Consider the following 115,343-nt stretch of genomic DNA (forward strand, 5'->3'; position numbering starts at 1 on the left):
AAAACGCCGGTTATATCAAGTAACGCGGGGGGCATACCAGAAGTCAACAAACATGGCGTAACCGGTTTTTTGAGCGACGTTGGCCAAATTGACGATATGGCCAAAAATGCCCTTTATATATTGGGTGATGACAAGACCTTGGAGAAATTTAAGAAAAGCGCCTTCGAGGTGGCCGAAAAATTTGATATTTCAAATATATTGCCCTTGTATGAAGATCTTTATGAAAGGGCTTATAAATCACGATATAAAAATTCGTACTGATGGTCCGTCTGGTATTCTTGATCTTGTTAATGGGCATGCTCTCATGTAAAAGCCAAAAAAGCCAACAGATGGCAGATAATACAAATGACGGTTTGACCCTATTGGTAGAAGATGGCTATAGCGGGGTAGAAAATTTTGAAAGCATGGTGGTGCGCGACCAGAAGACCTTGAACAGCTTTTTTGCCAAGATTAACCGTACGAGAAAACCGGGAATTCCTGTTCCTGAAGTGGATTTCAACAAAGAAATGGTCATCATTGTCTGTAGCGGTGAGCAAAAGCGCATCAAGATGCCGAGATTGTCAAAAAAAGATGAAAATGACAAAGAAATCGTACTAGCGGTCAAAAACGAGGCAGTAGATAAGAATAATCTCAAAGAGCTGGTTTCCACTCCTTTCAGCGTTTATAAGATACCGATGTCAGAAAAGGAAATCATTTTTCAAAAGTGATTTTTTTTTGAGACAATAAAAAAACATTTCCTTTTGTCGATCAATGTGGCCGTTCAGGGTACAAAGTTTACCCATTTTTCCATTTGATATAACTTTGTGGCACTAACCCCAAATTAGTATACATGAAAACGACAAAACTTTTGTTGGCCCTAGTCCTTATTTTCTGTGGACCTTCCACCTTTGCACAAGAAGACCTTCAACTGACCAAAAAAGACAGTATGGTCGTAAGCTCGTGGATGTTTGGCGTTGGAATCAATATTGTCGATGACGCCGGTAGCGAATTTGACGGTCTGCTGGATGCCGGAGACAACTGGAACATGGTACCGTTCCCTTCACGTATTAGCATTGGCAAATACTTCAAAAATGGTCTCGGTCTTGAAGCCATAGGTACTTACAACCAATACCAAGAAGGTAAGATTATCGATAATGTCGTCAATACTGAAGACATTGACTACTTTGCGGTAGATTTGAGGGCAAGCTATGATTTGAACAAGATTTTGGGCGAGACCGGCTTTTTTGATCCCTATGTTGGGGTGGGGGCCGGATATACCGATGCCAACAACCAAGGGCGGGGAACCTACAACGCCACGGTAGGGTTTAGAACGTGGTTCTCTGATCGTTGGGGACTTGATTTCAATTCGAGTGGAAAATGGGCCATGAAGCTGGAAGATGGTGTGACCAACCATATTCAGCATGCGGTTGGTGTGGTGTATCGCTTTGACACCGAAAAGGACCTTACTCCAAGAGGAAAGGAAAAACTGATGCTCTTACAAGAGATGGAAAAAGAGCAGCAGCGCATACAAGATTCGATTGCGGCAGCAAAAAGGGCCGAAGAAGAGGCCAAAAGACTTGCAGAAGAGCTTGAAAGACAGAAAGAGGCTGAACGGTTGGCGGCAGAGGAACGGGCAAAACAGCAGGCCGAGGAAGCCAGAAGAAAAGCACTTCAAGATAAAATCGACGGGCTTGGCAAGGTATACTTCGCCTTGAACTCCTCGTATCTCAATAAAAGGGACAAAGAATTACTTGATGAGTTGATTGCCATCTTGCAGGAAAACCCAGGGGTAAAGATCAAAGTGGCCGCCCATACCGATTCGAGGGGTACCGAAAAGTATAACCAGTGGCTTTCTGAAAGACGAATGGAGCGAACGGTACAATATCTAATTGACAAGGGGGTGTCAGATGATAGAATACTCAAAGAGGCCTATGGCGAAACCCAGTTGACAAATGAATGTGACGATGGGGTACCCTGTTCTGAGGAAAAGCATCGAGAGAATAGGAGGTCAGAGTTTTTGATTGTCGAGTTTTAGAGAGATTCCAAAAATAAGGGAAAAGGAGCCGTTTTAGGCTCCTTTTTTATTCCCAAAAACCAATTGTTGGGCATTGGATTTTCCCTTGAACAGGTAGATGTTTTGATTTTTTTTTGACTGCAATATGGCAACATCGCTATACTGCTCAACCTTTGAATAGAGGAAATCGCACATGTACTTCTTTAAAAAATGGTTTTTTGATTTTGGCAATTCCAAAGTATGGTAGCCAGTGATGGAAACCGAAACGTCAACCTCGGTGATGCTCACCTTTTGAGGGCTATGGCCTCTGTCGTTTTTCTTTTTTATGATGAAGTCTTTTAACTTATAGACCAGTTCGTTCACATTTTTTGATTTTAGATATTCTTTTGCACTGATGCGAACGATTTCGATATTTGCGAGCAGTCTGGTCAGAGGTTTGTTTTTTCGATAAACGATGTGATGTTGGTATTGGTAGATGTTGTTGCTCCAACGTCTTTTATAGTCCATCCCCCCTACACCCATTTCATAGACACAATGATCGTTTTCTATGCACCATTGCAATTGCTTGTAGATTTCTACATGGCCAAGACCAAATTTGGCATAGTTGATATCGTAAGAAGAAATTGCACTGAAGAGTATTTTGTCGAAGTGGTAGTTGAGCGATATTTGAATTGGGTGCTCACCATCATAAATAACAAAGAGAGAGGCCTGTTTGTTGAGGATTTTGGGACGGGTTTCATTGACTAATGTTTCCCAACGGTGAAATTCTTTGTGGGTTTCTTTTCGCTGCCCGAAACGGGCGATGATCATCTGGTGCAGTGACCCCATGATGAAACGATAGGTCTTTTCGTCAATTTCCCCATAAAACAGTTTGTATTTGATAGGAAAACAGTGCTCTAACCGGTTGACGTAACGCCTGATGATGCTGCGATACTTCGATTTGAACTGTCTTTTTAGATATTCATCGATAGATGCAATATTGTCTAGATGTATAGAATACCCCCAGTTGAACTGTTTAACAACTTGGGTGGCCAGCAACCGTTCAGAAACGATTTGCAGCTGCATGTATTCGGGTACCAACCGAAGTGAGTAACAGTTGATGACCTTTTCTGTTGAATGCGAAATATTGTCGTTTTGAATTGTTTTGCCAAAATAGCCTATGCTTTGGATAATGGATGGGATTTCCCCATTTTCCATTGCGGCACCAAAAAAATCCAACGCTATTATAGAAGGAGTTCCCATATTAAAGGAGTTTGACTTTAAACAATTCTTTGGATATGCCTTTTTTATGCGTTAATCTTTTCAAGATGTGATTATCGTAAGTTTTTGGGCTGTCTCTTTGCCCATGAAATAATAATCAGCACTATTCTTTCTTGAATGGTAAACCGAAACGTCTTTGTCAAATTCGAAGTTAAGAAAGAGAAAGTCAAAGAACTTTTCTCTTAAAAAACTGTACTTGCCATCATCTATATTTATTTTTATGAGACTTTCAACTGACGGTATTTTGTCTCTTTTTTCGATTCTGAATTTTGGACTGTGCACTTGTACGTTCTTGAACAACGACTTTTTTTTGTTTCTAACGAAACTACGGTACAATTTGTTGATTTTTAACATTTTAAAAATAGGAAGCAATTTATAGGTCAAACTGAGCTTCCATAGGGTTAGATTGGCTCTTATTGCGCTTCTAATATCTGCTGCATCATAAATTAATTGTTTTTTGAAAATATAGTTTCCGGTTCTAAATCTTTCTTTGTAGTAAAAATCTCCTTTAGACATGTCAACCAGCCTAAAATTATTTTCAAACGCCCATTGAATCACGCTTGTCAATGCAATAAACCCCAACTTAAACTTTGAGTAATCGATGTCATACGCAATCACGTCGATATCCAATATATGCCCATGAGTTGAATTTACATAAATGGCTATGGGTCTTTCATTGTGGTATATAGTAAAAATGCTCGCCTTTTTTTGCAGAATCGACCGGTAAAGGCTGTCGTATCGTTGTTGCCAAAACTCCAATTCCTCCCAATAGGTGTTCTTTTGCTGGTGCCTTCTCAAAAGCATTTGGTGGCAGGCCTTAAAAATCTTATCGTATTCAGGCTTGTCAATTTGACCAAAATACATTTTGTAAACCGGCCTGATACATAGTTGCAATCGCTTTTCACATCTGCGTAGTGTCGCTCTTCTTTGCGAACTTAGCACATTGTTCATATAGTCTTCAAAGTTCCTGAACCTTGTGAGGTTGATCAAAGATCCTTCGTACGTATTGACCTCCTTTATTCTTAAATCCGCAAGGTCTCTACGCAAAGTTGTGTTGAGATACTCAGGCACATCGTCTATTTGAAACACACCTTTTAAATGAACTGATGTCATTGTATGCTCTATTTGAACAAGTTCACGGTCGGTTTCACGATCAAAAACGCTTTCATAGAACAGATGTAGCCGGTCTTTTTGTAGCAGGTCGCTGCCAAAATGAAGCCTCTTTTCGATATTGTGGTGCGATCCATTCATACTTTTGACCTGTATTTATAACCATTAAAAAGAGGTAAAATCAAAGCACACATTAATTTTCGATTAGTATTTTTTGGGCAGCGGATTTTCCTTTTAGGTAAAACTCACGCGCATTCTTTTTACTTGCCAACACTTTAATTTCACTAAATTTTTGGTGGGTCTTGTAGATGAAATCATTTATGGGTTTTACAATCCAAGAATTCTTAGGATCCCAAGGGTCTATGTTCATAAGCGAACCCCAATCAGGTTGCTCAAAATCATTTAGCGCAACAAATTTCTTGTGCAATTCAACGTGCAGGTTTTTTTGAAAATGCTTGTAACGGAATCTAAAGTAAATGCCCCAAAGGTATTGTACCTTGATTTTTTTCAGAAAGTTGATTGTATTATAGATTCCATGACCATAGGTTTTTTTAAAGAATGCCAAGGCACGATATTTTAATCGTGAAGAATCATAGATTAAGTGCTTATAAAAAACATATTTTTCATCTACCCATTTTCTTTTGTAATGGTAGTCTCCCCTGCCGAGGTCAAGAATTTCAAAACCTTGATCAAAACACCATTCAACATGTTTGTAAAGATCAATGGTTCCTAGGCTGAATGAATCGTAATCGATATCGTAGCTACCTATACTTGTGCCCAATACATTGCCATTTATGACACTGGTCGATATATCAATTGGCTTTTTGCCATGGTAGATGACAAAAATGGCTGCCCGTTTCTTTTGTATCATGGGAAACAATAGTTCTCTGTATTCTTCTAACAATGGCAAATCAATATTTTCCTCATTTTTTTGCGCAAAACGGCGCATCATGAACTTTTTGAGAAAATCGAACAATCTATGGTATTCTTTTTCATCAATTTCGCCATAGTATATATGATAAGTCGGCTCTATACAAGTGTCAAGCCTTTTTAGATATCTCCTGATTTTGGACCTACTTGACTTGCCGAAGTGGTTTTTTAAGTAATCGTCAATGTTTTGATATTGCGCCAAATTGGCAAGAAAGCCATCATTTACTTTCCAGCTCTTTCTACTGAAATTTTTGAGTTCATCATGTAAATGAAATGTTAGGTAATCTGGTACTTCCGTAAAAAGATAAATTTTGTTGAGGCTCTCTTGTTCAAGATGGTCGTTTCTTTTGAAAAGCGTCTTGCCAGTTACCGATTCGCTTACTCTTGAAAATATTTCGGGAACGACATCTTTTTCAAAAAAAGATTGCGAAAGACTTACGGGTTTGTTGTTTTGTTCTTTGTCTGCCATTGGTCTTAATATAGCTTTCCAGTATAGGATTTGTAGATGAATACTAACCTATCATATCTAATAATACCTCCCAAGAATCCGATATCTCTTAAAGATTTCATCAGTTGGAGTTTTGACCATTGTACCAGCATCATTAGAAGAGAAACAAGATTTTTTCTGTTGTAATGTAGGTGATAGTGAAAATCATAGCTTTGGTTGCACCATTTGTTTTTGAAGGGAGTCTCGCCCATTGCTAGATCTATTAACTTGATGCTGCTTTCAAAGCACCATTGTAAATGTTTTGACATACTGATATCTCCCAAGTTGTAGTTTGAATAATCTATGTCGAAACCTTCTAATTCACTGAAAACCGTGTCTTCAAAGTGGTAGTTAAGTGTGATGCAAATGGGTTTTTCTGCGTCATATATTACAAAAAGGCTAGCGAGCTTTTGATTTATTTTCTCATAAGTGAGTTCATGGTAATAGCTCCACCTTTCTAGATATTTATTGTGTACTTTCTTTTGATCAAAACGTTTTTTCAAGAAATCCGCCAATTTTCCCATTAGTATGGCGTAAAGATGCCGGTCAATCTCCCCGTGATAGATATGGTACGAAACCTTATGATTTTGGGCCAGGGCGGTCATCATCTTTCTCAACCGCTTTTTACTTCGTTTGCTAAGTTGGCGGTCTATATATTCATCGACAGAAGTATAATCGTGAAGATTTACCAGAAACCCCTTGTATTGCACAATAGATTTTGTGCTGAAATTTTTGGGAAGAAACTTGGGAACCACTGAAAGATATTCCGGAATGTCGAAGATTTTATAGAGGTTGTACTTTTTTTGATTCTTGCTATTGTAATGGCTTATTTGGTATATGCTTTGGGTCAAATTATTTTGAACTGAATTATCATAAAAAGGATGAACCTTTTGTTCATTGAACAAATCAAAAACCAAATGTGCCTTAGCTGGGACATTGGTTTGACGAGAATCGATATTTTTTGTTTCCTCCGTCAATATGTGCTATTGTTGGTCAGTATTATTCATGGATGACCAAGTATTTTTTGTGATTTTTTCCCTTTATCATGAAAATTTTTCCTGAGTTCGCCTGAAAAAGCAATATGTCTTTCAGCTTTTCGCCGGTAAGATATAAGAAGTCGAACCCCCTTTTTCTTACCACATCTTTGGCCAGTTCAAGAGAAACTGGAGTCCAATCAAGGTTTGTGCTGTCTTCTAAGCTATCGGTAAGCATTAATGCATTCTGACGATTGGGCTCATTGGATATTTTGAAATTCTTTAGCAGGTAAGTGGCTTTATGCACATGCCAATTCACATTTTTTCTTCTTAGGTATCCCTTAAGACGAAAAAAGAGGGCTGCTAAATTTGCCAACCCTGTGGAAAGAGCTGATTTGGGATTATAGAGTAAGTGATATTCAAATTGATACTCATGAGTACTCCACCGGGCCTTATAATCGAAATATCCTTTTGAAAAGTCCAGTTTTTTGTAGCCTTTTTCAATGCACCACTGAATCAATTGCATGATACTGCACGAACCTAAATGAAACTTTGAAAAATCAACGTCAAAAACGGTGATGGCATCGATTACAGTATCACCATTAAAATAAAGAAGTGTAATGGCTATTGGGCATTCTTTTTCAAAAACCACGGACAAGGCTGCCTTTTTCTCGTGTATTAGGGGGTAGGCCACCTCTCGGTAAAAATTCCATTCTTTGGGGTCAAGATTATTGTTATAAACCCTTTTTTCTAAAAATCGTTTTTCCAGCAAATCGTTGAATTGTATGAAAAGATGGTCATAAACCTCTTTTTTAATAGACCCATGAAAAACCCGATAAGATATATCAAAACATGTCTCAAGTCTTTTCCTATACTTTTTTAGTTTATACCTACTGCTTTTTTTAAAATGTTTCATTAGGTAGTCATCAACATCCAAAAAATTATCCAGGTCAATAAAGAAACCGGGATATTGGTGGAGTTTTATGATTTTTAGGTGACCATTGATTTCATGGGCTTTATTTTCAATATACGAGGGTACATCATATATCATCAGTGTTTTATGGCTAATTCCATGAAAGGCATTCTTTTTCACGGTGTATGCAAGCCCTTTGGTAAGGTTTTTTCCGACGTTGAAGTAAAAAGGTAAGTTGGAATTGCGAACAAAAGAGATTCCGGAAATTCCGTTGATTTCAATTACTTTTTCAGAGGTGCAGAAATGCTGTTTCCAAATAGAAGTGAAGGTTTTTGAAGCAAAAGGATTTTCGCTCATATTTGTTTTATTAACTACCGGGGGAAGGCACAACGATAGCAGGGAAAGAACTTTTGACAACTTTTACTATTGTATCCACATCTGATGTTTCGGTTGGTCACCAATTCATCATAAACCTGCTGGTCTACAATATATTTCCAAATTTTAAAGCTTTTGAAATCTTTTGAATATCCTGACTTAAACCTAAATAAACTATCTTGATTGTTACCAACGCCCCCCCCAAGGTTAAAATATTTGAACCCTTTATCGGTGGCCTTAATACGCATATCATCTATTAAGACCTTTATTGGGTTGAGTCTTAAATACTCTTTTCGTGCACCAGATAGGTGATATTGCACTATGTCGTTGGTCATGGTAAAAATGGCCCCACCTGCCAGATCATTCGAAACCTTGTCATATGCGAGAAGAAACTTGGTGTTGAAATCAGTGCTTTTCCATAGATTGAGAAAATAGCTGCCGGGAAAAAAATATTGGTCTTTTGCGTTTACCCGAAGCATGTTCTCATAGTAAATAGAGACAAGCTCTTTGATTTCAGCTTCGCTGCCAGCATCTTTTATCAAATAATTTTTCCTACATTTATTGATATAGGTTTTTAGACGTGGATTATAGACTTTACGTTGGCTTTCCAGACTTTTTGTCAAATCTATATTAATTAGCTGCCCCAAAGCCTCAATGGTTCCTGAATGTTTCAGGATGACCCCTTGGTTTGGAATAAACGGATTTAGCCTTGAGAATACAGAGGCGACAGCCTTTTCGCTCAAAAAGTTTTTCAAGTCATGTGCAAAATCCCTACTATTAAAATCAGGCCCAATATTACTGGAAATGGGGCCACAATAACCATAGGCTGAAGTAGCGTCATTATGTGCGGTATCCCTTATGGCTTTTAGCATCAAGGGAATTGCAATTAAACAACCTTGCTTTTCGTAGATAACAAGGATAGGTTTTTCTCCATTGCTCTTTGAAACATGATGATACCCATAGGTATGATAGGCATCATATGTGTCTACCATTTTCAGAACATTGCCCCAGTCCTTTTCGTTTTCGACAACGGTAATCATGCCAGTCAGCTATTTTTTTTGGGTGAAGGTACTTTAAGTTTGATTTTGAAGCAATTATGGTAAATATAAGTCTATTGGGCATATCGATTTTATTTAACAGATTAATTGTTAAAAATATCGATGACTGAAAAATCATTTGGGTTTCAATAATCAAAACAGGAAAAGCTAATCACTTGTTGCCGTAATTTTCTTGTAGTCAACCTTTCCGTTGCTGGTTAGGGGCATCTCTTTTAAATGCTTCACTTTTATCGATGCTTGATGAATTTTAAATCTTTCGAATAGATTTTTCTTGATATCGTCATCTGAAATGGTATTCTCACAGTGAGAAACCAAAATAAATTGATCTTTCACCCCAACACAAGCGACAAGTCCAATATTAAAAGTAGTCTTTAGAAAGCGTTCCAGTTCATCTAGATTTACCCTGTTTCCAAAAATCTTTACAAATCGCTTCAATCTTCCTTTAATATAGTAAAAACCATCTTCGTCTTGATAGGCAAGATCTCCAGTTCGCAGAGGGTCGATTTTTTGCCAGGTTTCAAGGTCTTCTCTTTTTTCACTGTATCCACCAAAGACGTTCGGGCCTTTGTAAAGCAGCTCATCTGTCTCAGGATCAAGGCTGAGCTCACCATTCTTGATGGGGGTGCCAATTGATGTGATTTTTTCTTCCAGCAGTTCAGCAGGTACGTAAGAAATTCTGGCAGAGGCCTCGGTTTGACCGTACATCACGTAAAAGGCGATATCATTTTTCTTACAGTAATCGTTGAAGTTCTTCTTGATGTTCTGGCTGAGGTTACCCCCTGCTTGCGAAATATATCTCAATGACGGATAATTTTTCTTCAAAAAGCCGATTCTATTGAGCATTTCATAGATATAAGGTACCCCGGCAATAGAGGTAAAGCCATGTCGATCCATTTGATTCCAAAAATCTCTTTGAAGAATATCAGCAACACCACTGACAACTGTTCCACCTGCTATGGCGTTGGTGTGCAGCACTGAAAGCCCATATGAATAGTAGAGTGGAAGGTTCAGCGGAGTCACGTCATGCCCAACAATAGGCAAATAGGCACATATCGACTTTGCATTTTCGAGAAGGTTGTCTTCAGATAGCTTCACAAACTTGGGCGAACCCGTGGTACCTGAGGTAGATAAGAGCACCTTGCATTTCAGATGTACCTTGGTTTCTTTGCCAGTGTCTATAAAAAGGGTGATTTCTGACCACTCATTGGCCAATTTACCTTTTTCGTAACCCTTTATGTGGTCTCTAGAGGCATCGAAGATAATGGACGGTTCGTATTCTGACTCCAAGTTTTCTTTCAGAATTGGTTCAAGGGCATCGCTCAATAATACCGTTGCATGTTGGGTATCAAGAAAACTGAGGTAGGTTGCCGTTGAAACGATATCGCTATTCAGATATAGAAATACCAGTTTTTTGCCCATTCTCCCAATTTCTTCCATGGGAAAGAGCATTTCTTGTAAGGTTCGTTTTTTGCCGGAATCGGCATCCAAAAAGACTAAATGGTCATTTTTGGCCATGTGTTCGAGTAGTCCCATCCACTAATTTTGCTTCTCAAAAGAAAGATTGTATTTCGCCAATACCTCTTTAACCTTTGCGAAACTGCTCATCTCTAAAACATCATCTGATTGAATCTCGATTTGAAATGTGTTTTCAATTTCATCAATCAGAAACATATGAGTTATGGAGTCCCATTGTGGTATTCCTTGATACATTAAAGAATCATTGATCATGCTTTTATCTATATCTAGAGCATTGGCAAAGGCATTTCTAAGTAATTCTATGTTTTTTTCATTCATTTTCAAGAATATTGATTTAGAGCATTCGTCTTGCAGGGTTACCAAAATATGTACCAGGTTCTTCAATGCTTTTTATCACTACTGCTCCAACGCCTAAATGTGAATTATCAACTACTACTAACCTTGGGGATACAGTAGCTTTTGTGCCCATGAAAACGTTATCTCCAATGGTTGTGCTCCCCCCAATATCGACATGAGGCATAATCGAACAATTTTTTCCGATGACAGAATCATGGCCGACTATGGTATCGAGGTTGATAAGACCAAACTCACCAATGGCCACATTTGATCCTATCTTGGCACCGGGACATATAATCGAGCCTTCGCCGAGTGTCACATTTTTCCCTATGAGGGCACCTTCGGCCACTAAGGTGAAGAATTTGACTTTTCCTCTTAGGGCCTCGATAACCTTTTTCTTTGCCTGGATATCAGCAATAGCGATGAGCACCAAATCATCTTTTTTGAACTTAAAGTCTTCGATGCTGCCCAGTATGTTATAATCTGAGCCCTTGCCGGCCAGGGCATTAGGGTTGTCATCAATGTAGCCACTTAACTCCCACTGAACTTTTTGGGAAGGGAAGAGTTCGAGGTAGCTTTCAAGCTGTCTTCCGAAACCTCCTGCACCTATTATAAAAAGACGTTGTTTCATCCAATTTTTTTTGGCTTGCTTGTTAATTGTTGTTATGAATTCAACTTTCTTTGCCCTTGTAAGGGCGATTCACACTTCGTTTATTAATTGGGAGAACAAGATAGTTATTTAACCAATCACTTTCATGGCAGGCCTATAGACCCCCCTGAAAAATCGCATAAAGGGGTACATCAGCTTTTCTTGATTGAAAAGTGCTGTCAATATGCGGTAGCTTAGGCCATTGAAATCTTCACCGATAAAATTGTTTAGCGGATAGGCGTTTATCTTCTTAAATCCTTCAAGTTTTTCAGGTATATATTGAATGGGCAGGCCAGATTTCATAAGCCTTACCAATAGGAAAAACACGAACGATTGCTGTCTAGTATGTAACCTGTCCTTGCATTTTTTGCTTACAGCATCATTTTCTGGTATTTTTTTTAGAATACCATCAAAAACGAACGTTGCATTCTCGATGTCTGAAATCAGTTTATGGTAATGCTCGGGCTCTTTGCTCGTCATGGCTGAGTTGGGTACAATCATGTATCTATATACATCAAGTGGCAACCGGGCCATTCTCTTTGCCTTCATGAACAATTGGGGGGTGAGGATGGAGTCTTCCATCCATCGACCTTCGATAAAGGCTAATCCTGTACTGTCAAAAAAGTTTCTGTTGATCAAATACCACCAGACCGTATTACGATAATTGTTGTTTGCTATATAGTTGGTACCTGTCATGATTGGCACCTTTTCAAGATTCAGTTTTTCGGGTGGGGTGTCGGTCTCGTACCAGTCTGTGCGCTTGGTCTTGTTAAAAATGAAGGCGGTGATATCCAATTCATTTTTATCAGCGAAATCAAGCAGTGTGCCATAAACATTTTTGGCGATATAATCGTCTGGATCGACAAAGTGAATGTATTTTCCCTTGGCCAATTTTAGGCCTGAGTTGCGCGCTGCCCCTGCACCACCATTTTTTTTGTCACAGATAACAATATTGCTGTGCTTGTTCTGGTATTCTTTGGCAATTGCCAGCGTCTGGTCTTTTGACTCATCGTTTACGATGATGATTTCATACTCTTCTTCCGGAATGTCTTGCGCCAAAAGACTGTCTAAACATCTCGAAAGGTATTTTTCCATGTTATAGGTTGGCAGAATAATGCTTAATCTCATGATTTGTTTGTTAATTGGTTATGCGCCTCCTGTAAATCTTTCCATGGTTACTTCCGCTGAGGCGGAGATGCCTTCTGATTTGACCACCTTAAGCAAGGTCAACCACAGTATTTTTAAGTCAAGTGGAAAGGAAATATGGTCAACGTACCAAACGTCCAACTCGAACTTCCGTTCCCAAGATATGGCGTTTCTTCCATTTACCTGGGCCCAACCCGTGATTCCGGGCCGCACCTCGTGGCGCCTACCTTGTTCTTTGCTGTACAAGGGCAGGTATTCAACCAAAAGTGGCCGGGGACCTATCAGGCTCATGTCTCCCTTAATAACATTGAGCAATTGCGGAATCTCGTCCAAGGAGGTCTTGCGCACTACATTTCCCACTTTGGTGATTCTATCTTTGTTGGGTAGCAGGTTTCCTTCTGCATCTTTTTTGTCGTTCATGGTCTTGAACTTGATGATATTGAAAATCTTCCCGTTCTTGCCGGGTCGCTGTTGAAGGAAAAAAGGCTTCCCTTCATTGACAACAAAAAGTAAAACCATTATAATCAGAAAAATAGGGAACAAAATCACAAACCCTATTAGAGCTACCATAAAATCCAAGGTGCGCTTTAGAAATTTTCGGTACATTGGTTGTTTTTCGGTTCAGCGCGGTAAAATAATGACATATTTTACTCACCATTTGAATTAATGGACAAATCGCTGAAAAAATTGTTAAAAAGGTATAAAAACACCTGTTTGCGGCATTTCAATTAGTACTTTTGGTAATCTTTCCGACTTCTTCTTTGATAGTATTGTAGGCGTCCGAGGTCAAAAGGGTTTCTTTGAAATAGTTGTAGCCATTCAGTCCCATTTCTTCACAGCGATCTCTATTGTTGTAGAGATAAAGCAATTTTTCTTTTAGTAGTTTATAATTTCCTGCTTCGCTCCAGACCCCAGAATCATTTTCCTCCAAAATGCTGCCAAAATCAGTATTCGTATCAATCGAGGCCAAAATGGGCTTTTTTGCATTATAATAGGCCAGGGCCTTTGATGGAATGTTGGGAATGGTGAAATCTTCACTGAGAGAGATCAACCCTACATCGGCTATTTGCAATACTTCGAAATACTCTGCAGCATCCAATTTTTCCGTTACGAATCTGATGTTTTCGAGCTTTTCTTTTTTGATGATTTCTTTGAGGTGTTCATTTCTGGTGCCATGGCCGATGATTATGAAGAAAATGTCTTTGTATTCTTGACACTCTTTGGCTAGATAGGCTATGTTCTCAACTTTTTGGGGCAAGCCGATATTGCCACCGTACATGGCCACAAATCTACCTTTGGTGCCGTACTTCTTTTTCAGTGCCGCTATTTTTTCAGGTTTCAACAATGGCCTAAGCGGGCCCCAATTCGGAAGTAGATGGAATTTTTCTGATTTCATTTCAGGATTGTGCCGTAAAACATAGTCGATATTGCCCTGTGACATACAACCGATGGAATCGAAGATCTGATAGGTCTTTTTCTCTCGTTTTCTAAAATAATTATAGACAAGGCTACCTTCTCGCATCAATCTTAGATCTATGGCATTCTGGGGAAATATGTCGCGCATGATGAGATACAGCGTGGACCCATATTCCTTTTTGAACCAAAGGGCAAGCGAAGTCAGGGTGATTGGGGGCGTGGGCATGATGACCAAATCAAAATTCAGGTCGATTTTATATTTTTTCAGGGCCCTTTTATACTGCCAGGGTAAGAGCAGGTTCGCCAACCCTTTGATGATTTTGCCCGTATCAAAAAGCTCTAAGGTTTTCACCCTAATGACCGGAATGCCATTTTCAAGTTCAAGCCCCACATCGTCATCGTAATAGGCTGGTGCAATGAGGGTAATATCATCGCCCCGTTCATGAAATTCGATGATGAGTTCAGAATAGAGGTTTTGCGAATCGTGCAAATAGGGAACTGCCAAGCCTAGAAATAGTACTCTCATGTGTTTACTCTAGTGTTTTGACCAAATAACGCGGTTCACATAATCTACATAAGAAATAATGATACGCACCACTTTTTCGCTCACATTGGGCATTTTATAATCACTGACTTCCCTGAAATTACGTTCGGGATTCCTTTTTTGTACTTCCAGTGCTTCCAATGCCTGTAAGATTCGTTCTGGGCTTAGCCCCACCATCATTACCGAGGCTTCCTCCATGGCTTCAGGCCGTTCATGGGCCTCACGGATGTTCAATGCCCTGAAATTCAATATGGAAGATTCCTCAGAAATGGTTCCGCTATCAGAAAGAACCGCAAAGGAATGGTACTGCAAGGCATTGTAGTCAGAAAAGCCCAAGGGCTTTAGAAACTGAATGTTCTTGTGTGCCTTTACCTTTTTTGCCTCGAGCATATTGCGGGTTCGCGGATGTGTTGAAACAATAACGGGATACCCGTATTTTTCGGCTATCTGGTTCAACGATTCAATGAGCCCTTCAAAATTCTTTGGATTATTGATGTTCTCTTCCCTATGGGAAGAAACCACAAAATATTTTTGCTTTTCAAGTTTCAGTTTTTCCAAGACATTGGATGTTTCGATTTTTTCCTTGAAAGTTCCCAAAACCTCGTACATCGGGCTACCGGTCTTGATGACCCTGTCGGGCGGAAGCCCTTCCCTTAATAGGTACTCACGGGCAATGTCACTATAGGTAAGGTTGATATCGGCCACATGGTCGACTATCTTTCTATTGGTCTCCTCCGGCACCCGTTGGTCAAAACAACGGTTGCCGGCTTCCATGTGGAAAACAGGAATTTTCCGTTTTTTGGCGGGAATGGCGCATAGGCATGAATTGGTATCGCCCAACACCAAGAATGCATCCGGCTGTATCTCTTCCAGCAATGGGTCTATCTTTATCAAAATCTGCCCGACCGTCTCAGAGGCATTTTTGCCCGCTGCGTTCAAGAAATGGTCGGGCCGGCGAATGCCCATATCCTCAAAGAATATTTCGTTGAGTTCGTAGTCGTAGTTTTGACCCGTGTGCACCAAGGTGTGCTCAATGGCCTTGTTGGCATCAAGGGCTTTCAAAACGCAGGCGAGACGAATAATTTCGGGCCGGGTGCCCACTACGGTCAATACTTTCAGTTTTTTCAAGGTTCAAACTTTTTGGTTGGTGAAATTAAACATCTTCAAAATAAGTGTCCGCATCTTCAGGGTCATACGGTTCATTGATCCAAAATAGGGTAATCAACTCGTCATTACCAATATTTGTAATGTTGTGGGTATGCCAGATGGGCATGTCAACATAAGCGGGCTCGTCGCCATCCAATTCATAGTTGATGACTTTATCGGTGCCTATTTGACGCAATTGAATTCTTGCTTTGCCCTTGATGACCGCAAACCGCTCCGCTTTTCTGGTATGAAAATGGTTTCCACGGGTGATACCGGGCACGGTGGTCGAAAACGAAAATTGCCCACTGGTCTGGGTTCTCGCTATTTCAACAAAACTGCCTCGGGGGTCGGTATGTTTGGTATATTTTACCGGGTAATGGGTTGCGGGCACATAACATCTGAACGTGTTGAACAACGCTTTTTCGAAGGCATTTTCCAAATTGGGAAATATTCCATTGTCCATATAGTCTTTTCGGTACTTTTTCAGCAAGGCCAACAGTTCAGAGACCTTGATATGGTGGTTGGGGGGTATATCGAGCTCAATACTGTGTTGGTTAAGCTTTTGGCCCTTTATTCTTTCAAAAATAGCATCGATAAAAACCGCTACCAGTTCGTTGATGTAGATAAGGCCTACCTCGCCATCGTTGATGATGGTTGCCTCTTCATCATGGGCCACCTTATGGCAGAATGTGGCCACGACCGAATTATAGTTGGGCTTGCCAAAGGGTCCAAATACGTTGGGAATGGTCAGTGATGTGAATTTTCCCCCACTTCTCTGTGCCCACTCTGCAAATTTCAGTTTACCTTCCTTTTTTGATTTTCCGTAAAGATTATCACGTAATTCCTGAGAAGAAGACGAAAACACAATATGTGGTGTTACCTTTTTTGCCTCGCAAGCAGCAATCAGCTTTGATACCAAGCCTATGTTGGTCTTGTATATGACATTGGGGTCTTCGTGCCGGTTCATCGCTGCCAAGTGCACGATGGTGTCGCAAGAGGCTACAAAAGCTTCCAGTTGGTCGGGCTCTTCAAAGTATGACCTTTCAAAGTTTACCAATTCAACAGTGTCATTCAGTGAAAGGGTAGTATAGAGGTGATAGCCAATAAAGCCTGCTTGCCCGGTAATACCTATCTTATGTTTCTTCACGTGCCCATATTTTTATCATTGCCATAGTGCATCCCACATATTTAGTGGGAATCTGTAATCGTCTTTTTTTGATGCTTCCAAGCCAAAATTTGAAAATACTTGTAGCCTAGAACCTTCTTCCACAGCCTTTATGCCGGTGGCATAGCCCTTTGGAACTGCCAACACACTGGGGTTGTCCGATTTCAACGTTATTTTTTCAGGTACCAACTGGTCTGAGGGATTGTCAAAATCATCCACTTTCACCAAATTGATGATAAATGAACCGTTCAAGCAATGGAACCACTTTTTTTCGTGGCGATGCCCTTGCCAGGCCCTTATAATTTTGGTATCTACAGGGGCAATTTCGTAAAATCGAACCACTTCGCCCATGTCAAAATCATTAAAAAACCGTAAAGCTCCCCTTTCATCGATAAATTCGCTTCCTTTTATAAGCTCTACCATTCGGTGCTACAGATTTTCTTTGATGAAATCAAGGTTCAAAAGGGTTTGCTTAAGCTCTTCATCGGTCAATCGCTTGGTATTGTGTGAGTGATAGTCTTCAATTTGGCTGATGTCGGTTTCACCCTCGGAAAAATAGCGGTTATAGTTTAGGTCACGGTTGTCTGCCGGTATTCGATAGAATTCGCCCATATCTTGTGCTTTTTGCATCTCTTCCCTTGTACAAAGGGTTTCGTACAATTTTTCACCGTGGCGGGTACCAATTACCTTGATTTCATTCTTTGCATTGAATATATCACGGATGGCTTCAGCCAAATCTCCTATGGTACTTGCGGGTGCCTTATTGACAAAAAGATCCCCTTGGTTACCATGCTGAAAGGCAAACAACACCAAATCGACAGCATCTTCAAGCGACATTAGAAAACGGGTCATGTTCGGATCGGTGACCGTCAAAGGCTGGTTTTCTTGAATCTGTTTCACAAACAATGGAATAACAGAACCCCTAGAGGCCATCACGTTGCCATAGCGTGTCAGGCAAACCGTTGTTTTATCCTCATCAACGTTTCGTGAGGCTGCAATGGCAACCTTTTCCATTAGGGCCTTGCTGATTCCCATGGCATTGATGGGGTAGGCCGCCTTGTCTGTGCTGAGGCAGATAATTTTGCCCACGCCATTTTCCACGGCAGCATCAATGGTATTTTGTGTGCCGAACACATTGGTTCTGGCCGCTTCAATGGGAAAGAATTCACATGAGGGCACCTGCTTTAGGGCAGCGGCATGAAAAACATAATCAACACCGCGCATGGCCCTTGAAATGCTGTTATAGTCCCTTACATCGCCAATGTAGAACTTTACCTTTTTGTTTTTGAGACGATTGCGCATGTCGTCTTGTTTTTTTTCATCACGACTGAAAATGCGTATTTCTTTTATGTTGGTCTCTAAAAATCGGTTGAGTACGGCATTGCCGAAAGAACCGGTTCCGCCTGTAATAAGTAGTGTTTTATTTTTGAACATGGTTGTTGTTTTCTGCCCCAAAGGTAACCTCAATATTGTTGCGTTGCCGTATTTTTTGGTGCTTTTGTATGTCTTCATCGTTGAAACACACCGTCTTTGGCATTATTTTGGCCAATTTTGTAAAAGGGGCAAGGCCCTTATTTTTTTCGTTTAAAGAGTTGTATGGCCCAAAGTTTCATTTCTTGGTATTCTTCGAATTTGACAATCTCGTTAAAAACGAAGAACACGATCAGCCCGGTAAAAAGCTGAACCGCACCTTGCTTATAAAGGTGGTTTTCAACTGTTTCGGATACCAAAAATCCAGTACCGTACATGCTGCCAAAAATAAGCAACGCCATGAACAAGTAAGGGGCAATATCTTTTATTTGGTCTTTGACCGTGTATCCGACGAGTTTTTTGCTGTAGGAACTGTTGATAAAATATTCGGTTACCGAGAAGGAGATCAGTCCATAGAGCATCACCTCGATACTGAAAAGGGCGGTGATAAAGACCAGGGGAATCAAAATTATTTTTTTGATAATCTCAATGCGTAGGTATTTGTCAGAGACCCCTTTGACCACCAATAGGTCGAGGTTCAATAAATGAAGTGGATACAACATGCCCGGCACACACAACAATTGCAGGTAAAATACAGAGTCCCGCCATTTTTCACCAATCAACAGAATGACAATGGGTTCGGCCATGGCGGCCAGCATAACCAATGCGGTAAAATTAATAAAGACACTGAATTTCAAGAATTTTGAAAATACCGACCGCAGCCGTTCGTCATCACTTTGCAAGGTTGACAAAATAGGGAAGCTGATGTTTGATATGGCCCCTGTGATGTAGCCTGACAAGGGTGCCTGAAATTGCTGGGCCTTGGTGTAGAAGCCCAGGGTTCTAGTAGAGAAAAAATACCCGATTAAAAAATAGTAAATGTTGCCATACAGGGCGGTAATCAGTTCGGCGAACAACAATTTGTAGCCAAAATTGAGAAGCTCAAGAAAATTCTTTTTCACGAATTTGAACGATGGTCTCCATTTGTGAACGAACCAGACCATTAGCGTTTCGGAAAGTGGTTCACTGACTGCAAAGGCGACCAAGCTCCATATGCCGAACCCAGAAAAGGCCAGAGCAAGGGCGATTGCCCCACTTATCATGGTTGAAAGAACGTTTATGATGGAGGCTGTCTTGAAATCAAGGTGTTTATCCATCATGGTCAATTGTATGGTCGAAAAAGAATGAATGATGAGTATCGAACCCGTAACGTACATCAATTTAGGTAGATTGTGCTGGTCATAGATCCGGGCGATGGGCCCTGCCATTAGCACTAACAACAGATAGAGCAGGGTGCTAAAAATAAAGTTGGAAACAAATACCGAGTTGTAGTCATCATTAGAGACTTTTTCTTTCTGTATCAAAGCACTACTGAGCCCCCCATCAGCAATGGTGTCTGAAATTGAGACAATGGCCATGATAATGGCAATAGTACCAAAATCTTCGGGTGTCAGCAACCGCGCCAAGACAACATAAACCACAAAAACAGTACCTTGGCTAAAGATGTTTTCAAACACAGACCAACCGAATCCTTTTATTGCTTGGGATTTTAAGGACATTAACCGTTTTTAGTAAAGTTCAAAGGTGAACTAAACAATTAAAAAAATAGTGAGAACACTATTTTTTTTCTTTTGTAAAATTTATATCGATTGTAGTTCTCTCCAGCATTTTTTGATGTTTTCGAATATTCTCTTCATCAAAACGCATCCTAATCATTTTAGCAGGATTCCCACCATATATAGTGTAGGCAGGAATGTCTTTAGTCACCACAGATCCTGCCGCCACAATAGACCCATTACCTATAGTCACACCAGCCATTATTATAGAATATGCTCCAATCCACACATCCTCTCCAATAGTAGTTTGTGGCATTTTTGGTCTTCCTGCAAAGATGATAGGTTTTTCTGGATTGGTAAATATATGGTCACCACCAAGGATTGAAACATTTGGAGCAAACATTGTATATTTCCCAACCTTTACTTTTGGAGGGATTGAACAACGTGGTCCTACATATACAAACCTATCCGCTTCAAAGTCTTTACTGATAATACTTTTCCCACCCATGTAAAATGTTGGGTGCACATTTTTCAAGCCATACTTCAGCTTACACCATTTGGTTTTAAGTCTTCTATAAATCAGCCGCAAAGATTGCATAAACTCGAGTTGAAAATGGTTGATATTTTGAATTTAGTTCTGTAACACAAATTCAATGGCTTTTTTCATTCCCAGAACCATGTGTTCAGGTCTTCGATATTTTTCATAATAAATTTTGGCATTCAACCCCATCTCTATATACTTAGATTTATTATAACAAATATCTTTTATTATATTCTCTAATTCCTCATCTTCTTTATATAGAACACCAGATATATTATGTTCTATGTTGAATATTTCCCCTCCGGTTATTGCATTCTCTTTAGTTATAAAAGGCACTCCATACCCCATACTTTTTAGTACCGATAGACCTGCTTGTCCAGGAGATATGCAAGCGATTGCTTTTTCGAAATATTCACATAGAACCTCTTCATCGAAAATTTTTCCTTTGAGTTTAATACAATTTTGATATTGATGTCTATTTATCCAGTTCATTATGTTGGTATACTCATCTCCGTCTCCTATGATATTTAGTATTGGAACATTATCAACTTTTTGTTTTACGGCGTGATAACTTTCCAAAAGATTGTATATTTTTTTTTGTCGATATAGGGTGCCAATGAAGACTATACTGCTCTTGTCAGGAGTAATTTTACTTTGCAAAACTTTCACCGTATTATCAGCGACGAACAGCTTTTTTTTCGTGAATCCTTGTTCTAGATATAGTGGGATTGGCTCTTTAGAATAAAATAAGATTGCATCCGACTTGCCCATAAGGTAATATCTTACGTGATCCCAGATTGTTCTATCGCCATAGCGGGTCTTGTAGCTAGCTCTCAAACCAATTCCCCATAAAATGACTTTATATTTTCTATTTGATTTGAACATCAGTTTCATAATACTAAGCCATGAGATATCGCCATAGCCAATTACCACATCAAAATTCTGTGCAAGTTTATATAAAGACCCCTTATGGACAACAAACCTATTATATTTCTTAACAGGTAATTTCATTAAATTGAAATCCATGCGCCCATTGTATGAATTGCCTAAAGAATATGTCACGGTCAAATCAAATTCTTTTGCCAAAAGATTGAAAATAGGCACCCTATATGGAAATATCTTATTGTAAACTATGAGAACCTTTTTCATTTCAACTATTATTTAAAAACCCCGGCAAAATCCAAAATTATCTTTGAAGTATCGAAATTCAAAGTTTTGAATTCTTTGTGAGCCACTAGAAACACCACGATATCTGCCTTTTCATATGCCTCTTTATAGTTGGAAAGCTTATAAACCTTATGCTCATCAATATTGGGTTCAACAACGTAATATTCTTCATTGTTGGTATTCTGTAACACCTTTTGTGCGATATATTTGGCCGGCGATTCGCGTAGGTCATCAATATCGGGTTTAAATGCCAAGCCCATCAGGGCTATCTTGGCCTTTCTGCCGTGTTCCAGTTCGAATTGCAATTTGGCGGTCTGCACCTTTTCGGCACACCAAAACGATTTATAATTGTTGATTTCTCTTGCCGTACCGATTATTTTGGATTCCATTGGATAATCAGATACTATGAAGTAGGGATCTACGGCAATACAATGTCCACCTACACCACTCCCCGGCTGCAAAATGTTCACTCTTGGATGTTTATTGGCCAGTTCAATGAGTTCCCATACATTGATGTCCGCCTTGTCGCAAATCAGCGAGAGTTCATTGGCAAAAGCTATCTGAACATCTCTAGAAGAGTTTTCGACCAACTTACACATTTCGGCAGTCCGCGCATTGGTCTTATGTAAAGTGCCATCAACATATTTTGAATAGAAGGCAACTGCTTTTTCAGTTGACTTTTCATCAATGCCCCCAATTACTCGGTCGTTATGTACCAATTCATACATCACATTGCCGGGCAGCACCCGTTCTGGGCAATAGGCAATATGCAGCTTGTCTAGTAGTTCGGGTCTTTTTGTGTAAATCAAATCCCGCATTTTTTCAGTAGTTCCTATTGGGGATGTAGATTCGATAATATATAAATCATTTTCTTTGAGCAATGGTAATATTGCATTTGTGGCCGCATCAACAAAGGATATATCGGGTTCATTTTTTCCTTTGAATGGCGTGGGCACCACAACGAGATAGGTGTTTCCCACAACAGGTTTTGTGTCAGCTACCAATCTACCTTTTTCTACTGCTTCTTTTACGATATCCCCCAATTCGGGTTCAACAATGTGTATTTCACCACGATTGATGGTCTCTACCACTTTTGGGTTGATGTCAACGCCATGTACCTTGGTTCCTTTTTGGGCAATCAATGCAGCTGTGGGCAGGCCTATGTAGCCCAAGCCCATGATAATTACTTTGTTATCCATTTATTTGATTAAGTTTTCCATGAATTGTACTATACGTTGGCAAGCTCTGCCATCACCATATGGGTTGTGTAGCTTGCTCATCTTTTCGTAGCGAAGCGAATCGCCAAGCAAATATCGGGTTTCATTTACAATTTTTTCTTTATCAGTGCCCACCAGAATAACGGTGCCCGCTTCAACGGCTTCAGGTCGCTCGGTGGTCTCACGCATTACCAGCACGGGTTTGCCCAAGCTCGGCGCCTCTTCTTGTACACCACCGCTATCGGTAATTACCATATAGCATTGGTTCATCAGCCATACAAATTCTGGGTAGGCCAAAGGGTCTATTAATTTGACGTTCGGTAAGTTGCCCAATAGGTCATAGACCGGCTTTTGAACTTTTGGGTTTAAATGTACGGGATATACTATTTCCACATCGTCATAAGCTTCCGCAATCTCTTTGAGTGCTTCACAGATATTGATAAACCCTTGCCCATGATTTTCCCTTCGGTGTCCTGTGACCAAGATTGTCCGTTTCGTCAAGTCAATCAGCTCTTTCAATGTTTTCAGGGATTTGCTCTGCAATTTTTCAACACGCTTGACACTTTCAAAGAGCGCATCAATTACTGTGTTACCTGTTATGGTCACCGATTTTTCTTGAATGCCTTCATTTATAAGATTGTCAAAGGAAGTCTGGGTAGGGGCAAAATGGTAATCTGCCACATGACCTGTAATTGTTCTGTTTATTTCTTCAGGAAATGGAGCATATTTATTGAAGGTACGTAAGCCGGCCTCTACGTGGCATACTTTGGCACCTGAGTAAAAGGCAGCGATACTGGCGGCCATGGTAGTGGTGGTGTCACCATGAACGTAAACAAAATCTGGATTAAAATTTTCAAGCACCTCTTTAAGTGAGGTTATAATGAGTGCTGTTAGATTATAAAGATTTTGACCCGGACGCATCAAGTTCAGATCAAAATCGGGCGAAATTTCAAAAAAGTCCAGCACTTGGTCCAACATTTCACGGTGTTGGGCCGTAACACAGACTTTGGTCTCAAATTCTTTACTGTTTTGAAATGCCTTGACCAAGGGAGCCATTTTAATGGCCTCTGGCCGTGTTCCAAAAATGATTAGATTTTTGATTTTATCATGTTCCATATTGACTGCTAATGCATGAAGATCTATTGGTATAAATTTTCAATCATGTATTAAGATGATTATTTTGTTTTTTAAACCATTAACTCTTCAAATGTTCTAATCCACTTCGAAATTATATGTTCCAGTTTGAAATTGTCAATTAAATCGATGTTGGCCTGGGAAAACCGTTTTCTTGTATTTTCAGATTCAATCAGATGATTTATCTTTTCAGCCATAGAGACTACATCAAAGGGCTTAATCAAATATCCGTTTTTACCGTCAAAGACTATTTCTCTTGGCCCTGTAGGTATATCAAAACTTACAAGCGGTAGCTTCTTTGCCATACCTTCTATTAAGGTCATGGGGAAGCCTTCGTATTTTGAGGTCATCACAAGAATTGAATATTCGCTGTACAGTTCATACAATCTATTCGATTGCCCCTTCAATATCATTCGGTCATTCAATTTTTTCTCAGTAATTTTTTTCTGTATTTCAGCTTCCAAAGTACCTGACCCATATATGTGCCATTCCCAATCTTGATGCTTGCCTAGGACCAATTCGGCAATATCCACTGCAACCGTAAAGTTTTTTTGTTCTGTCAATCTTCCGGCACTGATAATCTTTTTGGAATTTAGGCTGTAAGACTTTTCATTTTTGAAAAGTTTCTCATCCACAGGGTTATAAATTTGGCCAACCTCTTTCGCCTTGGTGAATTTCCTATAATTTATCAAATCAGTTTTTGTTAGACTAATTAGCTTGTCAGAAAATAGAGCTGTAAACTTTTCATTGAAAACACGATATTTATTACTCGTGGTGGCTAAAAAACTTGAATGTGACCAATAGACCAATTTAGTTCTTTTCATTAGAGCCCCGAAAACACCCAAAGGCCCTACAATATGTCCTGAACAAATTAGTATATCGATTTTGTTTGCAGTTATAATTTTTCTAAGTTTTGGAATTGCGGGCCACATGCCCCATTTCATAGGCCATCTCTTGTCAATTAGGTTGTGGAAAATTAAATCTTCTGGCCACTCATAACCATTATCTTCCCTTTTTTGATAACTTATTATGTGTACGATTAAATTTTCTTTCTTTATAAGACCTGAGGCGATGATGGAGGTAACCCTTGAAATTCCACCTCTTTCTGACACCCTGCCCAATAAGAATGCGATGTTGACTGTCTTGTTCATGTAACATTTAATTGAAGTAGTTACCTATATTTATATAATGTATTACCAATGGATAAAAAGCTCCAAAATACAATGCTTGAAATTAGAATCGTGACACAGAAGCATTCATTAATTAGGTTTATTGCCTAACTTCAAGACCTTGGATAATTGACCCTTGATTTCCAGGTATGTGTCTATCTTTAGATATTCGTGGATGCCCACCATTATTACCGTACCGACCAAAAGTTGAACCAATCCTTGATTTAGAAAGTCCAAATGTAAAAATTCCACACTCCTCATACCCAAAAACATTGATAAACACACCAGAATAATAGGAAATATGCTCTTCAACTGATCAATGCTTGAATAATCGATTAATCGTTTTGAATATTGACTATTAATAAAGTATTCGACAAAGGCAAATGAAATCAGACCATAAAGCATAACCTCGATTGAGAAAAATACAGTCACAATAACCAGCGGTATCAATATGACCTTCTTTATCACTTCCATTTTTAAGTATCTGTCAGAATAGCCAAGGACGGAGTTCAATTCAATATTCAATACTTGAAGAGGATAAAGCATACCAGGAATGCACAGTAACTGTAAATAGTATATAGAAGTTTCCCATTTCTCCCCAATCAAAACTAATACTATTGATTCAGCAGCCCCAGCAATAAAGGTTAAAATGGTCATATTAATCAAGGTTGCAAACTTAAAGAACTTTACAAACATGGCTTTCATTTGGTCTGGGTTTTCCTGAGCTCGAGAAAGAATAGGGTAACTTATGCGAGATACAGCTCTTGTGATATTATTTGAAAATGGAGCCTGAAATTGATCAGCACGCGAATAGAAACCAAGAGAAGAAGTTGAAAAGAACTTACCTATTAAAAGATAGTAAATATTGCGATAAATTGCATTTAAAAGGTTGGCCAATAATAGCTTAGATCCAAAACCAAATAATTCCTTAAAACTAGTTAGTGAAAACAAAAGACTCGGTTTCCAATTGCTTTTAATCCACAAAATGATACAGGTTAAGGCAGGTCTCAATAAAGAAAGAGCCATAAGACTCCATACACCAAATTCATTGAAGGCCATAAGCACTGCAATAAAACCGCTCAAAACAGTAGAAATTACAGAGATAACACCCTTTGTTTTAAAATCCAATAATCTTGAAAGTAGGGTCTGTTGTATAATTGACAAGGCATTGATTACCATGATTAATCCTCCCACACGTAAAAGGGCAATCAATTGAGGCTCATCAAAATAAATACCAACCGATGGAGCTGTAATAAATAGAATGCCATAGAGAAATACAGCGATGCAAATATTAGTATAAAAGATGGTATTGTAATCAAAATGGTCGACATCTATTTTTCGAAGTAGGGCATTACTGAACCCACCTTCAATAATGATGTTCGAAATCGACATGAACGCAGTGATTATTCCTATAAGTCCAAAATCTTTTGGGTCCAAGAGATTGGCCAGTATAATGCCCACAAGAAAAAGGACACCTTGACTGAAGATGCCTTCGAAGGTGGTCCAACTAAATCCTGATATTGCTTTTTGCCGCAAACTCATTTGGCAGCGTTAGCTTTACTCGGTTTTGATAACAGTAATGCTAAGCGGTATTGTAAACCGATGAACATGAAAAAATACAACATGGCGTACGGCACCTTATAGAAAACAAAGAAGTTGTTATAAAGCAAAAACGTGATAAAAAACAATAAATGTAGTTTCAGAAACGGGTTCTTTGGAAATTTTCTCAACAGGGAATACCCTTTGAAAAAAGGAAAAAAAAATAGTACTAACAATATGATACCCCCAATGATGCCATGTTCTGAAAGTGCCTCTGCATATGAGTTGTGAGTAAATTGTTTCGAACGGTTGAACATTGGAAATTGTCCTAGACCTATACCTAAGAGAGGGTGTTCAATAAAGAGTTCGATACCTTGTCGTGCCAAATAAGCTCTTGAGTCATCACCAGAGCTCGAAAAGCGTTGAGCAATGTTCGATTTTTGATAAACATTGTTAAGTTGAATAGCCAGAAAGATACCGACGGCCAAAACCCCAATAAACCTAACAATTTTAAAAAGACTGTTCTGAGCATTGGTGCTCTTGTTTATAAAGAGCCAAAAAAAGGTATTTACCAACAATACAAACAATAGCCCAGATCTTGATTGCGTGATAAAGGCAAGTGCCAAAAAAAGGAAGGGCAGTACCAAAGTCAGAATGAAGGTTAATTTATTTTTGTATCTTAAATGTAGGTATAGAATGGAAATATTGGCAAAATAACTTATATATGAGTAATAGTTGGCATTGAAGAAAAAACGATCTCTTTGTACTTTCATCGATGAAAATCCCAATAATGCAAAATTGCCCCTACTGTAGGCAATCAAAATCAAAACAATTATAGAGACCAAAAAGCCTATGTACACAAAATTTTCATTGTTCTTTCGAAGCCCGAAAATTAAACCTACGAAAGCTGCCATCAATGACGCAACGAGTTTTCTGAAATCGGTCAAGAAGGCATCCACAGAGATTCCTGGCATGTAGATGGTTGCAAGTGATAGCACTACAAGGAGTGATAAAACAATTATTTCCTGTGTGTTTTTTTGCGACAACTCTTTGTGGAAAAGTAATATAGATACAAAGAACAGAAGTGGAAGAAGCCCAGATACAATCAAATTTTGTACGCCCAAATATGAACCCAAAGAAGTACTAAAGATTATGAATAGGGTAAGAAATACTCCGAGAGGGTGAAGAAACGATTCTCTATTGACTTTTTCCAAACTTTTCAATGTCAGTTAATATTGGCAAAGTAAGTTAAAAAACCAGTCGAATGGTACTAATTCGATATCATTTAAAAAAAGTCGTTGAACTCAAGAAAAGTTTGATATTCTAAATATCCAGTCTATTTTTTTCGGACACTATCCCAATAAGTGTGTAAGTTTAAATTAGCAGGGGTTTGACTTTATTTAAAGTCTGACCCTTTTTTCATAGATCGTAAGGAACTGGTTCAGGATTATGCCCCAGTTCCTGATGGGCATAGACCATTTTTTGGTGGCCTCCCTTACGGCCAAATATACGGATTTCATCACGGCGTCGTCGGTCGGGAAGGACAGCTTGTTCTTGGTGTACTTGCGTATCTTCCCGTTCAGGTTCTCGATAAGGTTGGTGGTATAGATAATCTTGCGTATCTCCACAGGGAACTCGTAGAACACGGTCAGTTCGTCCCAGTTGTCCCTCCAGCTCCTTATGGCATAGGAGTACTTGCCCTCCCATTTCTGCGCGAAGTCCTCCAGGGCGGCCTTGGCGGCCTTCTCGTTGGGGGCGTTGTAGATGCCTTTCATATCCGAGGTAAAGGCCTTTTTGTCCTTCCAGACCACGTAGCGGCATGCGTTGCGGATCTGGTGCACCACGCATATCTGGGTCTTGGATTCGGGGAAGACGTTCTTGGTGGTATCGGTAAAGCCGTTCAGGTTGTCGGTGGCCGTGATCAGGATGTCCTCGGTGCCACGGGCCTTCATGTCGGTAAGGACGGACATCCAGAAAGCGGCGGACTCGTTCTTGCCCAGCCACAGGCCGAGTACCTCCTTTTTCCCGTCACTTCGCAAGCCTACGGCCACGTACACGGTCTTGTTGACGACCTTGGAGGATTCCCTGACCTTGAAGACGATGCCGTCCATCCATACGATCAGATAGACCGGTTCCAGGGGACGGTTCTGCCATGCCGTGATATCGGCGGCCACCTTTTCGGTGATACGCGATATGGTGGAGGTGGAGACATCGAACCCGTAGGCCTCCCGTATCTGCTCTTCGATATCGCTCACCGACATCCCCTTGGCATACAGGGACACGATGATGTTCTCCAGCCCATCGACCATATTGCCCCGTTTGGGGACTATCATCGGGTTGAACGACGCGTCACGGTCCCTGGGAACGGCTATCTCAGATTCCCCGAAGGAAGTCCTTACCTTCTTCTTGGAATGCCCGTTGCGCTTGTTGGCATTGGACGAACGCTGGTGCCTTTCATAGTCCAGGTGGCCGTCGAGCTCGCCCTCGAGCATCTTCTCGATGCCGCGTTTTTGGAGTTCCTTCAGAAAACCGTTGAGCTCGTCCCCGGTCTTGAACTGTTTCAGTAAATCGTCGTTGAACAATTCTTCTTTCTTCATGATGTGCAAATATTTAAAATTAGACAAAAAATTAGCGGGGGCATGCCCCCGCTAATTTTCTATTTACACACTTTATGAGATAGTCCTTTTTTCGGGACATGAGTACCCATAAAAATATTGACCTCTTTAGATTGGTTATAGCCTTGTGATGGTCGATGATGCCTCCGGCCCATAAAAAACGGGCAGTATCGTACTACCCTCCCTTTTTTACTATCACCAACCTTAGGCCAGATAGTGCGACTGCACATCCGTATATAAAATTCGCTAACTTTACATACAAAACCTCGAACGGAAAGATTGGTTGTCGGCACCATCGACATCTTGGGCTATGCCGAATGTGCGTGTAATGGCGACCTCTTGCTTAGGCAAGCTACGCTTATCACGCAACTCGCCATAGCCGACTGGTCTCTTATTTTTAAGATTTTAGAATTATAACCATCCCTCAAGACTAGTTTTCAAATGCTCCAATTGACCAACCACTTGATGACGGTCTTGGATTATTATTGTGGTCAATTGCTGAAAGATTTGAGATGGATGATGCATTAACTCCAATGCCAATTAATTGACTGTTTGAAGATAAGGTATAATCATCCGTCATTGGATTATTGAACCCTGGATTTAAAGTAGTAACATTTGTGCCTGAGGGGATTGAGAAAGCAACATTGTGAAAGTTCACATGGTCATAGGTTGCATTGAAAGAATAACTGGTATTATTATCCCTACTAGTCTTAAATCCATCGGTTACATTATTTATACTGGTATTTATCAAGATGATATTTTCAACCGGACGATCTTGTTTGAACAAATAAGGTGCCCCATCAAAAGTTCCTCCAATTACATAATTAGTGCCGGCATCATCTCCGTCAGGACCCAAAAACATGAACTCAATGAAACCTCCATGCCATGGGTGAATGTTTTTAATGACAGGATTTATAAATAAATTGTTGCTGCCAGCTGTCGGGGCAAATGAAACCCGACTTTCGCATTCAGAATAGTTGGAACCCAAGAACATGATTCCCCCAGAGTTATACATTTTAAAATTGATAAACGCATTTCGATTGGAATCTCCAAATATTTGCACTCCGCCCTCATTGATTTGCCCAGTAGTACTTATCAAAGTAATATCTTTAAAAACATTATCGTCGGAATTAAAGTAGCATTGAAATCGAAGGTTTTCAGCATAGCCCCCTTCAATTAAGTTATTATTTGAATCACATTTTATTGCATAAGCCCTACTTTGATGCGATACACCAGTTTTTCTAATGCTAACAAAATTGCGGACAACATTATTGTCAGAGCTCCAAAGGGTTTGATGATAGTCTGTGGGATTTCCATCTTTGGTAACTACAACAGTATTATTCTCAAGCGTATTGTTGTCTGAAGAAATCAAATCAATACCAACATGGCCTGCGTTAAACACAATACAGTTCTTCACAAGCATTTCGTCGCAATTTGATAGCCTAAGACCGTGTCCACTCAGATTTCCTCCTGTCGACTCAGCATATGTAACAGGATCATTCCATTGTGGGTTGGTGGGATCCCAATTTCCAGTTTCGTTACTGACAATATTTATTAAAGTAAGGCCTTTGGTGCCACTAGCTCTTACAGTCATATCATTATATTGCCCCATGAAATTTTCAATCCAAATATAATCGTGATTGATTGTAAAGGCATTATCGCCGGGATCAGGATCATTGTCAGATCCTCTATCGGTTTGTATCAAAGGCATAATATTGTTTGGTAGCACTTCCCCATCCGAATTGAAGTCTTCTCTAGTATATGTGGAAAAAACATCAGATACAATATCGTTAGGGGCATTTTGATAACCAATAATTCGAATGGGTTTTGAAGCGGTGCCATTTCTTCTAGAAAAAACAGTTGCACCACCATAATTACCGGCTTTAACCCAAACTATATCGCCAGGTTCCGCATGGTCAACGGCTCTTTGAATAGTTCTAAATGCAGTAGCTTCGGTTAGCCCATCGTTCGAATTGTCACCGTCAACTCTTACAAAGTAATTTGTGTCACCTGTTCTATCGGAATTGCCACCTGTATTCGAATCGTCCCCTGAACCTCCGTCATTATTGTTCGAGTCATCTCCTGAAGAACCCCCGTCATTGTTGTTCGAATCATCAGAACCGCTATTATCATTATTGTCAGTGTTCTCTTCAGCATTTTGGTCACCATTTTCTGGGGTGCCCAAATAGGTCAGTGTCAATTTTGGTACAACATCAGCTACATTTTCCCTCGAGGCAACCGCAATATCATTACCATCTCGTTGTATCAGAACGATATTAGTAAGGTCGCCAATCAAATCATTGGCATTCAGGTCAATCTGAAAATAACTTTCTCCATCATAAACTATAGTAGAGCCTAACAGCAAGTTTTCTTGTGGAGCATTAGATTGATTTAGAGTTTCTTCTGTCCAATCCGTATCACTACCTTCATAAGCTTCGAAAGTTCCATAGCCTGCATCTTGCGACACAGTTAATACTAATTTGGCATCTTCAATAGGACCATTGACCTCACTCAAATCAAAGGTCAGGTAACTTTTACGACGGCCATTTTCGATACGTATGATATCAACATCATAGCCTTGGCCATCTTGCACATAAGCATCTTGCACAGGAACGAAGGTCTTGGTTAAAAGGGTGAGGCCATCATTTCCTTCGCTGCTGCTCGAGTCACCGATATTCTTTTCAATATCTTCAGAAACAGCTTCCTTAAAAAGATCGGAATCTTTAGTGCAAGAGAGGTTAAAAATTAAGAAAAAAACAAAAAGAATCAAGCCAATGAATTTTGTGGGGATGAAATTCATACTAAGTAAGTTAAATTTAAGTTCTTGGTGCCATTTGGGAATGTAAAATTAGACTATAAATTTTTATCATCGACCAAAAGCTTAGTTTTTTCGATGAAATGCATTATTTTCTAATTTCTGCCCAAAAATTTTTTCATTCGAGGTTAATACGCGACTAAAGGCAGGTTTGGATCGTTGAATTACCGATTTTAACAACTAATTAAGAACATCTTCGATGAACGGTCATTTTTTTTAACAACTTTCGTATTACTTAAAAATATTTTTTTGGAAGATTGTCTTTTTGCTAGTTGAGATTGCACAAATGAAGACATTTCGGCAGGTCTATTTTTTCTGACTTTCCTTTATTATTTTCGCGATTTCTTCGTGCCAATGGTCAAGAGGTGCACAAAAGGCAATTTCACAATCAATAAATTTTGGGTCGTATCCCTCAAAACCATAGGGCGTGGTGATGAACCTGATATTGTTCTCTAGGTAGGTCTTGATTTTTATTTTAACTCCACCACCAATGACATCAGGATTGATATAAAGTCCATTTTTAAGGTAGGGCCATCCATCGCCATCATAAAATCCGTGTCCCCATATTTTGTTTTTTTTATCATGATAGACATGTGACCCATAACCGAATAGATGGAAATTTAGATTGGGAAACACCTCTCGAAGTTGTGGCCAAATATATGAGATAAACTGGCCAAGCGATTTCTTTTTATGGGATTCTACACCTCCAAAATAGACCAGTCGGGTAATGGGCCAGAAGCTTTCTTTGACCATTTCTTGCTTGTTCACCCCAACACCCCATAGCATACTATTGGTACGCCCGGTTTGCGCTCTGAAAAAAGACTGGTCTTCAGTGCTCAAAAAAATTGGGGTGGTATTGGTGTCGGCGAAAATTTCTTTTTCAAGTCGCGTAAATATTTTCAACTGCTTTGAAAATTTTCTGTCGAGCCCGATGTTCTGTTCATTTCTTCTTGTGTCAATACGATAGAAACAATTGTGGAACCGAACCAGCAAATGCTTTTCTGGATATTTTCTCCTTACCGTTCGGTAAAAAATGGTATCTCCACAAAAAATAGTGGTGTAATCATCTACCAAAGGAAGTTCAGCCAGCATCTTTTTTGAAATTTCCGTACTCGGCCTATTCTGCAACACTTTTATAAATCTGTAAAAAATTGAGATACGTCCTCTATCTATGAAAAGATGGTTTCCTTTTAATTTGTTGTCGGTATTATAAGTGTACCAAACAATGGTGTCATCTTTAGAAACGGAGAGTCGATTGTAATCTTCACCGACCACTATCCCGTAACCATTGTACTTTGAAATTTCGTGGGGAAACAAAAATAAATTCATTCGATGTATCGGTTAGCCATTCTATTCAGATTAAATATGTTGGGATTGGGTAAATGAAAATTAATCAAAATTAGTCAGTATGGCCTTGAAATTTTTGTTGCAGAATTTGTTATCTCTGCAATTCATCAAATAGGCTTGTCCACTTTTTTATTATTTGTCCAACAGAAAATTCATCGGGTAATTTTGAATTCGCTTTTGAAAACAAATATCTTTTTTCATGGTCTATGAGGAGTGTTACAATTTTCTCTGCCATTTGATCACAATCGAAAGCGGGTATTAAATAACCATTCTCATTGTTTCTTATAATTTCATTTGGCCCCGTGGGAACATCAAAGCTGACCATGGGCAACTGATTTGCCATGCCCTCCAACAACACCATGGGAAACCCCTCAAAAGAGGATGTCATTACAAGCAAGGCATATTGTGGATAAAGTGTATAAATGTCATCTGCATGCCCCTTGAGCACAACTTTTCCTTCGAGTTTCTGTTCTGATATTTCTTCGAGGATGTAGTCTTTATAATCCCCTGAACCGTATATGTGCCATTCATGGCCTGGAAGCCTATCGAATACCTTTTTTGCCACATCAAGGGTGTATGAATGAAAATTTTTGGATTCGTCAAGCCGGCCCACACTGATTACCTTTTTTGAATCCATATTGTACGTTTTATTGCCCCTTAAAATTCTTTCATCTACGGGATTATATATCTGTACAATCTTTTTGGCCCGTGTTCTTTTGCGATAAGTGACTTTGTCGGCCTTGGTCAGGGTCACCACTGCATCGGCAAAATAACTTGCCATTTGCTCGTTGAAGTTTTTAAAGGGGACTTTATACCCTTTAAAACTTGAATGCGACCAATAGAGCACTTTTGTCTTTTTGAAACGTGTCGCGGCCACACCTAACAATCCCACGTTAAAGCCACAGATTACAAGCACCTCAATTTCATACTGTGCAACATTTGACCTTAACCGCTTTAGGGCCTTGGGCAACCCACGAAACATGTTTTTGGGGACATCAAGAAGATCATGCACCACAATACTGTCATTCCAGTGAAAACCACTACTTAACAGGCTCGGATGAAAACTGAACACATGTATTTCGTACTGACCTGTGTGCACTAGTGCATCGCTCAAGATTGATGACACCCTGGCGATGCCACCGGTACCATCGACCTTGCCCATCAAAAAGCCGATTCTACGCTTATCGTTCATATGACTGGGTGCTGAAAAAAGTCTGGAAGAAGTCCATTTTATTAGTGGTTTGCCAGAATATGGTAATGTGTGCCATTTTTGTCAACCCTGATTGAAATAGTGTTGGTACCAATCCACAAAGTTTTTCACGCCCACTTTGATAGGGGTAGAAGGGCGGTAACCATAATCATTTACCAAGTCATCGACATTGGCCCATGTATTCTCAACATCCCCAGGCTGAAGGGGCAGCAGTTCCATTTTGGCCTTTTTGCCCAAGTTCTTTTCAATTTCCTTGATAAAGTCCAATAGACTTACTGAATGGGTATTGCCAATGTTATAAATTTTGTACTGCTGTAAGGCCTTTTTGCGTTCATCTAAATTTTTGGTCATTACCTCGACCACTCCTTCTGCAATATCTGATACATAGGTAAAGTCGCGTTTCATCTTACCATAATTGAATACTTTCAGCGGTTTGCCTTTGGCTATGGCATCGGTGAAGAGAAACATGGCCATGTCGGGTCGTCCCCAAGGGCCATAAACGGTGAAAAATCGAAGACCGGTGGTTGGCAATCCGTACAAATGGCTATAGGTGTGGGCCATGAGTTCGTTACTTTTTTTACTGGCAGCATAGATACTGATCGGGCGATCGACCTTGTCGTGCACCGAAAAGGGAATTCTATCGTTCAATCCGTACACACTTGAACTGCTGGCATATACCAGATGTTTGATGCCATGGGTCTTGCAGCACTCCAATATGTTTAAAAACCCGACAATATTACTGTCTATGTAGGCTCTGGGATTTTTAAGGCTGTAACGAACCCCTACCTGGGCGGCAAGATTACAGACCACATCGAACTTTTCTTCACCAAACACGGTCGAAAGACCGTCCAAATCTTCCAACTGTAATCGGATAAATGCGAACTGCGCGCCGAAATGGGAACTGACCAAATTTTTGCCAAAGGCCAGTGTTTCATTTGCAGAAATGCCCAACTGGTTCAAGCGACCATATTTTAGTTGTGGGTCGTAGTAGTCGTTGATACTGTCGAGTCCGACAACTGTGTGGCCATTGGCCAACAATAACATGCTTACATGATAGCCTATAAAACCGGCTGCGCCGGTAACCAATATTTTCATTTACCGATTGTCTAAAACAGGATGGGCGTGAAAATTAGTGAAATTTTATCAGTTTTTGCTTTAAGATACGGGTACTTACGATTCGCCTATTTTGTAAAACTTGAACCCGATGGATGCCATGGCATCTTTGTCGAGAAGGCGCCTACCGTCAAAAACAAAGGCCGGTTTCAGCATATTGGCATAGATTTTTTTCCAGTCATATGTTTTAAACTCATCCCATTCGGTCAAAATGGCAATGGCATGGGCATCCTTGGTTGCCTCAATAGGGGCCTTGGTAACCTGTAATAATTCCCTATTCTCTTTGGGGTCACGGGTGCCAAGGTAATCTAAATCGGCATAGATCGTTTCTTCAGATACTTTTGGGTCATAGACAACAATCTGTGCTTTTTCCTCCAGTAGTGCATCTGCCACATAAATGGCCGCTGACTCGCGGGTATCGTTGGTGTCTTTTTTGAAGGCCCATCCGTAGAAAACTATTTTTTTGCCCGACACCGTGTTGTAAAGGGTAGAAACGATATTTTCAGCAAATCGTCTCTTTTGGTAGTCGTTCATAATGATGACCTGCTCCCAGTATTCGGCCACTTCTTGCAGCCCAAAACTTTTGGCGATGTAGACAAGATTCAGAATGTCTTTTTGAAAACAAGAGCCGCCAAAACCAACCGATGAATTTAAAAATTTGGAGCCGATTCTACTGTCAAAGCCAATGGCCCTGGCCACTTCAGCCACATTTGCATCGGTCTTTTCACAGAGCGCAGAGATTGAATTTATGGAAGACACTCGTTGTGCTAAAAAGGCATTGGCCACAAGTTTAGAGAGTTCTGATGACCAAACATTTGTTTGCAGAATACGCTCTTTGGGCAACCAGTGTTCATATACCCAACTAAGTGAGTCTTTTGCAGCTTGCCCTGAGGGAGTTTCGTCACCACCGATCAGAACCCTATCGGCATTAAGCAAATCATCGATAGCCGTGCCTTCTGCCAGAAATTCGGGGTTTGACAAAATTTCAAATTTGACTCCTTTTCCGGTATTGTCCAAGATGCTTTTAAGGGTTTCTGCGGTGCGAACGGGCAAGGTAGATTTTTCGACCACGATTTTATCTTCTTTGGCCACCTTGGCAATATTACGGGCACAAAGCTCGATGTTCTTAAGGTCTGCCGCCTGCCCCTTTCCTTTTCCATATGTCTTGGTTGGGGTATTAACCGAAATAAAGATCATCTCGGCCTCATCAATGCCCTTATCCACATCCGATGAAAAAAATAAGTTTTTGCCCCTTGTTTCGGCGACGATTTCTTTAAGGCCAGGCTCATAGATGGGCAGGTTGTCTAGATTGTCATCATTCCATTGCGCTATACGCTTCTCGTTCAAATCTACCACTGTTACCTGAATTTCGGGACATTTAAGGGCTATGACAGACATGGTCGGCCCACCAACATAACCTGCGCCGATACAACAAATCTTACTTATTTTTTTCATTTAGTATGGTTTTATGGCTGCAAAGATTAAAAAATATTGAAGCTTAACATTGTAGTTTTAGACAAAATATACACTATAGCAGGCATTCTACACATTAAAAATAAATCTAGTAAAGTTGTTTGGGGTTTACGTTCATTTAATCGATATTTTTAAGGGTTTAACGATTATTGGGCTTATGAGCCACCCCGATAGTTATTTTTGACCATGAATAGTACTAAAGACCCCAAATTTTGATCACGAAAACCCGAATATGGCTATCTTCTCCCCATATGGGAGGTACCGAAGAGCGTTATGTTAAAGAAGCATTCGATACAAATTGGATAGCACCCCTTGGACCCAACGTCACCTTTTTCGAAAAATCATTGGAAGAATATGTGGGCGGTGATGTGCACGTGGCGGCCCTGAGCGCAGGTACCGCGGCCATTCATCTGGCCCTTCAAATTTTAGGTGTTTCACATGGTGATGAGGTAATCTGTCAGAGCATGACTTTTTCAGCCTCCGCCAATCCCATTACCTATTTGGGCGCGACACCGGTTTTTATTGACAGTGAGCGGAAGACCTGGAACCTTTCGCCTGAACTTGTGGAACGTGCCATATTGAATGGAATTTCAAAAGGAAAAAAACCCAGGGCCATTGTAGCCGTTCACTTGTACGGGATGCCTTATCAAATAGCTGAGATAGCCGAGATTTCACAAAAGTACGCCATTCCCGTAATTGAAGATAGCGCGGAAGCACTGGGCAGTACTTACCACGAAAAAAAATGTGGGCAGTTTGGGGATATCGGTATTCTCTCTTTCAATGGCAACAAGATCATCACCACTTCAGGAGGTGGTGCCCTGCTTTCAAAAGACCCCGAGATTAAAGAAAAAGCTGTTTTTTTAGCTACCCAAGCACGGGATAATGCACCCCATTACCAGCACTCGGCAGTTGGCTACAACTATCGTATGAGCAATGTGTTGGCAGGAATAGGTAGGGGCCAAATGGAGGTCATCGATGACCGGGTAATGGCGAGAAGGGCCAATTATAATTTTTACAAGGAAAGATTGGCTGGTTTTGATCAGATTTCTTTTTTGGATGAGCCTGCTGGATTTTTCAGTAATCGATGGTTGACCTGTATATTGACCGATGCTTATGAAACGAGGGAACAACTGCGTTTGGCATTGGCCAAAGAAGACATTGAATCGAGGCCGTTGTGGAAGCCCATGCACTTACAGCCGGTTTTTGAAAATTCACCATCCTTTACAGATGGCACAGCTGAAGATTTATTCAACAGGGGGCTATGTTTGCCAAGTGGATCAAACCTTTTGGAAGAAGATTTGGAAAGAACAATTTCCGTAATAAAGAAAGTACTTGACCAATGATTAAAAACTACATACTTCGACATGCGGATAGATATGCCCCAGGATGGCTGGTTTTGATAATCGATGTGCTTATCATTGGTGTGTCTTTTGTGCTCTCGTACATCATAAGGTTCAATATGACCTTTAATTTTGATGTTGAGAAACTGCTGGTGCAGCTACCCGCAGTAATGGTCATTTCTACCCTAGCGTTTTTGGTGGCCAAATCTTATAAAGGTTTTGTAAGGCACACAGGGATCAAAGACGTATACAACATATTCAATGCTATTTGTCTTGCCAGTATATTAACAATATTCTTGGTTATTTTCAATAGGCAATTTGAAGTGGTGGATGATTTTACGATACCTCTTTCCATTATTATTATCCACAGCTTGATAAGCTTTATTGCATTGACTGCTGCCCGATATCTTTTTAAGACGCTGTTTGAAAGCATGACTAAAAAAATCAAAGCGACCAAAAATGTTTTGATCTATGGGGCCGGGGAGTCGGGAATCATAACGTACAACGCCTTGGAAAGCCATACGGCCACCAACGTAAAGGTAATAGGTTACATAGATGACGATAAAAAGAAGGTCGGAAAGACCATAAATGGGGTTAGGGTCTATGGAAGAGAAATTTTGAACGAATATTTTCTTGCAAGCAACAACATAAGCGAGATTATCGTTGCCATCCATATTATAGACAATCACAGGCTCCGTTTGTTGGTAGAGAGCTTGGTCGACTTTTCCGTAGATGTCAAAATTGTTCCCCCGGTACAGGATTGGATCAATGGAGAGTTCAAGGTTTCCCAGATAAAAAATGTTCAGATAGAAGACTTGTTGAACCGGGCACCCATTAACATCAAAAGATCTAAGGTCGTTGAAGAGCTAAAGGACAAATGCATTATGGTGACCGGTGGAGCAGGATCTATCGGCAGTGAAATAGTTCGGCAAATTGCCACCTATGAATACAAGTCATTGATCATCATAGACCAGGCAGAATCTCCATTGTACGATCTTCAGCAGGAGCTCAAGCAAAACGGGTTCCACAATTTTATTTCGATTGTAGCGGATATCAGGGATAAAAACCGAATGAACCTATTCTTTGAGGAATACAAACCAGACATAATTTTTCATGCTGCCGCTTACAAACATGTACCTCTGATGGAGTATAACGCATATGAAGCCATAAAAATAAATGTCGGGGGAACCAAAATAATTGCTGACCTGGCATTGGCCCATAATGTAGGGAAATTCGTTTTTATTTCGACCGATAAGGCGGTGAACCCTACCAATGTCATGGGCGCCACCAAGCGAATCGCAGAGATGTACATCAGCTGCATGCAACAAGAAGGCATGACAAAATTCATTACAACACGTTTTGGCAATGTGCTTGGCTCCAACGGTTCGGTAATCCCGCTTTTCAAAAAACAAATAGAGAAAGGCGGTCCCTTGACGGTCACGCACAAGGATATAACCCGATATTTCATGACCATCCCTGAGGCCTCACAATTGGTCCTTGAGGCCGGTGCCATGGGAAAAGGTGGAGAAATCTTCATTTTTGATATGGGGGAATCGGTGAAAATATTCGATTTGGCCAAAAACATGATCAAACTTTCAGGTCTTCGTTATCCAGAAGACATCGATATTGAAATTACGGGATTACGACCAGGCGAGAAACTGTACGAAGAGCTTTTGGCCAACGGGGAGAATACCATGCCGACCTACCATAAAAAGATTATGATCAGTAAGGTTCGGGAACTAAATTATGGTTGGGTAAGGTCAAAGATCGATGAACTTTGTGTATCGAACATCTTTTTCAATGAGAACACGATAAAAATTATGAAGGAAATAGTGCCAGAGTACATTTCCAATAACTCCAATCTTTGTAAGTTTGACAAACGGCCAACCAATGATTCGTTGGAAAAAACAAAAGAAGCCAAAATATTGCAGCCTTGATCTAGGCACTATCAGCAACAAAACACTAATTTTTTATGAAAACAAATTTATTGCTTTCAAGATTGTCAATACTATTGATAATCTTGGTATTGAGCTCATGTGCCTCAAAAAAGGAGGTCGTTTATTTTCAAAATGCGGGTGATTTTGAAACGATTGTAGACAGAAACAGTTTTACCCCAAAATTTAAGGTTGATGATGTGGTCAGTATACATATTTCCACCCTGAATGAGGAAGCCAGTGCACCCTTTAACCTATATCGTGGACCCAGGACTGGAACTTCCTTAGCTCCGCAAAGTGTTGATTATATCATAGACCAACAGGGCGAAATAGATTTTCCGGTAATCGGCAAAATAAAAATCGCGGGATTGTCACCCGAAGAGGTGCGGGTGTTGTTACGGGAGAAATTGTCAGAATACTTGAAAGACCCCATCATAAATATTCGTCTACAAAATTTTACGGTTACTGTTTTGGGCGAGGTCAATAGGCCGGGCACATATCCAGTAAATGGGGAGCGGATAACCATTTTGGAAGCCTTGGGGCTGGCTGGCGACCTTACCATAAAGGGTCAGCGCGAAAATGTACTCGTCATACGTGACTTCGACGGAACAAAAGTTTATCACAGGATTGATCTGCGAACCAAGGAAGCCCTTGACTCACCAGTTTATTACCTAACCCAAAACGATGTCGTGTATGTTGAACCCAATGAGTCAGCTGTTACTTCCTCCCAATTAGACAATAGGGCGAGCATATGGGTCTCTATTGCATCTGTATTGATAACCTCTACAGTTTTGATCATAACCAGAAATTAACAAATATTATTTAATTAGGAAATTCATAATCAATGGGGGATGATATTGATTTAAAGGAGCTAATCCGAACCTATACAAAACATTGGAAATGGTTTGCCGTTTCGGTGGTTTTCGCCATAACGGCTGCATATCTTTATATTAAGTACACCACCCCTCTTTATGTTGCGGAGGCCAAAATAAAGATTTTGGAAGACGAAAGTTCCAGTGGCGGGATCGATTTGTTCAAAGAGCTCAATATTTTTTCAGGATCGAAGAATAAAGTCGAAGATGAAATAGAGATCATCAATTCGCGATCCAACATGATTGAGGTTGTAAAAAAGCTGGGGTTGAACACTCAGGTCTTTGCTTTAGGAGATATCAGGGATACCGAATTGTATTCTCCCCCCCCTATTCAGATAAACTTCATAATGGCTGATTCACTTTTGAGTAAAGCCGATTTCACATTCTATATCACACCTACCTCAAAAACGGCATTTCGCTATGGCGAGGGAAACGACACACCTCCCAAAGGCTATTCTTTTGGGCAGAATGTGAAGACTCCCTATGGTGACATAGTTGTAACCCCTAACCTTGATACCTTTGAAAGGTACATAGGTCAAGATTTTATGGTGCAATTGTCTCCAGTAGGCGATATGGCACAATATTATGTGGACCAAATAAATATAGGGGCAGCTGATGAGTTTTCCAATATTGTGTATATATCGCTACAAGATCCTATAAAGAAGAAGGCTAAAGATATTATTGATGAACTCATAAAGACATATAATGCCAATGCCATAAAAGACAAGAAAGAAATAGCCGATAGAACGGCAGAATTCATTAATGAACGGATTGCCGATATATCTTCAAGCCTCACTTCGGTCGATCAAACGGCCGAAGATTTCAAGACCCAAAAGGGGGTTACGGATATTGCATCCGAGGCAAATGTCAACCTAAATATAGGCGCGGCAACACGTCAAGAATTGGCAAGGGCGCAGACCGAACTGCAAATGGCCGAATCAATGCGGGACATTGTTGCTAAGCAAGAAGGATTCGAGGTATTGCCCAGCAATATCGGACTTTCAGATCCCACTATAGCCAACGCCACCGAACAATACAACCAATTGGTGCAACAAAGAAAACGTTTGTTGGAAAGTTCTAATGAGAAGAACCCGGTCATTCAGAATCTTGACAAACAATTGAGTAGCTTAAAGCAGACCATGGAGGCCAGTTTAAGTGGTACCGTCAATAATTTGGGACTTCAGGTGAACACCCTAAGCGGCCAACAGGCCATTATCCAGTCAAAGATTTATTCGGCACCTAGAAACGAGCGGGCTCTTCGCGATATTACCAGACAACAACAAACCACAGAGTCACTTTATCTCTATTTGTTGCAGAAACGTGAGGAAGCGCAAATAGCAGTGGCATCGACTTCACCCAAGTGCAAGGTCATTGATGCGGCCCATAATCCGACTGAATTCCCCGTTTCACCTAAAAGGGCTTTCGTTTATATGGCATCTTTTATTTTGGGTCTTTTAATTCCCTTTTCAGTGATTTATGTTAACAACCTCATAGACAATAAGGTACACAATATGAATGGTCTAGAAAAAATGGTCAATGGCGTACCAATTTTAGGTGAAATACCCAAGTTAAGTAAAAAAGAGCAAAAATTAATTGCCAAAGATGACCGTTCCGTTTTGGCGGAAGCATTGCGAATCATTAGGACAAACCTGGATTATTTGATCAAGACCAGACAATCAAAAGGGGAGGGGAAAAACAACGTTGTGTTCATTACCTCAAGCGTTTCGGGTGAAGGAAAAACATTTATTTCATCAAACTTGGCCATGATATTGGCCAGTACCAACAAAAAGGTTCTGCTGATCGGGGCAGATATCAGAAATCCGAAGATTTACTCTTTTTTCAGGGGAGGACAAATAGATAAATTATCCGGACCCAAAAGGGGCAAGGATGCGGGGTTGACGGAGTACATATTGGATGAAAATTTAGGAATACGCGATATTACCAATACCATGTTGGTCTATGAAAATGACATCGATGTCATTTATTCAGGAAGAATACCCCCCAACCCTGCAGAATTGCTGTTAAGTCCCCGTATAAAATCTTTGTTGAGTGAAGCTTCCGAAAAATATGACTATGTGCTGGTCGATACGGCGCCCTTAATGGTAGTGACCGATACCTTGCTGATAAGTGAATATGCAGATCACTTGATATATGTAACAAGGGCGGACGTAACCGAAGAAAATGCCGTAGAATATCCCATCAAACTGCAAGAAGAAGGAAAAATAAAAGGACTTTGTTTCGTTGTAAACGATGTGAAGATTTCAGAGTTGGGCTATGGTGGTAAGTATGGCTACGGTTATGGCCGAACCACAAAAAAATGGTGGAAATTCGGGTAGATCATTAAATTGTCCAACAAATTCCTTTGTTGGTGGAATTTTATATTAATCAGTAGTATTTGTCCAAAAACTTGTTGTTTGGATAATTATTTGAAACCAAGGATATTGCCTACAGGCCAGTAGTGCATTTTTCTTACATATTTCACTTTATCTTTTGTGGTCGTAGTTTATCGATAAACTATTCTAGTTGAACGAATATTAAGTGGGTCGTTCTTTATTTTTTTTGCTAAGGGGTATCTTTGAAATTGGAAAGATTCCCCCCTATCTTCCGATTATTAAAAATTGCTAACACGCCCCAATTATGAAAAAAAATTACCCCAATTTGCCAAAGTACGTCTTTGTATTTGCTGTTGTTTCCATTCTGGGCTTATTTCAGATGAATTTGAACGCCCAAAGTTTTAATGCTTCAAACCTTGTTGGAGAATCACTTACAAATCCAACCTCCTTGGCTTTTGGTCCTGATGGTAAACTTTATGTGGCCCAACAAGATGGAACCATACATCAATATTCTGTATCTCGTGATGGAGCCCCGGCCGGAAGCGGCACATACACGGTTACCAATACGGTGGTAATTAACGACATTAAGATAAAGGTCAAAAACCATAATGACAGTGGGGTTTTGGACAACATAGATCCAGCGGTAAACCAAAAAAGACAGGTCACCGGAATAGCGGTATCAGGTACTTCCGCAAACCCTATTATATACGTAAGCTCCTCAGACCCTCGAATAGGTGGGGCTAGTAATAGTAATCCAACTGGTGAATTGGACCGAAACTTAGATACTAACTCAGGAGTACTTTCTAGGCTCACCTGGAATGGCAGTGGTTGGGATCACGTCGATTTGGTCCGTGGCCTACCGCGTTGCGAAGAAAACCATGCGACCAATGGTCTTGACATTTTTACAAAGAATGGAGATACATACATTCTTTTGCAGCAAGGCGGCAATACTAATAAGGGGGCGCCCAGCAATAATTTTGGTGGAATTGCGGAAACGTACTTAGCGGGGGCCATACTGATTGTGAACTTGACACAATTGGAATCTATGCCCATATACACCGACCCTAGAACTGGATCGGATTATGTCTATGACTTGCCAACACTCAATGACCCCGCAAGGACCGATATAGACAACACACATCCAGAGTTCCCATATCCCTCGGGTCATCCTATGTACAATGCAACTATAGATATAGGTGACCCCTTTGGAGGCAACAATACCCGTAATCAAGCATTTCCAGAACCGGGAGGGCCCGTACAGATATTTTCGCCAGGTTGGCGAAATGGATATGATGTTGTAGTTACCGAAGCTGGGTTAATTTATTCAGTTGATAACGGTGGCAACTCGACTTGGGGCGGTCAGCCCGTAATAAGAACAAGTGATGGAACCTTTAAAGGGGATCAATCAACAACCACCTATGATCCAGGGGCAGGTGATTATGTGACCAATGAATTCAATGAGTCAGGTAGTGCTACGGTTTGGGACGCCCTTCATTATATCGGGACTATTAATGATGCCAACGGGACGTATTATGCTGGGCATCCAGCACCAATTAGGGCATTTCCCGATAAAGCCGAGGTAATCAGTTATACATATAATGGTTCTTCATGGGTTGAAGCTTCAAGACATGATTTTTCAGTTTTATTGAATGGGGTATCAGGCTATTTCAATAGTTCATTTGGCATGGCAAATTTTCCGAATGATCCAGATCAAGGCGAGTTCTTGAGTGCCAACCAAAGTAGTGGAAAAGTGAATATTTTTGATGTAGTGACTTCTTCCACAAATGGTATATGTGAATATGCCGCCAGCAATTTCAACAATGCCATGAAGGGCGATTTGTTGACTGCATCTTTCAACGGCAACATCAATAGATATGAATTGAATGCTTCCGGTACGGGTATTTTGGCCAAAGACAATGGTTTTCTCAATGGCTTCGGCTCTGTACCCCTTGATGTCATTGCGCAAGGTGATCTTGACGTTTTTCCAGGTACTATTTGGGCGGCTACTTATGGTTCTGGGAACATTACGGTTTTTGAGCCTGATGATTTTGGTTCATGCCCACAACCAGGTGAACAAGGGTATGATCCCTTGGCCGATTATGATGGGGATGGCTATACCAATGGGGATGAGATTGATAATGGCACCAACCATTGTTCGGGGGGTAGCAAGCCAGAGGACAATGATGGTGATTTTGTCTCAAATCTAAATGATACTGACGATGATAATGATGGCATAGCAGATGTCAATGATCCCTTTCAATGGGATGCCGACAATGGAACAACCACCAATTTGCCTGTTGAATATCCTTTTTGGAACAATGATCCTGGTACCGGTTTTGCAGGACTTGGCTTTACAGGTTGGATGACCAATGGAAGTACTGACTATCTCGACCAATACGATTTTGACAACCTGTCTTTCGGCGGGGCTGGGGGAAAGGCTACCATTGATTTTGTCTCTGAAGGAGATGCCCTGGGTACTTCAAACAATCAGGATAATGGATTTCAATTTGGAGTTAATGTAGATAGTAATTCCAACCCCTTTACGGTGTATGCTGTTTTAGAGACCCCTTTTGGGGGTATTGCCCCAGTTGACACAGAGTCCTACGGTATTCAAATTGGTTTGGGTGATCAGGACAACTACCTAAAACTAGCTATTTCAACAGGTACCTCGACAAGTGATAACGAGTATGGTTTTGATGTGGTGCTTGAAAATAGTGGAGCTGTAACTAGCAACAGCTATGATGCACCCGGGTTTTCTGCGGCAAACAATATTCATTTATACATAAGTGTAAATCCATCTGCCAACACTGCACAGCCCTATTATTCATTAGATGGTGGCACAACAATAGCACCTTTGGGAGGTTTGGTCAGTTTACCCACGAGCTTTTTAAATGCATCAGATAATCAAGGTTTGGCCGTAGGTATAATTTCAACTTCTGTAGGGAGTGGCCCAGAATATACTGCTACTTGGGATTACATAAATGTCACTGAGGATTCCAATGGCCAACTTGCTTGGAATCCTGATCCAGTTGACTTTGGCACATTACCGGTCACCTCTGGTCCTGTTGAGTTGAATACTTTTGCCCAGAATACCGGAGGGCCCTCAAGTGGTACCATTTCCATCACAGATGTTTCTTTTACAGGTCAGGATGCCACTTTATTTTCAAACACATCAAGTTTACCATTAACAGTAGAGCCTGGAGCGAGTATTGCTGTGCCCATAACTTTTTCTCCTGATGGTAACGCTGGTGCCAAATCGGCCAATGTGGTCATCACTCATTCAGGTACCAATAGCCCTCTTACAGTGCCGATAACCGCTAATCTTAGTGACAACACGTCAGTCAGTAGGGTTAATGCGGGTGGCGCTCAAGTATCCGCTACTGATGGTGGGGTTGATTGGGAAGCCAACAGCGCCGGTGGTGCCACAAGTGGAACTACCTATGCAGTCAACACGGGTAGTGTATTCAGTACGGGAGGTGCTTTTCAATATAGTAATAGAGATGCTTCTATTCCAGCCTATGTAGATCAAACCACATTCGATGCACTTTTTGCACAAGAACGCAATGATGAAGCCACAGGCACAGAGATGGAGTTTACTTTTCCTGTTGCCAATGGTAATTATATAGTCAATTTGTTTTTGGGAAATAGTTTTTCGGGAACCAGTCAAATAGGACAGCGGGTTTTCGATATTGAGATTGAAGGTACTGTGGTTAGGGATAATTTAGATCTTATTGAAGAATTTGGCCATCAAGTGGCAGGAATGTTGTCATTTGCTGTACCGGTCACCGACGGCGTACTTAATCTACGATTCTTGCACGAAGTAGAGAACCCCTTGGTAAATGCCATAGAGATTCTTGATGCAGCTGGCCAGTTGCCCTTTGATATTGTACCCATTGCCAATCAGGCGAATTATGCGGGTCAACAAGCTAATTTGACAGCGGTTGCCTTTGGGGGCGATGAGGCCCAACCCATTGTGTATAGCATTTCGGGCCAACCAGAAGGGTTAGCCATCAACACTTCAACAGGACTTATTTCAGGTACCATTTCTGTAAATGCATTGACCGGTGGACCAAACGGTGATGGTGTGCATCAGGTTACGGTAACGGCCAGTCGCGCCGGATCATCCGATGTGCAGACGCAATTCAGTTGGACAATCACCAGTATGAGCACCTTGAGAATAAACGCTGGCGGAGTTCAGGTCAATGCTTCAGATAGCGAATCAGACTGGCTTGAGAATGCGACAGGCGGCGCCTACGATGGCCCCGGATATTATGTAAACACAGGTGGTATTTTTAATGGTAATTTAGATTATGCCAATAGACACACTTCAATACCATCCTATATAGACCAGAATACTTTTAATGCATTGTTTGCACAAGAAAGGTTTGACACCAATGGCGGAGTTGATATGGATTTTGCCATTCCCATGCTCAACGGGAATTATTCGGTAAATCTCTACATGGGTAACGCTTTTAGTGGCACAAGCCAACCCGGCCAAAGGGTATATGACATTCTTTTGGAAGGGGCTGTGGTACGGCAAAACTTTGATTTAATTGTCGAATTCGGGCACCAATCGGGCGGAATGCTCTCATTTCCGGTATCAGTGACCGATGGGGTGTTGAATATTGGATTTAGCAATACTGTGCAAAGTGCATTGGTCAATGCCATAGAAGTGATTGCGGACAATTCACAGTTCCCGCCGATAATAATAGACCCTGTTGCTGATCAGAATCACCAAGTGGGTGAGAATCCTGATTTGACCATTACGGCCTCTGGCGGTGACCCGCAGGGTAATTTTGAATTCAGTTTGTCTGGCCAGCCTGCAGGCATTGACATTGAACCTACCAATGGGCTGGTATTTGGTACCATTCAATCTGCAGCATTGACTGGGGGTCCCAATGGCGACGGGGTACACAATGTAACGGTCTTGGTGAACAAACCCGGTTCGGCACCAGCAACGACCAACTTCACTTGGACCGTTAGCCAAGATTGGGTGGAGAAAGATGAAGATGAAAATTACACCGCACGCCATGAATGTTCATTTGTTCAAGCCGGGAATAAGTTTTATTTGATGGGGGGTCGTGAAAACGCCACTGCGATCGATGTATACGACTACACCACGAACAGTTGGGTAGAATTGGCGAACTCTACACCAGTTATCAATTCTACGCAGTTAGAGTTTAACCACTTTCAGGCCACTGAATATGAAGGCTTGATTTGGGTGATTGGGGCGTTTAAGACCAATGTGTTCCCGAATGAGATTCCAGCAGATTATATATGGGCGTTTGACCCAACTACTAATGAGTGGATACAAGGTCCTGAGATTCCTTCCGGAAGAAAAAGAGGTTCCACGGGTCTGGTTGTTTACAATGACAAATTCTATATCGTAGGTGGAAACACTGATGGCCACGATGGAGGGTATGTGGCCTGGTTCGATGAATATGACCCACGAACGGGTGTCTGGACACCTTTAACTGACGCACCAAACGCCAGAGACCACTTTCAAGCTGCGGTAATAGGCGATAAGTTGTACGCTGTGGGCGGTAGACTGTCAGGTGGGCCGGGCGGTACTTTTGCCCCGACCATCCCAGAAGTGGACGTATATGACTTTATTAGTGGCACATGGAGCACTTTGCCTGCCGGGCAGAACTTACCTACCGAAAGGGCTGCCCCCGCTGTGGTCAACTTTGAAGATAAGTTGGTCGTGATAGGTGGAGAAGGTAATGGACAGGCCTATAATACTACTGAACAATATGATCCGAACACCCAAACATGGAGCACCTTGGCCGATATGAACCATGCACGGCATGGCACACAGGCCATTGTATCGGGCAATGGAATTTATATATTGGGGGGTTCACCTAACTTGGGTGGCGGCAACCAAAAAAACATGGAATATCTTGGAGCCGATAATGCCACTGGCGTGCCCAGCATAACCAGTACCTTGTCAGCACCTTCCATTGTGGATGTGCCTGATGGGGGCAGTCGTGACATTTTAATTACCGCTGAGGATGGTAATGTAGGCATCATGGTGACTTCTATGGAGATTACCGGACCCGATGCCGCCGACTTCAGCATTACTTCGGGTGAATTGAACCCCGGTCTCATTGGAACTTCTGAAACACATACGGTCACAGTGGCCCTGAGCGGAACAGGTGCGGATAGAAATGCTGTGTTGACCATCAATTATGGCCCCTCATCATCGATTACGATTGATTTGACCAACAACAATGTGCCGCCTGATGTCGAGAACCCGGGCACACAGAACAATGTAGAGGGTGAAAACGTTTCACTGCAGATATTGGCCACTGATGCCAGCAGCAATCTTGCGTATAGTGCCACGGGCTTGCCACCCGACTTGACCATTGACCCCAACACGGGCCTCATTTCGGGTACCATAGCACAGGCTCAATCGGGTAATGGGGTCTTTCAGGAAGAGAATGGTCTGGTAATCATTGAAACCGAGTCAGGAACGATAGACCCAACGTGGAGTTTGACCACTCTTGATAATGAAACAGGTATTATTGCGGGGTCCAACTATCTTAGTGGTACGGTTGCAGGCAATGGAGGCACTATTCCGTACCAAATAAATATCTCGACCCCTGGGGTATATCGTTTTGATTGGAAAAGCTTTTACAGTGGACCAAACTCAACTGAAGAAAATGACAGCTGGTTGCGGTTTCCGAACAATGATGATGTCTGGTTCTTTGGCTTTAGGGGAAATCCTGTGAGTGAGGCTAATTTGATTGACAAAATTCAAAATGACTTCACCAATGTGGTCTTCCCAGGTGGAACCTCTAGATATTTTTCAAATCCAGGAACCGAAAGCGATCCATCAGACGATACGGCACCGGTAGGCCAAACCGGTAATGGTTATTTCAAGATTTTTTTGTCAGGAGCGCAATCAGAAGTTTATGAATGGGAGTCGTTTACCAGTGACAATGGCACGGCACATCAAATTTATGTGTGGTTCGTGAATCCGGGCACTTATACCATGGAAATTTCTGAACGCTCTGCGGGCCATGCCATTCATAAAGTCGCACTTTACAAAGTGGACGGGCCAAATTACACAGATGCCCAGTTGGATACATTCCCAGAGTCCAATACAGGAGGAGGGTCTCAAGGAGCGGCAGCCAACAGTCCCTATACGGTTGATGTGACGGTGACCGATGATGGCAATCCTCAAGAATCTACAACCGAACAGTTCATCTGGAACATTGGTCCGGCGGGTACCGCACCACCTTCTGCGGTCGCAGAGGCCTCCCCATTGACAGGCGTAGCGCCTTTGCAGGTCACTTTTACAGGCAGTAATTCTACCGATGACTCGAACATTGTTAGCTATGCTTGGGACTTTAAGGACGGTGGTACTTCTACGGAAGCCGATCCAGTCTATACCTTCAATTCTTCCGGCACCTATGATGTGGAATTGACAGTGACCGACAATGATGGACTCACGGATACCGATACGGTGACCATTCAGATAAATGGAGCTAACCTACCGCCCACGGCAGTGGCAGAGGCCACCCCGTTGACGGGCGAGTCACCACTTCAAGTGACCTTTACGGGCAGCAACTCGACCGATGATGTGGGAATCGTCAGCTACGCTTGGGATTTCATTGATGGCGGCAATTCAACCGAGGCAGATCCCATATATACCTTCAATACACCTGGAATCTATGATGTTGAATTGACCGTGACCGATGGCGAGGGGTTAACAGATACAGATGTTGTTACCATCACTGTGAATGCGCCAAACCAAGCACCCACTGCAGTGGCCGAGGCCACCCCGTTGACGGGCGAGTCACCACTTCAAGTGACCTTTACGGGCAGCAATTCTTCCGATACCGATGGTACAATTGAAAGCTATTCTTGGAACTTTGGCGATGGTGGTTCCTCCACAGAGGCAGACCCTGTCTATACTTTCAATACAGCGGGTACTTATGACGTGGAGCTTACCGTGACCGACGATGGAGGGCTGACCAATACCGATACGGTGACCATCACCGTGAGTGAACCGAACCAGCCACCCACGGCAGTGGCCGAGGCGACACCTTTGAGTGGAGATGCTCCGTTGCAGGTGGCCTTTACGGGCAGCAACTCGACCGATGATGTGGGCATCGTCAGCTATGCATGGGACTTCAAGGACGGCAGCACATCGACCCAGGCCGACCCGTCCCATACCTTTAACACGGCCGGCACCTACGTGGTGGAGCTCACGGTGGTCGACGCCGAAGGGCTGACCGATACGGATACGGTGACCATTACGGTAAATCAATCGACCAATGAACCGCCAGTGGCAGTGGCAACTGCCAATCCCACACAAGGAGAAGCACCATTACCGGTCATATTTGATGGTAGTAATTCTACCGATGATGTTGGAATCGTCAGCTATTTTTGGGATTTTGATAATGGTACAACCTCTACCGAGATAAATCCGGTAACAACATTTACAGATGCTGGCACTTATGAGGTTACCTTGACTGTAACCGATGACGGAGGCCTGACCGATATGACAACCATTACGATTACAGTAGTGGATCCGATGGGCAATTTGCCCCCGAATGCAGTTGTCAGTGCCACTCCAGATTCAGGTGAAGCACCTTTGGAGGTTTCCTTCACAGGAAGCAATTCTACCGATGATGTAGGTGTTGTCAGCTATGCTTGGGACTTTGGTGATGGGGGAAGTTCAACGGAAGCGGACCCTGTTCATACCTATAATACTCCGGGCAACTATTTGGCAACCCTTACCGTAACTGATGGGGAAGGCCTGATGGACAACGCCACAGTGACTATTACCGTTACTGAAGCAGGTGCAAATCAGCCCCCGAATGCAGTTGTCAGTGCCACTCCAGATTCGGGTGAAGCACCTTTGGAGGTTTCCTTCACAGGGAGCAATTCTACCGATGATGTAGGTGTTGTCAGCTATACTTGGGATTTTGGGGATGGAGAAACCTCGACCGAGGTGAACCCGAGCCATACCTTTACTTTTGCGGGTTCCTTTGAAGTTTCTCTGACTGTAGAAGATGAGGAGGGATTGACCGATACCGCAACGATTACAATTGAAGTAGAAGACAACAATCCATCTGGAATAACTGATTTTGAGGTAATAATTGCTCCTAATCCAGCCGATCAAACCGCGAATATCAGTGTGTTGAACATACCAGAAGGTACGGTAGTAACAATGATATATCTACATGATTCCACTGGTAGGCTATTGGGTGCATTCGAACCACAAGATGTGTTTAGTGACAACAGATACGAAATTCCCGTTTTTATGTTAAGGGATGAAGTATATTATGTAAAAATTGAACTGAACAATGGCGATTCCATTGCGGTAAGGTTATTGGTAAAAAATTGATAATCTACCCTAGTGGTAAAGATTTCCTTACACATATTCTAAGAAAGAAGGGGGGCTCAAATGCCCTCCTTTTTTTGTCCAGCAATAATTTGTAAATCAATGTTTTGCCATTGGTCGGGATAATGGTTCAATTAGTCGAATAAGCTAAACGTACAGTATCTTCAGCTTTAAAAACAGATACTTTTGGTACAATCCCCCAAGACTTGTTGATTTCCTAACGCCAATCAGAAATATATGAAAGGTTTCTATTACATTCAGTTTTGGGTAACTATTTTTATTTTTACTGTTTTCCCTACCTCAAATATTCATTCACAAGGTTTTAACAGCTCAGCTCTCTTGGGTGAAAGTCTAAACAATCCAACCTCATTGGCTTTTGGCCCGGACGGAAAGCTCTATGTGGCACAACAAGATGGAACCATACACCAATACACCGTGGCCAGGGACGGTGCCCCGGCAGGTAGCGGAACCTATTCGGTTACCAATACCGTGGTGATCAATCACATCAAGTTAAATGTTCTAAACCACAATGATATCGGTGAACTGGACAATAATGGGAGTGCTGTAAATGGAAAGCGTCAGGTAACGGGCATCTTAGCAGCGGGTACAGCTGCGAATCCGATTTTATATGTGACTTCTTCTGACCCACGTATTGGTGGTGCCAGCAGTAGCAATCCCAGTGGTGAACTCGATAGAAACCTTGACACCAATTCTGGAATTTTATCAAGGTTGACCTGGAATGGCAACAGTTGGAACCAGGTTGATCTGGTTCGAGGCCTGCCACGTTGCGAAGAAAACCATGCTTCCAATGGCTTGGATATCTTCACAAAAAGTGGAAGTACTTATCTGCTCTTGCAACAGGGTGGCAACACCAACAAGGGGGCTCCCAGCAATAATTTCGGAGGTATTGCAGAAACGTATCTCGCCGGTGCCATCTTGATCATCAACCTGACCCAATTGGAAGGGATGGCAGTCTATACCGATCCCAGAACCGGATTTGACTATGTCTATGACCTGCCCACCCTGAACGATCCAACAAGAACCGATATAACCAATACACACCCAAAGTTCCCCTATCCTTCAGGGCACCCTATGTACAATGCCACTATTGACATTGGCGATCCCTTTGGGGGCAACAATACCCGTAACCAAGCAATCCCTGAACCAGGTGGACCGGTTCAGATTTTTTCGCCAGGTTGGCGCAATGGCTATGATGTGGTGGTGACAGAGGCAGGATTGGTGTATTCGGTCGATAACGGGGGCAACTCAACATGGGGAGGGGTGCCGCTCATCTATTTGAGCAATGGTACCTTAAAGGGGCACCACTACACAACGACCTATGACCCCGGTGCAGGTGATTATGTGACCAATGACTTTCATGAGAACGGTAGTAGCACGGTTTGGGATGCATTACATTTCATTGGCTCTGTGAATGATGCCAATGGCACTTATTATGCAGGCCACCCAGTGCCCATTAGGGCTTTCCCCGCACTGGCCGAGGTGATAAGCTATAATTACAATGGCTCTAGTTGGGTTGAAGTGTCAAGAGATGATTTTTCTTCTTTATTAAATGGGGTTTCTGGTTATTTCAACAGTTCGTTCAACATGTCTAATTTCCCTAATGATACAAGGCAGGGAGAGTTCTTGAGTGCGAACCAAAGCAGCAGTAAGGTCAACATTTTTGATGTCGTGACCTCTTCTACCAACGGTATATGTGAATACACGGCCAGCAACTTTAACAATGCCATGAAGGGAGATTTATTGACGGCTTCTTTCAATGGTAAGATCAACAGATACCAATTGAACTCATCAGGTACCACCTTGTTGGTCAAAGACAATAATTTCTTTTCAGGTTTTGGGTCTGTACCACTTGATGTCATTGCACAGGGCGATTCGGATGTCTTTCCCGGCACCGTGTGGGCCGCTACGTATAGCTCAGGCAACATTACAGTTTTTGAACCCACAGATTTTGTCAATTGCCCCCAACCGGGTGAAGGCGGTTACGACCCTTTTGCAGATTCTGACGGCGATGGTTTTACCAATGAAGATGAAGTTGCCAATGGCACCAATCATTGCTCTGGGGGCAGCAAACCTGAGGATAATGATGGTGATTTTGTGTCGGATCTGATGGATGCCGATGATGACAATGATGGTATTGCAGATGTCAACGATTCCTTTCAATGGGATGCTGATAATGGTACCACCACCAATTTGCCCGTTGATTACCCCTTTTGGAACAATGACCCTGGCACTGGTTTTGCCGGATTGGGTTTTACAGGATGGATGACCAATGGCAGCACTGATTATCTAGATCAATATGACGAAGGCAATCTCTCTTTCGGCGGGGCAGGGGGCAAGGCCACTATTGACTTCACCGGTAATGGCGATGCTCTGGGGGCTTCCAATGACCAAGAAAATGGTTTTCAATTTGGGATCAATGTTGACAGCAATTCCAATCCATTTACAGTCCACTCTAAAATAGAGACGCCTTTTGGTGGTAACCCACCCGTCGGCACTCAATCATACGGAATCCAGATAGGCACAGGCGACCAAGACAATTATCTTAAATTGGCCGCCAGCACAGGCACCTCTAGCAGTGACAGCGAGCATGGGTTCGAAGTAGTTTTGGAGAACGGTGGCTTAGTAACAAGCAATGCTTATGATGCACCGGGCTTTTTGGCGGCCAATGCAATGGATTTGTACATAAGCATTGACCCATCTGCAAATACGGCCCAATGTTTTTACTCATTTGATTCTGGCACAACAATAAATGCTTTAGGAGGCCCACTGACGCTTCCGTCAAGTTTTTTGGATACCAACGATAACCAAGGCCTTGCGGTAGGTATAATATCGACTTCAGGGGGTTCAGGCCCTGATTATACAGCCACGTGGGACTTTATCAATGTCGATGAGGGTACTGTTGGAGGCGAATCCTGTATATGGAATGGTTTGACCGATGCAGGCTTGGGGCGTTTCGAAACCAGAAAAGAACAAGTCGGGGATAAATTATATATAATGGGAGGTTGGTTGACCGGATTGATTGCCTCGAATACAGTGGAGATTTATGACATGACCAATGATACTTGGAGTTTTGGAGCCAATATGCCCATAAATGTGACCCATATGGGCAGTGCAGTGGTTGGCAATGATATTTGGCTTATTGGAGGTTTTGTCGGCAATCACCCAGGAACCGCAACCGGCGAGGTGCATATTTATAATACGATAACCGATAGTTGGAGCCAGGGGCCAGCTTTACCAAGCCCTATTGGTTCGGGAGCAGCCACATATAATAATGGAAAAATTCATTTCTTCGGTGGATTGCTTCCCGATAGGCAAACCGATGTTGGAAACCATTATGTACTTGATGTAAACGATATCGGTGCCGGATGGGCAACTGCAGCTTCCTTGCCCAACCCTAGAAACCATCATGGCGCAGCAAGTGTCAACGGATTTGTTTACGCCATAGGCGGGCAATTTGGCCATGATTCGAGTCCCCAGTACCAAAATTTGTTGCATGCTTATAATCCATCCACTGATACATGGACCAATTTGGCGGCTTTGCCCCAGAACCGATCTCATTTTGAGCCCGGAACAACTGTTCACGATGGAAAAATAATCATTGTTGGCGGTAGGGGTGGCCCAAGCATCTTCTTTGATGAGGTATCACAATATGATCCAATTACCAACACATGGATGGAGCTTTGTCAACTACCAGAAAAATTAGTTGCCCCAGTGGCCCATTCCTTTGGTGATAGATTGATAGTTTCAGGCGGAGGGGTCAATAGTACCAGTAACCTTACTACATCTACCCAATGGCTGCAATTGGAATCTGGCAACTCAGGCCTAACATGGAATGACAAGAATGAAAATGAAACTTATTTAGGAAGACATGAATGTGGTTTTGTTCAAGCAGGTGACAAATTCTATTTAATTGGAGGTAGAGAGTCAGATTTGGTGCAATATTATGATTATTCGGCCGATATCTGGACCACTGTAACGGACCCTGCCCCCTTGTTGTTCAATCATTTTCAAGGTATTGAATACAAAGGGTTGATTTGGGTTATCGCTGCACTTAAGGGAGATAACTTTCCCAACGACACCCCGACTGATTATGTTTGGATGTTTGACCCTGCTAACCAAGAATGGATCCAAGGTACGGAAATTCCCTCGGGTAGAAAAAGAGGTTCAACAGGTTTGGCTCTTTACAATGATAAATTCTATGTTGTTGGTGGCAACACCAATGGCCATGATGGCGGCTATGTGGCCTGGATGGATGAGTATGACCCGGCAACTGGCGCCTGGACCACCTTGCCCGATGCGCCACATGCGAGGGATCATTTTTCGATATCAGTGATTGGGAATAAATTATACGCTGTTGGGGGTAGGTTATCAGGTGGCCCTGGTGGGGTATTTTCACCTTATGTTCCTGAGGTCGATGTTTATGATTTTACTAGCCAAAGTTGGCAGACCCTACCGCCAAGCGCAAATATCCCAACATCTAGGGCAAGTGCCATCAACGCCATATACAATGGTAAACTTATGATAATAGGGGGCTCGGTTCAAAATGAACTCGTCTATGGCATGCTCACCACAGACGCTTTACAGATTACCGAAGAGTTTGATCCTGTTACACATACATGGACGAGGCTTGCCGATACCAATTACAAACGACGGGCCACCCAGGCCATCGTGAACGGCAATGGTATATTTATGACGGCCGGTTCAGACCAATTGGGCGGCGCACAGCAAAAAAATATGGAATATTATGGACAGGATAATCCTTCTGGAACTCCCATTGTAGCAAGTCAATTCTCGGCCCCATCATCGATAAGTGTAGAACAAGGTTCCAATGCAGACGCATCGCTCGATGTTTCGGGCGGCAATGTGGGAATTTTTGTTCGGTCAATGCAAATTTCAGGCACCAACGCCTCTGAATTCAGCATTGTTTCAGGTGAGTTGCCAAATGGCGGCTTGTTGATGCCCAACAGTACCCATAATTTCAGCGTTGGTTTCAATGGAACCACCAATGGTGCGACAGCTACCTTGACAGTTGAATATGGGGCAAGCTCACAAGAACAAATTCAACTATTTGGGCCTTTGGATGTCAATACCGATTGGGTTGACAAGAACGAAAATGAAAATTATACAGCACGTCACGAATGCTCCTTTGTGCAATCGGGTGATAAGTTCTATTTAATGGGCGGAAGAGAAAATTCAACCACCATCGATGTATATGACTACACATCAAATAGTTGGAGTCAATTGACAAATTCTGCCCCAGAAGAATTCAACCATTTTCAGGCCCTTGAATATCATGGTCTGATTTGGGTCATCGGTGCCTTTAGAACGAATATTTTCCCTAGTGAAATACCGGCAGATTATGTTTGGGCCTTCGATCCTTCGACCAATGAATGGATTCAGGGGCCCGAAATTCCTTCCGGAAGAAAAAGGGGATCTTCGGCCTTGGCACTGCACAATGGAAAATTCTACATTATGGGAGGCAATACCGACGGGCACGATGGAGGATATGTCGCATGGTTTGATGAATATGACCCAGCTACTGGAACGTGGACAACCCTTACAGATGCTCCAAGGGCAAGAGACCATTTTCATGCCACAGTAATCGACGGTAAGTTGTATGCCGCAGGGGGTAGGTTGTCTGGTGGTGCAGGCGGAACCTTTTCTCCAACGATTCCAGAAGTAGATGTGTACGATTTTGCCAGCGCAACCTGGAGTACCTTGCCCAGTGCGCAAAATATTCCTACACAAAGAGCCGCCGCCGCTACAGTAAAATTCAATGACCGATTGATTGTCATTGGAGGCGAGGCAGCTGGTACCGGAGCCATGGCAGTTACCGAAGAATATGACCCTGTTGCCCAATCTTGGAGAACCCTTTCTGATATGAACCATGCTCGACATGGTACCCAGGCAATTGTTTCAGGAAGCGGAATTTTCATTTTGGCAGGTTCACCAAATCTGGGAAATGGCAACCAAAAGAACATGGAATATTTGGGCACTGATAATCCACAGGGCGTTCCACTGGTGACAAGTACCCTAAGTGCTCCCACAAGTATGGGTATCGTTGAAAATTCATCAGCCGACATTACTTTAAATGTTTCTGGTGGAAATACAGGAGTGGTTGTTACTTCAATGAGCATAACCGGCCCCGATGCCAGCGATTTTAACATTGTTTCAGGAGAATTGACCAATGGATTGTTGGTGCCTTTATCATCCCACAATGTTACCGTGGTCCTTACGGGTACCGGAGCTAATAGAAATGCAGTGCTCACAATCAATTATGGGGTTTCCTCATCTGTTACGGTTGACCTTGTCTCAATTGTTCCTTCTACCGACGGGGTGATCAGTTTCACTTTGATTGATGCAGATACCGACAATGACCTGTTCAACCTCTTCGATGGTCAACAAATAGATATTTCTTCACTCCCTACATCAAATTTGAATGTAAGGGGCAACACCGAACCCCCTACTGTGGGCAGCGTCTTTTTCCAGCTGTCGGGCACGACTTCAAATACACGCAACGAAAATGGCGCCCCGTATGCACTTTTTGGCGATAGCGCAGGTGATTATTTTCCAGGTAGTCTTCCTGAAGGAAATTATAGTTTGACGGCCACCGCCTATAACGGTCCAAATCAATCAGGAGGCATTCTTGGTCAACCGTTTATTGTGAATTTCTCAATTAACCAGACCGGTGGTGGAAATCTGCCACCCACGGCGATTGCGTCAGCGAATCCAGAATCAGGTAATGCCCCCTTATCTGTTGATTTTGCCGGTAGTGGATCTACCGACGATATGGGAGTCACTTCCTATTTCTGGGACTTTAAGGACGGAAATACTTCTACGGATGCGGATCCAACCCATATATTTACTTCCAATGGAACATATATGGTGGAATTCACTGTCACAGATGGTGGAGGGCTTATTGATACCACCACTTTGCCAATATCTGTTTCCCCTGTAGGCCAGGGCACCGAGCTTTGGCTTGAGGCCGAGTGCGCGACGGTGGGGGCCAATTGGAGCACTGTCAGCGACGGTTCGGCCTCGAACGGGGAGTATCTGTTGCCACCTGCAGGGAACAACTGGAACTCCCCATCCTCCGATACGGATGATTGGGTCACCTTTACCTTTAATGCTTCCCAAGGCACGTACAGCATATATGGACTGGTGAGCACGCCATCTGGTAGTAACGACAGTTTTTGGATCAGGGCCAATGGCGGCACCTGGGTGAAGTGGAACTCTATTCCAGGAGGCACTGCCTTTTCATGGCACCAGGTGTGGGACAACGACAACAATAATACGGTGGTGGCCTTCGACCTGGTGGACGGGGCGAACACCATTGACGTCACCAACCGTGAACAGGGCACGGGGCTCGACAAGCTCTATGTGACCGACACGGCCAACGTGCCCGCGGGCCTTGGGGGCGCCGACCCGAACTGTACGGTTACCCCTCAGCCACCGGTCGCCAATGCGGGCGCTGACCAGACCGTGACACTGCCCACGAGCAGCGTTACGCTGAACGGATCGGGCACGGACCCCGACGGCGGTGTGATAACGGGCTACCAGTGGACCCAGCAGAGCGGCCCGAACACGGCGGCCCTCAGTGGCGACGACACCCCCGACCTGACGGCCAGTGGCCTTGTTGAGGGCAGCTACGTGTTCCGACTGACGGTGACCGACGACGAGAGCGACACCGGTTTCGACGAGGCGACCGTGGTGGTCAACGCGGCAGGCCAGGGCACCGAGCTTTGGCTTGAGGCCGAGTGCGCGACGGTGGGGGCCAATTGGAGCACTGTCAGCGACGGTTCGGCCTCGAACGGGGAGTATCTGTTGCCACCTGCAGGGAACAACTGGAACTCCCCATCCTCCGATACGGATGATTGGGTCACCTTTACCTTTAATGCTTCCCAAGGCACGTACAGCATATATGGACTGGTGAGCACGCCATCTGGTAGTAACGACAGTTTTTGGATCAGGGCCAATGGCGGCACCTGGGTGAAGTGGAACTCTATTCCAGGAGGCACTGCCTTTTCATGGCACCAGGTGTGGGACAACGACAACAATAATACGGTGGTGGCCTTCGACCTGGTGGACGGGGCGAACACCATTGACGTCACCAACCGTGAACAGGGCACGGGGCTCGACAAGCTCTATGTGACCGACACGGCCAACGTGCCCGCGGGCCTTGGGGGCGCCGACCCGAACTGTACGGTTACCCCTCAGCCACCGGTCGCCAATGCGGGCGCTGACCAGACCGTGACACTGCCCACGAGCAGCGTTACGCTGAACGGATCGGGCACGGACCCCGACGGCGGTGTGATAACGGGCTACCAGTGGACCCAGCAGAGCGGCCCGAACACGGCGGCCCTTAGTGGCGACGACACCCCCGACCTGACGGCCAGTGGCCTTGTTGAGGGCAGCTACGTGTTCCGACTGACGGTGACCGACGACGAGAGCGACACCGGTTTCGACGAGGCGACCGTGGTGGTCAACGCGGCAGGCCAGGGCACCGAGCTTTGGCTTGAGGCCGAGTGCGCGACGGTGGGGGCCAATTGGAGCACTGTCAGCGACGGTTCGGCCTCGAACGGGGAGTATCTGTTGCCACCTGCAGGGAACAACTGGAACTCCCCATCCTCCGATACGGATGATTGGGTCACCTTTACCTTTAATGCTTCCCAAGGCACGTACAGCATATATGGACTGGTGAGCACGCCATCTGGTAGTAACGACAGTTTTTGGATCAGGGCCAATGGCGGCACCTGGGTGAAGTGGAACTCTATTCCAGGAGGCACTGCCTTTTCATGGCACCAGGTGTGGGACAACGACAACAATAATACGGTGGTGGCCTTCGACCTGGTGGACGGGGCGAACACCATTGACGTCACCAACCGTGAACAGGGCACGGGGCTCGACAAGCTCTATGTGACCGACACGGCCAACGTGCCCGCGGGCCTTGGGGGCGCCGACCCGAACTGTACGGTTACCCCTCAGCCACCGGTCGCCAATGCGGGCGCTGACCAGACCGTGACACTGCCCACGAGCAGCGTTACGCTGAACGGATCGGGCACGGACCCCGACGGCGGTGTGATAACGGGCTACCAGTGGACCCAGCAGAGCGGCCCGAACACGGCGGCCCTCAGTGGCGACGACACCCCCGACCTGACGGCCAGTGGCCTTGTTGAGGGCAGCTACGTGTTCCGACTGACGGTGACCGACGACGAGAGCGACACCGGTTTCGACGAGGCGACCGTGGTGGTAAGTGCTTCCGGAGGAAACTTGCCACCCAATGTGAACAATCCTGGTGACCAGAACGATAATGAGAGCGATGCCATATCATTGCAGATCAATGCTACCGATCAAAGCTCAAATTTGACATACAGCGCAAGTAACCTGCCGTCTAATCTATCTATCAATAGTAATACTGGTTTGATTTCTGGAACTTTGTCCCAAGGCCAACCTTCTGGAGCCTTTTTGGAAGAGAACGGATTAGTAATCATTGAGGCGGAATCGGGAACATTGGAGCCTGCATGGAGCTTGACAAACTTGGACAATGAGACAGGCATCATTGCGGGCAGCAATCATTTCAATGATCAAAATGGGGGCACTATTCCCTATGAGATTACCATTACTACTCCAGGGGTTTATCGATTTATCTGGAACAGTTTTTACAGTGGCAACTCAGCTTCTGACGAGAATGATAACTGGTTACGATTTCCGAATGATGATGATGTCTGGTTTTTGGGCTACAAAAATGGGCCATTTACTGAGAGTGCCATTATCGCTGCGGCACAAGCTGGAGCTGCCAATGTGGTTTTTCCAAAAGGCAGTTCAAGAGAGGGTCAGGGCGGCACTTTGAACGGTTCAGGTGGCAATGGATACTTTAAGATATATAAATCCAGTGGTGGTTCTGAACAATACACATGGCAGTCATTTACTGGGGATAGCCAAGGCTTTGCGGTTTTTGTCTGGTTCGTTAACCCAGGCACCTATACCATGGAGATTTCAGAACGATCTGCAGGCCATGCCATTGACAGAGTTGCCCTGTATAGAGTTACTGCCAGCTATACAGATGCCCAGCTGGATGCCGCCCCAGAATCTCCCTCTTCGGGAGGCTCCCAGGGCGCTGCCGCAAACAGCCCCTATAATGTAATGGTTACCGTAACCGATGATGGCGTGCCACAAGAATCGACGACCATTCAGTTCGACTGGATTGTGGGTACGGGTGGAGGCAACCCCAATACTCAATCAGTGGAAAGCTTCACTTTGATCAATGCAGATACCGATTCCGATTTATTTGAAATCACCGATGGCATGCAGATACAAGAATCCACAATTCAAGGACTGGGTCTTAATGTACGGGCAAACACAAACCCAACCATTGTCGGTAGTGTTTCCTTGTCACTTACAGGCCCTGTGAGTAATACCAGACCAGAGAATGGGGCACCCTATGCTTTATTCGGAGATAGCGGGGGCGATTATTTTGCAGCTACATTTTCCGTAGGAAATTACACGCTTTCTGCTACTCCTTATCCAAATCCATCTTTAGGGGGTACACCAGGGCAGCCCTTGACAGTTCAGTTTGCAATCGTTGCGGGCGGCACTGCAAGATTGCCCAATAGTGGTCTGGGAGAAGACGGTATCGAGATACTATTGTCGCCAAATCCGACCTCGTATTTGGTAGACGTGGTCTCGACACCGAGGGCTGCCATCGAGAAGGTCTATATTTTTGATGTTGCCGGTCGTTTGGTGAAATCGATAGATATTGACTCCCAAAGTACTTTCGATGGACAGTTTAGCTTCGATGTTTTGGGAATTGAGGACGGAATTTATGTTGTTCAAATGTGGTCGGCGAAGACCCAAAAAGTTTCAGAACATAAATTGATCATCAGAAAATAGAAAAAGGGATATCACAAGAAATTTTCTATGGTACTGGCAATTATAGGCTGGATTTTTTTGAGCGTCCTGCCAGAGATTGTACTGTCTTTTAAAAACTTCAACTGGCTCTTATTGTGAACATCTGACCCTAAAAAATCAATCATACCATTGTTGAGAAGTTTTGTGGCTGTGTTCTTTACATCGTCGCCATAATACCCCGCCAATGATAGAAGATTGGCTTGAAACAGAATATTTTCTTTTTTGAAGGTTTGATATTTCTGGAAATTTCCATACAAGAACGTATATCGCTCTGGATGTGCCAGTATAGGAAAGTATCCAGCTGAAATAACCTTTTTAATGGCCCTGTCAAAATTGATGGACGCTTGAAGAAAAGACATCTCGACCAAGAGATGAAACTTCTTTAAAGGAATCGTATGTCCGTTTTCGAGGATTTCTTCAAAATTATCATCAATCATGTGTTCAGCGGCATAATCAATTGACACATCGGTGATTCCCTCTTCCGCCATCTTCTTTTTTAGGGTAACAAAGGCTTCTTTTATAGTCTCTGGCGTATTATCATAATAGTTGTGCATAATGTGTGGGGTGCAAATGAAGTTGCTCACCCCAAATTCATGGAAACCATTGATAAGCTCGACTGAATCTTCAACACTTTTGGCTCCGTCATCAATACCCGGTAAAATATGGTTATGGATGTCGATGAACCCTTCTAGACAATCAACCAAATAATGTTTTTTCTGAAAAAAACTGAACATCGATTTTATGGTTTTGGCAAAAGTAGGGCTTATGATGTTAAAGAAAAATGAAAAAGAACTACTTTCCCCCGGTGCAATATTTTACAATCCCCATAAACAGTAGAGTAGGGGCGTTCGGGGTGGAAAATAGGTGAAAACCTTTGTTTTCTTTTAGTAGTATTTTTGTAGCCGTCCCTAAAAATTGGACAGTTTAAAATTCAGATTTTATAACCTTAAATTTTAACTGTCACATGAAAAAAAGCAAGTTTGCCGAGAGCCAGATCATCAAGGCACTGAAAGAGAACGAACAGGGCCGCAAGGTGGGTGATATATCCCGTGAGATGGGCATTGACACCAGCACTTTTTATTATTGGAGGAAGATTTTGAAATCGTTGAACTAGATGGTTGTGAGTATATTGTTTACACCCACTCAGAAACAGCAAACAGAGTTTATGGCTTGATGGCTCACAAAGGTAATTGCAAGAACCCGATTCATGTATATCAATCATCGAAGTTTGTTACAGGTACAGCGGTTGATTCGATTAGCATCAATGAATAAAAACCATCTTTAGTTAACACGTAAGAAATACAGTGAAAATAAAACCAAGATGGTGAATAATTCAAGCCTGTCCAGTGACATCAAAAATGATAAAAAACCATTGGCCAAAAACCAGTATTTTGGCGAAGGTGTTGATTGGACCCACTTCTTTGATGGAGGAACCAACATTATTCGGGGACAAGCAACTTAACCTATGGCGGTCAAAACGGCTAGTTGATATCATTCAGCACAACCATCAGTATCAAGGACTCAATACCGAACAAATAAGGAAGTGTGCGGAAAAAGGGAAATAGAGACCCTCCCAGGGCATGAATCATGTAGCCTTTTTGGTTGCCGAGTTTCCCTTTTTCATCAAATCTGTACCACAATGATAACATGCCTGTTAAAATGGTGATATCTGAGCGGTCTGCATCGGGTCAACATTGCCACTTTCATAATAGAAAAAAGGCACAACGGTTAGCATAAAGCAGTCAATTACAATAAGCAAAGCACCCGAGACATTCGAAACAATACCGATATTTAACAATTTGGGCCTTGCATCTATTTGAATACTTTTTCCACGGAATTGATTGAATCAAAGTGGGCATAGACGATTACCCAGTCACGAACCTGAATAGAAAGTTCCCATTTTACCCCTCCAAGAGGGCGACGGCTTTTATCCCTACTTTTCAGATATAGCGGAATATATCGTTGGCAACGATTAGTTTTAATAATAATCATGTCAACCCCTATATTCTAGAAAATGTAAGTATACCCTCAATAGTTTACTAGCTCGATGGTTTTGTAAACCCCAGTTTCCCTTGCCAAACGACAACAGATGGTGTTGATTTCAAAGTCGTCTGCCAGGGAGATAAAAGCTATTTTGCCATTCATTGAATCGGAATTAATTCCCGGGTCCTTTCTTCATTGATAAAAGTATTCCAATCAACAGTGACAAAGCAATGAACCCAAGTGAAAGCCATTCCGGGAATTTGTAATGATGTGCCAGAATCAATTTTATACCTACAAAGCTTAATATGGCAACCAGACTATATTTTAAATAATTAAAGCGGTCTAACATATTTGCCAAGAAAAAATACATGGAGCGCAATCCCAAAATGGCAAAAATGTTTGAACTGAAAACCAAAAATGGGTCGGATGTAATGGCCAAAATGGCGGGCACACTGTCCAATGCGAATAGAATATCTGTAAATTCTATAACCACCAAAGCAATGAACAAAGGGGTTGCAGCAGTAATATGGCGCAGTTTCACAAAGAATTTTTGTCCTTGCATATGGCTGGTAATTGGCATGACCTTCCTCAATTTTCCATATATAAAAGACTTTTTGGGGTTAAACTTTTTTTCCTTCGAAAACAGCATCCTATATGCCGTAAAAAGCAAGAAAGTTCCAAAAATATAAGTGGTAAAACTGAATTTCTTGATCAAAACAACACCAAAAAATATCATCAAAGCTCTAAAAACTATGGCACCCAAAATTCCCCAAAACAATACCCTATGTTGATATTTCTGTGGGATATGGAACGAGCTAAAAATAACGGCAATCACAAAAATATTGTCGATACTTAAGGAAAGCTCAATCAAATACCCCGTAATGTACTTAATTGTTGCATCTGTTGGGGTCAAGGCATCAACATTATCTATTTCTCCTGTACTATAGAGCCAATATATGACACCCGAAAACAAAAAAGACAAACAGACCCAAATACTGGTCCAAATCGAAGCTTCTTTTACACTAATGGCATGGGGATTCTTATTAAAAACGCCCAAATCCAAAGCCAAAAAAACAAGTATTCCTAAGAGGAAAAGAGACCAAACAATCATTGACAAAAATTCGATAGCTTATTTAGTGTTAAAAGTAATAACCTTTTCTAAAACAAATTGCAAGTATTCAAACAAATTTGAATTTGCCCTGCCCAAGGCTCAAGTGAGAAGTCAGCAGACTAAAATATTTTCTTTAGCGAATTGTTGTCTGGGCAAAGAGATATTCCGTTGTTGTTTTGCTTTCTTTTGGTAGTGTTTTGTTTTCCATAGAGCTATTTATTTTAATCTTCATTGGATAGTGGATGCTCTCGTATTGTTCAATAATATCCGAAATTTCAAGAAATTCCAATGTTAATGGATCATCGGTCGGAGTATTGTCATCGACCAAATTGATTAATTCTTCCAATCGATGGGTCGCAGCCAGGTATTGTTTTTGAGAGATTTTTTTCACCTCGAATAATTATTACTTCAGTTATTTGATAAATTTAGGAATATCCCTTCTACCATGTAGCACTCTTGCAATCAGGATATGATTTTCATGTATCTCATAAAATACAATATGCTCATTTTCAATAATGCTGTAAATACCTTTTTTTATTTCATTTCGCTCTCTTCCAAGATTGGGGTTTTGGACCAACTGTTCGAACAAGTTGTCCAAATCAGATAAATATTTGACTGCTTGATTAAATCCATATTCACCTTCTGTATAATCAAAGATTTCATCTAAATCTGAATCGGCATCTTTGGTTAACAAGAAGGATTTAAGTTTGCGGGAATTCATCAAGCGGTTTTCCTAGATTTGCGTTTAGTATCGATAATATCCTTTACCGACCTTTTGCTAATGCCACTATTTAAACCTTTTTCAATCTCAGCCCTTAAGTCCGCAATGACCTTTTCACGATAAATCTCGTGTAATCGTAGGGCATCCCGAATTACTTCGCTATTGTTCTGGTATTCACCAGAAGCTACTTGCTTGGCGATGTACTCTTCCTGTTTTTTAGTGAAACTAATGTTCATTTTTTTGAGCTTTAATAACATAAAGGTACTTATTTTAATGATATTTAGCAAATATAGACATATAGAACCGTCATTTTTGAGACTGTCCCAAATCTTACAAAAACTTTGCGCGCAGTTCCTGTGGAATTTCTTCCGCGTTCGGGAAGATGAGCGGGAAGCCCCGCTTTATCTTATACTTCCCCTGGATATATTCCGCTTTTCGAATAGCAAGAATATTTTCGGCTAGTTCCCAGGTTTCTTCATCCTTTCGTTTTTCATCATTGGATTCGGGATTCTCAGAAACGTAAAGTTTTAGATATTCAAATTTCGGCGATGCTTTTTCACCCCGTCTTTGTCAATGGAATACCCATTGTAGAATTCAATAAACAAACTCAACTTGTTGCTTTTTAGCCGCTTACTTTTTAATGTGATTTTCATGAGATTCGAATTTCGAGGTGTAATAAAAGTATGAAAATAGGCTATTAAAAGAAACGAAGAAAAGAAATATTTTTCAACAACTTATTGATAATCAACTAAATGAAAACAAATGAATCTAAATGAAATTTTAAAATCAACTTACTTATTTCCCGATACAAAATCTAATGTACCACTGACTATCAGTTAGTTAGCTGTCAATAGGTACAAATTAGCAACAAAAAGTGTTGATTTATAGCTAATTAAGGGCTAAAGAAAGGAAAAATGAAAGGTGTGGGCATAAAAAAACCGCTCTACAAAGAAAGCGGTTTTTAAGGAAAACGTCAATCCTTCTTATGTCTCCTGAATAGGTTCAGAAGTGATTGTCACAGAGCCGATATATACACTATTTGCAACTTTAGAGCCATCTTCGGAGATAAACCCTAAGAAGACTTCAACATCTTCACCGGTGTACTCAGAAGGCACGGAAATGGTCTCAGTTCCGGCTGATCTTGCTGGTCCAGCTGTGGTGAATACTGCTTCTTGGCGAGTGGTGTTCAATAGAACAATCAGTGCTTTATCTGTTGCCTGTGCGCTACCACTTCCTGAATTGTCGTCCCAGGTGATTTGAACATCTCCAGCACTTGGAGAAGAAGCTGCTCCGTTGGCTGCACCTGTGAGGTTTCCACGGGTAACCAATGCACTTGCATAGTCAACCATGAAGTTTGGATAAGCTCCCGTGATTGCGTTGTTCAGGTTGTATGACATGGCCGCATTGAACTGCGTCATCTTGTTAGCATACAACTTGAAGCCTACTCTCAGGAAGTCAGTTATTGGTTGCAAAAACCTTAGAACTGTAGAGAATTTGGAACGTTGGTCAACCTGACCTTCTGTTCTCGGGTTGGTTACATTGGCAGGCTTGATTCTCATGTAGTCAATCCCTTTCCAAGTTCCACCTACGACATTTCCGACCTTGCCGGAGAAGCCGCCTAATACACCTTGTGAAATTTTTCCCATTGCTTTTTAAATTTTACGGGGTTAAACAAATGCTTGGACTTGGCACGGACTAAACACGGCTTCATCCTATCGCATCTAAAATACTCCAAGAAGTATGCAAGGTTGTTGGCTTGGGTGCTGTTGCATTAGAACGCTTCTTTTTGCTTATCAATTAGTTACAAGTTGGCAGGGTAGGTATTTATCCTGCACCTGTGTCACGAAGTAGCTGGCAGAAAATTGACCTTCTTGCTGCATCTACCATCTTTAATGAGACCTTGATTTTTTCTTCATGGATTTCTAAAAGTCTGAGTGCGTTGATTGCCTTTTCAAATGCCTGGGCTTTAGTCTTTGCTTTTGCTTCTGACTCTGTTAGGTGCTTTCTTAGCTCGTGAATAGATATGAAAGGTATTACAGATCCACGGAGAAAGAACTGAAAGGATTTGGAATGCCACAATCCGAAGCAAAGCCAGTACATAAATTCTCTGTCTCCTTCATTTTCAGTCAAGCAAACAAAGCAATTCGGGCAAGGTGCATTCAGCGGTTTCCCACTATTCAATCCTTTATTCAGGATATAGAAATGGGGTTTGGTGTAGGTGGTTTCTGGTCTGTGTGTTATCAAGCGAAACGATTTCATATAGCAAGCCATTAGAATTATGCTCGCTGCGCTTCGCACAGACATTTTCAAAAGAGAAAAGAAAAAAGGGAAAAAAAGAAAAGAGAAAGCTCTTGAAAAGGCGGGTGTGGCAGGGTTGACAAGGTTTTTGAGAAAAATACTACCCGTAGGGTGGAGATTTTTTTCAAAACCCGAAGGGCTTGACCTTGACATCCCGGTTGTGCGGTTGGCTTGTGCGAACCCGCCTAACTTTGCTTGTCTCTTTTTTTTGAATGGTCTGGATTTTTAACTGCCTTTTAAAAGGACTTTAAATCAATTCTGAATCAATCATCAACTGTGGAGGAACGTGAATTTTGGTCGTGGGGTGAACGCAGGTAAACTAAGGCGTAGCCATTCATGCGAGCCGCCTGCGAGCGGAGCAAGGGTGGTGGCTGCAAAAGCCTGAAGAATGAAGGCGGCAGACGCCTACCGTTTACGGCAGGGCTGGCGTGATTTTTTGCTTTAGGGTCGGGAAAGGCAAGGGTAGCGATTGAACGGAACGAAACGATTGTTGGGGTGAAATGAAGCAATTAATGGCTGTTGTTGGTGTAGGAGTATTTGACATCTTAAATCACCTATCAAATACCAATTGAAGGTCAAACAGCCATATTGCTGAATGGAACTGTGTTGGCTCGTGTAGTGAAGTGAAAGAGCTACTCTTGTGTGGGGTGCTGAAAGTGGCTGAATGCAAGGAAAGAGGAACGAGAGACTGAAATGAAGCGACTGCAGGCACTGGATTAACTGCAAAAAGCATGACAGCCCGATCAGCCCGCAGCGACCCGCAGGCGAGCAAAAACAATAAGCAGCGGCAGACCTCCAATTATAAATTTGGTGAGTGTAGCGAACACCATAGAAGGGGTTTGGGGGTATGAAATAGCTGCGAGTGAGGAGGAAGAGAGTGTGTGAAGCAAAGCAAGTGAACGGCAGTGAGTGAGCACCTACTGGAGCGCAAACGAGCTGGTAAGTGAACGATATATGCAAGGGCGACCGTAGGGAGTTTATTGCACCCTTGCAGATATGTTTTTGCGGAACAAAACGGAACGACTGACGAACACCGCTTTACCTGCGTTGGGGTGTGCGTTGGGAAAAGCAAGTGTGGCACGGTATGGAATGCAGCCTTGCGGAATGGAATAACGGGCTACTCTTGCTGTGCGGTGCAGGAAGTGGGTGAATGAAGAGAGTGAGGCACGAACGAACGTAATGAGCCTACTGGAAGCACATGGGTGAGGGAGGGGAATAAATTAGGCTTAGTAAGTGTTTATAAGTATTTGGAATACCACATGTTCAAATTATCGATGATTTTTTATTATACTAAATGAAATAAACAAGGTGTTGTTATGAAAGAATATTTAGAAGCTACTCGGGATTCTGGTAAACAGTTTTATCAAAGCTTTAATGGGAAAGGAGAAATTGTAATGCTTAATTTACTCAAATTTAAGGAGAAAGCTGATTATAAAACCCTAGCACACTTAAGACCCGGACAAGAGATAAGTGGAGAGGAAGCATATCAATTATATCTTGATAGTACTTTGCCACAACTTCAAGAGGCAGGAAGCGAGATTCTTTATTTCGGCAAAGGGAGAGACTTTTTAATTGGACCTGAAACCGAAAAATGGGATGCTATTTTATTGGTTAAACATGAATCAGTAAAAACGTTTATGGAATTTGCACAAAGTGAGGGTTATTTAAAAAGTGCTGGTCATCGAACTGCTGCGCTTGAAGACTCTCGCCTTTTGCCAACAACTGAAATTAAAGAATACTTATAGAAAGAAGACTTCAAGCCGGATTATTAAGGAGTAAGGACTATGTGAAATAGTATTGGTTCATAAGTAGGGTGTATGAAGCTCACAGGCTGGAGAGAAAAATAGGATCAGTAGTGAAGCATCGGCATTGATGGAAAGGAGATTAAACCGTTTCTTTGCAGTAAAAAAAAAGAAAACACCTTTTGATCATGGAATCAGAAAATATTACCATTGTCGTACAGCCAATTGAGGGTCATGGTGCAAATGATTCGCTGCCAATATTCTGCAAAGCCCTTACGGCTGATTTAATTACTGAGTTAGCTCAGTTTAAGCAATTCCTTATTAAAAGTAGATCAGCTGACATACTGACTAGTTTACAAAGAGAAGGTGATTACTTGGTGCAGGGCTCGATAACTCAATTGGGCAATGAAGTTAACCTTAATATACACCTGACCAGGCTTAGGGATGATTCTATTGTTTGGGCATACCGAAACGGTGGCAATATTACCTCTATTCAGCAGGTACAGCAGCAAATGATAGGTAATCTGGTCGCGTCTCTTCAGCAGCAGCTTGACTTGGATTTGCTCAATCAAATTAGGAAACGAAATGTTACAGATTTCAAAGCCTATGAGTATTGGCTATATGGATTTGAAGCTTTGAAGAAAGGTTCTGTAACAGCTGATGAGGAAGCTAGAGTTTATTTTACCAAAGCGCTGCAAATAGATCCCAATTATTCATTGGCATATTCTGGAATGTCCTTATCATATTTCAATGAGTGGAGTTGTCAGGTGTGGGATCGGTGGGAGCTGAACCAAAATGGTGCTAAGGAGTGGGCCATGAAAGCCCTTGAGCTGGATCCTGATAATTATATCGCAAATATGATCCTTGGCAGGGTACTCTTATTTGAGCATTGTTTTCAAGAAAGTGAGATATATCTAAGAAAGGGGCTAAGGTTCAATAGAAGTGATCCGTTTAATCTTATCCAGATAGCTGGTGCCTTTATTTATCTTAATTATTTGGAAGAAGCAGAGGATTTGTATAAAAAGGCTTTGTTACTGAACCCGGAGCATGAGGAAAAGTATCATCCAATTGGGGCATATATCTATTTTGAACAAAGGGATTTTGAGAAGAGTATTAAAACAGGTGAGCGATTTGTAAAAATGGGTTGGGTGGATTATCCGGTGATTATGGCAGCTTCCTATTTTTATGAGGGAAACCTGAATCAATCAAATCATTATTGGAAACAATACCTATGCAATTTTTCAGAACGCATTAGCAGGGATAGAGTAAACCTTGAAAGCGAAGCTTTGCAATGGATGATCAACCTAAATCCTTACCGATATAAGTCTGCTTTTCAACCTTTTTGGGATTACATATGCAATAAAACGGGAATAGTTATAATTAAACCTGAAGAGGATTTAAATATATCTAACTCCTTCCAAAAAGAAGAACACACCTGGAAATTGGCATACCTAGGGAAGGAGGCTCATTTACCTCATAGCAAAGGAATGCTAGATATTGCTTATTTACTGAAAAATGCAGGGGAGGCAATCAAAGCTGAAGTACTCCTTGGTGGACAAGTGCGTCAGACTACTGTAGAACTGACAGACAAGGAAGCACTTCTAAATATTAAAAGTCGACTTGAAGAAATCGAAGCATTGCTTGCAGATGCCCGGGATGAGGATATGAATGAGACTGAAAGTTTGAAAAGGGAATACGATCAGCTTACTGAATATATTAGCTCTGTTTTAGATAATAAAGGCCGGATCAGGGTTAAAGGCTCGACCTCCGACAAGGCCAGGTCAGCCGTTACCCAGAGAATAAGAAGTGCCCTAAGGAAAATTGAGCAGGTACATCCGGAGCTTTACCAACACTTAAGCTCCACGATAAAGACAGGAAATTATTGCAGTTATCAGCCGGAGAAAAAAATCGACTGGGATCTTTAGTTGTCTTACACTGTAAGATACAATCTTACGCATAGCAGGGTAAAGGTAAAAGACTCTGATTTATGCAAAATTCATTTGAAATTCTAATTGACCCACTGGCTATTTTGCTTTATATGTATGTGGGTTTGTGGGTTTGGGAGAGTGTTGCCCCGGCCAAGCCGCTCCCAAAAATGAAGTATTGGAAACTGAGGGGCATTATATTTTTCTTCTTCAATTTCACTCTGGCTTCCATACTGCCGCTAGTGGTAGATAATCATCTGGCCAACTATCAGTTGCTAGATTTATCTGCTTTTAATCCTGTCCTGGGAGCAATAGTTGGGGTAACTATTTATCAGGGCATACTTTATTTCTGGCATAGGGCTATACACAGGTATAACGTCTTATGGAGGTTTTTTCATCAGATGCATCACAGTCCTGAGCGGCTCGATATACCTAGTGCATTTTATACAGGTCCCTGGGATACCATCATGTTTACTCTGATTGGAAGTGTGAGTTTTGTGTTAATTCTTGGTTTATCATCTAAGGCGGCAACTATTGGTGTTTTGTTCCTTACTTTTCTGAGTCTATTTCAGCATGCTAACATCAAGACACCTGTTTGGTTGGGATACTTTATTCAACGACCTGAATCTCACAGTCTGCATCATGGGAGGGGCATTCACCGCTATAATTATTCTGATTTTCCTATATACGACATGGTCTTCGGCACCTTCAAAAACCCTGAAAAACATGTAGAGGAAACCGGTTTTTATGATGGGGCATCATCCAGGGTGTTGGATATGCTGGTAATGAAGGATGTTTCAAATCCCAAGGAATTGTAGACATGGGAAGGTTTAAAGTATTAATAGCGATGATTATGACCATACTGGCGAACACAACTATTTTGGCTCAACAAAGCGAGCATCAAAAAGTTAAAGGCGAAAATTTTGTCACCGTTGACGGGGTGAAATTGCACTACCGGAAAGGAGGGCAAGGGCCTTATCTGTTGCTATTTCATGGCTTTACCTTATCAAGCCATCAGTGGTCGGAGTACTTTAGTGAGTTGAGTGAAAACTATACTGTGATTGCATTTGATTTTCCCGGACATGGTCAATCAGAAAGAACAGGTAAGGAATTTAGTTTTGACCACTGGACTAAACTGATGATCAAAGCTATTGATAAACTGGGGGTTAATAGGGCAAAAGCGATTGGTCATAGCTACGGAGCAATTACACTTATGTCTATTGCCATGCAACAACCGAAACTTATTGAGTCGATGGTGCTGATCAGTGGTGCGCACCGGCTTGATCCGGCCATGCAGGAGATACTGCTGGAAGATTCTTTTGAGAAGGCAGATGCGGATTTTCAGGAGTACTATCGCAAAATCCACAACAATGACATGCAGCAAATCGATGGAATATTTTCAGATATTCGGAAATTTGTAAGAACCAGAGAAGTTTTTTCCGTAGATGAAATCAGAGAAATTCAAATTCCGATACTATTGATTTTCGGAGATCGTGACACTTTCTACCCTATGGAAATTCCAATCGAAATGTACAACGCCCTGCCCAATGCGAGCTTGTGGGTCCTGCCGGATCAGGGACATACACCGGTTTGGAAAACCATGGGAGCTGATGACATGATCGTTGGAGTGTTCTCAAAGAGAGTTCACAGGTTTCTAAGCAAATGATACAATGGTTGTTGCGAAAAAGTTAATCGTAGAGCAGTTCATCAGGGCTACCAATGAGCAAGATTGGGAAAGAGCAAAGTCATTGCTCCATGAAAATGTCCAAAGACATTCAAGTACTCATGGAATGGAACCGGTATCGAATAGTGAGGAACTCATTGAGTTTCATAAGCAGGAAGTACTGGCTTTTCCCGATTTAAAAGAAACGGTGCTTTTTATGGTAGAAGAAGGAGATAAGGTGGCCGCACGTATTCACTTTCGGGGGACTCAACTTGGTCACCTTGGAGATTTTCGACCTTCAGGAAAGGTGCTGGATGCCTGTTTTCATTGTTTCTTTAAGGTTATTGATGAGAAGATTGCGGAAATATGGGTGGAGTATGATCAGCTAAATGGGTTGATTCAGTTGGGGCACTATTCACTACCTCCTAACAAAAACTAGGGCCTTGTTAGCCATGCAAAACTATATAGATTTTGCACGAAAAAACGGAGTAGGACTTAATGGCACAGGAAGCTGTCAGGTTTGTGGTAGGATCACTCAGCGAGGTGTTAACGAATGAGCCAGTGAAGTCTATCAGATTTGGAATAGGTATCATTCTATAGTGGATGCAATAACAAGTAGCTTTTTAATTCAGTAAGATGAGCAGTAAGAGAAAAATAAATCATTCCTTTCCAACCATCGTTACCGATCGGTTTGTAATGAGAGAAATAGTATCCGATGATCAGCCATTCATTTATCAGGGATTATCGCACCCTGAGGTGATCCGGTACTATGGAATAAGTTTTGAGGATCTGGAAGCTACTAAGGAACAAATGGATTGGTTTGAAAGGCTGAAAAAGGAAGAAACAGGTATCTGGTGGGCGATTTGTTCAAAAACGGATCACTCCTTTTTAGGAGCTGGAGGTCTCAATGATATCGACCATACACATCGTAAGGCAGAGGTTGGGTTTTGGTTGTTACCACAACATTGGGGTAAGGGTATTATGAGGGAAACCATGCCTGAAATATTGAAATATGGTTTTGGGCGATTAAACCTTCATAGAATAGAAGGATTTGTGGAGCATGAGTGGAAACGCCGGACATAGTATACCACCCTCGCCGGGTTAAAGTGACCATAGCTGGCCGGACGAAACTGACCCCCCCGCGCCGGGCCAAAGTGTACCACCTTTAGATTAGATCTATCTCTAAATGGCGAAGTGCTTTTTTTGCTAAAAAAGCACCATGGCGAACAAGCAGATAGATATGCGAAAAATAAAACTGATTTATAAGCTCTACACCTCTGGTGTAAGCAAGCGACGGATAAGCCAGCAATTGGGCATATCCCGCGTTACCATTAGAAAGTACATCGAATTCTTCAAGCGGTACCGTTTCACGGGGTACGAAGTGGAGAAGATGACCCTGGAGGAACTCCACAATCTTTTTAAGGACGGGCAAAGGCCGAAGAGCCAACGCCTGCTGACCCTAAGGCAGTACTTTCCCCACTTTGACAAGGAACTCCGCAAGACGGGCGTTACGCGACGATTGCTGTGGGAGGAATATTATGCGAAGCACCCCGATGGGTTCAGGCTCTCACAGTTCAAGTATTGGTACGCCGAATGGCGCAAGGAGACCTCGCCCGTGATGCACATGGAGCATAAGGCCGGCGACAAGCTCTTTATCGACTTCACGGGAAAGAAACTCCATATCGTCGACAGGGACACCGGCGAACTTCAGGAACTGGAAGTGTTCGTGTGCATACTGGGCAGCAGCCAGTATACCTATGTGGAGGCCTGCGCAAGCCAAAAACTGGAAGATTTTATACGTTGTACCGAGAACGCCCTATGGTTCTATGGCGGCGTGCCAAAGGCCTTGGTGCCCGATAACCTCAAATCGGCCGTGACAAAGAGCAGTCGTTACGAACCTAGTTTGAACAAGGTATTCGCGGACTTTGCCGAACATTACGAAACAGCCGTACTGCCCACACGTACCTACAGGCCAAGGGACAAGGCCATAGTGGAGAACGCCGTGAAGATAATCTACACTAGGGTGTTCGCCCCTTTACGGAACCGGACCTTCCATAACATCACAGATATCAACAAAGCGATATGGGAGCTGTTAGAGAAGCACAATGGAATGTCATTTAGGGGGAGGGAATACTCCCGTTGTTCATTGTTCCTTGAGATAGAGAGGCAAGAACTGATGCCCTTGCCCGAAAAACGCTATGAGATAAAAAGGTATGCCCGAGGTACCGTGCACAAGAACAGCCATATCTATTTTGGGAAGGACAAGCACTATTACAGTGTTCCCTATCGCCATATCGGCAAACAGGTCAAGCTGGTCTATACCGACAGCATCGTCGAGATTTACCATAAACACGAAAGGTTCGCGGTACATAAAAGGAACAAAAAGAAATATGGCTATACCACCCTGGCCGACCATATGCCATCGCACCACCGCTTTGTGAGCGAATGGAGCAGTGAGAGGTTCATTGGTTGGGCAGGCAATATCGGCGAACACTGCAAAGGGTACATCATCGCCATATTGGAAAAGAAACAGCACCCGGAACAATCCTATAAATCCTGTCTTGGCATATTGCACCTTGCCAAAAAGTATGGAAGGGAACGTCTTGAGAACGCCTGCAAACGTGCCTCGGAATATGGAGCGTACAATTACAATATGGTCGAGCGCATCTTAAAGAAGGGATGGGACCAAATTGATGAAGGTATCGACGGGGATCTGGAAATGCCCGAGCACAAGAACATAAGGGGCGGAAAATACTATGAATAAAAACAACACTTAAAAACAGAACATATGAACGAAAAAACAATGGAACTGATGAAACAAATGAGGTTCTTTGGAATGCACAGGGCCTTCGCCACAACAATGGAAACCGGAGGTGCCGATACCACCTACACCAATGACGAGCTCATCGCCTATCTCATCCAGAGCGAATGGGACGACCGCCGCAACCGCAGGATAGAGCGATTGACCAAGTCCGCAAGGTTCAGGTACACGGCCGTTATGGAGGCCTTGGACTACCGTCCATCGCGCCAACTGGACAAAAATCTTGTACAGCGGCTCGGCTCCTGCGGCTTTATCCGAAAAAGGGAGAACATACTTGTCACGGGCAGTACGGGCGTGGGCAAAAGTTATCTGGCCTCCGCCATTGGCCACCAGGCCTGCTCGATGGGGTATAGAACAATGTACTTCAACACCCGCCAAACTATTCACCCTGCTAAAGACCTCCAAGGCCGACGGTTCCTACCTGAAACAGATAAACCGATTGGAAAGACAGGACTTGCTCATATTGGATGATTTTGGGCTGAAGCCCCTGGACAACATAAACCGCCACTCCCTGATGGAGATCATCGAGGACAGGCACGGCAAAAGATCCACCATAATAGCATCACAGCTACCTGTCGAAGTATGGCACGACATTATAGGTGAAAAAACACTGGCCGATGCCATCCTGGACCGTTTGGTGCACACGGCACACAGAATAGATATAAAAGGAGAATCAATGAGAAGAAAATTGAAAAATAAAAACTAAGTTTAACCCACGGATAGATCAAATCTGAGCAGTTCGTTTACACTGGTCACTTTCATCCGGCGAAGGTGGGTCACTTTACCCGGCTTATCCACCTTTGGATTCGTAACGTTCTTCTTGAAGTGTTTTATAGAAGTCAAAAAGAAGGATATTCCCTTTTTTGTTATCCTTAAGTTTATACTTTCCCTGATAGAATTCTGATTTACGTATAGAAAGGATTTTTTCAGCCAATTCATAAATCTCCTTATTCTTTCTTTTTTCCTCTATGTTTTTTGGATCGTCAAAAATATACTGTTTTAGATATTCAAATTTCCTAAGATGTTTTTTGACTCCATTTTTATCTATTCGGTATCCATTATAGAATTCAAGAAATAAACTTGATTTGCCATTTGTCAACTTTTTTTGCTTCAGGCTGATTTTCATATCCAAAGGCTTTCGAGGTGGAAAAATTACACCTCAAGATGAAAAAAATTTTGTGAGGTGTAAAAAAGGTGTAATAAATGTATGAAAATTGGCTATTAAAAGAAATCAAGAAACAAAATATTTTTCAACACCTTGTTGATAATCAATTAAATGAAAACAAATGAAAATAAAAAATCAACTTATTTATTTCCCGATGCAGAAATTCGAAAAGATATTGCCCAAAAGATCATCGGTTGTCACTTCACCGGTTATTTCCCCAAGATGGAAAAGTGCTTGTCTAACGTCGATAGCCAATAGGTCACCGCTCAATTCTTGTTGCATTCCTGCCCTTACCTTTTGAATTTCTTCCAGGGCCTTTAAAAGTGCGCTGTAGTGGCGATTATTTGTAACAATCGTGTCGTTGCCGCCCAGCGCACCCGTGTTTACGAGATTGAGCAACATTTTTTTTAGGTCATCCACGCCATCGCCCCTTTGGGCTGAAAGCAAGTGTACTTTTGCCCCGCTATTTTTTGGGAGAAGTGAAATTAGTTTTGACTTTTCATTTTCCGATAGCTTGTCGGCTTTGTTTACGACCAATACAAATGATTTCTTCGGAAATTTTTCTAGCAGGCCATCAATTTCATCAAACGATTTCCAATTTTTTGCCTTTTCGGCATCCAACATATAGAGCACCACCTTGGCCTGTTCAATTTTCTGAAGGGTACGTTGTATGCCAATGCCCTCAACCACATCAACCGTTTCGCGAATACCAGCGGTATCGATAAATCGAAAGTTGATGCCGCCGATCGCTAGTTGGTCTTCAATGGTATCGCGGGTAGTGCCAGGGATATCGCTGACAATGGCGCGTTCTTCTTTCAACAGCGTATTTAAAAGTGTCGATTTGCCCACATTTGGTTCACCCACTATGGCAACCGGAATACCATTTTTGATCACGTTGCCCAAGGCGAAGGAGTCGATAAGGTTTTTGAGCACTTTTGAAATCTCTGCCAAGAGACCCTCGAACTTTTCGCGGTCGACAAATTCCACATCCTCTTCTGAAAAATCAAGCTCTAGCTCCAAAAGGGAGGCAAAATTCAAAAGCTCATCGCGAAGACGGTTGATTTCGTTGCTGAAGCCCCCTCGCATTTGCTGCATGGCAATTTCGTGCGATGCCTCACTATCACTCGCTATTAAGTCGGCCACCGCCTCTGCTTGGCTCAAATCCATTTTGCCATTTAAGAAGGCACGTAACGTAAACTCACCCGCCGACGCTGTTCGGCAACCGTTTCTCAAAAAAAGTTGAATGATTTGTTGTTGTATGTAGGGTGAGCCGTGGCACGACACTTCTACCACATCTTCTCCCGTATATGAATTGGGGGCTCTAAAGATGGAAACCAGTACCTTATCCAAAACCTTTTCACCATCAATAATATGCCCCAAATGAATGGTATGGGTCTTTTGCTTTGTTAGATCTTTACCTGAAATCGATTTAAAGACGATGGCTGCACGGGCAATGGCCTCTGGGCCTGAAATGCGTATCACAGCTATCGCCCCTACGCCTGATGGGGTGGCCAAAGCAACTATGGTATCTTGGTGTGACATGCCGACAAAAATACGAAGAAGTGCTTTCTTGTAACATTTTGGTAAAAATTGCTACATATAGGTAAATCATCAATCACAATATCATGGAACTTGTCAATCAAAATGTTTTACGAAAGGATACCACATTACTTTCCATTACCCATCTAACGCAATTGCTGCATTATGTTACCGGGTTCGGGGGCTTTATAGTGCCCTTGATCATTTGGCTGACCTCGCGCAACAGCGTTGAGGGAATGGACGAACATGGGAAGGCCATTATAAATCTGCAATTGAGCCTTTTACTCTACATTGTTTTGAGCATACCGGCCATTCTGTTGTTGGGCTTGGGAATTCTAACACTAATAGGAACGGGAATTTTAGGCTTTGTATTGCCGATAGTCAATGCAGTAAAGGCTGCCAATGGTGAAGCACCTTCTTACTTCATGACCATAAAATTCATTTAAAAAAAAAGCCAGGGTTGTTCCCTGGCTTTTTTATCGTAATGTCAAGCTTTCTTTCAACTGTTGAGCATCACCGGCATCACCAACATAGTGATGTGCTCGCCCTCATCAAGGCCATCAGAGGGGGTCAGTATTCCAGCCCGATTGGGCAAGCTCATTTCCAACGTTACTTCTTCAGATGACAGGTTGTTCAGCATTTCAATCAGAAAACGCGAGTTGAAACCAATTTGCATATCATCCCCTTGGTATGAGCATGAAAGCCGCTCTTCGGCCTTGTTGCTATAATCGATATCCTCGGCAGAAATATTCAGTTCCGCACCCGCGATTTTCAAGCGAATTTGGTGTGTTGTCTTGTTGGAGAAGATGGAAACCCTTTTCACCGAACTCAAGAACTGACTCCTTGAAATTGTTAATTTATTGGGATTTTCCTTCGGGATGACCGCCTCATAATTCGGATACTTTCCATCTATCAATCGGCAGATAAGCTCTGTGTTCTCAAATGAAAACTTGGCGTTGCTTTCGTTGTATTCGATTTTTACATCAGATTCCGATCCCGCCAAAATACCTTTCAAAAGGTTCAAAGGTTTTTTGGGCATAATGAACTCGGCCACCTCAGAAGCAGTAACATCGGCTCGTTGGTATTTGACCAGTTTATGGGCATCTGTTGAGACAAAAGTCAGGTTCTCAGGTGAAAACTGAAAAAACACCCCGCTCATTACAGGTCTTAGGTCATCGTTGCCTGCTGCAAAAATGGTTTTCTCGATGGCCGTTGCCAAAATGTCACCCATGAGAGTGGTGGAACTCGGGTTTGAAAGTTCAATGGCTTTTGGAAACTCAGCACCATCGGCATACGCCAAGGCATACTTACCATGGTTAGAGCTTATTTCAACTGTATTGTTGTCTTCGACCACAAAGGTCAAGGGCTGTTCTGGAAAAGTCTTTAGCGTATCCAACAAAAGCCGTGCAGGAACGGCAATAACCCCTTCAGAATCTGAATCCACCTCCAAAACCGAACTCATGGTGGTCTCAAGGTCAGATGCCGAAACGGTCAGCTTATTCTTCTTTAGGTCAAAAAGAAAATTATCCAGTATAGGCAGCGTATTACTGTTGTTGATTACTCCACCCAATACCTGTAATTGCTTCAATAAATAAGTGCTCGATACTATAAACTTCATCAAACAAAATTTTGTGGTATCTCGTGTACGAGAATTAAAAATTGGTTATATCGTAAATCCAATACAACTGAACCAAGCAAATATATTTTAAAACTGCTTGTCAACGAAACTAACTTATCAACACTTAGGCCGAATACTTCCGCTTTCTTGTAAAGGTGAAAAGCCAACCAAAAAGTAAGGTTGCCAACAGGGGAAGTCCAATGGCAATCAACTGCCACTTGTTTTTCTGGGCGACTACCTTTTGTGGGTCGAGCAGCGGAATCGAAACTTCTTTGTTTCGAATGTTTATAAGTCCAGAATCATCCAAGAGGTAATTCAGGCTATTTAGCAAAAACTCTTTGTTGCCATACGAGCTATTGGTCCACTTGTCATAGCCCAGTTCCAAAGGCCGTCCGTTTCTGAGTTGGTTCTTGATAATGTCACCATCGGCCACGACCAGCATCTTGTTTTCACCGCCTTTTTCCTGTGCACCTTCCAAAGCGATGGGTTTAATACGGTTGGTAAAGGCCGAATTGAACTTTCCTTCGATCAGCACGGCAAGCGGCAGGTTGCCCTTGCCCTCGTATTGGGTACGGTCAGGCGGTCGGTTGATGATATCCAGACTTATTGGTTTTGGCACCCCCTCGGCCCTGGATAGGGGTGAGGACCGTAATAGAATGGTTTTCTTGTTGTTATTTGAGAGCGTGTCAAGGGTATTGGCAAACTGCAACCGCAACGCTTCTATGTTTTTGTTGATAGGATGGTCGTTTCTTGAAAACACCATTGGATGGTACACCCAGGGAAGCGGGTTGTACTGTGAGTCGTTGCCTTCTCCTGTGGCCAACACAATCGGCGTATTGTACATATCGTTCACCAACTCAGGATTTACCCGTACCCCGTACCGGAAAAAAAAGTCGTTCAATTTTAAGTCGCGCAACAAAGCAACATTGCTGCCCTGTTCATTAAAAAGACTGTCAAGTTCAATGGCAACTTGGTCAATAAGCCACATGGTCTTGCCCCCGTTGACCACAAATTGGTCCATTACATATTTTTCTTCATCGCTAAAGGGCTCTGTAGGTTTGGCGATGAGTGCCAAATCATAGTTTTTGAGCTGGTCAAAGACATTTTGGGGATTGCTTGAAACGGAATCCAACGTAATGGCCCCGATGTTGTAATAATCACGAATGGTGGTCAGAAAATCGGCGATATATGGGTCGCCCAACTCGCCATTGCCCTTTATGACCGCAACCTTTTTTTTCTGTTCTATGCCCAGTTTGGCAAACGCATCTGCAAAAGCATATTCCAATTGCTGTACCGAGTTGTTGATGCGCTCCTCGGACGAGCTTCCGAGTTTGTTCTTCAGCAATGGCACTTTCACCGTTTGGTTGTTGTAATTTGCCATGGCCCACGGAAAGACCAGCTCTTGTGACACCTTTCCATCTTCTTCGATGGTTACCGAAGCAGGGGTAAGGCCTATGCGCTGCAATTCCTTTAATGTCTCTTCCTGCATAGAGATATCCTCCAAGGGGTCGACCAGTGTATATTTTATATTCTGATTTTTATCGGCGAACTGCTCTAACAACAACACTGTTTCGGTTCTCAGCCTTGCAAACTCAGCGGGAATATTGCCATCCAACAATATGTCGACAATTACGGGAGCGTCAAATTTATTGGCCACTGCAATGGCAGGCTCCGACAGGGTGTAGCGTTGGTCTTCGGTTAGGTCAAAACGTTTGTGGGTTAACGACCCAAGCATATTGATTGCCAATAACAACGGAAGCCCCTTTAAGAGAGCCAGCCCTATGTGCTTGGGTTTCAGCCCGTGTTTGATGACCTCTTGGCTAAGGTAAAGAAAAAAGAGGGCCAGCGTTAAAAAGTAAATAATATCGCGGGTGTCGATGATGCCCCGAGCAATGCTTTCAAAATGGGCCTTTGCCCCGAGCGCTTTAATGTTTTCTTGCAAGTTCCCGTCTGTGGTAAGGGTGGCCAGTGCTTCAAATCCGTAGAAAACAAAGAAACTAAGCACAATGCCCACTATAAAGGCGACAATTTGGTTATCAGATAGAGACGAGGCGAACAGACCTATTGCCGTATAGGCGGCCATTAAAAAAAACAGGCCAAAGTAGGATCCCGCTACAATGCCAGCATCGTAATTTCCTTCGGTGGTACCTAGCGCTGAGATGGCAAAAACATAGATTATGGTGGGTACTACCGCAATGACACTGAGGATAAGGGCTCCCCAAAATTTTCCGAGTACGACCTGGCCAATGGAGATTGGTTTAATGAGCAAGAGCTCAAGGGTGCCCAGTTTTTTTTCCTCCGAGAACCCTTTCATGGTTATCGCTGGAATCAAAAAGAGGAAGACCCAGGGAGCCAATAAAAAAAAGCTGCTCAAATCGGCAAATCCGTTATCGAAAATATTGAAGCTGCCTTTGAACACCCATAAAAAGAGTCCGCTCAGCAACAAAAAAAGGCCGATGATCAAATACCCGATAGGCGACGCAAAAAAAGATGAAACCTCTCTTTTAAAAATGGCCAGCATACGATGTCAGTTAACGGTTTTTATTGGTGTCATGCTATAGGCTTCTGGTTTTGCATCGAACAGCTGTTTGGTCTTGGCCCAAACTGTTTTAAAGAATTCAGAATTTCGATAGGCCTGCAACGCCTGTTCGTTGCTCCAATGTGATTGGGTATAAAAAACGTTCTGATTGTCAACATCGCGGTACAACGCCAAAAATGAACATCCCTCAAAATTTCTGATGCCCTCTTTGGTATTTTCAAAAATGCGTTCAAAACTAGCAATATTTTCGCTTTTGAAGGTCAGTTTTACTATCCGTACCAGCATTTATATAAAATTAATGGTTATCATATCACGATAGCCCAGGCCGAGCAGGGTCGAGGCACCGCCAACCGTTTTCAGATCGCTTTTGTAAATGGCCAGCTCTATGTAGCCCGATGCGTTGAACAGGGCAAGGGCATCGCCGGGGCCTTTTCGTTGGTTCTTGTCCAACCCATAATTGATAATGCCGTTGTAGTTGTTATATATATTGCGAATCTTGTTGGTGCGGGCTATGATCTCAAAGTCTCGACCATTTCTATAGGCCTCGAAAAGGGCCTTTTTTATGTTGGTGACCACGTTTCCGTAATTGTCGATATAGATGACATTGCCAACGATGGTTCTGCCCTCGTTGGTGACCCGGGGCTCAAAATCTTTGAGTTTTTTAAAGTTTTCGAACGGTTTACTGACCACTTCGAGTTTTCCGCCCCTAGCCAAGTGGCAGGCCACTTGGGCAAAAACCTTTAGTTCAGGGAAGGAATCTGTTTCAGCGTTCGGCAAATTGATCTCGACAACTTTCTCAAGTTCAGAATCTGAAGCAATCAATGACATGACACCATTGTTGGCACTTACAAAATAATGTCCATCGAGTACCACCACCAAATGTTCGTTTTCTGGTGATTTCTCCGAATCGACACCCACTATATGGATACTCCCTTTTGGAAAATGTTGGTAGGCGTTCTTGAGCACATAGGCACATTCTTGGATATTGAAAGGTGATATGCCATGCGAGATATCAACGATGTCAACTTCGTCAAGGGCACCTAATATTGTTCCCTTCAAGGCAGCAACAAAGTGATCTTTATGACCGAAATCTGTGGTCAGGGTTATAATTGGCATGCCGTAGTGTTGATATGTTTTTGCCTTTTGAGAATGATTTTTGGTTAAGTTTGTTGGGTAAAATTACACAAAAGGGAAGAAGTATAAATCATTCTTTCACCCGAACACGTTAATATCCAATTTTCATTGAACGAACTTATAATTGAACTTACCGAAATAAGCCCTAGGGAATTTTTTGGGCAGCGCAATGAAAACATAGAATTGCTCAAGAAATACTTTCCGAAACTGAAGATAGTTGCGAGGGGCAACAAAATCAAGGTATACGGTGACGAAGAGCTCTTGGAGGAGTTCGACCGTCGATTCGATATGCTTACCGAGCGCTTTGCCAAGTACAACAAACTTGACGAGAACATGATCGAACGCGTTTTGACAAGCAACGGCAAAGAAGACTATGAAGGGTCTGGCAATAGTGGCGATGTGCTGGTACACGGTGTGAGCGGCCGCTTGATCAAGGCCCAGACCGTTAACCAACGTAGGCTGGTTGATGCCTGTTCAAAGAACGATATGGTTTTTGCCATTGGGCCGGCCGGTACCGGTAAAACCTATACAGGGGTCGCTTTGGCCGTGAAGGCCTTAAAAGAAAAGCAGGTAAGAAGAATCATTTTGACGCGCCCAGCTGTGGAGGCCGGTGAAAATTTGGGATTTCTACCAGGAGACCTAAAGGAAAAACTAGATCCCTACATGCAACCACTTTATGATGCGCTGCGCGATATGATCCCCGGTGAAAAGTTGATGAAGTACATCGAAGACGGCACTATACAGATTGCCCCCATGGCCTTTATGCGCGGCCGTACGCTCGACAACGCTTTCGTAATTTTGGACGAGGCCCAGAACACCACACATGCCCAGATGAAAATGTTCTTGACCCGAATGGGTAAAAATGCCAAATTCTTGTTGACGGGCGACCCTGGGCAGATTGATTTGCCGCGTAGGGTCATTTCGGGGCTCAAAGAAGCATTACTCATCTTAAAAAATGTAAAGGGCATTGAAATCATCCACTTAGATGATAAAGATGTTATTCGCCACGGGCTCGTCAAAAAAATCATTTCGGCCTACAAAACCATTGAACACCAAAACTAAGTTTGCATGCCCAATACCTTGATGCACACCAACTTCACCTTTCAGGGCCAGCTATCGGTGTATAAGGGAAAGGTTCGAGAAGTGTACCGCCTTAAAAACGATATTTTGGTCATGATCGCCACTGATCGGCTTTCGGCCTTTGACGTGGTAATGCCGAAGGGGATTCCGTACAAGGGGCAGATTTTGAACCAGATTGCCACAAAAATGATGAAGGCCACCGAAGATTTGGTGCCGAATTGGCTACTGGCCACCCCAGACCCCAATGTGGCGGTCGGCAAGGCCTGTGAACCCTTCAAAGTAGAAATGGTGATTCGCGGTTACCTTTCGGGGCACGCTGCAAGAGAGTACAAAGCAGGTAGGCGAATGTTGTGTGGGGTGCCCATGCCCGAGGGCATTAGAGAGAACGACCCATTTCCTGAACCGATCATCACCCCAGCTACCAAAGCGGAAAAAGGCGACCATGACGAGGACATCTCCAAAGAGGAAATCCTTTCGCGCGGCATTGTATCAGAACTCGATTATACGGTTTTGGAAGAGTATACACGAAAACTATTTCAACGTGGCACCGAGATTGCGGCCGACCGCGGATTGATCCTTGTTGATACCAAGTATGAATTCGGAAAGACAAAAGAAGGGGAAATCGTTTTGATAGATGAAATACACACACCAGATTCCTCACGTTACTTTTATGCGGAAGGATACCAAGAACGTCAAGAAAAGGGTGAGCCCCAAAAGCAGCTTTCAAAAGAATTTGTGCGACAGTGGTTGATTTCCAACGGATTTCAGGGGCTTAAAGGTCAGAAAGTTCCTGAAATGGGCGATGAATATATCACATCCGTCTCAGAACGGTATATTGAACTCTACGAAAGCATCATGGGAGAAACCTTTCAAAAAGCCGATGTCTCGAACATACATGAGCGTATTGGCCAAAATATTGCCTCCTATTTGAATTCTATTTCTTGATAGGCCCATTCAAGAAGACTTTACCAGTGTTTTTATATCTTTCAGCATAAATCAATTCAGTGAAGAATTCCAACCACAAAAAATACTGGCGTGAGAACCTAAAATACCTTGCCATCCTGCTTTCCATTTGGTTCTTGGTCTCTTACGGCTTCGGTATCCTTCTTGTCGATGAATTGAACACGATTCGCTTGGGTGGTTTTAAACTCGGTTTTTGGTTTGCCCAACAGGGAAGCATCTACGTGTTTGTAGTCCTCATTTTTGTGTATGTATGGTTGATGAACAGACTTGATAAAAAATACAAACTCAACGAATGATGGATATTCAAACTTGGACGTTCATTATCGTTGGTCTCACATTTGCCCTATATATAGGCATTGCTATTTGGTCACGTGCCGCTTCTACCAAAGATTTCTATGTGGCCGGTGGTGGCGTATCGCCTTTGGCCAATGGGCTTGCAACCGCAGCCGATTGGATGTCGGCCGCCTCTTTTTTGGGCATGGCCGGGATTATCGCGTTTTCAGGTTATGACGGCTCTGTCTATCTGATGGGCTGGACTGGCGGTTATGTGCTCTTGGCATTGCTATTGGCCCCTTATCTTAGAAAATTTGGCAAATTCACGGTTCCAGATTTTATAGGTGACCGCTATTATTCGAATGTGGCACGCACGGTTGCGGTAATTGCCGCTTTGTTTGTATCGTTTACCTATGTGGCCGGGCAGATGCGTGGAGTAGGGGTAGTCTTTTCAAGATTTTTGGATGTTGAGGTGAATACCGGGGTCTTTATCGGTATGGCGGTAGTGCTTTTCTATGCTTTTTTGGGAGGAATGAAGGGCATCACCTATACCCAAGTGGCCCAATATTGTGTACTGATTTTTGCCTTTATGGTGCCGGCCATTTTTATTTCGTTGATGGCCACCGGCAATCCAGTGCCCCAAATCGGCTTCGGCTCCACCGGAAGCGATGGGGTCTATTTGTTGGACAAGCTTGACGGACTTATGACCGAACTGGGCTTTACGGCCTATACTGATGGGTCAAAGGCCAAAATCGATGTCTTTTTTATCACTGCCGCGTTGATGTTGGGTACGGCAGGATTGCCACATGTAATCATTCGTTTTTTTACAGTACCCAAGGTAAAAGACGCCCGAAAGTCTGCGGGTTATGCCCTATTGTTCATCGCTATTCTGTACACAACGGCACCCGCCATTGCGGTCTTTGCCCGCACCAATCTGATGGAAACGGTGCAAGACACACCGTATCAAGAAATTCCGGCGTGGTTCACGAAATGGGAAGATACAGGACTCATAGCATGGACAGATAAAAATGATGATGGCAAAATACAGTACCTGCCCGGTACCGCCATCAACGGAAAAAAGCCTGAGTTTATTGAAACAAGGGGCTTGTTGGGGCAACGAGTCATTAGAAATGCCAGTACCTCGCCAAATGAGCTTTACATCGATCGGGATATTACGGTGCTGGCAAACCCTGAGATTGCCGGGCTGCCCAACTGGGTGATTGCCTTGGTGGCCGCAGGTGGATTGGCAGCGGCGCTTTCCACAGCAGCAGGCTTATTATTGGTGATTTCGACCTCAATTTCACATGACCTGATCAAAAAACAATTTGCCAAGAACATGTCGGATAGAAAAGAATTGTTGATTGCACGAATTTCTGCTTTTTTCGCAGTAATCGTGGCCGGATATTTTGGCATCAACCCTCCAGGGTTTGTGGCCTCTGTGGTGGCCCTGGCCTTTGGTCTTGCCGCTTCTTCGTTCTTTCCGGCCATTGTCATGGGTATTTTCAGTAAGCGCATGAACCGAGAGGGCGCCATTTCAGGTATGGTGGCAGGTCTGGCCATTACCACCTACTACATTGCCCGTTTCAAATTGGGTTGGATTGGCAACCCAGAAACCAGTACTGCCGATGATTGGTGGTTTGGCATTTCGCCCGAAGGGTTTGGTACCTTGGGTATGTTGGTGAACTTTGTAGTGGCCATTGCCGTATCACATTTTTTTCCTGCGCCGCCACAAGATGTTCAAGAAATAGTTGAAAACATTCGAATACCCAGTGGTGTGGGTGAGGCCCAAGGACATTAATAATGAATTGATTTCAAATTCTTTTTGATCAGGAGGTAGAATTTCCCAATAATTTTTAAATTGACAAGGCCTAACCACACTTCATTAAATAAACAAAACGGGTATACACTATGATTGAATTAAGGCCCCTGAGGAAGCAGGGGATTTCAATGGTTTACAAAGTCTTTTTGATTGCTTTTTTGTGCATCGCGGTATTGGGGTGCAAAGAAAATAAGGAGAAAGCGGAGAACTTGAGCATAACTGGTATTGAAACACCCAAAGGTGTTGATAACATTGCCTATAAATGGGGAGAAATGGCGTTGACAGCAACCGCCAAAGATACTGATAGGTTTCAGCCAAGGCCAACGGTCACCTCAAGATATTTAGGATTGATTTTTGTTTCGGTCTTTGATGCATGGTCTCGATATGATGATAAAGCGATTCCGGTTTATCTCGAGGGAGTTGAAAGAAGACCTGAAAGTGAACAAACCTTGAAGAATAAAGAAATCGCTATTAGTTATGCCGCCTTTCGTGCCATGAACGAGTATTATTACTCTGACAAAGAATTGTTTGCTGGTTTTATGGAAGAATTGGGGTTGGACCCCTCAAACGAGTCTTTGGACCCAACAACGCCAGAGGGTATCGGAAATTTAGCCGCGAAGGCAGTCATTGAGGCCCGCAAAGGCGACGGTTCAAATCAATACGGGGAAGAAGAGGGTTCAAATGGGGAGCCCTATTTCAACTACACTGGCTACGAACCCGTTAACTCTGCAGATGAAAATGTAGACCCCAACCGTTGGCAGCCCAAATACTTTTCTGATGGAAAAGGAGGTAAATTTGCTCCCGGTTGTCTTACGCCTTTTTGGGACAAGGTGGAACCGATAGCTCTAAAATCAGCAGACCAATTTAGACCTGGCCCTCCACCCATGATAGGATCTGAGCAATTGGAAAGAGAGGTCAAAGAGGTCATTGAGATGCAGGCAAATTTGACTGACGAGCAAAAAGCATTGGTGGAGTTTATGAGAGATGGTCCACAATCAGTGCAGCAAGCTGGACATTGGTTGAAATTTGCTCAAGATGTTTCGCGAAGAGACAACCACACTCTTGATGAAGATGTAAAAATGTATTTCTACAACCAAGTGGTGGCCATGGATGGCTTTATTGCCTCTTGGGATTCAAAAATGTACTATGACTATGCCAGACCCTACGCTTTGGTTCATAAATACTACGAAGATCAAAAAATCAAGGCATGGGGCGGTGAAGGTAAGGGTATGATGGAGATAGATGGTTCGCAATGGCGGCCTTACTCTCCAGAAACTTTTTTGTGTCCTCCTTTTCCAAGCTATGTGTCGGGTCATAGTACGATAAGCGGTGGCTGTGCGGAAGCTTTGAAGCTTTGGACGGGTAGTGATCATTTTGGAGAGGAGGTCGAATTGGTCGCAGGGGCGCTCACCGAACCCGATAATTTGGGCGATACGGTAGTCCTTAAGTTTCCAACCTTCACTGAAACTGCTGAGATGGCCGGTATATCAAGGGTTTTGGGCGGTTATCACATTCAGGCCGATAATGTTGCCGGTCTTGAGCTTGGGCGAAATGTAGCCAAAGAAGTTTGGAAGTTCTATAAAAAGCATGTGGGCGAAGAATAGGGTTTATTGTGATCTTTACATTATAAAAATTCCTTCCCTTCAGATGAGTGAAGGTGGATTCCGCACATGCGTAAGACGGAAGGATTGACTTTTTACAATCCTTTCCGACCTTACTTTGTTCGGCCACTTTTCCCTGACCAGGGGAAAGGAGCTGAAATCTGATTCTCGAAGTCATTCGTGTACCAAGCGGGAATGGTGAGGCAAAAATAAGTTTAACAGTTTCCCCACTTTTTCCCGCCAAAGGCGAAAAACCACCCCTTGCCATATGCGGCCAAAACTCGAATAGGTTGGCGGACAGGTTTGTCTAAAGAAGAGAGCCCGAAATGGTTGAAAATTCTTCTTTTTCCCTATTTTTAAGGTTCACGAAAATCCAATAAAGACGCATGAGCAACTACCATATCAAACACCTCGAAGAATATTTTCAGGTCTATCGCAAGTCGGTTCGCAATCCCGAGGCCTTTTGGGAAGAAATAGCCGAAGAACACTTTGTTTGGCGAAAACGCTGGAACAAGGTGCTCAAGTGGGATTTTTCCAAACCTGAAATTAAATGGTTTAATGGGGCCCAACTCAATATCACCGAAAATTGCCTTGACCGCCATTTGCACATACGGGGCGACAAAACGGCCATATTGTTCGAGCCAAACGACCCGAAAGAAGAGGCGCAGCATATTACCTACAGGCAATTGCACCAACGGGTATGCAAGATGGCCAATGTTTTAAAGGATGAAGGGGTAAAAAAGGGCGATAGGGTCTGCATTTACCTCCCAATGATTCCTGAACTTGCCGTTTCGGTCTTGGCCTGTGCCCGTATCGGGGCCATACATTCAGTGGTGTTCGCCGGTTTTTCATCCACGGCATTGGCCACACGTATCAATGACTGCGATGCCAGCATGGTCATTACCTCCGATGGTTCTTTTCGGGGAAACAAGACCATTGATCTCAAAGGTATTGTAGACGAAGCACTTAATCATTGCCAAGGCATTAAAACGGTATTGGTCGTTAAGCGAACAGGTGGAAAAGTTGATATGAAAAAGGGGCGCGACCATTGGTTGCAACCATTGTTGGACAAAGCCTATGCCGATTATACGGCTGAAATCATGGAAGCCGAAGACCCATTGTTCATTCTCTATACCTCTGGCTCAACAGGAAAGCCAAAGGGAATGATGCACACCACGGCAGGTTATATGGTCTACACGGCCTATACCTTTAAGAATGTTTTCCAGTACCGAGAAGATGATGTGTACTGGTGTACGGCCGATATTGGCTGGATCACTGGTCATTCGTACATCGTTTACGGTCCGTTGGCCAACGGGGCCACAACGGTCATGTTCGAGGGCGTGCCCTCCTATCCCGATTTTGGACGTTTCTGGGAAGTCGTAGAAAAGCACAAGGTCACACAATTTTATACCGCACCTACGGCCATTCGGGCCTTGGCAAAAGAAAACCTTGATTTTGTGACCAAACACGATTTGTCAAGCCTAAAGGTGCTCGGCACGGTGGGCGAACCCATTAACGAAGAGGCATGGCATTGGTACAACGATCATGTCGGCGAGAAGAAATGCCCGATAGTCGATACGTGGTGGCAAACCGAAACAGGGGGTATATTGATTTCGCCCATTCCGTTTTCAACACCGACCAAACCAACGTACGCCACACTCCCCTTGCCAGGGGTTCAACCGGCTTTAATGGATGAAAACGGCAATGAAATTACCGGAAACCAAGTAGATGGCCGTTTGTGCATCAAATTTCCGTGGCCGGCAATAGCGCGAACCATTTGGGGCGACCATAAGCGTTATAAAGACACCTATTTTTCAGCATTCAAGAATATGTACTTTACCGGAGATGGTGCTTTGCGCGATGAGGTGGGCTATTATCGCATCACGGGGCGTGTTGATGATGTAATTATTGTCTCGGGTCATAATTTGGGAACGGCACCTATAGAAGATGCCATCAACGAACACCCTGCCGTTGCCGAGTCTGCCATCGTGGGCTTTCCCCACGATATCAAGGGCAATGCCCTTTATGGTTACATCATTTTGAAGGAAACAGGCGAGTCTCGCGACCGTGAAAACCTAAAGAAAGAAATCAACCAGGTCATTACCGAACATATTGGCCCGATTGCCAAGTTGGATAAAATCCAGTTCGTGCCCGGACTGCCCAAAACGCGAAGTGGCAAGATCATGCGGCGTATCCTCAGAAAAATTGCCTCTAAAGACACCTCCAATCTCGGGGATACCTCCACGCTGTTGAACCCAGAGGTGGTGCAAGAAATTATGGACGGAGCCCTCTAAAACTAAAAGAAAGAGGTTTTTGGTTTTTTGAACAGGTCCGAGAGCTTTTCGGGTTTGAGAATACCAACGATTTCCATAAAGGCAATGGCCGTTATATAGGCATCTCCCAAGGCGGTATGGCGGTCTTCCATCGGTATGCTGAATTTTTGTGCCAGATCATCAAGTGTATAATGTTGCTTTTTGTACACCATGGGGCTGGGCAATAGGGTTCTTTTGTACAGGTCAGCAGTGTCGAGCACTTTGTTCTTTAGTTTCGGCAGCCCCTTGCGCTGCAACATCTGATTGATCATTTCAACGTCGAACATTACATGGTGGCCCACGATGATGTGGTTTTTGATATAGGAGAGCAGCAGTTTGATGGCCTCTTTTTCAGAAATCTTTTTTTCCTGCTCTTTTTTAAGGATGCCGTGCACCTTGGCATTTTGGCCTTTGTAGTTTTTGCGCTTGATGAATACCTCTAGACTATCACCTACCCGAAACTGCATATTTTGAAGCTTGAGAAGACCGATCGACAGTATCTTGTGCCGTTTTGGGTTCATGCCGGTGGTTTCTGTATCGAGAACTACAAAAACAGCCTCTTCAAGTGTTTTTGGTGGATCGCTCTCAAAACAGGCCGTGTACGCTTTCCAGAATTCTGGATGTTCTTTCGTCTCTTTTTTCTTGAACAGTTGCATCATACCGAGATAGCTGAGGTTTGAAAACGTACCGAGATCAGTTCCTGCAATTCTTTGATGGTCTTAAAGGTACGCTTCAACTTTACTTTTTCTTCTTTTGAAAGCTTGTCCAAGGCAATAAACCGACCCGAGTCGTTGTGCAATAGTCCTTGCTTGGTACGAAATTTCAACAGGGCCTTGCTAGCGTACGAACAGGCCATGTACAGTTCTTTGTTCTGGGGCTCTAACGTTGCCAATTTTTCAAAGCGCTCTGCTGTATTGTTGATGGATTTTACCGCATGCGATAGAATCAACACACGGGCACCATCTACCAAGGGCATCAAGGCCCGCTGCTTAAGGTCGAAGAAATCTTTGTGGGCACCGTCTTGTTCTACCAAAAAAGAACGGAAAAAACCAGAGGGCGAAGGGTTCTGAAGTGCTCCTTTTGCCAATCGTGCCAGAAACAAGGGATGTTTTTCAACATTCTCAAAGATGAAATTTGACAGGTCGTTCACCAAATCTTTATCACCGTAGGTAAGGTTGTAATCGAAAAAGATGGAAGATAGCAGCACCTCATCAGGGCCCGGATTTTTCATCCAATGCAGCACCACCTCTTTCCACTCGTTCAAGCTATGGCACCACAACGGATTTGAGGCCATCATGTTGGCTGGGCAATATTCGTAACCAATGGCTTTTAGGCCTTCGTTCACCTTTTTGGCAAATTGATGAAAATATTCAGAGGTTTTTTTGTGCAGCTTTTTTGGTACATTTTCGAACAATAGTGCATTGTCTTGGTCGGTGTGCAGCAACTGCTCGCTGCGACCTTGGCTTCCCATGGCCAGCCAAGCAAAGCCCACTGGAGGTTCGGTGGGCATTTGATCCAAAGATAGCTTGATAATCTGTTTGGTGCAGGCATCATTGAGTTCTGAAATGACCTTAGAGGTCAGGGTCATGGGTATGTTCTGATCCAAATACCCCTGCAACAATTGGGTGACACCATTTCTTATACGCTTTAACTCTTTGGTGGTCTGCGCTCTTTTTATGGCATTCATCAGTTCTACGGGATTGTTACCCAAGGCCACCACGATATCGTGTTTTGAAAGAATGCCTATTACCTCTGAGTCAGGAGTGCCGTCCGATGTCAAGATTAGATGGTCGATGTCGCTTTTCATCATGGCCATTTGGGCCTGGGTAATGGTGAGTCCCGGGCGATAGGTAATTACAGGCGAAGTCATCACATCTTTGGCCGGGGTTGTAATGGGTACTTTTCCCGTGACCACTTTATCCCTCAGGTCGTTGTCGGTAATGATTCCGACAAGGCGGTCATCTTTCATTACCAAAACACAGCCCACCTTATTTTTGCTCATCAGTACTGCGGCCTCTTTGATGGGGGTCTGCTCATCTGCGAAAATCAAATCGGTAAAATAGGGTACCGGTTGTAAAGCCAATAACTCGGCAGAGGCCTCGTTTGATGTAGGTTGCTTGCCATCGCCGAACAAACGTCCTTTGTAAACATCTGAATAGGGGTTTCGTGTATTCGAAGCAAAGCTTTCTATCAAGAATTGCCCCACCTCGGTATTTTTCTGGGCCAAAGGCCTGAACAATTCAATGGGAACAGCGTAGAGTATGCTTTCTTCCTTTGTAGTCGCCCTTAGGTAGTAGTCGTCTTTGGCCATCAAAGGGCGCAATCCGAAAATATCGCCTTCATCACAAATGTCAATAACTTCTTTGGATTCTTTATCGGTAAGGGTAACGGCGCCTTTGTGCACCACATAAAAATGATCGTGGGCCTTCTCACCTGCGTTGAATATGATAGAATTTTTTTCTTTATAGATTACTGTTACGTTCTCGGCCAATTTACAAAGCACCTTTTTTTCAAGAAGGGAGAAGGGCGGAAAATCCTTTAAAAAATCAGCTATCCGTTCTGAAATTACATTGCTCATTGCACAAAGGTACATCTAATCGAAAAAGAAGGGAACTATTGGGGTTGTTAGTTATTCGATTGCAGTAGAATTGTTTAATTCACTACAATCTCATCAATGAAGATAAAACTATCACCGCCCGGGTTTTGGTGCCAATCGGGATTTTTCAGTTGGTTCTCGACCTTGATCCGAACGCTTTTGAGTTTTGTCTTTGGAAAATCGATGGCAAATAGGTTTCGTTCAATGCCCGTGGTCGGTGCATTTGGTGGCAAATCAATGGTTTTGATATGTTTGAAATGCTGTCCATCTACCGATCCCCAAACCTTATAGCCGACCGGGGAAAAAATCCAACTATCCGCTGCCGATAGATACCCGACCGCCACACTTGATATCTCGGTTGGCTGCTGTAGCTCGATGGTGGCCAACAGGTGTGAGCGTTCATAACCGAGCCAATTGCCGTCAACAAAATTGTCCGTGCCCCTTTTTTTGTCAAACAGGGTCTTGGCACCTGCCGCGCTGTACTTTTTGTGGGGCGGGACCGCGTAAGAGGCGTTGGCGATCACAGCGCCACTTTTTAAGAACATACGCCTGCTGGGGGCACTGGGCTGCCATCCCTCTTTTGCCGCATAGGCCGCCACGAAACCGGATTGCTTAAGATAGAAGGATCCATGGTATTCAAACTCCAACGTATCTTTTTGCGGCCGCTCTATGCGGTAAAACGTTTTTGAATCTTCAAAAACATTGTTGATGGTTATTAAAATCGAGTCATTAAAAATCTCGCCATCTGCCACGATAATGGGAGGTGTCAACACGCTGGATGCAAATAGACTGTCCAATTCCTTTCCGTGCAGGCTTATCTGACTTGCGTGCAGTGAGGCAAATTCTTTATTGGATAGGGTAGTGGGGTCTAGGTAAACATCTCTCAGATTGGGCATTTTTGTGATGTTGCCAACCACCCTTTCTGAAACCGAAGTGCCGAAAAGGTTTAGTGATTCTAAATGCACAAGTTTGGGGAGCTTCTTCAGCCCCTCATCTGTCAGGGCAGAGTACTGCAATTGTAGCTTGGTGAGGTGTTTGAAGCTTTTTAGTTGTTTGGCCAGGTTATCGTCAAAGTTCGAATGGGCAAGGTTCAGTTCAACCACATGGTCATCGACTTCTTTTAAAATATCAAAATCGTCTTCTGTCAGGTCTTTTCTTCGTGATAGGTTCGCAATCAACAAAGGGCTATCGGCGGCCAATGGTGCCACATTGATACCCTGTTGCCGAATCTTTTCAAGGGTTTCTGGGTCTACAGCCTCCAATTTTTTGGCAATAAGGGCCCTTGTTGAGCGGTCAACCTCAAGGCTGGCCAGTGCCTCTTCGGTTCTTTTATCAGCTTGAAGGTCGGCCACAATACAATCAAAACAGTTTTGGTTTTTTACCCACCATTGCAATAGCAACTTTTCTTCGTCGGTCAATTGAAGCTTGCCCTTGGGCGGCATGTGGTCTTCATTTTCAATCGGCAGTATGAGGCGATGGGCCAATAGATTATTTGCGATATCGTTCAGGGTGTCAAAAAGGCTTCCTGAATCACCACCCTTTAAAATGGCTGCTTTTGAGGTCAGCAAAAGTCCACCTTTTGTTTTGTTGGCGTTATGGCAACTGACACATTTGTTGTTGAAGATCGGCTGTACGATATCGGCATATACCTTTGCTTTGTCCACATCTTCAATTTCGATGGTCGCGCTAGTGCTGTCTTTGAACAAAAAACCTTCTCCATGGGTAATATTTCCCCCAAAATGACCTGTGATGATCAGTAGGATTACGGTAACCGCAAAAAGAGGATGGTATATTTTTTTGGCCCAAAGGGCATCTCTTCTTTTGATGAAAAACAGGGCGCTGCAAGCAATCGTGAAGGCAACGGCCATCCATTTATGGTCGCTTAGAAGATTGGGGTCGTAGCTACCGTTGTCACCCAGCAGCAACCCAGTGGCCAGCGAAAAAATGGCCGATAGTGCCCCTACGCCCAAAACGAACTGTATGGTTTCATCTTTGGTGTTCGAAGGCTTACGAAGTCGCCAGAGCTCCATAAGAAAGGCCAAAATGATGATGCCGATGGGAAGATGTACCAATAAGGGATGTAAATTGCCTATCTGCATAAATTAAGGTGCTATGAGTATTTCATCAATAAAAGTCCATGGTGTGGTTCCCTTGCCTTCGTGCCAATCAGGAATTGCCGGCAGTGCCATGATTTCAATCGACAATTCATCGTATGTGTCCTTTTCCACAGCCACCTCAATGAATTTGGAATTCGGGTTTTCGCGTTCGGCCGGTTCGGGCATTTCGATATCGCCAATAACCCGTTGATTGGCAGAAACCTGTATGGAACGCGGAACAAAAATCCATGAATTATGGTCTGCCAGCACACCCAACATTACTTTTGAAACCGTTGTGGGATTGGGAAGCGTGACCGTGATAATGATTTTCCCATTTTGAAAACCTAACCATTCTGAACCCTTTCGAAAATTTATACCTCCCTTTGCTAGGTCTGTCAAGGTTTCGATTCCTTTCCCTGGATAGTTGGGGTGTGGCCCGGGCTGCACTGTCAGCTGTAATTTGCCGAGGTCTGTCCGTACTTTTACAAGCTCAATTTCCTGTGGATGGCTAGCAAGATATTCGTTGTGCTCTGCCCAATATCTTATTCGAGTCGATTTGTCAATGATCAAGGGGCCCTCAAACTGCAATTTCTGGTGTGGGTACGCGTCTTCATACAGATAGTAGATCTTGCTGTTCGGCTGTTGAAACAAAAGATTCACGGTGGCCTTGTGACGGAATAGGAGTGAGTCGACCTGTACGACCGGACTTGCCAGTTGTATGTTGCCTGCCGGGGTATATGCTTTCTTTTCTTCTTTACAGGAAACCAATGCCGGCAATAGTGAACCCCATAGCAGTAATATCAATAGGCTCTTTCCATATTTAAGTATCATGATGAAACCACTAGTCATTTTTTCCATTAAAAATTATACCCTGAAAAGTTTGATGGGATAGGTCTTCCCTGAATTCCATTGCGCCACATAGATATTTTCATCTGCATCGACACAGACATCGTGTGGATGCTGAAATACTTTTAACGTCTGGTACATGGGCTGCAACTGGTTGTCTTGGTAAACAGGGGGGCAACCTCCCGGTGCCGAGACCAATTGGTCGTTTTCGTCCAGTATTGAGATGAAGCCCGTGTCGGCTGAACCATCGCCCGACCAAATCGTAGCCAGATACACCTGTTTGCCATGAACAACGGGTCGGCATATAAACGAGCCCGGTAGATCAATGGTATTGATATGGTTTCCGTCTAGGTCAAATCGCTTCAATTTGTTCTGCTGCCTTGCCGTTATGAGCAGTGAAACGTTATTGGGATTACGATCATCAATGCAGATACCGTGGGCATTGTTGAACAGGTGGTCTTCATCGCCCTTGCCGCCAAAAACGTTCAACAGCTCTCCTTTGGCATTGTAATGCAAGATGTACTGGGCACCGTAACCATCGGCTATGTACACGTCACCATTGGCGGATATGGCTGTTTCGGTAGGAATGTACTGTTCCTTCTTTTGATATTTTTCAGATTCTTCCGGAAAAGGAAAAACCTGTACCACTTTGCCCTCTATGCTTGTTTTTATGACCTCATGCCGGGCATTGTCTGCTATGTAGAGAAATTCTTCCCCATTTTCATCATGGAGTGTCAGTCCGTGTGCCCCGGGATATTCTGTGCCCCAGGCATCGAGCAATTGCCCGTCTTTGTCATAGACGAGGATATTGTTCTTTGTATGGTTGGTCAACAGCAGAATCCTTCCCTTAGAATCGATGACCATTTCATGGCAATCGTTAACGGGATAGTACCTACTGTTCAACGCGCCCCAGTTCAAATCGATTTTATAGCGATAATCACCATGGCCTATAATGGCATCCTCAACATTCCATAAACCATTTGCAGCAGTTGGAAACGAGGCCAACCCCAAACCTGCGAGAGCAGAGGTTTTGATGAAATGTCTGCGCTGCATCATGCCAAGATTGATTTTACCACATGGCCCTCTACATCGGTCAATCTGAACCTTCGGCCCTGGTATTTGTAGGTGAGCTTTTCATGGTCGATGCCCATTAGATGTAGCAGTGTCGCTTGAAAATCATGCACGTGTACTGGGTCTTTGACAATGTTATAGCCAAATTCGTCGGTTTCGCCATACACGAACCCCGGTTTTATGCCCCCACCGGCCATCCACATGGTAAAACATCGTGGGTGGTGGTCACGGCCGTAATTGGTGTCGGTCAGTATGCCTTGGGAGTAGTTTGTTCGCCCAAATTCACCCCCCCAGATGACAAGTGTATCTTCTAATAGCCCCCGCTGTTTCAGGTCTGCCACCAATGCCGCTGAGGCCTGATCGACGTCTTTGGCCTGCTTTTCAATGGCCATGGGCAGGTTGGCATGTTGGTCCCATCCCATGTGGTACAATTGTATGAACCGTACATCTTGCTCCGCCAACCTTCTTGCCAATAGGCAATTGGCGGCATACGTACCCGGTATTTTGGCATCGGCCCCATACATTTTGTAGATATAATCAGGTTCGTTACTGGTATCGATCACTTCGGGCACCGAGGTCTGCATGCGATAGGCCATCTCGTATTGCGCAATGCGCCCCTGAATTTCGGGGTCACCAAACTCGTGATACTGTTTTTCGTTCAATTCTGCCAGCATATCGAGCATTTCACGTTTGCTCTCTTTTGAAATGCCCTCTGGGTCGTTCAAATACAGCACGGGGTCTTTGGCGGCCCTGAACTGTACACCTTGGTGCATCGAGTGCAAAAACCCATTGCCCCATAGACGGGTATAAAGGGGTTGTCCATTGGGCCGGCCGCTACCACGGGATAGTAGCACCGTAAAAGCAGGAAGGTTTTCATTTTCACTGCCCAAACCGTAGCTTAACCAAGAACCTATGCTTGGTCTTCCGGGCTGTTGCGACCCTGTTTGAAAAAAGGTGACAGCGGGATCGTGGTTAATGGCCTCTGTATACATCGATTTGATGATACAGAGTTCATCGACCATTTTGGCGGTGTAGGGGAGAAGGTCACTAACCCAAGTACCGTTCTTTCCATATTGTTTGAAGCCGAAGAGCGATCCCACCAGTGGAAAACTGTCCTGACCTGAAGTCATACCCGTAAGCCGTTGCCCTTGGCGCACGGACTCGGGCAGATCTTCGCCCCGCCGTTTGTTCAGCAACGGTTTGTAATCGAAAAGTTCCAATTGCGAGGGGCCGCCACTTTGAAACAGGTAAATGACCCGCTTTATTTTGGCAGGATGGTGCAGGGTGTTCAGAACGCCCTTTGCCCCCAATGGCATCTCAGTTTTTGTGAGCAGCCCCGTTTGTTCATCGCGCGAGAAAAAATTGCACCCCAATAAAGTGGATAGTGCCATACCTCCAATGCCGAGGGCCGATTTTCCTAAAAAGGTTCTTCTGTTGCAGTGCAACAAATTTTCTTCCAAGATTTTTTTCTCGCTCATCCTCTTGTGATTGTTTCGTCCAAATTAAGAATGGCATGCGCCGTCATGGCCAGGCCCGCCCACTCTTCTTGCGATTTTATATCGTCTTTTGCAAACGCTCCTATCGATAGGTATTCATCTATATTGATTTCGCCCTTTTCAATCTTTGCCATTGAATTTTCGTAAAACGTCTTGAGCGCTGTCACTTCTTCTTCGCTAGGAAACCGTGAAGTGGCCTTTCTGAACATCTGCACTATTCGTGGTTCGATATCATTCTTTTCTTTGATGGTATGGTAGGCCAATGCACGTGCCGCCTCTATCAATTGCGGATCGTTGAGCAGAACAAGTGCCTGTAAGGGCGTATTGGTCTCTTCGCGCTTTACCGAGCACAGGTCACGTGAAGCGGCATCGAAAGTCATCATGCTGGGCGGGGGCACGGTACGTTTCCAAAATGTATAGAGACTTTTTCGATACAGGTTTTTGCCGGTGCTGGGTATATATCGGGCCGTACTGCCACCACCACCACCGGTAGTTTCTTCCCAAATGCCTTCGGGTTGATAGGGTTTTACGCTGGGGCCACCAACGGTCTTGTTCAACAATCCGCTTACCGCCAGTGCTTGGTCTCTAATGGTCTCTGCCGCTAACCGTAGTCTTGGTGCTCTTGCCAATAATCGGTTTTCGGGGTCTTTTTTGAGCAGATCCTGCGTGGTGCGGGTAGTTTGCTGATACGTTGCCGATATGGCGATATATTTTGTCAGTTGCTTGAGGTCCCAGTTCTCTTCCATTAACTTGACAGCCAAGAAATCAAGAAGTTCTGGGTGGGTGGGCAACGAGCCCTGATTGCCAAAATCGTACGAGCTTTCTACCAACCCCTTGCCGAACATCTTTTGCCATACGCGGTTTACCACTACTCTCGCCGTCAACGGATTGTCTTGATGAAAGAGCCATTTTGAAAGGCCCAATCTGTTTTTTGGATAGTCTTTGGGAAATGGCAGGATACGCTCTGGGGTTGCCGGAAAGACCTGCTCTGTGGGTTGGTCATATACCCCTCTGTCCAGCACATAAGTGGGCCTCGGTCGTTCCATTTCCTTCATAACCATAACAGGTACCTCTTCTACCGTTGCCTCGTTCATATTTACAAATTGCAGTACGCCCTCGGCCTCTTCTTTGGTGATGGTGATATAGGGTTCGGGTATCTCATCGGCGCTGGAAAGCAATCCCTTTTCATTGATATTGTTGAAAAAACTGAAAAGCTGAAAATGTTCTTTTTGGCTTATGGGGTCGTATTTGTGGTCATGGCATCGGGCGCACTCCATCGTTAACCCTAAAAATGCCGTGCCGAAGGTGTTGGTGCGGTCTTCAACATATTCTACACGATATTCTTCTGGAATTACCCCTCCTTCTGCTGTGATTTTGTGGTTTCGGTTGAAACCGGTGGCCAGAATGGTCTCTTTGGTGGCATTTGGCAAAAGATCTCCTGCCAATTGCACGGTGACGAACTCATCATAGGGCATGTTTTCGTAAAATGCCTTGATGACCCAATCACGCCAGGGCCACATGGTACGCTCAAAATCATCTTGGTAGCCATGGGTGTCGGCATAGCGCGCCACTTCCATCCAATCAGTGGCCATATTTTCGGCATAATCCATAGAGTTCAGCAAGGTATCTATCATGTCTTCATAGGCCGAAGGGGAATCGTTTTCCACAAAGGCCTCTATCTGCCCCAAACTGGGCGGCAGCCCCGTAAAATCGAAAGAGATACGCCGAACCAGCCGTTCTTTGGTTGCCCTTGGGGAAGGCTCAAGACCGTTTTCTTGCAATTTTCTAAGGATAAATGCATCGATTTCATTTTTGCACCAATCGTTGTCGATTGTTTTGGGAATGGAAGGCATTGAAGGCTTCAGGAAAGCCCAATGTTCTTTATATTCAGCACCCTGGGCCACCCATTTTTTCAACAATTCCTTTTCATGTTCGGAAAGGCTCAGGTTCGCCTCGGGCGGTGGCATCAGCACGTCCGGGTCTTCGGAAAAGATGCGTTTGACCAGTTCGCTTTGTTCCACATTGCCGGGCACAATGGCATGCCGTTCGGCCCGTTCGGCCCGTTTGCCCAATGCCTTGTAAGCACCTTCTGCGGTGTGGAGCGAGAGCCCTGCTTCAATGGCATTTTCATCAGGACCGTGACATTTGAAGCACCTATCTGACAAGATGGGTTTTATGTGAAGTGAGAAATCGACTGTGTCGGGCAGTTTGCCCATGGTTTCGACTTTTTCTAAAGAGGCAAATGGTTTTTTGTTTTCTGATTGGCAGGCCATGGTCACAAAGAGCAGTACAAAGCTGAACCAAAACAAAGGGCCTTTGGTTTTTATAAAGTATGTGTATCGTCTGGTCATGTTGCCATTCATTTTGCCCGTAGGGAAAATACGGATCACACTGTACCGAATGAAAATATAATACTGTATGGGCAGGTACAACTAATTTCGACTGATAGCATGAGGCTTTCGCCAAAAGCAGTAAGATAAACCGTAAGTGGTACAGGTCAGTTTAGCATTGTAAAGCCCTGTAGCACATCATCGTTGTTGGCGATGAACAGTATCTGTTGGTTGCCAACCCCTACTTTTACAATCTTTTTGGCGTCTTTTCGGGCAATTAGACCACTTTCATAACTCGGTACGGTTTTGAAAGCCCCTTTTCCACTTCCCAAAAGCAAGATTCCGGTACCCGCGTCGTTTCTTGGGGTCTCAATTTCTGAAACGAACAGATTACCAATAGCCAGTATGTCTAAGTTTCCATCTTCATTGAAATCGTCAACCAACATATCGTTGATATTCGATAGCTGGGCCATGTTCGGTAGTTTGTGGATCTTGAAACTTCCGTTGCCCAGGTTTTCAACAAACGATGAGGCAAAGGTGTCTGCTTTGTAGTGAAGCGCGCGTTCAAGATTTTGGCCACCATATACCTCTTCGAGTTCCAATGAGGCGAACACGTTATATTTCTTGAATTTCTTCTTTAGCATGGGTACCTGTTCAGATGAACAGGAAAAGCCCCTTAGGGGATAGTGCTTGTCTCCGTTGTAATAGCCCAATACAATATCGTACTTTCCGTTACCGTCAAAGTCGTTGTAATAAATGTCAAAGGGTTTTTCCTTAGATGTTTTGTATTTGTAGTTCAACCCAAGGTTTCCGGCTATGAAATCAATGTCCCCATCATTATCGAAATCACCTTTTTCGATACTGAACCACCAACCCGATGATTCTGAAAGGTCGGTCTGGCCGTCTTTTACCAGCTGCCCATTTTCGTTTTTAAAAAAGGTAATGGGCATCCATTCACCGACAATGGCCAGATCTTCGTCACCGTCACCATCGTAATCGGCCCATGTGGCATCGGTGACCATTCCTATGTTTTCCAATTCGGGGGCAATACTTTTGGTGGCGTTCACCAGTTGCCCCCCATTGTTCTGTAAGAGCATACTGCTGGCCGGCATGGGGTACTGGTGGGGCCAGTGCCTACCGCCTACAAATAGATCGATATCACCGTCATTGTCATAATCGGAAGCCTTAACTATAGAGCCACTGTCTCTTCCGATGTTTGGAATAGCGGCCTTTTTAAAATTTCCATGGCCATCGTTTATATAGAGTCGGTCAACGTAATGGAAATCGTTTACAGAGTATTCATTGCCACCACTTACCACAAAGAGGTCTTGATGACCATCCCCATTGATATCGACGAACAGCGCGTCAACATCTTCATAGCCGCTTTCGCCTTGCCAGAAATCTTCATTGGCCTTTTTGAAACCACCGTTTGGTATTTGTATAAAAAGCGCGGCACTGAAGCCTGTGGCCCCTCCGACAAAAACATCTTCAAGTCCGTCGTTGTTTACATCGCCTTTGGCCAATGCAGGGCCGAACTGCGATAGCTTATGGGGAAGCAGTACCTGATGGGCATAGTCATCAAAATCGTTTTCTTGATGTTGGTATTCGATGAATGGCTCAGGGGAATGCCCGAAGAAATAATTTTGATTTTCGGTAGCCAAAGGCACTTTACCGCTTTCGTCGGCCTCACTCATTTTTAGATGCAAAACTTGGTTTGTCGGTATATTGCGCAAAATGGTCTGCTTATCATTGGGCCATTGTACCACAAGGCTATCAACAACCGTTTTGCTGCCCACCCCAAAATGGACCAAGGGTTCACTGGTAGAGTAGATGCCCCGAACGTTTGTGGTTTCGCTTACCTGTTTCCCAACACTGTCATATAGGGTCAGTCTTGTGCCAAAAACCGGTCTGTTGTTGACGTCAGAGAGTTCTACCCGTAGAAAATTGGTGTTCTGCATCGTTTCTGCATTGTTACGGTAGATAAAGGCCTCTTTATTGATGTTGTTGACCACAAGGTCGAGATCACCGTCGTTGTCGAGGTCAGCATAGGCAGCACCATTTGAGAACGATTCTTGGTCAAGACCCCAGTCTTCAACCATTTTTTTGAACTCGAGTTGCCCCATGTTTTTATAGGCATAGTTCTGTAGCGGTTGTGAGGGAATCAGTGAAACCACATGGTCGATGTCGATGATGTTCCATATGCTCTCTATTTCCGCTGCATTCGGATTGTTCTTCAACCATTCATACCGCACCTTGTTGATGTATTCGGCCACTTTTTTATCGGCATCGGTATTTCGTATGTCCCTCAACAGACCATTTGTAACAAAAGCATCTTTGAGGCCATCGTTGTCAAAGTCGGCCAAAAGGTTGGCCCAGCTCCAGTCGGTGGCGGCCATACCGGCTATTTGGGCCACATCGCTAAAGGTTGTATTGCCGTTGTTCAGATGAAGCGTATTGTACATGTATTGGTAGTGCCCACCATCGTTTACCACTTTCCAAAAAATATCGGGGTTCATGCCGCTCATATTCGATTTCAGGCGAAAATTGTCTTCGGCGACCATATCCAGTACAAAAACATCCAACCAGCCATCATTGTTGATATCGGCCACATCAACCCCCATGCTGTAGTACGAAATATGGTTCAATGCCTCTTTCATCACCTCCCTAAAAGTACCATCTTGGTTGTTGATGAAAAGAAAATCGGGCGCCTGAAAGTCGTTGGCGATGTACAGGTCGGGCCATCCATCATTGTTCAGATCACTGGCCGAGACGGCATTGGGGAACCCGGTCATTTTGATGCCCGCTGTTTCGGTTGCCTCAATAAAGCGGCCATTACCAGTGTTTTTAAATAATTTGATGTGATATTCAGGTCGTAACAGTTCTTCCCCATAAAGCTCCGATAGGCTTCCCGGGTTTGGGGGTTGGGTCAACAGCAAAAGGTCTAAATGCCCATCTTTGTCATAATCAATAAAGGTGGAATGGCGGGTTCTGCCCGGGTCGGCCACCCCATACTTTTTGGCCGATTCTTCAAACGTTCCATCGCCTTTGTTGATATACAGGAGATTGGTTCGCCAGTCGGGCCTATTGTCATATAATTCTCTGCTTACGTAAATATCATCAAGGCCATCGTTGTTCACGTCTGCCACGGTTACCCCGGTCGACCAGCCGCCATCATCTATGAGCCCGGCCGCTTCTGAAAAGTCTTTGAACTTTATATTGCCTTGGTTTATATACAATTTGTCGGACACCAAGTTTCCCGCAAAGTACAGATCTTGAAGTCCATCGTTGTTGAAGTCGCCAATGCCCACACCGGCACCTCCATAGAAATTTGAGTAAAGTAGAATGTTTTGGTCGGGGGTATCCTCAATTGTGTTCTTGAACTTAATTCCTGTTCGCGAAGTGCCCAACAAGGTGAACAGCTCGGTTTTTGCACTGTTTGGCAGGGGTGTGTTATTGCACGTAAATGCGGCAAATAATAGTATGGCAAATAAGTTCTTAACTCTCATCTCTTACCAAATTACTAAAAATGGATGAAAAAAATAAAGGAGAGTTTCCTCTCCTTTATTCAACTTAAAACTAACTCAATTAATCAAAAATTAGCGCTCAACTAACAGATTATTCAACATCCCACCATACGCGTGTAGTCAACGCATCGGGACCTTGTCTGCTGACAGCTTCGTTATAGTTCTCTAGATTGTTGCTCTGCTCACTGGTGGAGTAGGTGAGCCTTCTCGGTATGGTTCCGTTGGTAACATTCCCAGGATAATTCACCGGAATCAACACCGGAAAACCACTACGTCTCCAATTGGCGAACGCCTCATACTCATTTAGGAAGGTTGCTGCCCAATATTGGGTGTTTATCTGCTCTAGGGCGTTGGCGGCGTCAAAGGGATTTGCCGCTAAGTAAGCATCGATGTCAGCATCGGCTATGGCAGCCTCAGGGCCATATAATTCCAACATTTTCATGGCCGCCCGCACACCGGCATTGTAATGTGGTACGGGATCACCTCCAGCAAGTCCCCAACGTACTGCCGCTTCTGCCAATAAAAATTCTACCTCTGCATATGTTTGGAAAAACATAGGGGTGTCTTCGGCCGTGATCAACGGCCTTCTTGGTTCTGCATAATTGTCAGTGTTTTCTTCACCGGTCGATTCCATCAATAAATTTGAATCCAAACCATTTGGAAGGCCAATCAAATCAGCAGGATTGGTGCTGCCATCCCCTCTTCTGGCTGCCAAAATGGGAAGCCTTGGATCGTTTCCAGCTTGCAAGAAATCGATAAAGGTCTTGCTCATTCTGGGGTTGCCATCTGCAGTGAAAACTTCTCCATTGCCATTCTTGTTTATTCCCTCTGGACCCAATTGGTGTTGTATGTAGGCGATATCATCATTTGATTCCATGACTCCACCTGCTATGGCCTTTGTAACCCAACTCTGGGCGCCGGCGGGGTCTACCTTAATCAACCTAAAGCCAAGACGCAACATTAGTGAATTTGCAAATCTCTTCCATTTGCCCTGGTCACCGTTGAACATAATATCGGCCGAACCAAAACCAGAAGTACCGGAGCCAAGGGCTGCGGCAGATTCTTCCAATTCTTTCAGCATATCGGCGTATATCTCGCTCTGGGGATCGTATTTGGGCTTTAGGATACCTGCAATGACCGCCTTGCCAGCTTCACTGTAAGGAATGTCACCATAAAGATCGGTTAGCCTGCTGTAGATAAAAACCCGTAATATTCTGGTAATGGCCTTCATCTCTTCGGGGGCACCTTCTTCGTCTAATTGTACCAACATGTCTTCAATGGATTTCACCGCACTATCATAATAACGGTCCATCAACGAAGAGGCGTAGCCCATGTTCCAAAGGTATTTGTCCCCTGACCAATATCCTGGTAGGGCAGCGATATGCTGCATCATGGTCGATTGATAAATGAGGTTGGCCCTCCAATTTTCATAACGTCCACCAGAGGTATGCAAAAGTGTGGCGGTCAACTTCGTGTCAACACCTACCTGAGATGGTTTTAACGGGTTCACGTTCAATTCTTCGAACCCTTGGTCGCACGCGCCCAATAAAAAGGCGAATACCAAAATATATATCGATTTTTTCATAACTAACTTTTTAAAATTTTGCGTTTAGACTGATTCCGTAGCCCCTACTTGAAGGTACACCATAATATTCCAATCCTTGTGCATTACTCACGTTATAAGCACTTTCAGGGTCAATGTTGTCAACACTTCTTTTTAAGAAAAATAGGTTGTTGCCAATAAGCGAAACATTTACACTTTGCAGAAACGTTCTATCCAACAAATTTCGAGGCAAACTGTAGCCAATGCTCAACTGTCTAAAGCTTATAAAATCAGAATCTTCGACAAATTGCTCTGCTATATCATTGATTCTGCCATAATAGGTTTGAAGATTTTCAGGGTCCACAGTTGTGGTAAAAGGTTGGCCGGTTGCCCCATCAATTCCAGAGACTGTAAGGCCATTCTCTCGTCCTTCCAAAGTTGCCTTGTGAAGTCCGTTGCCATAAGCCACAGTATTGGTGCCAGAGAAAATTTGGCCACCAAACTTACCATCGATCAAGAAATACAATGAAAAATCTTTATAGGTAAAAGTGTTGGAAAAGCCAACAATCCATGGGGGCACACCTTCTCCTAAAATTTTACGTTCACCAATTTGAGCCAAGGGCACCCCATCGCTGTCTATATCGTAAATGATATTGCCATTGTCATCCCTTACATAAGAGACCCCATAAATAACTCCATAGGGTTCCCCAACAATTTGTCTGATCTCGACATTCCGTGTTCGTGGCTCTCCAAGACCAATCGACCCTTCTTCTTCATTGGTTGCCAGCACCTTTCCCTCGTTAAAGGTCAGATTAAAACTTGCGTTCCATCTAAAATCTGCTGTTTGGATCGGTGTCCCGGTCAATAAAAGTTCAACACCTTTATTTTGTACTTCACCTATGTTGGCCAGTGCGCTTCCATACCCCGAAGCAACTGAAGTGGTCACTGGCACGATGTCATTGGTGGTCTTGTTTGTGTAATATGCAATATCAATTCCCAAACGATTGTTAAAGAACCTGGCATCGACCCCTATCTCCGTTTCACTTTTATTGAAAGGAACAAGATTTGCGTTTGGCACCGAATTTCCATTAATTCCACCAAGTGGCTGCCCTAAATGACCTTGACCGAAAATTTGGTATGTCAAAGCAAGCTGGTAAGGTTCTTGCGCCCCACCGGCTACTTCAGAATACCCTCCCCTTAACTTTAGGAAGCTTATTGGCTCTGGCAAATCCAATGCATCGGAGAGCACCAAACTGGCATTTACCGAAGGATAGAATTGATCGTTGGGTGTTTCCTTTCCAGGGAAAGACAGTGTTGAGAACCAGTCATTTCTACCCGTAAAGGTAATAAAGGCCCAGTTATCATAAGAAAGCTCCAAAGAGCCGTAAACAGAACCAATTTTTCGTTCGCCGAAATTTCTGCTTCTTGATTGGTTTTGTGTGTTGCCAACATCCTCAAGGCCTGGAACAATAAAATTCTCTCCTCGTTGTCCTAAAAACTCATCTTTGATATGGTTGCTGTTGGCACCCACAAAGGCAACGGCCCCGATTTTGTCGGTAATATCTTTCTCGACCCCCAAAATCAAATCAGCATCAATTTGGGTGTACCTGGTTTCATTTTCATTGATGGCACCAAGGGGGCGGTAAGCCGTACCGAATGGTTCAACCGAGGTTCCCCTTATGGTATAATGGTCAATACCGGCCCTTCCTGTTAGGTATAGCCAATCTGTAATATCGTATCGAAGTGTGGTAGAAGCGATCAAACGGTTTCGAACATCTTCATTTCTGAAGTTGTACGCCGCGAAATATGGATTTTGTGAAAAGGTGTTGGAAGAATATTGTCTTTCAGTACCATCAGGGTTGGTACCTGGATCCATAGTGCGAACATCGACATTCGGAGGCAGGTTCAAGACCGTGAAGTTCGGGTTACCAGGGGCATCCGAAAGTCTCGGCCTGTTATTGGCCTCTTCCAATATATACTTAACATTAACCTGGCTGGTTAGCTTTTCACCAAGATTGGCACCTGCATTCAAAGAAAAGGTTTTTCTGTTCACCTTTGAATTGGGAACCACATCATTTGCGGTCAGGTCAGAGGCAGCAAAACGATAATTCATTTGCTCAGAGCCACTGGTAAGTGCCACGGTGTTTATAAAGGTTGTCCCCGTTCTATAGAAGTGGTCCAGATTGCTTCCAACATATGAGTATGGTCTTTCAACCCCGTCCCACTGAACTACCGGTGAGCCATCCAATCGTGCTCCCCAAGAAGAAAGGCCAATGTCGAACGCTTCTTCTTGGTTGGCAGGCTTTCTGCCGAAGCGGCCTTGACCGTACTCCGTCTGAAAATCTTGTATATCTGTATTTACCCTGTTAAAGGTTATTTGGCTGCTGACCTCAACACCCAAGCCTTGTCTTCTTTGTCCGGCTTTGGTGGTCACCAATATAACACCGTTTGCTGCTCGTGATCCGTAAAGGGCAGATGCGGCCCCCCCTTTAAGAACACTGACAGATTCGATTTCATCAGGGTTCAAACTCGATACGCCATCACCTCCGTCGTTGCCGCCCCAGAGACTGGCCGAGCCATTGTTTTCGTTACTAATAGGAATACCATCAACCACATAAAGGGGTTGGTTGTTTCCCGTTAATGAACTGGAACCACGAATAATAACCCTACTTGAACCGGCAGCACCGGTTGCGTTTTGTGAAATATTTACACCCGCAATCTTACCTTGAAGCGCATTGATGGCATTCGGCTGTTTGATCGTTGCCAATTCTTCACCGCCAACCTCGGTCAACGAATAACCAAGTGCCTTGGTCTCTTTTCTGATACCAAGTGCGGTCACCACTACTTCATCGAGCAGTTCCGTATCAGGATTCAAGGTTACATTGATCGTTCTCTGCGAGCCTACGGCAACCTCTGTTGACGTAAAGCCCAACGAAGAAAACTCTAGGATCGCTGAGGGCCCTGAAACCGTGATTGTGTAATTACCATCGAAATCGGTGGAGGTACCATTGGCGGTACCCTTCTCAATAACGTTGGCGCCAGGTAGGGGAGCCCCACTCTCTCCATCCGTGACTGTACCTGAGACGGTCACGTTCTGTGCCATTATACTGCTTGTCAGCAGTACACCGGCAACCATTAAAAAGTAACGAAGTTTTTTGTACATAGTCTGTAGTTATTAATTAGTTAGTTGTAGGAAGTATTGTCAACGTTGTGGCCAAATACAACCTGATAAGCAGGGTACAATATTTAAAGAGCGGTATGGACAGCAAAAAAATTTCGACCAGTAACAATGTTCAAAAGCTAAAGAACAGAATAGCTGAAATTAATCTAAAGCGGCTTTGACCCTATTAAAGGGGACTGGATTTGTGTGCCAAAAAACGGTGGTATTTGTAGTTGTGCCGTTGTAAGAGGCAGCACCTAAGGTGAAAACCTGAAAGGGAAGTACCTATGAAATGTAGTAGGTTCAATGCATAAAAAAAGCCCTCGATTTTCGAGAGCTTTGAGTAGCGAGAGGGGGACTTGAACCCCCGTCCGCCTCAGGCGGATATGAATCCTGCTTCCCGGTCAAAGCGCTCTCTGATCCATGCCCTGCCCACCCCTGATTTAAAGTACTTCTCCCTTTGCCGTGCCTCTTCTTTGGTTCTGTAGAATTCTACATGAATGACCTTCCATGGCCTGAATTTGACCGTATAGCCCTTGTTTGCTAGTTCGTTGTGCGATTTAAACCTTTCGACCAATGAGGCGGTATGCCCCTTGTAGAATATGTCATGTTCAGCGGAGTATAATATGTAAACTACGAATTCAGCCATGTTATCAAATAAAAAAAGCCCTCGATTTTCGAGAGCTTTGAGTAGCGAGAGGGGGACTTGAACCCCCGACCTCAGGGTTATGAATCCTGCGCTCTAACCACCTGAGCTACCTCGCCATGGTCGTAAAGCGGGTGCAAATATAAACGTTAATTTTGGCCCATCAAAAAAGGATATAATTTTATTATTTGGTTTTTATTTTTTTATATTACCGAATCATATATATTGCCGACAGAAAAATGACCATATATGGGCGATAAGGTAAAATTTGAAATTGAGTTTGTGATCCAGTCATCACCCCAATTGCTCTATCAATATATTTCTACCCCCTCCGGGCTTTCTGAGTGGTTTGCCGACAATGTGAACTCCCGAGGCGAAATCTTCAATTTTATATGGGATGGCGCCGAAGAAAGTGCCAAACTATTAAAAAGGAAAAGCGACGAGTTTGTCAGATTTGCTTGGGAAGAAAACGAAGATGATAGCTTTTTCGAAATGCGGATAATCGTTGACGAAATCACCAAAGATGTTTCGTTGTTCATAACAGATTTTGCCGAAGAGGATGAACTTGAGGAGGCCAAAATGCTTTGGAAAAACCAGATTTCAAGCCTTAAGCAAGTACTGGGCTCAACCTGATAATGAATCTATTTCTATACAGTATCTTTGGCCCCGATAAAATCGGGACTTTTTTATGGTCAATTTCAACGGTAAACTGCTAGAAGAAGAAACTGTTTTTCTCAATCAAGGCAACAGGGCTTTCAAATACGGAGATGCCCTTTTTGAGACCATGAGAGTGGTCAACGGAAAGGTGTTTTTTTTAGAGGATCATTATTTTCGGTTGATGGCCTCGATGCGCATTCTTCGAATGGAAATCCCCATGGATTTCACCATGGAATTCATTGAGGAACAAATAAAAAAAACCTTATCCAAAGCGGATTATGGGAGCGGTGCCGCCCGGGTGCGGATGACGGTCTTTAGAAAAAATGGCGGGCTATATGTTCCGTCGACAAATGAAGTTTCTTGGGTAATCGAGGCCTCGCAACTGAACAGTCCTTTCTATGCCATCAACGAAGAAACCTATAGAGTCGAACTGTTCAAAGACTACTTTGTCAATGCCGATATGCTATCCAACCTAAAAAGTACCAACAAGGCCATCAACGTAGTGGCAGGTGTTTTCGCCAAAGAGAACGGTTACCAGAATTGTTTGTTGCTCAACCATAAAAAGCAGGTGGTCGAAGCCATAAATGGCAACCTTTTTTTGGTGTTCAAGAATGAGGTGGTAACACCGCCTTTACCAGATGGGTGTCTCAATGGTGTTTTAAGGAAAAAACTGATCGAGATCTTACATCGGTCAGAAGAATTCGAGATTCTTGAAAGGTCGGTTTCGCCTTTTGAGTTACAGAAGGCCGACGAGGTGTTCATTACCAATGTAGTAATGGGAATTGTACCGGTGACCGATTACAGAAAAAAGAACTACGGCAGCGATGTCGCCAAAAAAATATTGGGCCGCTTGAATGCGATGGCCAGACTGGCCTAATTCAAAATAGGGTTTTCAGGAGCGTTGGACCACAATAAATAGTCGCCGCCCAATTCCAACATTTTTTCTTTCCAAAAGGCAGAGGTG

At 43.3% G+C, this 115,343-nt stretch carries 81 protein-coding genes, 1 tRNA gene and 1 pseudogene (2 of these 83 cut by a window edge); 27 read left to right on the plus strand and 56 right to left on the minus strand.

Annotated features, from left to right (window positions below; genetic code table 11):
• From bshA to VC82_RS12355, 3 genes are all read left to right on the plus strand, one after another.
• Window positions 1-261: the end of an N-acetyl-alpha-D-glucosaminyl L-malate synthase BshA gene (bshA, locus tag VC82_RS12345; protein WP_045802637.1), read on the plus strand. The gene continues 882 nt to the left of window position 1, outside the view; the window shows 261 of its 1,143 coding nt (coding positions 883-1,143); the start codon falls outside the window, past its left edge; the stop codon is at window positions 259-261.
• 68 nt (window positions 262-329) lie between these two features.
• Window positions 330-707 (plus strand): hypothetical protein, encoded by a 378-nt coding sequence (locus VC82_RS12350; protein ID WP_157518088.1) that lies wholly within the window; start codon window positions 330-332, stop codon window positions 705-707.
• A 122-nt stretch (window positions 708-829) separates the two neighbouring features.
• A complete protein-coding gene (locus tag VC82_RS12355; RefSeq protein WP_045802639.1) occupies window positions 830-2,014 on the plus strand; it encodes an OmpA family protein in 1,185 nt (394 codons plus the stop codon).
• A 33-nt stretch (window positions 2,015-2,047) separates the two neighbouring features.
• Here VC82_RS12355 and VC82_RS12360 read toward each other — a convergent pair whose 3' ends face one another.
• The 30 genes from VC82_RS12360 to VC82_RS12505 form a co-directional block, all read right to left on the minus strand.
• Window positions 2,048-3,235, minus strand: coding sequence for a GNAT family N-acetyltransferase (locus tag VC82_RS12360; RefSeq protein ID WP_084598226.1), 1,188 nt, complete (start codon window positions 3,233-3,235; stop codon window positions 2,048-2,050).
• A 60-nt stretch (window positions 3,236-3,295) separates the two neighbouring features.
• On the minus strand, window positions 3,296-4,504 hold the full coding sequence (locus tag VC82_RS12365; protein WP_045802641.1) for a GNAT family N-acetyltransferase: 1,209 nt from the start codon (window positions 4,502-4,504) through the stop codon (window positions 3,296-3,298).
• A 52-nt stretch (window positions 4,505-4,556) separates the two neighbouring features.
• Window positions 4,557-5,762 carry a GNAT family N-acetyltransferase gene (locus tag VC82_RS12370; RefSeq protein ID WP_045802642.1) on the minus strand — a complete coding sequence of 402 codons (1,206 nt, stop codon included), beginning with the start codon at window positions 5,760-5,762 and terminating at the stop codon, window positions 4,557-4,559.
• A 5-nt stretch (window positions 5,763-5,767) separates the two neighbouring features.
• A complete protein-coding gene (locus tag VC82_RS12375) occupies window positions 5,768-6,631 on the minus strand; it encodes a GNAT family N-acetyltransferase (RefSeq protein WP_157518091.1) in 864 nt (287 codons plus the stop codon).
• 148 nt (window positions 6,632-6,779) lie between these two features.
• The gene (locus VC82_RS12380) at window positions 6,780-8,024 is read right to left on the minus strand and encodes a GNAT family N-acetyltransferase (RefSeq protein WP_045802644.1); all 1,245 of its coding nucleotides are present in this window, start codon (window positions 8,022-8,024) and stop codon (window positions 6,780-6,782) included.
• A gap of 14 nt (window positions 8,025-8,038) precedes the next feature.
• Window positions 8,039-9,082 (minus strand): GNAT family N-acetyltransferase, encoded by a 1,044-nt coding sequence (locus VC82_RS12385; protein WP_052699012.1) that lies wholly within the window; start codon window positions 9,080-9,082, stop codon window positions 8,039-8,041.
• 165 nt (window positions 9,083-9,247) lie between these two features.
• Window positions 9,248-10,633, minus strand: a complete 1,386-nt coding sequence (locus VC82_RS12390; protein WP_045802645.1) for an AMP-binding protein — start codon at window positions 10,631-10,633, stop codon at window positions 9,248-9,250.
• 3 nt (window positions 10,634-10,636) lie between these two features.
• Window positions 10,637-10,894 (minus strand): acyl carrier protein, encoded by a 258-nt coding sequence (locus VC82_RS12395; RefSeq protein ID WP_045802646.1) that lies wholly within the window; start codon window positions 10,892-10,894, stop codon window positions 10,637-10,639.
• Between the two features lie 16 nt (window positions 10,895-10,910).
• A complete protein-coding gene (locus tag VC82_RS12400) occupies window positions 10,911-11,543 on the minus strand; it encodes a NeuD/PglB/VioB family sugar acetyltransferase (protein WP_045802647.1) in 633 nt (210 codons plus the stop codon).
• Window positions 11,544-11,651: 108 nt separating this feature from the next.
• The gene (locus VC82_RS15305) at window positions 11,652-12,689 is read right to left on the minus strand and encodes a glycosyltransferase (protein ID WP_052699014.1); all 1,038 of its coding nucleotides are present in this window, start codon (window positions 12,687-12,689) and stop codon (window positions 11,652-11,654) included.
• A gap of 18 nt (window positions 12,690-12,707) precedes the next feature.
• Window positions 12,708-13,313, minus strand: a complete 606-nt coding sequence (locus VC82_RS12410) for a sugar transferase (protein WP_045802648.1) — start codon at window positions 13,311-13,313, stop codon at window positions 12,708-12,710.
• A gap of 118 nt (window positions 13,314-13,431) precedes the next feature.
• Window positions 13,432-14,649 carry a glycosyltransferase family 4 protein gene (locus VC82_RS12415; protein ID WP_045802649.1) on the minus strand — a complete coding sequence of 406 codons (1,218 nt, stop codon included), beginning with the start codon at window positions 14,647-14,649 and terminating at the stop codon, window positions 13,432-13,434.
• A gap of 9 nt (window positions 14,650-14,658) precedes the next feature.
• Window positions 14,659-15,795 (minus strand): non-hydrolyzing UDP-N-acetylglucosamine 2-epimerase, encoded by a 1,137-nt coding sequence (wecB, locus tag VC82_RS12420; RefSeq protein ID WP_045802650.1) that lies wholly within the window; start codon window positions 15,793-15,795, stop codon window positions 14,659-14,661.
• Window positions 15,796-15,820: 25 nt separating this feature from the next.
• A complete protein-coding gene (locus VC82_RS12425; RefSeq protein WP_045802651.1) occupies window positions 15,821-16,960 on the minus strand; it encodes a polysaccharide biosynthesis C-terminal domain-containing protein in 1,140 nt (379 codons plus the stop codon).
• A gap of 15 nt (window positions 16,961-16,975) precedes the next feature.
• The gene (locus tag VC82_RS12430) at window positions 16,976-17,401 is read right to left on the minus strand and encodes a cupin domain-containing protein (protein WP_045802652.1); all 426 of its coding nucleotides are present in this window, start codon (window positions 17,399-17,401) and stop codon (window positions 16,976-16,978) included.
• A gap of 6 nt (window positions 17,402-17,407) precedes the next feature.
• A complete protein-coding gene (locus VC82_RS12435; protein ID WP_045802653.1) occupies window positions 17,408-18,412 on the minus strand; it encodes a polysaccharide biosynthesis protein in 1,005 nt (334 codons plus the stop codon).
• Window positions 18,413-18,549: 137 nt separating this feature from the next.
• Window positions 18,550-20,007, minus strand: a complete 1,458-nt coding sequence (locus VC82_RS12440; RefSeq protein ID WP_045802654.1) for a lipopolysaccharide biosynthesis protein — start codon at window positions 20,005-20,007, stop codon at window positions 18,550-18,552.
• A gap of 58 nt (window positions 20,008-20,065) precedes the next feature.
• On the minus strand, window positions 20,066-20,602 hold the full coding sequence (locus tag VC82_RS12445; protein ID WP_045802655.1) for a CatB-related O-acetyltransferase: 537 nt from the start codon (window positions 20,600-20,602) through the stop codon (window positions 20,066-20,068).
• A gap of 33 nt (window positions 20,603-20,635) precedes the next feature.
• Window positions 20,636-21,694, minus strand: coding sequence for a glycosyltransferase (locus VC82_RS12450; protein WP_052699017.1), 1,059 nt, complete (start codon window positions 21,692-21,694; stop codon window positions 20,636-20,638).
• 8 nt (window positions 21,695-21,702) lie between these two features.
• Entirely contained in the window at window positions 21,703-22,911 is a 1,209-nt protein-coding gene (wecC, locus tag VC82_RS12455; RefSeq protein ID WP_045802657.1) for a UDP-N-acetyl-D-mannosamine dehydrogenase, read from the minus strand.
• Window positions 22,912-24,045, minus strand: a complete 1,134-nt coding sequence (wecB, locus tag VC82_RS12460) for a non-hydrolyzing UDP-N-acetylglucosamine 2-epimerase (RefSeq protein WP_045802658.1) — start codon at window positions 24,043-24,045, stop codon at window positions 22,912-22,914.
• 71 nt (window positions 24,046-24,116) lie between these two features.
• Window positions 24,117-25,214 (minus strand): glycosyltransferase family 4 protein, encoded by a 1,098-nt coding sequence (locus tag VC82_RS12465; protein ID WP_045802659.1) that lies wholly within the window; start codon window positions 25,212-25,214, stop codon window positions 24,117-24,119.
• Between the two features lie 108 nt (window positions 25,215-25,322).
• Entirely contained in the window at window positions 25,323-26,774 is a 1,452-nt protein-coding gene (locus tag VC82_RS12470) for a lipopolysaccharide biosynthesis protein (RefSeq protein ID WP_045802660.1), read from the minus strand.
• On the minus strand, window positions 26,771-27,745 hold the full coding sequence (locus tag VC82_RS12475; protein WP_157518094.1) for an O-antigen ligase family protein: 975 nt from the start codon (window positions 27,743-27,745) through the stop codon (window positions 26,771-26,773). Before VC82_RS12475 ends, VC82_RS12470 begins: the two co-directional genes overlap by 4 nt.
• A 426-nt stretch (window positions 27,746-28,171) precedes the next feature.
• Complete coding sequence (locus VC82_RS12480) at window positions 28,172-29,368, minus strand: IS256 family transposase (protein ID WP_045802662.1); 1,197 nt, start codon at window positions 29,366-29,368, stop codon at window positions 28,172-28,174.
• A gap of 448 nt (window positions 29,369-29,816) precedes the next feature.
• Complete coding sequence (locus VC82_RS12485) at window positions 29,817-32,186, minus strand: CBM96 family carbohydrate-binding protein (RefSeq protein WP_045802663.1); 2,370 nt, start codon at window positions 32,184-32,186, stop codon at window positions 29,817-29,819.
• A 321-nt stretch (window positions 32,187-32,507) separates the two neighbouring features.
• Window positions 32,508-33,530 carry a hypothetical protein gene (locus tag VC82_RS12490; protein ID WP_045802664.1) on the minus strand — a complete coding sequence of 341 codons (1,023 nt, stop codon included), beginning with the start codon at window positions 33,528-33,530 and terminating at the stop codon, window positions 32,508-32,510.
• A 109-nt stretch (window positions 33,531-33,639) separates the two neighbouring features.
• Window positions 33,640-34,740 carry a glycosyltransferase gene (locus tag VC82_RS12495; protein WP_045802665.1) on the minus strand — a complete coding sequence of 367 codons (1,101 nt, stop codon included), beginning with the start codon at window positions 34,738-34,740 and terminating at the stop codon, window positions 33,640-33,642.
• 81 nt (window positions 34,741-34,821) lie between these two features.
• A complete protein-coding gene (locus tag VC82_RS12500; RefSeq protein WP_045802666.1) occupies window positions 34,822-35,853 on the minus strand; it encodes an NAD-dependent epimerase in 1,032 nt (343 codons plus the stop codon).
• A gap of 75 nt (window positions 35,854-35,928) precedes the next feature.
• Entirely contained in the window at window positions 35,929-37,326 is a 1,398-nt protein-coding gene (locus tag VC82_RS12505) for a nucleotide sugar dehydrogenase (protein WP_045802667.1), read from the minus strand.
• 230 nt (window positions 37,327-37,556) lie between these two features.
• Between VC82_RS12505 and VC82_RS12510 the strand changes: the two genes are divergently transcribed.
• The 6 genes from VC82_RS12510 to VC82_RS12535 all read left to right on the plus strand — a co-directional run bounded on the left by VC82_RS12510 (window position 37,557) and on the right by VC82_RS12535 (window position 64,089).
• A complete protein-coding gene (locus VC82_RS12510; protein ID WP_313777700.1) occupies window positions 37,557-38,687 on the plus strand; it encodes a DegT/DnrJ/EryC1/StrS family aminotransferase in 1,131 nt (376 codons plus the stop codon).
• Window positions 38,684-40,621 carry a polysaccharide biosynthesis protein gene (locus VC82_RS12515; protein ID WP_045802669.1) on the plus strand — a complete coding sequence of 646 codons (1,938 nt, stop codon included), beginning with the start codon at window positions 38,684-38,686 and terminating at the stop codon, window positions 40,619-40,621. Before VC82_RS12510 ends, VC82_RS12515 begins: the two co-directional genes overlap by 4 nt.
• 35 nt (window positions 40,622-40,656) lie before the next feature.
• A complete protein-coding gene (locus VC82_RS12520; protein ID WP_045802670.1) occupies window positions 40,657-41,430 on the plus strand; it encodes a polysaccharide biosynthesis/export family protein in 774 nt (257 codons plus the stop codon).
• A gap of 32 nt (window positions 41,431-41,462) precedes the next feature.
• Window positions 41,463-43,826: a GumC family protein gene (locus tag VC82_RS12525; RefSeq protein WP_045802671.1), complete on the plus strand. Its 2,364-nt coding sequence runs from the start codon at window positions 41,463-41,465 to the stop codon at window positions 43,824-43,826.
• Between the two features lie 301 nt (window positions 43,827-44,127).
• A complete protein-coding gene (locus VC82_RS12530) occupies window positions 44,128-53,181 on the plus strand; it encodes a PKD domain-containing protein (protein WP_045802672.1) in 9,054 nt (3,017 codons plus the stop codon).
• Window positions 53,182-53,415: 234 nt separating this feature from the next.
• A complete protein-coding gene (locus VC82_RS12535) occupies window positions 53,416-64,089 on the plus strand; it encodes a Kelch repeat-containing protein (protein ID WP_045802673.1) in 10,674 nt (3,557 codons plus the stop codon).
• A gap of 11 nt (window positions 64,090-64,100) precedes the next feature.
• On the opposite strand, the gene VC82_RS12540 is transcribed toward VC82_RS12535, so the two are convergent.
• On the minus strand, window positions 64,101-64,841 hold the full coding sequence (locus VC82_RS12540; protein ID WP_045802674.1) for a tyrosine-protein phosphatase: 741 nt from the start codon (window positions 64,839-64,841) through the stop codon (window positions 64,101-64,103).
• A gap of 230 nt (window positions 64,842-65,071) precedes the next feature.
• On the opposite strand from VC82_RS12540, the gene VC82_RS12545 reads away from it, so the two are divergent.
• A complete protein-coding gene (locus tag VC82_RS12545) occupies window positions 65,072-65,221 on the plus strand; it encodes a transposase (protein ID WP_084598227.1) in 150 nt (49 codons plus the stop codon).
• 1,041 nt (window positions 65,222-66,262) lie between these two features.
• Here VC82_RS12545 and VC82_RS12550 read toward each other — a convergent pair.
• The 6 genes from VC82_RS12550 to VC82_RS12580 form a co-directional block, all read right to left on the minus strand.
• Entirely contained in the window at window positions 66,263-67,201 is a 939-nt protein-coding gene (locus VC82_RS12550; protein WP_045802675.1) for a TerC family protein, read from the minus strand.
• A gap of 133 nt (window positions 67,202-67,334) precedes the next feature.
• Window positions 67,335-67,592 (minus strand): hypothetical protein, encoded by a 258-nt coding sequence (locus VC82_RS12555; protein WP_045802676.1) that lies wholly within the window; start codon window positions 67,590-67,592, stop codon window positions 67,335-67,337.
• A 21-nt stretch (window positions 67,593-67,613) separates the two neighbouring features.
• Window positions 67,614-67,922 carry a type II toxin-antitoxin system RelE/ParE family toxin gene (locus VC82_RS12560; protein WP_045802677.1) on the minus strand — a complete coding sequence of 103 codons (309 nt, stop codon included), beginning with the start codon at window positions 67,920-67,922 and terminating at the stop codon, window positions 67,614-67,616.
• Window positions 67,922-68,158, minus strand: a complete 237-nt coding sequence (locus VC82_RS12565) for a type II toxin-antitoxin system ParD family antitoxin (protein ID WP_045803436.1) — start codon at window positions 68,156-68,158, stop codon at window positions 67,922-67,924. The genes VC82_RS12560 and VC82_RS12565 overlap by 1 nt, the downstream gene beginning before the upstream one ends.
• A gap of 747 nt (window positions 68,159-68,905) precedes the next feature.
• Window positions 68,906-69,568 carry a DUF6266 family protein gene (locus VC82_RS12575; RefSeq protein ID WP_045802679.1) on the minus strand — a complete coding sequence of 221 codons (663 nt, stop codon included), beginning with the start codon at window positions 69,566-69,568 and terminating at the stop codon, window positions 68,906-68,908.
• Window positions 69,569-69,746: 178 nt separating this feature from the next.
• On the minus strand, window positions 69,747-70,373 hold the full coding sequence (locus tag VC82_RS12580) for a DUF6943 family protein (RefSeq protein WP_218917634.1): 627 nt from the start codon (window positions 70,371-70,373) through the stop codon (window positions 69,747-69,749).
• A 1,163-nt stretch (window positions 70,374-71,536) separates the two neighbouring features.
• On the opposite strand from VC82_RS12580, the gene VC82_RS12590 reads away from it, so the two are divergent.
• The 8 genes and pseudogenes from VC82_RS12590 to istB all read left to right on the plus strand — a co-directional run bounded on the left by VC82_RS12590 (window position 71,537) and on the right by istB (window position 79,077).
• Window positions 71,537-71,965 carry a DUF1330 domain-containing protein gene (locus tag VC82_RS12590; protein ID WP_045802682.1) on the plus strand — a complete coding sequence of 143 codons (429 nt, stop codon included), beginning with the start codon at window positions 71,537-71,539 and terminating at the stop codon, window positions 71,963-71,965.
• 185 nt (window positions 71,966-72,150) lie between these two features.
• Complete coding sequence (locus VC82_RS12595; protein WP_045802683.1) at window positions 72,151-73,887, plus strand: tetratricopeptide repeat protein; 1,737 nt, start codon at window positions 72,151-72,153, stop codon at window positions 73,885-73,887.
• Window positions 73,888-73,949: 62 nt separating this feature from the next.
• Window positions 73,950-74,705 (plus strand): sterol desaturase family protein, encoded by a 756-nt coding sequence (locus VC82_RS12600; protein ID WP_045802684.1) that lies wholly within the window; start codon window positions 73,950-73,952, stop codon window positions 74,703-74,705.
• 35 nt (window positions 74,706-74,740) lie between these two features.
• Window positions 74,741-75,553 (plus strand): alpha/beta fold hydrolase, encoded by an 813-nt coding sequence (locus tag VC82_RS12605; RefSeq protein WP_170218324.1) that lies wholly within the window; start codon window positions 74,741-74,743, stop codon window positions 75,551-75,553.
• Window positions 75,554-75,557: 4 nt separating this feature from the next.
• A complete protein-coding gene (locus tag VC82_RS15310) occupies window positions 75,558-75,989 on the plus strand; it encodes an ester cyclase (RefSeq protein ID WP_052699023.1) in 432 nt (143 codons plus the stop codon).
• Window positions 75,990-76,186: 197 nt separating this feature from the next.
• Window positions 76,187-76,633 (plus strand): GNAT family N-acetyltransferase, encoded by a 447-nt coding sequence (locus VC82_RS12615; protein ID WP_052699025.1) that lies wholly within the window; start codon window positions 76,187-76,189, stop codon window positions 76,631-76,633.
• Window positions 76,634-76,769: 136 nt separating this feature from the next.
• Window positions 76,770-78,314: an IS21 family transposase gene (gene istA / locus VC82_RS12620; RefSeq protein ID WP_045800687.1), complete on the plus strand. Its 1,545-nt coding sequence runs from the start codon at window positions 76,770-76,772 to the stop codon at window positions 78,312-78,314.
• A 24-nt stretch (window positions 78,315-78,338) separates the two neighbouring features.
• Window positions 78,339-79,077: pseudogene (istB, locus tag VC82_RS15865) on the plus strand (IS21-like element helper ATPase IstB).
• A gap of 84 nt (window positions 79,078-79,161) precedes the next feature.
• Here the strand turns inward: istB and VC82_RS12630 are convergent.
• Both VC82_RS12630 and mnmE read right to left on the minus strand, forming a co-directional pair.
• Window positions 79,162-79,497: a hypothetical protein gene (locus VC82_RS12630; RefSeq protein ID WP_045802686.1), complete on the minus strand. Its 336-nt coding sequence runs from the start codon at window positions 79,495-79,497 to the stop codon at window positions 79,162-79,164.
• Window positions 79,498-79,680: 183 nt separating this feature from the next.
• Entirely contained in the window at window positions 79,681-81,078 is a 1,398-nt protein-coding gene (gene mnmE, locus VC82_RS12635) for a tRNA uridine-5-carboxymethylaminomethyl(34) synthesis GTPase MnmE (RefSeq protein WP_045802687.1), read from the minus strand.
• A gap of 83 nt (window positions 81,079-81,161) precedes the next feature.
• Between mnmE and VC82_RS12640 the strand changes: the two genes are divergently transcribed.
• Complete coding sequence (locus tag VC82_RS12640) at window positions 81,162-81,521, plus strand: DUF4870 domain-containing protein (RefSeq protein WP_045802688.1); 360 nt, start codon at window positions 81,162-81,164, stop codon at window positions 81,519-81,521.
• Window positions 81,522-81,574: 53 nt separating this feature from the next.
• Here VC82_RS12640 and dnaN read toward each other — a convergent pair whose 3' ends face one another.
• From dnaN to VC82_RS12660, 4 genes are all read right to left on the minus strand, one after another.
• Window positions 81,575-82,693 carry a DNA polymerase III subunit beta gene (dnaN, locus tag VC82_RS12645; RefSeq protein WP_045802689.1) on the minus strand — a complete coding sequence of 373 codons (1,119 nt, stop codon included), beginning with the start codon at window positions 82,691-82,693 and terminating at the stop codon, window positions 81,575-81,577.
• A 124-nt stretch (window positions 82,694-82,817) separates the two neighbouring features.
• Window positions 82,818-85,214, minus strand: coding sequence for a gliding motility-associated ABC transporter substrate-binding protein GldG (gldG, locus tag VC82_RS12650; RefSeq protein WP_045802690.1), 2,397 nt, complete (start codon window positions 85,212-85,214; stop codon window positions 82,818-82,820).
• A gap of 6 nt (window positions 85,215-85,220) precedes the next feature.
• Window positions 85,221-85,517: a putative quinol monooxygenase gene (locus VC82_RS12655; RefSeq protein WP_045802691.1), complete on the minus strand. Its 297-nt coding sequence runs from the start codon at window positions 85,515-85,517 to the stop codon at window positions 85,221-85,223.
• Window positions 85,518-86,348 (minus strand): SAM hydrolase/SAM-dependent halogenase family protein, encoded by an 831-nt coding sequence (locus tag VC82_RS12660; protein ID WP_045802692.1) that lies wholly within the window; start codon window positions 86,346-86,348, stop codon window positions 85,518-85,520.
• 126 nt (window positions 86,349-86,474) lie between these two features.
• Here VC82_RS12660 and VC82_RS12665 point away from each other — a divergent pair, with 126 nt between their 5' ends.
• From VC82_RS12665 to acs, 6 genes are all read left to right on the plus strand, one after another.
• Window positions 86,475-87,428, plus strand: coding sequence for a PhoH family protein (locus VC82_RS12665; RefSeq protein WP_045802693.1), 954 nt, complete (start codon window positions 86,475-86,477; stop codon window positions 87,426-87,428).
• Window positions 87,429-87,434: 6 nt separating this feature from the next.
• Window positions 87,435-88,391 (plus strand): phosphoribosylaminoimidazolesuccinocarboxamide synthase, encoded by a 957-nt coding sequence (locus VC82_RS12670; protein ID WP_045802694.1) that lies wholly within the window; start codon window positions 87,435-87,437, stop codon window positions 88,389-88,391.
• A gap of 59 nt (window positions 88,392-88,450) precedes the next feature.
• Complete coding sequence (locus VC82_RS12675; protein WP_157518097.1) at window positions 88,451-88,705, plus strand: DUF4212 domain-containing protein; 255 nt, start codon at window positions 88,451-88,453, stop codon at window positions 88,703-88,705.
• Window positions 88,705-90,480, plus strand: a complete 1,776-nt coding sequence (locus VC82_RS12680; protein ID WP_045802696.1) for a sodium:solute symporter family protein — start codon at window positions 88,705-88,707, stop codon at window positions 90,478-90,480. Before VC82_RS12675 ends, VC82_RS12680 begins: the two co-directional genes overlap by 1 nt.
• Before the next feature lie 110 nt (window positions 90,481-90,590).
• Entirely contained in the window at window positions 90,591-92,105 is a 1,515-nt protein-coding gene (locus tag VC82_RS12685; RefSeq protein WP_245615900.1) for a vanadium-dependent haloperoxidase, read from the plus strand.
• A gap of 383 nt (window positions 92,106-92,488) precedes the next feature.
• A complete protein-coding gene (acs, locus tag VC82_RS12690; protein WP_045802697.1) occupies window positions 92,489-94,396 on the plus strand; it encodes an acetate--CoA ligase in 1,908 nt (635 codons plus the stop codon).
• Window positions 94,397-94,398: 2 nt separating this feature from the next.
• Here the strand turns inward: acs and VC82_RS12695 are convergent, their stop codons facing one another.
• From VC82_RS12695 to VC82_RS12750, 12 genes are all read right to left on the minus strand, one after another.
• A complete protein-coding gene (locus VC82_RS12695; RefSeq protein ID WP_045802698.1) occupies window positions 94,399-95,073 on the minus strand; it encodes a 3'-5' exonuclease in 675 nt (224 codons plus the stop codon).
• A complete protein-coding gene (locus VC82_RS12700; protein WP_045802699.1) occupies window positions 95,070-96,992 on the minus strand; it encodes a DUF294 nucleotidyltransferase-like domain-containing protein in 1,923 nt (640 codons plus the stop codon). Before VC82_RS12700 ends, VC82_RS12695 begins: the two co-directional genes overlap by 4 nt.
• Before the next feature lie 74 nt (window positions 96,993-97,066).
• Window positions 97,067-99,109 carry a c-type cytochrome domain-containing protein gene (locus tag VC82_RS12705; protein ID WP_045802700.1) on the minus strand — a complete coding sequence of 681 codons (2,043 nt, stop codon included), beginning with the start codon at window positions 99,107-99,109 and terminating at the stop codon, window positions 97,067-97,069.
• A gap of 3 nt (window positions 99,110-99,112) precedes the next feature.
• Window positions 99,113-99,964, minus strand: a complete 852-nt coding sequence (locus tag VC82_RS12710; RefSeq protein WP_045802701.1) for a hypothetical protein — start codon at window positions 99,962-99,964, stop codon at window positions 99,113-99,115.
• A gap of 6 nt (window positions 99,965-99,970) precedes the next feature.
• A complete protein-coding gene (locus VC82_RS12715; RefSeq protein ID WP_245615902.1) occupies window positions 99,971-101,008 on the minus strand; it encodes an NHL repeat-containing protein in 1,038 nt (345 codons plus the stop codon).
• Window positions 101,005-102,501, minus strand: a complete 1,497-nt coding sequence (locus VC82_RS12720) for a DUF1501 domain-containing protein (RefSeq protein ID WP_045802703.1) — start codon at window positions 102,499-102,501, stop codon at window positions 101,005-101,007. Before VC82_RS12720 ends, VC82_RS12715 begins: the two co-directional genes overlap by 4 nt.
• The gene (locus tag VC82_RS12725) at window positions 102,498-104,870 is read right to left on the minus strand and encodes a PSD1 and planctomycete cytochrome C domain-containing protein (protein ID WP_052699099.1); all 2,373 of its coding nucleotides are present in this window, start codon (window positions 104,868-104,870) and stop codon (window positions 102,498-102,500) included. The genes VC82_RS12720 and VC82_RS12725 overlap by 4 nt, the downstream gene beginning before the upstream one ends.
• Before the next feature lie 146 nt (window positions 104,871-105,016).
• Window positions 105,017-108,355 (minus strand): VCBS repeat-containing protein, encoded by a 3,339-nt coding sequence (locus VC82_RS12730; protein WP_045802704.1) that lies wholly within the window; start codon window positions 108,353-108,355, stop codon window positions 105,017-105,019.
• Between the two features lie 109 nt (window positions 108,356-108,464).
• On the minus strand, window positions 108,465-109,958 hold the full coding sequence (locus VC82_RS12735) for a SusD/RagB family nutrient-binding outer membrane lipoprotein (RefSeq protein WP_045802705.1): 1,494 nt from the start codon (window positions 109,956-109,958) through the stop codon (window positions 108,465-108,467).
• Between the two features lie 10 nt (window positions 109,959-109,968).
• A complete protein-coding gene (locus VC82_RS12740; RefSeq protein ID WP_045802706.1) occupies window positions 109,969-113,079 on the minus strand; it encodes a SusC/RagA family TonB-linked outer membrane protein in 3,111 nt (1,036 codons plus the stop codon).
• Between the two features lie 373 nt (window positions 113,080-113,452).
• The gene (locus VC82_RS12745; protein ID WP_045802707.1) at window positions 113,453-113,725 is read right to left on the minus strand and encodes a GIY-YIG nuclease family protein; all 273 of its coding nucleotides are present in this window, start codon (window positions 113,723-113,725) and stop codon (window positions 113,453-113,455) included.
• A 42-nt stretch (window positions 113,726-113,767) separates the two neighbouring features.
• A tRNA-Met gene (locus VC82_RS12750) sits at window positions 113,768-113,841 on the minus strand.
• A 130-nt stretch (window positions 113,842-113,971) separates the two neighbouring features.
• On the opposite strand from VC82_RS12750, the gene VC82_RS12755 reads away from it, so the two are divergent.
• Window positions 113,972-114,355 carry an START-like domain-containing protein gene (locus VC82_RS12755; RefSeq protein WP_045802708.1) on the plus strand — a complete coding sequence of 128 codons (384 nt, stop codon included), beginning with the start codon at window positions 113,972-113,974 and terminating at the stop codon, window positions 114,353-114,355.
• A gap of 55 nt (window positions 114,356-114,410) precedes the next feature.
• Complete coding sequence (locus VC82_RS12760) at window positions 114,411-115,256, plus strand: aminotransferase class IV (protein WP_045802709.1); 846 nt, start codon at window positions 114,411-114,413, stop codon at window positions 115,254-115,256.
• Here VC82_RS12760 and VC82_RS12765 read toward each other — a convergent pair.
• A protein-coding gene (locus VC82_RS12765; RefSeq protein WP_045802710.1) for a YqgE/AlgH family protein crosses the window boundary here: on the minus strand, window positions 115,253-115,343 show its 3' portion. 470 nt of this gene lie beyond the right edge of the window; the window shows 91 of its 561 coding nt (coding positions 471-561); its start codon lies off the right edge, out of view; the stop codon is at window positions 115,253-115,255. The genes VC82_RS12760 and VC82_RS12765 overlap by 4 nt on opposite strands.

It is taken from the genome of Flagellimonas lutaonensis, from assembly GCF_000963865.1.
GTDB lineage: Bacteria > Bacteroidota > Bacteroidia > Flavobacteriales > Flavobacteriaceae > Flagellimonas_A > Flagellimonas_A lutaonensis.

Bases quoted from the DNA above. Each gene is read 5' to 3' on its own strand.
- VC82_RS12350 (WP_157518088.1), top strand. From the start codon at position 330: ATGGCAGATAATACAAATGACGGTTTGACCCTATTGGTAGAAGATGGC.
- VC82_RS12355 (WP_045802639.1), top strand. From the start codon at position 830: ATGAAAACGACAAAACTTTTGTTGGCCCTAGTCCTTATTTTCTGTGGA.
- VC82_RS12360 (WP_084598226.1), bottom strand. From the start codon at position 3,235: ATGGGAACTCCTTCTATAATAGCGTTGGATTTTTTTGGTGCCGCAATG.
- VC82_RS12365 (WP_045802641.1), bottom strand. From the start codon at position 4,504: ATGAATGGATCGCACCACAATATCGAAAAGAGGCTTCATTTTGGCAGC.
- VC82_RS12370 (WP_045802642.1), bottom strand. From the start codon at position 5,762: ATGGCAGACAAAGAACAAAACAACAAACCCGTAAGTCTTTCGCAATCT.
- VC82_RS12380 (WP_045802644.1), bottom strand. From the start codon at position 8,024: ATGAGCGAAAATCCTTTTGCTTCAAAAACCTTCACTTCTATTTGGAAA.
- VC82_RS12385 (WP_052699012.1), bottom strand. From the start codon at position 9,082: ATGATTACCGTTGTCGAAAACGAAAAGGACTGGGGCAATGTTCTGAAA.
- VC82_RS12390 (WP_045802645.1), bottom strand. From the start codon at position 10,633: ATGGGACTACTCGAACACATGGCCAAAAATGACCATTTAGTCTTTTTG.
- VC82_RS12395 (WP_045802646.1), bottom strand. From the start codon at position 10,894: ATGAATGAAAAAAACATAGAATTACTTAGAAATGCCTTTGCCAATGCT.
- VC82_RS12400 (WP_045802647.1), bottom strand. From the start codon at position 11,543: ATGAAACAACGTCTTTTTATAATAGGTGCAGGAGGTTTCGGAAGACAG.
- VC82_RS15305 (WP_052699014.1), bottom strand. From the start codon at position 12,689: ATGAGATTAAGCATTATTCTGCCAACCTATAACATGGAAAAATACCTT.
- VC82_RS12410 (WP_045802648.1), bottom strand. From the start codon at position 13,313: ATGTACCGAAAATTTCTAAAGCGCACCTTGGATTTTATGGTAGCTCTA.
- VC82_RS12415 (WP_045802649.1), bottom strand. From the start codon at position 14,649: ATGAGAGTACTATTTCTAGGCTTGGCAGTTCCCTATTTGCACGATTCG.
- VC82_RS12430 (WP_045802652.1), bottom strand. From the start codon at position 17,401: ATGGTAGAGCTTATAAAAGGAAGCGAATTTATCGATGAAAGGGGAGCT.
- VC82_RS12435 (WP_045802653.1), bottom strand. From the start codon at position 18,412: ATGTTCAAAAATAAAACACTACTTATTACAGGCGGAACCGGTTCTTTC.
- VC82_RS12440 (WP_045802654.1), bottom strand. From the start codon at position 20,007: ATGTCCTTAAAATCCCAAGCAATAAAAGGATTCGGTTGGTCTGTGTTT.
- VC82_RS12445 (WP_045802655.1), bottom strand. From the start codon at position 20,602: ATGCAATCTTTGCGGCTGATTTATAGAAGACTTAAAACCAAATGGTGT.
- VC82_RS12450 (WP_052699017.1), bottom strand. From the start codon at position 21,694: ATGAAAAAGGTTCTCATAGTTTACAATAAGATATTTCCATATAGGGTG.
- wecC (WP_045802657.1), bottom strand. From the start codon at position 22,911: ATGGATAACAAAGTAATTATCATGGGCTTGGGCTACATAGGCCTGCCC.
- wecB (WP_045802658.1), bottom strand. From the start codon at position 24,045: ATGGAACATGATAAAATCAAAAATCTAATCATTTTTGGAACACGGCCA.
- VC82_RS12465 (WP_045802659.1), bottom strand. From the start codon at position 25,214: ATGAACAAGACAGTCAACATCGCATTCTTATTGGGCAGGGTGTCAGAA.
- VC82_RS12470 (WP_045802660.1), bottom strand. From the start codon at position 26,774: ATGAGTTTGCGGCAAAAAGCAATATCAGGATTTAGTTGGACCACCTTC.
- VC82_RS12475 (WP_157518094.1), bottom strand. From the start codon at position 27,745: ATGCCAGGAATCTCTGTGGATGCCTTCTTGACCGATTTCAGAAAACTC.
- VC82_RS12480 (WP_045802662.1), bottom strand. From the start codon at position 29,368: ATGAAGAAAGAAGAATTGTTCAACGACGATTTACTGAAACAGTTCAAG.
- VC82_RS12485 (WP_045802663.1), bottom strand. From the start codon at position 32,186: ATGAATTTCATCCCCACAAAATTCATTGGCTTGATTCTTTTTGTTTTT.
- VC82_RS12490 (WP_045802664.1), bottom strand. From the start codon at position 33,530: ATGAATTTATTTTTGTTTCCCCACGAAATTTCAAAGTACAATGGTTAC.
- VC82_RS12495 (WP_045802665.1), bottom strand. From the start codon at position 34,740: ATGAACGATAAGCGTAGAATCGGCTTTTTGATGGGCAAGGTCGATGGT.
- VC82_RS12500 (WP_045802666.1), bottom strand. From the start codon at position 35,853: ATGAAAATATTGGTTACCGGCGCAGCCGGTTTTATAGGCTATCATGTA.
- VC82_RS12505 (WP_045802667.1), bottom strand. From the start codon at position 37,326: ATGAAAAAAATAAGTAAGATTTGTTGTATCGGCGCAGGTTATGTTGGT.
- VC82_RS12515 (WP_045802669.1), top strand. From the start codon at position 38,684: ATGATTAAAAACTACATACTTCGACATGCGGATAGATATGCCCCAGGA.
- VC82_RS12520 (WP_045802670.1), top strand. From the start codon at position 40,657: ATGAAAACAAATTTATTGCTTTCAAGATTGTCAATACTATTGATAATC.
- VC82_RS12525 (WP_045802671.1), top strand. From the start codon at position 41,463: ATGGGGGATGATATTGATTTAAAGGAGCTAATCCGAACCTATACAAAA.
- VC82_RS12530 (WP_045802672.1), top strand. From the start codon at position 44,128: ATGAAAAAAAATTACCCCAATTTGCCAAAGTACGTCTTTGTATTTGCT.
- VC82_RS12535 (WP_045802673.1), top strand. From the start codon at position 53,416: ATGAAAGGTTTCTATTACATTCAGTTTTGGGTAACTATTTTTATTTTT.
- VC82_RS12540 (WP_045802674.1), bottom strand. From the start codon at position 64,841: ATGTTCAGTTTTTTTCAGAAAAAACATTATTTGGTTGATTGTCTAGAA.
- VC82_RS12545 (WP_084598227.1), top strand. From the start codon at position 65,072: ATGAAAAAAAGCAAGTTTGCCGAGAGCCAGATCATCAAGGCACTGAAA.
- VC82_RS12550 (WP_045802675.1), bottom strand. From the start codon at position 67,201: ATGATTGTTTGGTCTCTTTTCCTCTTAGGAATACTTGTTTTTTTGGCT.
- VC82_RS12560 (WP_045802677.1), bottom strand. From the start codon at position 67,922: ATGAATTCCCGCAAACTTAAATCCTTCTTGTTAACCAAAGATGCCGAT.
- VC82_RS12565 (WP_045803436.1), bottom strand. From the start codon at position 68,158: ATGAACATTAGTTTCACTAAAAAACAGGAAGAGTACATCGCCAAGCAA.
- VC82_RS12575 (WP_045802679.1), bottom strand. From the start codon at position 69,568: ATGGGAAAAATTTCACAAGGTGTATTAGGCGGCTTCTCCGGCAAGGTC.
- VC82_RS12580 (WP_218917634.1), bottom strand. From the start codon at position 70,373: ATGTCAAGGTCAAGCCCTTCGGGTTTTGAAAAAAATCTCCACCCTACG.
- VC82_RS12590 (WP_045802682.1), top strand. From the start codon at position 71,537: ATGAAAGAATATTTAGAAGCTACTCGGGATTCTGGTAAACAGTTTTAT.
- VC82_RS12595 (WP_045802683.1), top strand. From the start codon at position 72,151: ATGGAATCAGAAAATATTACCATTGTCGTACAGCCAATTGAGGGTCAT.
- VC82_RS12600 (WP_045802684.1), top strand. From the start codon at position 73,950: ATGCAAAATTCATTTGAAATTCTAATTGACCCACTGGCTATTTTGCTT.
- VC82_RS12605 (WP_170218324.1), top strand. From the start codon at position 74,741: ATGACCATACTGGCGAACACAACTATTTTGGCTCAACAAAGCGAGCAT.
- VC82_RS15310 (WP_052699023.1), top strand. From the start codon at position 75,558: ATGGTTGTTGCGAAAAAGTTAATCGTAGAGCAGTTCATCAGGGCTACC.
- VC82_RS12615 (WP_052699025.1), top strand. From the start codon at position 76,187: ATGAGCAGTAAGAGAAAAATAAATCATTCCTTTCCAACCATCGTTACC.
- istA (WP_045800687.1), top strand. From the start codon at position 76,770: ATGGCGAACAAGCAGATAGATATGCGAAAAATAAAACTGATTTATAAG.
- VC82_RS12630 (WP_045802686.1), bottom strand. From the start codon at position 79,497: ATGAAAATCAGCCTGAAGCAAAAAAAGTTGACAAATGGCAAATCAAGT.
- mnmE (WP_045802687.1), bottom strand. From the start codon at position 81,078: ATGTCACACCAAGATACCATAGTTGCTTTGGCCACCCCATCAGGCGTA.
- VC82_RS12640 (WP_045802688.1), top strand. From the start codon at position 81,162: ATGGAACTTGTCAATCAAAATGTTTTACGAAAGGATACCACATTACTT.
- dnaN (WP_045802689.1), bottom strand. From the start codon at position 82,693: ATGAAGTTTATAGTATCGAGCACTTATTTATTGAAGCAATTACAGGTA.
- gldG (WP_045802690.1), bottom strand. From the start codon at position 85,214: ATGCTGGCCATTTTTAAAAGAGAGGTTTCATCTTTTTTTGCGTCGCCT.
- VC82_RS12655 (WP_045802691.1), bottom strand. From the start codon at position 85,517: ATGCTGGTACGGATAGTAAAACTGACCTTCAAAAGCGAAAATATTGCT.
- VC82_RS12660 (WP_045802692.1), bottom strand. From the start codon at position 86,348: ATGCCAATTATAACCCTGACCACAGATTTCGGTCATAAAGATCACTTT.
- VC82_RS12670 (WP_045802694.1), top strand. From the start codon at position 87,435: ATGCCCAATACCTTGATGCACACCAACTTCACCTTTCAGGGCCAGCTA.
- VC82_RS12680 (WP_045802696.1), top strand. From the start codon at position 88,705: ATGGATATTCAAACTTGGACGTTCATTATCGTTGGTCTCACATTTGCC.
- VC82_RS12685 (WP_245615900.1), top strand. From the start codon at position 90,591: ATGATTGAATTAAGGCCCCTGAGGAAGCAGGGGATTTCAATGGTTTAC.
- acs (WP_045802697.1), top strand. From the start codon at position 92,489: ATGAGCAACTACCATATCAAACACCTCGAAGAATATTTTCAGGTCTAT.
- VC82_RS12695 (WP_045802698.1), bottom strand. From the start codon at position 95,073: ATGATGCAACTGTTCAAGAAAAAAGAGACGAAAGAACATCCAGAATTC.
- VC82_RS12700 (WP_045802699.1), bottom strand. From the start codon at position 96,992: ATGAGCAATGTAATTTCAGAACGGATAGCTGATTTTTTAAAGGATTTT.
- VC82_RS12705 (WP_045802700.1), bottom strand. From the start codon at position 99,109: ATGCAGATAGGCAATTTACATCCCTTATTGGTACATCTTCCCATCGGC.
- VC82_RS12710 (WP_045802701.1), bottom strand. From the start codon at position 99,964: ATGGAAAAAATGACTAGTGGTTTCATCATGATACTTAAATATGGAAAG.
- VC82_RS12715 (WP_245615902.1), bottom strand. From the start codon at position 101,008: ATGATGCAGCGCAGACATTTCATCAAAACCTCTGCTCTCGCAGGTTTG.
- VC82_RS12720 (WP_045802703.1), bottom strand. From the start codon at position 102,501: ATGAGCGAGAAAAAAATCTTGGAAGAAAATTTGTTGCACTGCAACAGA.
- VC82_RS12725 (WP_052699099.1), bottom strand. From the start codon at position 104,870: ATGACCAGACGATACACATACTTTATAAAAACCAAAGGCCCTTTGTTT.
- VC82_RS12730 (WP_045802704.1), bottom strand. From the start codon at position 108,355: ATGAGAGTTAAGAACTTATTTGCCATACTATTATTTGCCGCATTTACG.
- VC82_RS12735 (WP_045802705.1), bottom strand. From the start codon at position 109,958: ATGAAAAAATCGATATATATTTTGGTATTCGCCTTTTTATTGGGCGCG.
- VC82_RS12740 (WP_045802706.1), bottom strand. From the start codon at position 113,079: ATGTACAAAAAACTTCGTTACTTTTTAATGGTTGCCGGTGTACTGCTG.
- VC82_RS12745 (WP_045802707.1), bottom strand. From the start codon at position 113,725: ATGGCTGAATTCGTAGTTTACATATTATACTCCGCTGAACATGACATA.
- VC82_RS12755 (WP_045802708.1), top strand. From the start codon at position 113,972: ATGGGCGATAAGGTAAAATTTGAAATTGAGTTTGTGATCCAGTCATCA.
- VC82_RS12760 (WP_045802709.1), top strand. From the start codon at position 114,411: ATGGTCAATTTCAACGGTAAACTGCTAGAAGAAGAAACTGTTTTTCTC.